The following is an 84,260-nucleotide window of genomic DNA, read 5'->3' as shown; positions in this document are numbered from 1 at the left end:
CGGTCGGCCTGGGTTGCCTCAGTTGGTCAGCAAGGAGACTCCCGCGGCCGACAGGGCCTCGCCCACCGGCTGGAAGTACGTGGTGCCGCCGGACGAGCAGTTGCCCGAACCGCCCGACGTCATCCCCTGGGCCGAGTTGCCCGCCAGCAGGGAGCCGCCCGAGTCACCCGGCTCCGCGCACACGCTGGTCCGGATCAGCCCGTGCACCGAGCCCTGCGCGTAGTTCACCGTGGCGTTCAGCGCCTGGACGGTGCCGCAGTGCCAGCCCGTCGTCGACCCCGACCGGCAGACCGTCGTACCGACCGGAGCCACCGAGTGGCCCGTCACGGCGTACGTGTTGCCGTCGTAGCCGTTGACGCCGGGAACCAGGTTGTTCCCCGACGCCACCGCGACGTACCCGTAGTCGTCGCCCGGGAAGCTCGACGTCCGGAACGTGCCCGACGGCGACGTCGTGCTCGCCCCGACGTTCCCGCAGTGTCCCGCGGTCACGAAGCCACCCGTCGCGGCAAACCCGACCGAGCAGCGCGACGTGCCGTTGATGTAGTACGCGTTGCCGCCGACGACGTCGATGAGCGTGCGCGGCTGCTCGTCGGTGACCCGATAGGTCACGGCGTCGGCCGGGATGCCGGCCTTCCGGATCGCCTTGGCCGCCTTGGCCTTGGCGCCCTCGTGCACGCCGACCACGATCGTGTTGGCCGCCACGTCCACGGAGTACGACGGCACGCCGTCGACACCGGCGAGCACCTCGTCCAGGTCGGCGGTCCACGCGTCCAGGGCGTCGAGCGAGTGGTCGACGACGACGGCCTCGGCGCCGGACCTCTCGACCGCGGCCGCCTCCGCGGCATCGGTCACGGCGACGGTCAGGTTCTCGGAGTTCTCGACCCAGGAGCCGGCGTAGGACTCGCCCAGGGACTCGGTCAGGTTCTCGGTCACCTCGGTGATCCGCGCCTGGGTCTCGAGGAGGTCGACCGCCTCGGCGGTCTCCAGGCCCAGGTCGCGCTCGAGGGCGTCGAGCATGCCGGGCGCGTACGCCGATGCCGCCTCGGACTCGGGCGCGGCCATCGCGGCGCCCGCGGTCCAGGCACCTCCGACGACCGTGAGTGCGGCGGTGGCCGCGACGAGGGCGTGCCCGTGTGTTCGTCTCATCTCAAGCTACTCCTTGGATGGGGGATGGGTTTGATTTTTCACCCGCGCCCCTACGCTATGGCGAGACCTGACGAAGGCACAGATAGCACCCGAGTCATACTCGACCGATATGTCTGCGACCGATTTCACCCGGCGCGGACGGGATTCGCACGGTCCGGGCCTCCTGTACCGCCCGGCGAGCCAGGTATCCTCGCCAATCATGGCGACACGGCGTAAGCGCTCGCGAGGCGGTCGGTCCGGCGCACGCGCCGGCGGCCCGCCCACCAGCAATGCCCTGGAGTGGGCCGAGCGCCTCGCCCGGGGCGAGGAGCCGCCCCAGCCGACCGCCCTGGAGTGGGCCGAGAGCCTCGCGAAGGCGAAGGATCAGCAGGAGCCGGCGGCGTCGTCGAGCCCCTGGACGGCAACTCCGGCGGAACCCGGCGCCGGCGCTGCCTCGCCTTCCCCGTTCGGCCCCGCGGCTGCCGACGCCGGCCCGTCGCACGACCCCGCAACCGCGGCCGCGAGCCCGTCCCCGTTCGCTCCCGCCGCCACCGATACCGGCCCGTCGCACGACGCCGGGGCCGCCGGCCCCGCCTCGCCCTTCGGTACCGCGGCTCACGCGGACCCGAGTACGGCCGCGGAGGACGACACCGCGCCCGGCTGGGGACCGGTGAAGTCCGAGCCTCCGGCCCGCCGCAGCCGCCGGGCACGAGGCGGTCTGGGCGCGGACGCCAAGGATTCCCGGAGGTCGCGGGCCGGCAGGTCCGACAGTGCCGTACGCCGGCGCGGAGCGGAGTCGTCGCTCCGGAGCGGCCGCGACTCGGCGCGCGGTCCCGAACCGGTGGGCCCCGGTGCCGCGACCGGTCCGATGGACTCGCTCCCCGACGCGCCCGGTCCGTTCGGCGGTGGCGATCCGGAGGCCGGGACGCCCATTGGCGCTTCGCCGCCCGGCGTGGCGCAGGATCCCGCTCCCGCGATCGACAAGCCGGCGGCCCCGGTGCGGAGTCGCCGGGCCGCGCGTGCCGGGGCGGATTCTGCCGGGGGCCGCGCCGCGCGCCGGTCGACCTCGGGGACGCCCGGGCGCAGGTCCGCTGCCGCTGCGGCCGGTGAGGCCGGTGCGCCTGGCGGATCCGCCGCGCTCGGTGGGGCCGTCACACCCGGTGAGTCCGTCACGCCCGGTGAGTCCGTCACGCCCGGTGGGTCCGGCGCGCTCGGTGGTCCCGTCACACCCGGCGGGCGGGAGAAGCGCGGCGGCAGGGCCGGGGCTCGCCCCCGGGGCCGCTCGGTCACGGCGGGATCGGCGAAGCCGTCCGGCAGGAGGCTGTCCGGCAAGCGGGTGCGTCGCATCCTGGCCAAGGGGTTGCCGAAAGCCGCCGACAGGCCCACCGTGCTGATCGTGGCCGCGGTGGTGGCCGTCGTTCTGGGGCTCGGCGTCGGCTGGACCACCAACTACTTCGATTCCGGGAAGAACCTCGCGGCGGCGACCCCGCAGCAGTGCGCGGCCGCGCAGACCGCCTGGACGAAGGCGGCCAACGCGCAGACGGGGATCTCCGAGGACGAGCCGGCGTCCGTGCGCGCCGGTTTCATCGAGGCGCGGGACGCGATGGCCTCGGTCGACGTCCCCGAGGGCATCGCCGACGACTGGGCTGCCGCCCACGCGTTCTACGCCACCGTCGCCGACGCCCTCGAGGCGGAGAAGGCCGGTGACGCCGAGGGGATCGCGGAGGCCGCCCAGATCGCCTCCACCAAGGTCGACACCGACGACATGATCGCGACCAGCAAGCGCATCACGCGATATGTGAACGCCAACTGCAACGCCTGACGAAGGGCACCGCCCCGGCCGGGAGCGCCGCCCGACGCGCGCGCCGTCCGGGCGAACTCGCCGCCCTGGGTATGTGTGCCGCCCTGGGCATCGTGCCGCGCCAGGCGGGCGTGCCGCCCCGGGCGGGTCCGTCACCCGATGTTCGGATGGCGCTCCAACCACAGGCCGTACTGCGGGCTCCGCGCCACGGCGTCCCGGTGAGCACGGAACGCGGCGTCCTCGATCAGCTCCGTGTCGAGCAGTCCGCGCACGTCGCGGCGCCACCCGAGGTAGTGGGTGCGGCGCAGCGGCGCCCCGGTGAGCGGCACCGCCCGCACCCCGGGCGGGTCGGGCTGTCCCGGCTCCACGAGTGCGACCGCGCGACCGGTCCGGACCTGGTCGACGGCCGTGGTCCAGTCGGCCTCGCCGACCGCGCTCGGGGCGAAACCCGCGCGCACGCAGGCCGACACGAAGCAGGATTCGAGGCAGCTGTGATCGGGCACGCTGAGCCACTGCTCCTCCGCCAGTTCGGCGAGCGTGACCTCGGGTTTGTCGGCGTACTCGTGCCTCTCGTGCAGCAGGACGAACAGCGGATCGGTGCTCACCCGCGTCCATGTCACCGATTCGGAGGCCGGAGGTGGTGCGTCGGAGCACATCCCCGTGACGGCGAGCTCGATCGTGCCGCACGCGAGGGCGCCGCTGAGATCGCCACCGCCCCGGGGGAGCACGGTGGTGACCTCGGCGCCGGGCAAGGCCGAGTGCAGCCGGTTGACGAAGAGCCCGCCGAGCCCGCTGCCGGCGACACCGACCCGCAGCGCGCCGGGATCATTATCCGAGGAGTTGACCAGTCGTTGAACATCGTCGGTGAGCGTGGCCATGGCGGGCAGCAGGACGCGGGCATGGCGCAGTACCAGGTCGCCGAGCTCGGTCGAGCGCGCGCCGTTGCGGTCACGCACGAAGACGCTCCCGCCCAAAGCACGGTCGATGCGGTTCAGCTGCGCCGTCAGAGCCGGCTGCGCGATGCCAAGGACAGCGGCGGCCTTGGTCACGCTCCCGGACTCGGCGACGGCGACCACCATCCGCAGGTGGCGCAAGTCGAGTTCCACGGGATGGAAAATAATCGTCAATACCAGCCCCTGTCTTGTGACTGGAGTCAATTGGCGGATGCCCGCCACCCGCCGTTACACGCCGGAAACAGACCCCACTCCGGGTGAAACCGAGTGTCGACGATGACGGCCGTTCACCCCGGCTTCACGCGTCGGCGTTCGCCGCCGGGACGAGGAAGCCGTCCAGGACGAGACCGCGCACGGCGGGAAGCAGCTCGGCCCTGAGATCGTCCGCCGGGACCTCGAAGAGCGCCGCCAGCGCGCCGATAATCTGGCCGACGGTCAGCTCTCCGTCACACGCTCCGGCGAGCGCGGCGAGCGGCGACGACGCCTGCACGCCTCGGCCCAGCCCGTCGCCCTGCCGCAGGATCACGATGTTCGGATCGGCCGATCCAGGTGTCAGATACCTTTCCTCCGTGACATCCGCGGCCGAAACGAGGCGGGTTACCGCCACATCGTCGTCACTGCGCGCGGCGAGCCATGCATGCGCGGCGAGCACCGCGCCGAGGTGATCCCCCAGCGGCTGCCGCACCGATCCGCCGTGTTCCTCCAGGCGGCGCAGCCTTTCCCGGCCACCGCGGACGACGTCGTCGGCCTCCGTCGACCCACTGTCCGCGGAGATGCCGGCCTCGCTCGGCCGGTCGGCCGCGACGCCGTCGGCGCCGTCCGGCCCGTCGCCCGCGTCGCGAGCGACGGCGCCGGGACGCCGCAGCGTCACGATCCCGAAACCTACGGCCTCGACCTCGCGGGACGCGAAGTCGTCGAGCCACGCCTCGTACGCGGCCGCCCAGACCTCGGGCTCGCGATCCGGGGTGGTACCGCCGTCCCGGATCCAGGTCTCCGCGTACTCGGCGGGATCGAGGACCTCGCGCTGGATCACCCAGCCGTCCAGCCCGTACCGCCCGTACGCCTCGTCCAGCCACGCGCCGACGCGTTCCTCCCATTCCTGGCCGCGCCGGTGCTCCCAGTTCACGAGCAGTTGCGCGACGCCGCCCGGCGCCAGTACCCGGCCGATGCCCGTGACCAGGTCGCGGACCAGGTCGTCGCCGGCCCGGCCGCCGTCGCGGTACTCGTAGTCCCCGAGCGCCTCCCGCACCGCCGCGCCGGCGGGACCGGTGTGCGGCGTGATGACGAACGGCGGGTTCGACACCACCAGGTCGAACTGCTCGCCCTCGACGGGCTCGAGCATGGAGCCGTGTCGCAGGTCAAGATGCCCGGTGCCACCGGGCATACCACCCGGCACACCCTCGCCGACCGCGGGGCGGCCGTCGACCGCGGGGCCACCGTCAGGCGCACGGCCGGCGTCGGACCCACCACCGGGCGCGCCCCCACCGAGCGCACCGCGGTCGCCGGGCGCACTGTCGTCGTCGAGGTTGAGGGCCGCGTTGAACGCCGTGTACGCGAGGGCGCGGCGCGAGATGTCGGTGGCGACGACCACGCCCGCGTGCCGCGCGGCGTGCAGGGCCTGGATCCCGCAGCCGGTGCCGAGGTCCAGCGCGCGGGCGACGGGCTTGCGCGTGGTGACCTGTGCGAGCGTGAGGGAGGCACCACCGGCACCGAGCACGTGGTCGGCGGAGAGCCGGGAGCCGGTCGCCAGTTCGCCCAGGTCGGAGGCCAGCCACCAGCGCACGTCGCCCGACGCGTCGGTGGCGACGTAGGGGCGCAGATCGACGGCGGCGCGGACGTCGTCGTCGGGCTCCTGGCCGGCGGAACGGACCAGGCCGAGGCGCTCCGCGCCGGAGGTGCCGGTGGCGGGCAGGGCGCGGTCGAGCCCGGCCCGCGGGACCACGCCGCCGAGCAGGAAGAGCGAGACGAGTGTGGCGCGCGGGTCCCTGGTGGCGGCGGGCTGGACGACCCGGCGCGCGGGCAGCACCTGCTCGCGATGCAGCGCCGCCGCGGCCACGGGCCCGAGCAGGTCCTCGACACCGTCGACGTGGTAGTCGGCCGCGTCGAGGTCACCGCGCAGGGCACGGATCAACGAGACATCGAGGTTCGGAGCGGAGGACGGGGTCACCAGGGGCGAGACGGACACACCGCCATCTTCCCGTACGCCGCCCGCACCCCCCACCGGAAACCGAACCACCGCAACCTGCGCCGGCTCTCCCCGCCGTCGCCCGACGGCCGGGCCCGACGGCGCCGCTGCTGGATTCGGTTCAGCAGGGCCGGACAGACCTTTGAGGGCCGAGTAAATGGATTTGATCCCTTACTGCACGAGGCTCAGTACGAGGCCGAGCCCCGAGCCGAAAGCCCGCGGACAGCGATCGGTCCTTCGGTGGGTGATCGGCAGATCGAACTGCTGATCACCCACCGAAGGACCGATCAAGGTTCCGGGCGGTCATCGGATGACCGACCACGGCCGCCGGCCGGCGGTCAGACCACCGCCGGCGCCTTCTCCTCGCTCTCCTCCGACGCGCCGTTCTCGCGGTTCGCGCGGATCTTCGTCCAGGCGACCGCGCCGAGCGCGATGGCCGCCGCGACCAGCGCGATGCCGATGCGCAGGGCGTGGTTCGCGTCGGCCGGGATCGACATCGCCACGACCGCGGGCGCGATCAGCAGCGCCACCAGGTTCATCACCTTGATGAGCGGGTTGATCGCCGGGCCGGCCGTGTCCTTGAACGGGTCGCCCACGGTGTCGCCGATGATGGTCGCCTCGTGCGCCTCGGAGCCCTTCCCGCCGTAGTTGCCGTCCTCCACGATCTTCTTCGCGTTGTCCCAGGCGCCGCCCGAGTTCGCCAGGAAGATCGCCATGAGCACGCCCGCGCCGATGGCACCACCGAGGAAGCCGGCCAGCGGGCCGACGCCGAGGCCGAAGCCCACCGCGATCGGGGCGAAGGCCGCGAGGAGGCCCGGCGTGGCGAGTTCACGCAGCGAGTCCTTGGTGCAGATGTCGACCACGCGACCGTACTCCGGACGCTCGTCGTACGTCATGATGCCCGGGTGCTCGCGGAACTGGCGCCGCACCTCGAACACGATCGCCCCGGCCGCCCGCGTCACCGCGTCGATCGCGAGGCCCGAGAACAGGAAAACGGTCGCACCGCCGAGGATCACGCCCACGAGGGTGACCGGGCTGACGATTTCGTAGCTGAGCATGGCCGCGACCAGGCCCCGGCCCTGCTCCTCCACGTCCCCCAGCGCATGCGTCACCGCGTCCGCGTACGAGCCGAACAGCGCCGTCGCCGCCAGCACGGCCGTCGCGATGGCGATGCCCTTCGTGATGGCCTTGGTGGTGTTCCCGACGGCGTCCAGGTCGGTGAGGATCTGCGCGCCGTTCTCGTCCACGTCGCCGGACATCTCGGCGATGCCCTGCGCGTTGTCACTGACCGGACCGAAGGTGTCCATCGCGACGATGACGCCCACCGTGGTGAGCAGGCCGCAGCCCGCCAGCGCCACGAGGAACAGCGCGAGCCACACCGACCCGCCGGCCAGCAGGAACACGGCGCAGATCGCGGCGGCGATCGTGCCGGCCGTGAAGACGGCCGACTCGAAGCCCACGCCGATGCCCGCGAGCACCACGGTCGCCGCGCCGGTTCGCGAGGTGGCCGCCACATGCGCGGTCGGCTTCTTGTTCGTGTCCGTGAAGTAGCCGGTGAGCCACAGGATCACGCCCGCCAGGACCACGCCGACCAGCACGGCCACGGAGGCGACGACCCGCGGGTCGATCCCGCTGACATCACCGAGGTCGGCGGTGCCGTTCAGCTGCGCGAAGGAGCCCGGCAGGTAGACGAACGCCGCGATGCCCGCCAGCACCGCGCCCACGAGCGCGGAGACATAGAAGCCCCGGTTGATGGCCGTCAGCCCGCTCTCCGAACCGCGCACGCGAGTGATGAACACGCCCAGGAGGGCGACGAACGCGCCGATCGCGGTGACGATCAGCGGGAACACGAGGCCCTGCTCGCCCATCGCGGCCTTGCCCAGGATCAGGGCGGCCACGAGCGTCACGGCGTACGACTCGAAGAGGTCGGCCGCCATCCCGGCGCAGTCGCCGACGTTGTCGCCCACGTTGTCCGCGATCGTGGCCGCGTTGCGCGGATCGTCCTCGGGAATGCCCTGCTCGACCTTTCCGACCAGGTCGGCACCGACGTCCGCCGCCTTGGTGAAGATTCCGCCACCGACCCGCATGAACATCGCGAGGAGCGCCGCGCCGAAGCCGAAGCCCTCGAGGACGCCGGGCGCCTGCTCGCGGTAGACGATGACGACGAGCGCGGCTCCGAGGAGGCCGAGGCCGACCACCGACATGCCGACGACGCCGCCCGTGCGGAACGCGATGCGGGCGCCCTCGGCGCGGCCACCGGGACGGGTCGCGGCGGAGGCGACGCGCACGTTCGCCCGCACCGCCAGCCACATGCCGAGGTAACCGATCGCGGCGGAGAACCCGGCGCCGAAGAGGAACGCGACGGACCTGCCGACGCGCACCCCGCTCTCCCCGGGGAGCAGGAACAGCAGCGCGAACACGACCACCGCGAACAGGGCGAGCGTGCGGAACTGACGATTGAGGTAGGCCGAGGCGCCCTCCTGCACCCCTTGTGCGATGTCCTGCATCTTCGGGGTGCCTTCAGGAGCGGCGAGCACCTGCCGGCGCAGGATGAAGGCGCAGACGAGCGCGCCCAGGGCGATGAGGGCGATCACCGCGACAACGGTGATGCTGGTGGAGCCGAGTGTGAGCATCCGTCCTCCTCGACGGGGGATTCCATGAACGGGTCATGACCCTTGGTGGGTATGGAACGTCCCGCCGGCAACGTTGGCAGCGGGAATGCGCCGAGTGTACCTGCATGTGACACCGGTCACGAGCGGTGCGGGTCTGCGGCGGTCAGGAGCCGCTCGACATCGGTGAGGTCCGGGAGGACGACGTCGGCACCCGCGTCGCGGAGCGCCGCGGCCGACGTCCGCCCGGCGGCCACGCCCACGACGCGCGCCCCGCCCTCGACGCCGGTCCGCACGTCCTCCAGGGAATCGCCCACGATCACGGTGTTCTCCCGTGTGAAACGTTCGCCGTAGCGCTCGCCCGCCCGCTTCTGGGCGATCGCGACGAGGGCGGGCCGGTGCTCGTCGTCCGACGCGTACGCGCCGACATCGGGATCGATGTACCGGTCGAGCTCGAACACCCGCAGCTTGAGGCGGGCGTTCGGCTCGAGGTTCCCCGTGACGACGGCCGGGACGAACCGGCCGTCGGCCGCGACGGCGGTGACGGCCGCCCGCGCGCCGGGCATGAGGACGCCGTCGCGTCGTACGTCGTCCTCATGCGCCGCCAGGCACTCCGGCACCATCGTCAGCATCCGCGGCAGCAGGCGCTCGGCGTCGTCCTCGGACACGCCGTTGTCGAGCAGCAGCCCACGGACGGCGCGCGGCATGGTCATTCCCGTGCCGCGCGCCGGGAAGCGGCTCGCGGGGCGTCCGACGACCTTCTCGAACGCCTCGCGATACGCCGTCCGGTCCACCTCGCCCACGTAGAGGAGGGTCCGGTCGATGTCCCACAGCAGCAGGATGGTGCCGTGTTCCCCGCGTGCGGTGGAGCTCATCTCACCTCACACGAGAGCGGCGATCCGCTCGGTCAGGTGGCGTGCTCCCGCGTGCGACCGCCCGCGGGTGGTGCGCCGCGCGGCGGTACGCACGTCGCCGGCCACGTCGGTGAGGTGCTTGCGCAGCCGCGCCGACTGCACACGCTCGGCCAGCGTCACCACCTCGCCGCCGGTCGCGCAGGCCGCGTCGAGATCCCCCGCACGGGCGTACGCCTGGGCCGACCTGGACAGGAACAGGCCCCGGGTGCGCTGCTCGGCGGGGTTCAGCCCGTCGGCCGCGCGGCCGAACGACTGGACGGCCGCGGCGGTGTCGCCCAGGGCCAGGCTGGCCGACGCCGTCTGGCCGTGGATCTCGCCCTCGTTCATCCAGTAGATCCAGTGCGGGTCGTCCTTGCCCGGACCCTTCATGCAGAGCTCGGCCGCAGTACCGAGCGCCCGCTTCACGGCCTCGCGCTCGCCGAGCAGCGCGTGCCCGCGGGCCTGCCGCGTGAGCAGCACGGCCTCCAGGTGGGGCACGTCGAAGCCGCGGACCTGCTGCCGGCCGGCCTGCGCCGCGACGATCGCGTCCCGCGGACGGTCGTTGGCGTAGGCGTGGATGGCCAGGTAGGACAGGGCCCCGGCACCGAGTCGGGCGTCCTGCGCCGTGTGCGCCGCACGGAGCGAGCCGAGCAGGTAGGCCTGCGCGGCCGCGTGCCGGTCGGCGTCGAACGCGTACCAGCCGGCCTGCGCCGCTGTGTCGGCGGCGACGCCCGCGAGCTTGCGCCCGACCGACTCGTCGAAGTTCCCGTGCTCCAGCGCCCGCAGCACGAGAGCGAGGTGGGCGCGGGCCATGTCCGCGACACTACCGCTGCCGGCGCCGGCGTCCATCATCCGCAGTTGGTCGGTGGTGCCCTGGAGGTGGTCGCACATCTGCTGCGTGACCCGTGCCCCGCCGACGGTCCGCCGCAGCAGCTCCGTCTCCTCCGTACCCCAGTGGTGCACGTAGGCGGCGAGCGTGAGGCCGCTGAGCATCGCCGAGTTCCCGGCGTTCGGCTCGGCGAACTGCGGCGCCGAACCGGAGTCCCCGACCGAGGTGTCGTGCCGGAGCGCGGCGCGCAGCGCGAGCGTCAGGCGGTCGTTGGTCCACGGCTCGACCGGGTCCAGCATCGGGTCGGTCAGGCTCGGCGCGACCTCGTTGTCGGCGTCGAGCCTCGCGGGGCTCTTGCGAACCGGCTCGCTCCGCTTCCTGCTCACGGCCCGCACCGGACCCGTGGCGGGCCTGCCGGCACCGGCGGCCCGGCCGCTCGTGGAGCGCTCGACGTCGGCGCCGTCGCCACGCGAGGCCCCGGGCAGCGGCAGCCGCACCAGGTCCACCGGCGTGCCCAGCCCGGAGAGGAACTGGACGACACGGGCGACATCGGTCAGCTTCCGGTCACCGCACTCGAGCATGGAGAGGTAGGACTGGCTCAGCCCGGTCAGGGCGGCGACGTCCTCCTGGCGCAGCGGGACGAGCTGGCGAACCATGCGGCTCACCTGGCCGAAGTCCCAGTCCTCGAGTGCGGAACGGACCCCGGGGTCGTCCCAGACGTGCGTCGGGACGGTCGGGAGCTCGACCACCGGGACACGCTCGGTGCGCCGGCAGGCAGCGCACTGCTCCTCGGAGTTGTATCGGCTCAACACGCAACCGCATCGAGCACACGTTCGTGACTTTCTGCTACTGGGCATTTCGCCAGCCTCCCCCTGTTGGCAACCCATGACGTTGTCGTTGTATGACCGACTTTCCCAGATGATTCGTCAAGTCGCTCTTCGACTGAGCAGATTACTTCCGTGATATCACCGTGAACGGATGCATGCATGACGAACAGGCCAAGAATTCACCCGCTCCGGGAAGGACATTTCGACCCGTCGTCGCAGGCCAGCGTGCTGGACCGCCGCGCGGCGGGGCATTTGGCGCCAAACCGCGCGGCGGCTGTGGAAATCGCTGGCGTCAGCCCGCCAGGACCGCGGTCATGGCTCGAGACAGGTACCAGGGGTCGACCACCGCGGTCATCTCGCGCGCCGAGTGCATCGACAGGAGGGCGACGCCGACGTCGACCGTCCGGATGCCGAGCCGCGTCGCGCTGATCGGACCGATCGTCGACCCGCACGGAACGTCGTTGTGCGACACGAATTCCTGGCTCGGCACCCCGGCCGCCGCGCACGCCGCGTTCCAGGCGGCCGCGCCGTGCGCGTCGGTCGCGTAGCGCTGGTTGGCGTTGATCTTCAGGATCGGGCCGCCGCCCGCGACCGGGCGGTTCGCCGGATCGTGCCGCTCCGGGTAGTTGGGGTGCACCGCGTGCCCGACGTCGGACGACACGTGGAGCGACGCCGCGAACGACCGCGCGCGGTCCTCCGCCGACGTGCCGAGCGCGGCCTGGATCCGCCCCAGCACGTCCTCCAGGAAGGGCCCGGCCGCACCCGACCGCGACGCCGATCCGATCTCCTCGTGGTCGAACGCCGCGAGCACGGCGATGTGCCCGTTCCCGGCGCGGGCGTTCGCCGCGCCGTTCGCGGCGGCACCCGACGACGGCGCCGCACCGCCCTTGCCCTTCTTCCCGCCGTTCACCCGGGCGAGCAGCGCGGTCAGCGCGGCATGCGTGGACAGCAGGTTGTCCAGGCGGCCCGAGGCGAACATGGACTGCCCCGCGCCGAAGGTGCGTGACGGCTGCGTGTCGGCGACCACGATGTCGTACCCGGCGATGGTGGCCGGATCCACCGCCTGCGGCGCCAGCTCCGCGAGCACGTCCGCGCCCGACAGGTCGCCCAGCCCCCACACCGGCTGGGTGTGGCGCTGCGCCTCGAGCTTGAGGCCGTCGTTCGCCCCGCGGTCCAGGTGGATCGAGAGCTGCGGGATGCGGAGCAGCGGCCCCGTCCGGACGAGGTGCTCGGTGCCTTCCGTCGTCACCACCCGGCCGGCGAGCTCGAGCTCCCGGTCCAGCCAGGAGTTGAGCAGTGGCCCGCCGTAGACCTCGACGCCGGCCTGCCACCAGCCGTGCGCGCCGGTGGTCGGCTTGGGCTTGAGCTTGAAGCCCGGCGAGTCGGTGTGGGCGCCGAGGATCGTGAAGGCGGCGTCGGGTCCGGCGTCGGCCGGGATCGCGAAGGCGATCACGGAACCGTCGCGGACGACGACGTACCGCCCGCCCGGCACCACGTGCCAGGCGTCGGTCTCGTCCAGGACGACGAAGCCCGCGATCCGGGCACGGCGCGTGACCTCCGCCGCCGCGTGGTAGGAGGAGGGCGACGCGGCCACGAAGGCGCCGAGGTCCTCGACGTGCTGCTTGGCGGCCTTCGGTGCGGGCTGACGGGGCGGGATCGACGGGGGCAGCGGCGGGCTCGGCACGGGCGGGTTCGAATTCTGAGGGCTCACCGGCACATTATGCGCATCGGAGGCACCCTCCCCGCCCGGACCCGGCGCCCGTCAGCCCGCCGCCGGGTCCGGTCCCAGGAAGGTGCGCCAGGTGCCGTCCGGCTCGATCGACATGCGCCAGCCGTAGTACGCGCCCCCGGCGGCGCGCCACGCGTCGGCCTGCTCCTGGGTGGCGAAACCCATCTCGACGGCGTAGTCCCAGGCGACCGGATCGTCCTGGTACTCGGGGGAGGCCACGGTCGGCCAGACGTAGTTGCCGGTGTCCGGATGGACGACGGCGGTCCCGCTCAGCAGGGTCGCGAGCTTCGCGTAGACGTCGTCCTCCCCCTCCGGGAGCGCGAACCGCTCTGCCACGGAGACCTCGGCGGCCCGGTGGAGCTGGGTGACACCGGGCTCCTCGACCAGCTCGAGCGCGTCCAGGTCACAGGCGAGGGCGGCGTCGACCAGCGCCCGGGCGGTCCGCGCGACCGGCTCGGGCTCGAACGAGAAGTCACTCGTGTCGTCGAGCCCGGCGGCCGAGCAGTCGCTCGGGCCGTCGCCCGGGTCCGCCTCACCGGATCCGCCCGTGTCACCGGATCCGCCCGTGTCACCGGAGCCCGTCCCGGCACCGGACCCGCTCGCGTCGCCGGACGACCCGGCTCCACCCGACGGCTCCTCGGTCCCGGCCGACGAGGTCCCTCCCGCGTCCCCGAACGGCGCCTCGTCCAGCCCGGCGATCGAGCCCCCGGCCAGCACCTCGACGATCACGGGCTCGCCCGAGACGTAGTCCGCGCCTCCTGCCGTGACGTCGGTCCACAGGATGGGGTACACCGTGTACTCGCCCGCGGGGAGCGGCTGCTCGTACGGCACGGGCTCGGAGGACGGGATGTCCTCGAACCCCTCGGGCGGCAGACACGTGTTGTCGGTGCGCAGGTAGTCCTCGGTCCGTCCCACCCCGGCGTCGTCGAACGCGACCTGAGGCGGTTCCGGATCGAAGTACGCGGAGAGGCTCGCGACCTCGCCGTCCCGGACCCACACGGTCCCGGGCGGGAACTCGAGGTACCCCGGGAAGTCCCGGGACTCGCCCTCGACCGTCAGGTCGAGCCACGGCAGGTCCTCACCCGCGTCGCGATCGACGTACAGCCCCTCGATCTCGATCGCGTAGCCGTCGGCGGACCGGGGGACCACGTCCTCGTCCGCACCGCAGGCGAGCGGGGTCCCCTCGTAGACGTCGGAGGGCAGGTACCCGTCCAGGATCGTGTCCTCCGCGGTCGGGCTCGGTTCCGCCGTGGCGGTGTCCGACGGCGTGGGGTCCGCCGGGAGCAGCGCGTCGCCGTCGAGCGGCACCAGCTGCGCGGCCCCCACGACGAGCCCGCCGACGACTGCGAACGCCGTGGCGCCGATCCCGCCGATCTTCGCGGCGCGGCGCCGGTGGACGCGGTCGCGGACGACGCCGAACTGCAGGTGCATCTCCTCCGCCTCTCCTCCGGGCATCGCGTCCGCCGCGCCGTGCAGCGCGCCGGCGAGGAAGTCCGCCTCGTCGCGTTCGGGCAGGTTGCTGTTCATCGGGCGGCCCTCCCTTCGGCCGGGTGGAAGTCGTCCGGGCGGAGCATGTCCCGGAGATGGTCGGTGGCGTCGGACAGATATCGCTTCACGGTGCCCTGGGCCGTGCCGAGTGCGTCGGCGATCTGCGGCACGGTGAGGTCGTCGAAGTAGCGCAGCACCACGCAGGCCCGCTGACGCGGGCCGAGCCGGGCGAGGGCGGACATGACGTCGACCCGGGCCGTCGCGGCCGCTTCCGCCGGGCGGCCGACGCCGTCGTCGGCCAGCAGGTGCTTGATGTCGTACCAGCGCTGCCGTTTGCGGTAGCCGTCGAGGTAGAGGGTGAGGATCGCGCGCCGTACGTACCCCTCGGTGTTGTCGAGCGGCGAGTCGTCCAGTGTGTGCACGCGCGATCCCTTCGTTCCCCCTGCCTGGCGCCCGCTGCGGCCGGCCGGCCCGCGGAGGCGGGAGAAGACCTTGACGAGCGCGTCCTGCACCAGGTCCTCCGCGAGCGCGCGGTCGCCGGAGAGCATGTAGGCGTAGCGGACCAGCGCGTTACCGCGCGTGGCCATCAGCTCGCCGAGCTCGTCCTCCCACGCCACGATGCGTCACCTCCGTGGATCCCTCCGGCCCGTCCGGCCGGACACACTGACCATGACGCGCGGCGTGCGGGGATCGTTGTATCGCACGTTCGCGGACGCGGGCCACGGGCCCGGATCGCGACGAGAGCGATCGACGCCGCGCCCGCCCTTCACACCCAGACCCGGACCGTCGCGAGGAGCGCTGTGATGATCCCTGGGTACCACTGACCGGGGTACCACTCAACAGGGAGGATGCTCGTGCACGTGCGATTTCTCGGGAAGGATCCCGCCTCGGAGCCCGAAGGCTCCCCGACGCTCTTCGCCACGGACCGTACCGATCGGGCGACGTACATCGTCCAGGGCTGGAAGGTACGGGACGCACAGGTCCGGCAGGAGGTGGGGGAGGTGCCGGAACACGAGGACATCGTGGAGGTGCCCGAGGAGGTGATCCTGATGTGGGCGAGACGGTACCACCAGGCCGTCAGCCATTAGTGTGGTTCATGCCCAGCTTGGGTATCCGATACCTTGTCTTCGGTAATGTCTTCCTCTGCCGGATAGAAGAGAGATGCCCGTGCCCCGCACCACCGCGCTGAGCCCTCGCATCCGCGAGGGGCGCACGGCACTGGGCGCGCGTCTTCGCGACCTCCGGCGAGCTGCTGGGATGACAGGACAGCAGCTCGCCGACTCGCTGTCGTGGGCGCGGTCGAAGGTCTCGAAGATCGAGAACGCGTACCAGCCGCCCACCGACGACGACGTCCGTTCCTGGTGCGACGTCACGAACAGCGCCGACCAGGTCGACTCGATCCTGGCGGAGCTGCACACGCTCCAGACGCGCCACCAGGAGTGGCAGCGCGTCCTGCGCGGTGGCATGGCGTCGAGGCAGAACGCCGTCGCGCGGCGGGAGGAGGAGACCCAGCTCTTCCGTGGGTACGGGGATCGTGCCCGGCCTGCTGCAGACGCCCGGGTACGCCGCCGCGATCATGGAACGGGTGAGCAGGACCTGGGGACGCACGGACATCGCGGAGGCCGTGGCGGCCCGGATGCGCCGCCAGGAGATCCTGCGCGACACGTCGAAGCAGTTCCGGATCGTCATCACCGAGGCGGTCCTGCTCTACAACCTCTGCCCTCCGGACGAGATGGCCGGCCAGATCGAGCGGCTCAGGGAAGCCACGACGCTGCCGAACGTCAGACTCGGCATCATCCCGTTCGACCAGCCGATGATCGTGACGCCGAAGCATCCCTTCGGTATCCACGACGACCGGCTCGTCGTCGTCGAGACCGTATCGGCGCTCCTGCAGCTGACCCAGTCCGACGAGGTCGAGGCGTACGCCACCGCCTTCGACGCGCTGGAGCGCTCCGCCGTGCACGGCGAGCGGGCCCGCGCGGTGCTGCGCGGCGCCGCGGCACGGGTCGCCGCACGCGAGATCGACGAGCGACACATCGACGAGAAACATTGAGAAAATTCCACACGCCGCCTTGCCGGTGTAACTAACATCCAGGAGCATGCGCTCGGTCCATTCCCAGGTCAGGGCTGGTGGGACGCACTCCGCGGTGCGCACCCCGGCCTCCCCCCACTCCTCCCCCCGTCACGACCTCGCGGCCCGCTCGACAGCCGGGAGCACCTCGTGACCCCGCGCGGCGACGACGGCGCGCCGCCCGCCAGGAGAAAGGCGCGCGAGATCCCACCCGGGGAGCGTTCGTTCCGGGGCGAGCACGCCTCCTGCATGATGTGCGGCAAGATGACCGTGCTGACCTGGGTCGAGGAGACCGGCCGCTATCACTGGATCGCGCAGGGCGAACCCGCGGACCGCAAGCCACGCTGCGACGGCGACACGGCGTGGTGGATCGGCGAGCCGAAGCTGACCGCCCACGTGCCGAAGTTCCGGCGGTGGGACTACGCCGAGGAGGATCTGCTCCACGATCCGGCGCCCGGGGGCACGGTGCACGGCGGCGCGTAGCGATCACGCGGGTCGGACCGGGAGGTGCCCGCGGGCCGGACCGTGCCGGTGCGACGTCACTCGGCCGGCAGGAGGACTCCGTCCTTGGTGAGCGTGACCGTGACCGGAGCGCTCCACGAGGCCGGGTCCTCGATCGCGCGCCGCGCCGCGACCCCGCCGTGCTCGGCGCCCGCTCCGTCGCCGGGCTCGGCACGGAAATCACCGCCGGTCGGCACGAGGTACTGGTATGCGCGCACCTGGTACGTGCCGGCCGGGAGCTCGGGCGCCTCCGCCGTGGGCCCGCTCACCTTCCCGTCCGAACCGTCGTGGCCCAGGCAGGCGGACCTGGTCGACGGCGTGTCGTAGTGCGTGAAGTCCTCCACGCCCACGGTCGCGTCCTGCACGGCGTCGACCGGGAGCGACACGACCCGGTCGTCCTGGGTCCACACGTAGGACAGGGGGCCCGCGAGCACGTCGTCCGGCAACGATCTCGGGGCCCTGCTGACCGCCAGCGTGTTCCGTCGCACATCGGTGATCCGCAACCCGTACCCACCGGTGCCCGCGCTGTCAGCCCCGTCCTCGGCGCGAACGGCGTCGCCGGAGGGCACCTCGCCGTCGGCGGCGTCGGCGAGGAGCTCCGGGGGCAGCCGTTCACCGCACGCGATCGCGCCGTTCTCCCAGCCGGGCGGCTGGAACCCGAGTATCAGGTGCGCCTCACCGTGCTCGCCGAGCCCGAGCACGTCGGGTGCGGCCGTGAATCCCACGACCCCCGGCACGTAGCCCATGTCATGGGGCTTGTCGTACAGCGCCCCGGCCGCGACGAGCGTCACCGCGGCCACGGACATCATCCCCGCCCCGGTGGCCTTGGCCGCCCTCCTGCTGCGGACGCGGGCACGCACCGCCGCGTAGGCGTCCTCGTGGGGCGGAGCCATCGCCGCACCCCGCCGGGACATCTCCTCGAGCGCGGCGGCAAGACCGGCTCCCGCCCCCGGATGTTCTCCTTCGGGCGGGTGGTCTGCGGATCTCACAGGCTTCCTCCCGGCTGCACGTCCATGACGTCCTGAAGCGCTGACATCGCGTCCGACAAGTGCCGCTTCACAGTACCTTGCGCGATGCCCAGAGTGGCCGAGATCTGTGGCACCGTCATGTCCTCGAAGTGGCGCAGCACGACGACGGCGCGCTGCCGCGGGGAGAGCTGACCCAGTGCCGCCTCGATGTCCGCCTTGGCGGCCGCGGCGTGCTCCGGGCTGCGCGCGCGGCCGTCGTCGGCCAGGAGGTGCTGGATGCCGAACCACCGGGAGCGGCGGCGGAAGCCGTCGACGTAGATGTTGGTCATCGCGCGCTTCACGTACCGCTCGATGCCCATCGCCGGATCGAGGCCGGTCCCGTGCGCGTCGTCGGCGAACGGCTGACCGTCCGCGTCGGCGACGCGCGCGACCGCCGGGCGACGGAACCGGGAGAAGGTACGCACCAGCGCCTCCTGGACCAGGTCCTCGGCCTGGTGCCGGTCACCGCACAGCAGGTAGGCATAGCCGTTCAGGGCGGCCCCTCGATGCGTCATGAGGTCGGCCAGCTCCTTGTCCCACTGCGGCACAGGGGCCTCCTGAGGGTTCTCATGTCAGGTCGTCACGAACGAGCGCCCCCGATGGTTGGGGGCAACCGAGAGATTCTTCCGCATCACGCACGCCGCCCGCGAAACCAATCTCACCTGACTCAGAGGGACCTCCCAGCGTCCTGATACAGACCAAAAGTGAAGAAGTTGTGAAGACCGTCGAGTTGCCCCAACGGTTCGGCTGGACGGCTTCCCGCGTTCGGGCGGGCGTTTCGGGCCGGCCGTCGAAAGTCAGGCCAGCTCGATGCGGTAGCCGCGCTTCACGACGGTGCGGATCAGGTCCCTGCCCGTCGTCTCGCGCAGGCGGGCGATGGCCACCTCGGCGGCGTGCGGGTCAGTGGACTCCCCCGGCAGCGCGGCCAGGACCTGGTCCCGGGACACGACGTCGCCCCCGGCGGCGGCGAGCAGCCGCAGCACCTCGACGCCGGTCGGCGACAGCGGCAGGACACGTCCGTTCAGCACCGCCACGCGCGCGCGGATCTGCAGCGGCCCCGCGACGGTCACCAGCGCCACGGACTCGATCCGCTCGTAGTGCCCCACCAGGGCCCGGACCAGCGCGCCCAGGCGCCCTCGCTCGGGCTGCAACGTCTTGATGCCGCGGTCCTCGAGCGGCTTCGCGGTGATCGGCCCGACGGCGGCCATGACCAGCAGGTCCGCCTCGACCCGTTCCCGCACGGCGGACAGCACGCCCGCGTCCTCGACGGCCCGCATCCACGCCTCCGAGCCGGGCGCGGACGTGAAGACGACAGCATCGATCTCCCCGACGGCGGCGGCATCCGCCGAGGCGACGACCGCGCCGGGGTCCGGCGCGGGGCCCCACCGGTACACGACGAGGCTCGCGACCTGCGCCCCGGCCTTCTCGAACACGTCGTCCAGCCCGTCGGCGCCGGCGCCGTGGTGCTGGATCGCGATCCGCGACCCGGACACGCCCTCGCTCAGCAGCACCTCCGCCACCTCGGCGGAGGTCTCCGACTCGGCGACCCAGTCCGCCTGCAGCCCGGCGGCCTGGATCGCGCCGCGCGCCTTCGGTCCCCGCGCCACGATCCGTACGCCCCGGAGCATCGCCGTGAGCTGTTCGGCGAGCCCGTGCGCGTCGGCCGCCTCGAACCAGGCGCGGAACCCGATCCCGGTGGTGACCACCACGACGTCGGGCGGATGGGCGAGGATCGCGCGCGTCGCCGCGAGCAACGTCTGGTCGTCGACGTGCGGGATCATGCTCAGCGCGGGCGCGTGGCGGATCTCGGCGCCGCGGCGCTGCAGTGCCGCCGCCAGTTCGGCCGCCCGGCGCTCGGCCGTCACGAGCACCGTGCAGCCGGCCATCACCTGTCCCAGGGCAGGACGGGGCAGGGCCACGCCCTGCGCGGCCTCAGACACCGGCACCTGCCAGTCGCCCGTCACGCGCGCCCCCGAGCAGTCCGTCCGCCGCGACGCCACCGATGACGATGACGGCGGGGGCCGCCACACCCTCCCTCGTGGCGACGTCGCCCGCCTCGTCGAGGCGGGTCCGCGTGACACGCTGGGCGGGTGTGGAGCCGTTCTCCACGATCGCCACGGGAGTGGCCGGGTCGGTCCCGGCACGCAGCGCCTGCTGAACGATGGTGCTCAGCGACGAGACCCCCATGAGTACCACCAGCGTAGTCGTGTTCTCCCGCACCGTGGCGATCGCGGCCGTATCGAGACCACCGTGCCCGGACGTGATGTGCACCCCGCGGGCGGTCCCGCGGTGGGTGACGGGAATGCCCGCGAGCTCGGGAACGCCCACCGCCGAGGTGACCCCGGGCACGACGTCGACCTCGATCCCCGCCTCCCGGCAGGCCAGCACCTCCTCCCCGCCCCGCCCGAACAGGAACGGGTCGCCGCCCTTGAGGCGGACGACGTGCGCCCCCGCCAGGGCGCGCGCGACGATGATGCGGTTGATCTCGTCCTGCGGCACGGGATGGTGCCCGGAGGTCTTGCCCACGTGGACGACGTCCGTCGTGGCCGGCAGGTCGTCGAGCACCCCCACGGCACCGAGTCGGTCGGCCACGACGACGTCGGCGCTCCGCAGGGCGCGCCACGCCCGCAGCGTGAGCAGATCGACGGCACCGGGCCCGCCGCCCACGAGGGTGACCCGCCCGCGCGGTGGGTGGCCGGAGCCGGGCGGGCCTGCCGCACCGCCCGGCTCCGACGTCGTACGGGCCCTCACGCCGGCGTCCCCACCTCGACGACGCCGTCGCGCACCCGGGCCGGAAGGACCGTCAGGTCGGCCGCGAGGCCTGCCTTCGGTTCCTTGTCGGCCTTGACCAGACACTCGCCCGTGACGAGGGAGAACACCTGCTTGTAGATCGGCGACGCCACGGTCGGCACGCCGTCCCTGGTGCCGACGATCCCGCGGGAGAGGACGTACGCCCCGGAGAACGGGTCGAGGTTCTGCACGGCGCGTACCCGCACGCCGTCGTACGGCTCGGCCAGGAGGAAGACGGCGACCTGGACGCCGTCGAGCAGCGCGGCGACCCCGCGTTCCGGCATCAGGTCGTCGACCGGGCACACGGCGTGCCACACGACGTCACCGGACACGGCCTCGCCTCCTCCGGGGAGATCGGCGAGCGCCACGGCTCCACCGGGCGCCGGCGCCGCCGGCGACTCGTCACGTCCCGACACGGTCTCACGTCGCGACACGGTCATGAGCGCACCTCCAGGTTCGGGCCAGAGATCAGCACGGGGGCGTCGGGCGCGCCGGCGACCGCCGCGGCGCGTTCCTCGTCGGTGGCAGGGCGGTGCTGCCCGCGCTGGGAGACGTACGCGAGGTTGGGATCCGCCTCCTCCGGCGCGTTCACGAACGACGTGAAGCGCCGCAGCTTCTCGGGATCGTCCAGCACCGCCTTCCACTCGTCCTCGTAGTTGGCGACGTGGTCGGCCATGGCGGCGTCGAGGTCGGCACAGATGCCGAGGGAGTCCTCCATGATGACCTGGCGCACGCCCTCCAGGCCGCCCTCGACCTCGTCCATCCACGGGGCGGTGCGCTGCAGGCGGTCGCCCGTGCGGATGTAGTACATGAGGAAGCGGTCGATGGTGGTGATCAGCTGCTCCCGGGTGAGGTCCTCCGCCAGGAGCCTGGCGTGCGCGGGGCGCTGCCCGCCGTTGCCGGCCACGTAGAGGTTCCAGCCCTTGTCGGTGGCGATGACGCCCACGTCCTTGCTCTGGGCCTCGGCGCACTCGCGGGCGCAGCCGGACACCCCCATCTTGAGCTTGTGCGGCGCGCGCAGGCCGCGGTAGCGCAGCTCCAGCTCGACCGCCATGCCGACGGAGTCCTGCACGCCGTACCGGCACCAGGTGGAACCCACGCAGGACTTCACGGTGCGCAGCGACTTGCCGTAGGCGTGGCCGGACTCGAAGCCGGCGGCCACGAGGCGGCGCCAGATCTCGGGGAGCTGTTCGACGCGCGCGCCGAACATGTCGACCCGCTGGCCGCCCGTGATCTTGGTGTACAGGCCGAAGTCGCGCGCGACCTCGCCGACGGCGATCAGTCCCTCGGGCGTGACCTCGCCGCCCGGCATGCGCGGGACGACCGAGTAGGTGCCGTCCTTCTGCATGTTGGCCAGCATGTGGTCGTTGGTGTCCTGCAGCGCGGCCTGCTCGCCGGCGAGGATGTGGCCGTTGCCCTGGCTCGCGAGGATCGAGGCGACGACCGGCTTGCAGATGTCGCAGCCGCGGCCGGGGCTCGTGGCGCCCTCGGGGGCGCGCCCGAACCGGCTGATGATCTCGCTGAACGTGTGCAGGTCGGCCACACGGACGGCGTCGAACAGCTGGGCGCGGGTCATCTCGAAGTGCTCGCACAGCGCGTTGCTGACCTCGATGCCGGCCTTCTCGAGCTCGGTGTTGGTGAGCTTCTTGACCACCGGGAGGCAGGCCCCGCAGGTGGTGGCCGCCTTGGTGCAGGACTTGACCCCGGGGACGTCGGTGCAGCCGTGCTCCGTCACGGCGGCGCGGATCTCTCCCGCCGACACGTTGTTGCAGGAGCAGACGGCGGCGTCGTCCGGGAGCTCGAGCCCACCGAGGGCGGCGCCGTTACCGCCCTCGGGGAGAATGAAGCCGCTCGGGTCGCCCTCGGGGAGCTGGGCGCCGAGCAGCGGGCGCAGCATGGCGTAGGGGGCGGCGTCGCCGACGAACACGCCACCCAGGAGGGTGCGGGCGTCGTCGGACAGCACGAGCTTCTTGTAGATGCCGGCCACCTGGTCGGCCCAGACGACCTCGACGCAGCCGTCGGTGCGGCCGTGGGCGTCGCCGAAGGAGGCGACGTCGACGCCGGACAGCTTGAGCTTGGTCGCGGTGTCGGCGCCGGGGAACGTCGCGTCGCCGCCCAGCAGGCGGTCGACGACGATCTCCGCCATCGTGTAGCCGGGCGCGACGAGGCCGATGCAGCGGCCCTCGATGCAGGCCACCTCGCCGATCGCGGACACGTCCGGATCGCTGGTGGTGCAAGCGAGGTCGACGACGGCGCCGCCGCGCTCGCCCAGCTCCAGGCCGGCCTCCCGCGCCAGTTCGTCGCGGGGACGGACGCCCGTGGCGACGACGACGATGTCGGTGTCCAACCGCCCGCCGTCGGCGAACTCCATGCGCCCGACGTGGCCGGTGCGCTTGTGGGGCCTGAGCTCCTTGGTGGCGGTGTCCGTGCGGACGGCGATGCCCTTGTTGTTGATGAGCCGCTTGAGGGCCTCGCCGCCGCCCAGGTCGATCTGCACGCCCATGAGATGCGTGCCGAACTCGATGACGGTCGCGTGCGCGTCGAGCGCCTTGAGCGCGCCGGCTGCCTCGAGGCCGAGGAGGCCGCCGCCGATGACGGCACCACGTAGGGGTTTGTTCGGGCTTGCCTCTCTCTTCTGCTCGACCCAGCCGCGCAGTGCGGCCAGGTCGTCGATGGTGCGGTAGACGAACACGCCCGGGAGGTCGGCGCCCGGGATCGGCGGCACGAACGGGTAGGAGCCCGTGGCCAGGACGAGGTGGTCGTAGGGGTGCACGCGGCCGAGGCGGTCGGTGACGGTCTTCCGCTCACGGTCGATCGCCGTGATCTTGCGGTCGCGGTACAGGGTGACGAGCGGGTCGTCCCACAGCTCCGGCTCGCCGAGCGCGAGGGACTCGGGCCCCTCGGTGAACCAGCGGCTCAGGCCGACGCGGTCGTACGGGGGCCGGGGCTCCTCGGCGAAGAGCTGCACGGAGTAGCGGCCGGCGGTGTCGCGGGAGCGCAGGGCCTCGACGAAACGCTGCGCGACCATGCCACCGCCCACGACGACGACGCGCCGCGTGTCGTCGCTCCGGGCGGCTTCGCGCTGGGTGTCGCCCGTGGGCTCGGGCACGGATGAATTGACCATGTCTTGACCGTAGGCGGGGGTCTTTTCGCCACCGTGCGACAGTGGTTGCACGACGGGAACATCTTCCTCACGCGGCTCGGAGCCGGCGTGTGAGCCGTTCGTCATGCGGGCACCTGCGTTTCGCTCGTCATGTGGTCCGCGGCCTCGCCCCGAGCCGACCTCGCCCAGGCCGCGATCCCGCAGACGGCCTCCTTGCAGGAACCGCAGCCGGTGGTCGCCCGCGTCGCCGCGGCGATCTCCTCCAGCGAGTCCTTCCCGTCGGCGCAGCAGTCGGCGATCTCCCCCTTGGTGACGCCGTTGCACCGGCACACCACGGCGTCGTCCGGCATGTGCTCCGGCGAGTCGACCGGCGCGGCCGTCGCCATGATGGGCGTGAGCAGCAGGAACGCCGGGTCGGTCGGCACGGGGGTGCGGCGCGTGTAGGCGGCGGTGAGGTCGGCCGCCACGCGGGGGTCGCCCACGCACGTGGCCCCCACGAGGACGCCGTCGGCCACGACGGCCTCGACGAACCGGCCGGCGGCGGGGTCGGCGAGCCGCACCGCGCGCTCACCGGGCCGCGGCGCGCGGCCGAGGCCGGCCGCACCCATGCTGACGACGCTCAGGTCGCCCGCCTTGACCTTGACGACGTCGGTGCCGCGCGTCTCGATCCCGGCGTCCGACGGCGTACGCGTCACCGCCTGCGAACCGAGCAGTGTCCCGAGACGCACGGCCATCGACGGACGCTCGCCCTGGTCGGGGAAGCGGAGGTGGGCTCGCGGACCCTCGGCCGCGCCGGGACCGTCGCCTCCGGGGCGGCCGAGTCCCGCGGCCTCCCGCGCGGTCGCCGCCGCGCGCGCGGCGGCCTGGTCGGCGAACCGCTCGGCCAGGCGCCGCGCCTGGTCCCAGCCCTCGGCGACGAGGCCACGGGAGCCCTCGGGCGGCTGGGCGCAGTCCCCGACGGCACAGATCGCGTCGTCGTCCGGGCTGGTCAGGTCGTGTCCGACGACGATGCCGCGGTCCGTCGTCAGTCCGGCGGCCTGCGCGATACCGGACATCGGCACCGTCCCGGTGGACATCACGACGAGGCCGGCGGCGACGACGTCGTCGTTCCCGAGCCGGACGCCGACCACGCGACCGCCGGCGACGAGCACCTCGCTCGGCAGGACGCCGGCGCGGACGGTCACGCCGCGCGCGGCGAGCCCGTCGGCGAGCACCTCGCCCGCGGGCCCGTCGAGCTGGCGGGCCATGAGCGACGGCGCGCCGTCGACGATGGTGACCTCCAGGCCGCGCGCCGCGAGGCCGTACGCCGCCTCGACGCCGAGGACGCCGCCCCCCACAACGACGGCGCGGGGGGTGTTCACGGTGGCGGCGACGATCTCCCGGGCGTCGTCGAGCGTGCGCAGCGCATGCACGCCGGCCGGCAGCCCGGCGGCGCCGCCCGTGCCGAGGCCCGGGACCGGGGGGATGCGGGCCTCGGACCCGGTGGCCAGGACCAGCTGGTCGTACGGGTGCCGAGATCCGTCGTCGGCCACGACCACCCGCGCCTCGCGGTCGATCGAGACCGCGCTGACGCCGCGCCGCAGGTCGACGCGCTCCAGATCCGGCATCGGCATGCTGATGGCCGCCACGTCGGTGCGGCCGGCGACGACGTCGCTCAGGAGCACGCGGTTGTAGGGCTCGTAGGGCTCGGCGCCGAGGACGGTGATGTCGAAGGCGTCGTCGGTGTCGCGGCGCAGCAGTTCGTCGACGAACCTGCCGCCGACCATGCCGAAGCCGATCACGACGATCCGCGTCGGGACTCGCAGACTCATGCGGGGGTCTCCTCGAGTGTGGGGGCGGACTCGGGGCGGATGGGGAACCGGGAGGTGGCGCCGGGCACGGTGCCCGGCTCGCTGCCCGGCGGGACACCGTCGGGCACGGGTGCGATCTCGACCGCGCACACCTTGAACTCCGGCATCCCGGAGATCGGGTCGGTGGCGTCGGTCGTCACGCGGTTCACGGAACCCACGCCGGACCAGTGGAACGGCATGAAGACCGTGTCGGGGCGCACGGCGTCGGTCCAGCGTGCGGTCGCCTCGACGAAGCCGCGGTCGGTGGTGAGCCGGGCGCGGGCACCGTCGGGCACGCCGATGCGGAAGCCGAGCACCGGATGGATCTCGATGTACGGCTCCGGGACGAGGCGCTCCAGCTCGGCGACGCGATGGGTCTGCGCGCCGGACTGGTAGTGCTGCAGGACGCGGCCCGTGACCAGGTAGAGGGGCGCGCCGGGACGCACGTCGTCGGCGGGCCCGTTGTGGTCGACGGCGATCATGCGCGCGCGGCCGTCCGGCGTCGGGAAGCCGTCGAGGAACATCCGGGGCGTGCCGGGATGGATCTGCGCGTCGGCGGGCGCGGGGGCCGCGGCGGGGCCGGTGTCCGGCGTGCCGCGGTCCGCGGGCTCGGCGGATGCCGACGGTCCGGCGGACGTCGGCGTGGCCGGGACCGGCCAGAAGAAGCCCGGTCCGGAGGCGGCCTCGTCGGCGTCGAGGCGGGCGTGCGACAGGCCCGAGTAGTCGGCGACGCCGCCGCGCGAGGCGCGCGCGAGCTCGTCGAACACCTCGGCGGGGTCGGTAGGGAACCGCACCGCGCCCGGCGCGGTCTCGCCGGGCGTGCCGAGGCGGCGCGCCAGTTCGGCGAGGATCCACAGCTCGGATCGGGCCTCGCCCGGCGGGCCCGCGGCGCGGCGGCGGCGGATCACCCTGCCCTCCAGGGAGGTCATGGTGCCCTCCTCCTCGGCCCACTGGGTGACGGGGAGGACGACGTCGGCCAGCAGGGCGGTCTCCGACGGGACGAAGTCGGAGACCACGAGGAGCTCGAGCGACTTCAGGCGCTCCGTGACCGAGTCCGCGTTCGGCGCGCTGACGATCAGGTTCGAGCCGTGCACCAGGAGCGCGCGGGGACGGGTGCGGGCGCCCGCGCCGCCCGGCGGCGCGACGGCCGGCGCCGCGGAGGAAGACACACCTGCAGAGGGCGCAGCCGAAGACGCCGCTGCGGAGGACGGCACATCGGCCGCGGCCGGCGATCCGCCGCGCGCCGGGGCGCCCGGCGCGGCGGCCGGCCGTGCCCCGAGCGACTGGAGCAGTTGCACCGCCGGCTTGCCCGGGCCGGGCAGCGACTCGGGGGTGACGCCCCAGACGTTCGCGACGTACTCACGCGCGACGGGATCGTCGATCTTGCGGTAGCCGGGGAGCTGGTCGGACTTCTGGCCGTGCTCGCGGCCGCCCTGCCCGTTGCCCTGGCCGGTGACGGCACCGTAGCCGGAGCCCTCTCGGCCCACGAGGCCCAGGGTCAGCGCGAGGTTGATCGCCGCGGTCACGGTTGCGGTGCCCTGCGCGGACTGCTCCACGCCCCGGCCCGTCAGCACGTAGGCGCCACGCCCGCCGTGTGCCGGCGCTGCCACGGCGAGCAGCCGCGCCACGCGGCGCAGTTCCTCGGCCGGGACGCCGCACACCGTCTCGGCGCGCTCGGGCCACCAGACGGCGACCGAGCGAGCGACGTCCTCGAACCCGGTCACCCGCTCGGCGAGGTACTCCCGGTCCGCGAGGCCCTCGGCGAGGACCACGTGCAGCAGGCCGAGGAGCACCACCATGTCGGTGCCCGGAACCGGCTGCAGGTGGACGCCGGCGCCGTCGTCGGTCAGCTTGGCCGTCGCGGACACGCGCGGGTCGACGACCACGAGGCCGCCCGTGCCGCGCCGGCCCGCCTCGCGCGCGCCGGCGAGGTGCTGCACGGCGGGCGGCATCGTCTCGGCGAGGTTGGAGCCGAGCAGCAGCACGACGTCGGCCCCGCCGAGGTCCGCGAGCGGGAACGGCAGGCCGCGGTCGGCGCCGAGGGCGCGGTTGGTCGCGGCGGCCGCGGACGACATGCAGAACCGGCCGTTGTAGTCGATGTTCGGGGTCTGCAGGACGGTGCGCGCGAACTTCCCGAGCGCGTACGCCTTCTCGTTGGTCAGCCCGCCGCCGCCGAACACGGCCACCGACTCGGGGCCGTGCTCGGCGCGGAGCGCGGCGAGCTTGCCGGCCACCAGGTCGAGCACGGTGTCCCAGCTCGCGGGGACCAGGGGGTCGTCCCGCAGGTCCGCCGCGCCCGCGTCCTGGCCCGCGGACGTGAGCAGCGAGTGCCGCACGAGCGGTGTCGTGATGCGGTCGGTCGCGGTCAGCACCGACGAGGAGGTCCAGCCCTTCTGGCAGAGGCCGCCCCGGTTGGTGGGGAACTCGCGCGGTGTCACCGTGAGGGGCAGAGCGCGCCGAGGGCCGACGTCGGGCGCCGAACCGGCCGCGCCCCGACCGCCGTCGGGCACCGACGACGGCGTTCCGGACGCGCCCCCGGCGCCGGGCTCGGTGCCCGGCGCCAGGGACATGCCGCACTGCAGCGCGCAGTAGGGGCAGTGGGTGTCGGTCATGGGTCAGACCTTCGCGGCGCGCATCTCACCGCGCCCGTAGACGAGCCAGCAGACGAGGGCCATGACGGCGTAGGCGCCGACGAACACCCAGAACGCGGGGACCAGCGATCCGGTCACGGTGGTGGAGACCGCGAACCCACGGGGGATCAGGAAGCCGCCGAACGCGCCCGCCGCGCCCGCGATGCCGATGCAGCCGGCCGCCATCTTCGGGGTGAGGCCGGCGACCCGGAAGACCGCGGGGATCATCCGGTACACCGAGCCGTTGCCGACGCCGGTGAAGATGAACAGGAACATGAAGGACCCGAAGAACACCGGGAAGTTGTGCGTGCCGAGCGACCAGATCGCGCCCACGGTCCCGGCCGCCATCGCGGCAAAGGAGACAAGGGTGATCGACACGCCGCCGAGCCGGTCGGCGAGGATCCCGCCGAGCGGACGGGCCACGGAGCCGACCAGGGCGCCCATGAACGCCAGCGACAGGGAGACCTCCGGGAACTGGTTGTTCATCAGCGTCGGGAACGCGCCCGCGAACCCGATGAACGACCCGAACGTGCCGATGTAGATGAAGCTGATCAGCCACGTGTGCTTGCTGCGGGTGGCGATGGCGAACTGGCGCGGGTCGGCCTTCGCCGTGCCGAGGTTGTCCATGTACCGCCAGGCCAGGAACACGGCCAGCAAGACGAACGGGATGAACACATAGGCCGCGTTCTGCAGCGCGACGCCGGCGCTCGTCACGATCACCAGCGGCACGACGAACTGCACGGCCGCCGTGCCGATGTTGCCGCCCGCGGCGTTCCAGCCGAGCGCCGCGCCCTTCTCCTTCTCGGGGTAGAAGAACGAGATGTTCGCCATCGACGAGGCGAAGTTGCCGCCGCCGAAGCCCGCGAGCGCCGCGACGGCGAGGAGCACGCCGAAGGAGATGTCGGGGTTCTGCACGACGATGGCGAGCCCCGTGCAGGGGATGAGCAGGAGGGCCGCGGAGACGATCGTCCAGTTGCGCCCGCCGAACACGGGGACCGCGAGCGTGTACGGGATGCGCAGGGTCGCGCCGATCAGGGCGGGGAGGCCGATGAGCCAGAACATCTGGTCGGTGGTCAGGGCGAAGCCCGCCGCGGGGAGCTGCGGCACGACGATGGACCAGACCGCCCAGACGCAGAAGCCGAGGAACTCGGCAAAGATCGAGATGAGGAGGTTGCGGCGGGCGATGCGGCGGCCGCCGTCGTTCCAAAAGGTGGGGTCCTCGGGGTCCCAGTGCTGGATCCAGCGGCCGGTGCGGTGGTGCCGGCGCTCGGCGGCCGCGCTGATGGTCGCGGCCTTGGCTGCTTCCAGGGCGTGCGCGGGGGCCGTCGCCGCGTCGTCGGCCTCGACGGCGGTGGCGGCGTCGAGGGTCGTCGTCACGCCGTCCCGCGCCACATCGGTCGCGGTCGCCGCCTGTGCGACGGCGGTAGTGGGGTTGTCTTCTCGGGCGGTCGGTGCGGACACGTGGTGCCTCCCTGATGGCTGGGTGCCCGACGACGTCGGGCATCCGGAACGATGTCCCGGCACCGGCCCGACGTCGGACCGGATGCGACGACCGTAAGAAGGTGGTGTTTCCATGCCGGTCATGAGGCGGTGAAGCAACCGTAAGAAAGAACGCACAGGCGTCTAGGGGGCGATGTGAGACCACGTGAGCCGGCACCCGCCCGGCTCACAGGTCGCGCCCGCCGGCGGTGAGGCGGGTGCAACCCGTCGCGAACAGCGGACGACTAGCGTGGACGTCGTGGAACCGACGAGCCGTACCGTTGCCGAGCACCTCGAGCGTGTGCTCGCGATGGTCTCGCCGCTGCCCCCGCGCGAGACGACGCCGGCGGAGATCGTCGACGGCGGTGCGGTCGGTCCGTCGTCGAGTGGTCGGCCCGATGTCCGTGTGGTGGGTCCCTCGGGGGACCGACTTCTCGACATCGGGCCGACCGCCCCGCAGGGGACCGACCCGGCAGTGCTGGCCGAGGATGTGAGCGCCGCGCATGCCGTACCGGCCTTCGATCACTCCGCCATGGACGGGTACGCCGTGCGCAGCGGTGATCTGCCCGCCGGCTCCGAACCGGTGGTGCTCCGGGTCGTGGCCGACATCCCGGCCGCGCCGAACGAGCCCCGCGAGCTGGCGCCGGGCACCGCGGCCCGGATCATGACCGGTGCGCCGCTACCGCCCGGCGCGGACGCCGTCGTCCCCGTGGAGCGGACGTCCACAGGCCGATTCGACCCGGCCTCGGAATCCGGCGTCGGGGCGGCCGGCAGCGTGACGCTGGGGCGCCAGCCCCGCGACCACATCCGCCGGCAGGGCACCGACACCGCGGCGGGCGCCGTGCTCGCGCGCGCCGGTCAGGAGTTGACGGCGCCGCTGGTGGCGGCGCTCGCCGCCACCGGCGTCTCGCGGGTTCGTGTCCGACGGCGGCCCCGGGTGGCGATCATCGCGACCGGCTCGGAGCTGGTGCCGTCGGGATCGCCGGTCCGGCCGGGGCAGATCACCGACTCGAACTCGCTCATGCTCGCGGCGGCGGCGCGAGCAGCGGGGGCGGACGTCGTTCGCCTGGGCCCGGTCCCCGACGAACCGGACGCGCTCCGTGCGGCCCTGGACGACGCGACGTTCGGCCCGGGTGAGGCGCACGCGGGAGCGGGTGGGGTGGCCGGGGAACCGGGGGACGTGGCCGGGCGACGGGAGGAGGTGGCCGCGCGACCGGGCGAGGTCGTCGGGGGACCGGGCGGGGCTGTCGCAGGACCGGGACGGCCCGCCGCGGAGGCGGACCCGCGCGTCGACCTGATCGTGACCGCCGGGGGCGTGTCGGCGGGCGCGGCCGACGTCGTGCGCGCCGTCCTCTCGGCCGGGGGTGACCGGATGCCCGGTGGTGGGCCCGGCGCCGTGTCCGGCGTCGACGTCGCCGCCGTGGGGATGAAGCCCGGGCGCCCGCAGGCGCTCGCGCGCTGGCGGGGCGTCCCGTGGATCGCCGTGCCGGGCACGCCGGTGGCCGCCTACGTCTCGTTCGTCATGTTCGTGCGGCCGGCGATCGAGCGGCTGCGCGGCCTCTCGGGCCCCGGCCGCGCGCCGGAGTCCCGGCCGGCCGCCGCCGGGTGGACCAGCCCGCGCGGCCGGGAGCAGGTCGTGCCGGTACGGATACTGGCCGACGGGGTCGAGCCCACCGGCGACGGGCATCACCTGTCGGCGCTGACGGCGGCCGATGCGCTGGCCGTGGTTCCCGCCGACGTCGAGAAGGTCGAACCGGGTGATCTGGTGCCGGTGATCCCGCTGTGAACGACACCAAGGACCCGCGCGACGCCTCGGCTGAGCGGCCCGCCACGAAGGACGGCGCCACCTCAGCGGCTATTGCCGAGTCCGACGCCCTGGCCGACCGTCCCGCCCCGGGGTCGGGCAGCGCCCTCGGCCCGTACGACGCGATCGTCCTCGCCGGCGGCCGCGCGTCCCGCCTGGGCGGTGTCGCCAAGCCGGGATTGCTGTCCGACGACGGCGTGCCGCTCCTCCACCTCGCACTCGACGCGGCCGGGGATGCGCGCCGGATCGCCGTCGTCGGCCCTGACGACCTGGCGGACGCCGTCGCTGCCCATCCCGCCGCGCCCAGGACCATGCTGACCAGGGAAGATCCGCCGTACGGCGGCCCGGTGGCCGGCATTGCCGCAGGCCTGGCAGCCCTGATGCCTCCGGCGGCGGCCGAGGTGCCCCCGACCAGTGCCCCTCGTGTGGTCGGGGGCTTTCCGCGGGGTCGGTCAAGTGATCGCCGGACCACGCGGAAACCCCCCGACCACACGGAGCCGGACCGCCCGCTGCCCCTTCCCGCCGGCGATCGCGCCGCGCCGGGATCGCCGTGGGTGCTGGTGCTCGCCGTCGATGTGCCGCGGGTTGGCGCGGCGGTGCCGAAGCTGCGGCGCGCCGTTCGGAGTGACAGCGGACTGGACGGGGCGCACCTGGTCGCCGGCGGGCGGGCGCAGTGGCTCGTGGGGCTCTATCGCACCGACGCGCTCGCGGAGCGCCTGACCGCCGTCGGACACGACACGCCGTCGGGGCGCGGCGCCTCCGTGCGGCGCCTCCTGAACGGGCTCCGCCTGCTCGAAGTCCCCGACCCTGGCAATCTGTCCGCAGACGTCGACACGTGGGACGATGCCGAGCACCTCGGCGTCCGCCCCGGTCCCCCACCGAAGGAGCGACCTTGACCGACCTGCAGACCTGGATCTCCGCCCTGGAGACCGAGCTCGGGCTCGAGCCCGGCACGATCGACATGAACACGGTCCTCGACCTGGCCCGCGACGCGGCACACGCCGTCGCGCGACCGGCCGCGCCCCTCACCGCCTATGCGGTCGGCTACGCGACGGGCCTGGCCGCGGCCACCGGCGACACGACGGACGCGGCCCGCAAGGCGCTGGCCCTGGCGAACCGCTGGCCTGACGACGGATGAGACGGATGAACCTCGGCACGTGAGCGAGGACGGCGGCGAGATCGACGTCGTCGCACGTTCACATGCGGGCCATCCGGGCGACGACGGCGAGTCGTGCCACGGTCACCGGCCGTCACCAGGCTCGGACGCATGGGAACCATCCGAACCCGCTTCGCACAAGCCCTTGCCGTGACCCTCGCGGGCACGCTGGCCCTGAGCGCCGCCCCGGCATCGGCGCTGTCCGCCCGGAGCACGGCGGGCGCGCAGGACGCCGCCCGTCACCACCGCGCCTTCGATCTCCAGGCGCACCGCGGCGGCGTGGCACTCACGGTCGAGAACACGCTGCCCGCGTTCGACAACGCCCTGGCACTCGGGGTCAGCACTCTCGAGCTCGATGTGCAGATCACCCGTGACGGGTACGCCGTGGTGACCCACGATCGCGACCCCAACCCCGCCAAGTGCGTCGACACCGAACCCGCGTTCCCGGGCGACCCTCAGTTCCCGTACGTTCCCGGCACCACCTACATCAAGGACCTCACCCTCGCACAGGTCCGGACCATCGACTGCGGGTCGCTGCGCCAGCCGCAGTTCCCGGGACAGGAGCTGCACCCCGGCGAGCGGATGCCGCTGCTGTCCGAGGTGCTGAAGCTCGTGAACCGCCACCGCGCGCACCGGGTCACGCTCAACATCGAGACCAAGGTCGAGGCCGGGGCGCCGGAGCAGACGGCACCGCGGGAACAGTTCGTGCGGATCGTCGCCCGCGAGGTCCGCAAGGCCCGCCTGGTCGACCAGGTCACGATCCAGAGCTTCGACTGGGGCGCACTGATGCGGATGAGCGAGGTCGAACCCCGCTTCCCGCTGGTGGCGCTGACGAACGGCCAGCAGTTCCTGCAGGTCGGGGAGCCGGGCAGGTCCCCGTGGCTCGGCGGCCTGGACATCGACGACTTCCCTGGTTCGATCCAGGAGAAGTTCGTCGCTGCTTCCGCCTCGTTCGGGGCCGACGCGGTCTCGCCCGTGCACGGCGACCCGCAGGGCGGCTCGGTGACCGACCCCGGCTACGTCCCCTTCACCACGCCGGAACTCGTCGGCGCCGCGCACGAAGCCGGCCTCCGCGTGATCCCGTGGACGATCAACGACCGCGCCACCATGGAGTACCTGATGGACATCGGCGTGGACGGCATCATCACGGACCGGCCCGATCTGCTGCGCACGATCATGGCCGAGCGACGCCTCAAGCTGCCCAAGCGGTACTGACCCTGACGTCCTGGGCTCCTCGACGAACCCGACCACGCCGGGGAGCGGACGGGCGAGGTCTTGACGCCCTCACACACCCGGCGCCCGGCACCGGGGCCCTGCGAGCGCCCTCGACCCGGACTCCGGTGTGCGCGCTCACCTTCAGCAGCTCGACACGTCGGACTGGTAGGTGAGCAGACTCGTCGTGCCGGTACCCGCCCGGCTCCGGACTGCGAATCGTTTGTCAGACTTGGGCCGTGTCGTCCGCCGAACATCCGTTGCTCGACGTGCTCACCGCGCGCGGGGCGCGGGCCGAGCGCCTTCTGCACGTGCGGACCCTTCCCGGGCGTAGCGGCGAGCAGGCCGACTGGCCGGAGTGGGCCGATCCCCAGGTCGTCGGGGGATACCGGGCGCTGGGCGCCGACCGGCCGTGGGTCCATCAGGTCGAGGCCGCCGACGCCGCGTGGCGCGGCCGGCACGTCGCGCTCGCCACGTCGACGGGTTCGGGGAAGTCGCTGGCCTTCTGGCTGCCGGTGCTGTCGGACGTCCGGTCCGCCGGTGGCGATCGGGGCCCGACGCCGAGTGGCGACCCGCCGTCGTCGACGGCAAGGAACGGTGGCGCCCCGCCGACGTCGTCGGCGAACATCCGACGACCGACCGCGATCTACCTCAGCCCCACCAAGGCCCTTGCCGCCGACCAGCTCCAGGCGCTGCGGCGCGTGCTCGACGCAGCCGGGGTGGGCGACGTGCGCGTCACCACCTGCGACGGCGACACCCCGCGCGAGGAACGGGTGTGGGCCCAGAACCACGCGGACGTCGTGCTGACCAACCCGGACTTCCTGCACTTCGCGCTGCTGCCCGGGCATCGTCGCTGGTCGCGGCTGCTGCGCGGGCTGCGGTACGTGATCGTGGACGAAGGGCACGCCTATCGGGGCGTGTTCGGGGCGCACGTGTCGCACGTACTGCGCCGGTTGACCCGGCTCGCGGAGCACTACGCGGCGGTTCCCTCGTTTCCGTCCTCCCTGACCGGGGACGCGACGCGCCGGGTCACGTTCGTCGTGGCGTCCGCGACCAGCGCCGAGCCCGGCGTCAGCGCGGGGCGACTGATCGGGGTGCCCGCCGAGGCGGTCGCCGTCGTCGACCGGGACGCGTCGCCCGCCGGGCGGCGCACGTTCGCGCTGTGGCAGCCGCCCGAGATCGCGGGGTACGGCTTCACGCGATCCGGCGGTGGTTCCGAGGACGACGCCGCCGCACCCGGCACGACCGGCGGCTCCGACGAGTCGGCCGGAGGAGACGCGCCGGGCCGCGGCGATACGCGCGCCGTCGGCGACGACGACCCCTGGGCGCTCGACGCCGATCCCGATCACGAGTCACCTCCGCCGGCCGAGGAGGCGCGGAAGAATCCTCGGCGTTCCGCCACGGCCGAGGCCGCCGACCTGCTCGCCGACCTCGCCGCCGCAGGCGCCCGCACGCTCGCGTTCACGCGCAGCCGCCGGGGGGCGGAGTCCGTCGCGCAGCGTGCTCGTGACCACCTGAGGCACGCGATCGTGCCCGCCGGCGCAGTCGGCACGTCCGCGGACGCCGATGGCGTCAACGGCTCGCCGGAAGGCCACGGCTCGGACGGCCCGCGCCGCCGCGACGCGGCCGACCGCGGACCGGAAGGCTCCGCCGCGACCGTCGTCGTCCATCCCTCCGAGCGGATCGCCGCGTATCGCGGCGGGTACCTGCCCGAGGAGCGTCGCGAACTGGAGCGCGCCGTACGAACCGGGGAGATCCTGGGGCTCGCCACGACCAACGCGCTCGAGCTGGGGGTGGACATCTCCGGCCTCGACGCGGTGCTCGTCGCGGGCTGGCCCGGTACGCGCACGTCGCTCTGGCAGCAGGCGGGGCGGGCCGGGCGCGCGGGCGCCGACGGGCTCGTCGCCTTCGTGGCCCGCGAGGACCCGCTCGACACCTACCTGGTGCACCACCCCGAGGCGGTCTTCGACGCGCCCCTCGAGGCCACGGTCTTCGACCCCGAGAACCCGCACGTCCTGGCCCCGCACCTGTGTGTCGCCGCGCAGGAGGCGCCGCTGCGGTCCGCCGACCTCGCGCGGTTCGGCGACCCGGCCCACGTGCGCCACGTCCTGGAGGTGCTGGTCGCACGGGGTGCGCTGCGACGCCGGCCGTCGGGCTGGTACTGGACGCATGCACAGTCGGCAGCGGGCCTGACGGACCTGCGAGGGTCGGGCGGCGCGCCGGTGCGGGTCGTCGAGGCGGGGTCGGGGCGGCTGCTCGGCACCGTGGACGCACCGTCGGCGGACGGGCAGGTGCACGACGGCGCCGTCTACGTCCACCAGGGCGTCACCTACGTGGTGGACCGGTTCGACCTCGCGGACCACACCGCCCTCGTCGTGCGGCGCGACGTCGACTACGGGACGTGGTCGCGTGAGGTGATGGAGGTGGCGATCGTCGGGGCCGACGACGGCGGTGTGGGCGCGGGTCCTGGTTCGGGCGGAGCCGCTGCCGGCGTCAGCGGCGGCGAGCAGGCGCGGACCGATCAGGACCCCGGCGCGGACGTGGGCGGCGAGCCCCGTCACAGCGCAGGCGGGGCGGAAGCCGGCGAGGACCGGCCCGTCACGACCCGGGAATGGGGGCCGATCACCTGGAGCCTCGGGCCCGTGGAGGTGACGAGCCAGGTGGTGAGCTTTCAACGACGTCGGCTCCCGGACCTGCAGGCCCTCGGCACGGAGTCCCTCGACCTGCCCGAGCGGACCCTCGGCACGACGGCGGTCTGGTGGTCCGTCCCGGAGTTCGTGCTGCGGGCGGCCGGCGTGACCCCCGAGGAGACTCCCGGCGCCCTGCACGCGGCCGAGCACGCGTCGATCGGAATGCTGCCGCTGCTGGCCACGTGCGACCGCTGGGACCTCGGCGGGGTCTCCACGGAACTGCACGCCGACACCGGCGAGGCCACCGTCTTCGTCTACGACGCGTTCCCCGGCGGGGCCGGCTTCGCCGAGCGCGGCTACGAACTCGGCGTGACGTGGCTGCGCGCCACCCGCGACGCGATCGCCGGTTGCCCCTGCTCGGACGGCTGCCCCGCGTGCGTGCAGTCCCCGAAGTGCGGCTCGTACAACTCTCCGCTGGAGAAGGCGGCGGCCGTACGGCTGCTGGACGCGGTGCTGTCGCACGCGCCGTGACGGTGGCGCCGGCGGGCGTCGCCGGCGGTTCAGTCCGAGGCGGTCGGGGCGGCGGTGCTGCGCGCCGGCTCGAGGGACGGCCGAGAGGGCGCGGCGCTGTGCGCGACGGCCAGCCGCAGCTTGGCCTCGTCCTCGCTCCCCGGCTGGGCCGACATGACGACGAGCTTGCGATCACCGTCGCCGTCGGTGATCACGTCGCAGTCGACGGCGATGGGGCCGGCCGTCCTGTGATGGATGGTCTTGCGATCCGCCCGGTGCACGCCGACGGATCCGGACGCCCAGAGCTCAGCGAACCGCTCATTGGTCTCGGTCAGCTCGCGGATGAGGTCGTGCAGCCGCTCGCTCTCGGGGTAACGGCCCGAGGCGCGCCGTAGGTCGGACACCATCGCGGCCTCGAGCGCATCGCGGTCGGCGGACGTCGCCGTCCAGCGCGGCCCCAGCGGTCCGCCGCCATCGGGAGGGAAGGTGACGCGGGCGAAGTTGCGCAATGCGGCCGGCGCTCCGGCCGGGTCGCCGATGAGGCCGGCCCACGTGTGGTTCCACCAGATCAGTTGCCAGTCGGCGGCGAAGACGGCGGCGGGGGTGAGGTCGCTCAGGCTGTCCAGGACGCGGCGGAGTCCCGGCGGGAGGTCGTCGTCCACCTCGCGATCCGTGGGCGGCAGCAGCGACGCCAGGCGGTACAGGTGGTCGCGCTCGTCGTCCGTGAGCCGCAGGGCCTGCGCCAGGGCCGCGACGACCTGGGCCGACGGTCCCGATCCGCGCGCCTGCTCGATCCGGGTGACATAGTCCGCCGAGACCCCGGCGAGTGCCGCGAGTTCGTCCCGGCGAAGCCCGGGCGTCCGGCGGTCGGCTCCGGCGGGGAGTCCGACGTCGGCCGGGCGCAGGCGTTCGCGGCGACGGCGGACGAAGCTGGCGAGCGCGTTCCGATCGGTCACACGCGAGATCTTTGGCCGGTCAAAGGCTGTTGTCCAGCTACGTCGGCACGGGTGGGCCCGGGCACGGGGCCTGCAGCCCCTTCTTGGAACGGGCCCACGGGCCCAGTACCGCCGGATCAGGCGCCTCCCGGGGTGGTACGGATCGTCCCTGGGACGCGCTCTCCCTGTTTGCACACGATGGCACAGTTCAGCCTTGAGTCCGTGTTCAGCATCAGCCGCGCCGCGCTCCAGTCAGATCCGCATCCCCGCATCCCCGCCGCCTCTCCGACGAGCGCGGCCAGGCTCTGCCGGAATTCATCGGCGTCGTCGGGATCATGCTCCTGATCGTCGCGGACGTGCGGACTCCGACGGCGAAGGTAGCGTGGCATGGTGGCTGACCAGCGGGTTCATGGCCGTGAGCAGATCGACGACGGGTTCCGTGCGGCGCGCCGGGCGGGAATGGGGCTTGCCGCGCCGCGGGCCTGGATCTCGATCGTGCTGCTCGCGGAGGCCGGCATCGCGGTGGCGGTGCCGGCGAGCATGGCGAACGCGAACGCGCAGTGGGACGGTGCCGCGGGTCTCGCCGGGTTGATCGTCGTCTCGGCCCTGTTCGGCCTGGTGGCGGCCCTCCTCCTGCTGCCGGTGGTGGTCGCGTTGTGCGGCCGGCTGATCCTGCGCTGGACGCGCATCGCGCCGACGTGGCGACGGGCGGCCGCCGGGAGGCCGACCCGCGTGCTGCACGGCGAGGTCCTGCCGGGCGCTCGCCAGGAGGGCAAGCACGTCGTGCGTGTCGTGCGCGTGCATGACGCCGACGTCCTGCCGTGGTTGCACCTGGCGTTCGTGCGGGGTGCGGGCGAGGAACTGCGGGGACCGGCGGTCCTGGAGTTGTTCGCGGGCGACGACGTGGGCGGCCCGGTGCGCCTCCGCGCCGGCGAGGGTGCCGCGTGGGCGTTCGACGTGACGACCGGTCCGACGGGCCGGCCACCGGAGGTCGAGGCGGAGGTGGAGCTCGGCGGGCCGCCGTCGGAGCCGTCGGTGACGAGCTGGTCGGTTCGGCTCGGCCGCGACGACGGCGTGCACGGCGTGCCGCTGTCTCCTGTCGGGGACGGGTTCGCCAGCGCCCGCAGGGCGGGCACCCGGGGAACGTCACTGTGGCGGTTGGGGCTGAGCACGATCCTCCCGGTGGTCATGACCGGCACGTTCCTCCTCTTCACCATCGGCGGGGCGCTAGGAGAGCCGTGGGCGGAGTCGGAGGGCGCGCTCGACCCGCGGAACCCGTGGCAGCTCGCGCTGCTGGTCATGATCGCCCTGCTGCCGCTGCTGGTCCTGTGGGGTGTCCGCGGGCGGATCCGCCGTCGTCGGCTGATCGGACCGGCGTGGCGACGGGCCGCCCGAGGACAGCCGACGCTCGAGCTGACCGGCGCCATGGTCGACGGCACCCGGGTCATGGGACGTCACGGGATGCGCACGGTCCGGCTCGACCGGCCGGTCGGCCGGGACGAACCGGGCAACACCGAGCTCCAGCTGCTGTTCGTGACCGCCGAGGGCCGGGGCGAGCGCCTGTCCGGGGAGGTCGGGGTGCAGCTGTTCGCGGAAGGCGCGCTGCGCGGCCCGGCCCGGGTGCAGGACGCCCGCCGCGCCGAGTGGGCGTTCGCGGTGCGCGACGCCGCACCCGGCGACGTTCCCGTCCGCGACGACGGCTGGGACGACGACGGCTGGACCGACCTGAGCGCCGATTCCGGCGACGGCGGAGACGGGGACGGCGGCGAATAAGAGGTCGCGAGAGTGGGTAGCGTCGTGACCGGTGGCCCGAGCGGCCACACGACGACCGCCGAACGCACCGACGCTCGTCGCCACGTCAGCTCGGGGCGCCGACCTGGGGGTCCGGGAGGTAGACGGTGCCGCCCGCCGCCAGGAACTCCTCCGACTTGGCCGCCATGCCCGCACGGGCCTCCTCCACCGTGAGTCCGCCCGGCGCCGATCCGACGATCGCCTGCTGTGCGGCCGCGCCGCCGAACTCGTCGCGGATGTCCTGGGAGATCCTCATCGAGCAGAACTTGGGCCCGCACATCGAGCAGAAGTGCGCGGTCTTGGCGGCCTCGGCCGGAAGGGTCTCGTCGTGGTACTCCTGCGCGAGCTCGGGGTCGAGCGAGAGGGCGAACTGGTCGCGCCAACGGAACTCGAACCGGGCCTTGCTCAGGGCGTCGTCACGGTCCCTGGCGCCCGGGTGTCCCTTGGCGATGTCGGCGGCGTGTGCGGCGATCTTGTAGGTCACGACGCCGGTGCGCACGTCGTCCTTGTTCGGCAGGCCGAGGTGTTCCTTGGGGGTCACGTAGCAGAGCATCGCGGTGCCGTACCGGGCGATCTCGGTGGCGCCGATCGCGGAGGTGATGTGGTCGTAGCCGGGAGCGATGTCGGTGACCAGCGGACCCAGCGTGTAGAACGGCGCGCCGTCGCACAGCTCCTGCTGCCGCTCCACGTTCTCCCGCACGAGGTGCAGCGGCACGTGGCCCGGGCCCTCGACCATGACCTGCACGTCGTGCCGCCAGGCGCGCTTCGTGAGCTCCGCGAGGGTGTCGAGCTCGGCGAACTGGGCGGCGTCGTTCGCGTCCGCGATGGAGCCGGGGCGCAGCCCGTCGCCGAGGGAGAACGCGACGTCGTAGGCGGCGAAGATCTCGCACAGCTCGTCGAAGTGCGTGTAGAGGAAGTTCTCCTGATGGTGCGCGAGGCACCACCCGGCCATGATCGAGCCGCCGCGCGAGACGATGCCCGTGACGCGGTCCGCCGTGAGCGGCACGTACCGCAGCAGGACCCCGGCGTGCACGGTCATGTAGTCCACGCCCTGCTCGCACTGCTCGATCACCGTGTCGCGGTAGATCTCCCAGGTCAGCGCGTTCGCGTCGCCGTTGACCTTCTCCAGCGCCTGGTAGATCGGGACGGTGCCGATCGGCACGGGCGAGTTGCGCAGGATCCACTCGCGGGTCGTGTGGATGGCGTCGCCGGTGGACAGATCCATCACGGTGTCGGCGCCCCAGCGGGTCGCCCACTGGAGCTTCTCGACCTCCTCCGCGACCGAGCTGTGCACGGCGGAGTTCCCGATGTTGGCGTTCACCTTCACGGTGAAGGCCCGGCCGATGATCATCGGCTCGGACTCAGGGTGGTTGACGTTGTTGGGGATGATGGCGCGCCCGGCGGCGACCTCGGAACGGACCAGTTCGACGTCACAGCCCTCACGCAGGGCCACGAACCGCATCTCCGGGGTGATCTCTCCCCGGCGCGCGTAGTGCATCTGGGTGACGGTGCGCCCGGGGAGGGCGCGGCGCGGCGCCCGCGCGGCGCCCTTCCACTCGTCGGCGGACGCCCGACGGCGGTCGTGGTCCACCGCGTCCCCGGCGGCCGAGGAGCGCGCGGCGCGGCGAGCCGCGGCCCGGCCGTCGTCGGCCGGCTGCACCGCGCGGCCCTCGTACTCCTCCGTGTCGCCGCGGCCCGCGATCCAGTCGGCCCGGGCGGCCGGGAGTCCGTGGCTGGGGTCGCACGCGGGACCGTCGGTCCGGTAGACGCGCACGGGGGCGTTCTCGGTGCCGTCGGGCGACGGCGCGAGCGTGATCTCGGTGACGGGAATCTGCAGGCCGCTCTCGTGGTCGACGTCGTACGTGAGCGTGCGCGAGGGGATGGTGTTCATCACTCTCCAACTTCCTACGCCGGAATTACCCGGTCAGGTTCGACGGTCCGGGCCGCACCAGCCCGATCTCAGCCCTTGCGAGGGCACCCGTGGGATCGAGGGTCACGTTACAACACGTCGACGGCTGCGCGTCAACAGCGTTGTCGGATACCACCAGAGAACGGCACCTGGTTCGCAAAATAGCCTCTGACCTGGGATGATGTGACGCCGTGGACGACATGACAGTGCAACGCGTACCCCCAGGACCGGTTCTCGACGCCTTGCGCATCTACCACTGGCTGCCGGCCGGGTGGGACTCCGTCCACCCCGTTCTCCTCGAAGCCGCGCTCGATCTGGCCGACGGCGACCCCCGTCGTCTCCGGGTCGACGACGACGGCACCGTCGCCGTCCTGAACCGTCCTGCGGAGCCGGAGGAGGGCTGACACGTTCCGCCCTGCGGCTCCAACCGGGTTCAGCGGCTTCCATGTCGGCGGCCGGGCAGATCGAGTTGAACGCGGGGAACCTCGGGCTGCATTGGCCGCGGTCGATCGGACGGGCGATGTCGTGCACGTGGCGTTGCCGGGCCGCCCGCGGATCAGAAAAGTGCATCCTGGTGGCTCTCCGGTGGCGGTGCTCCGAGGCGTTCCAGGTCGGCGGTGGTGGCGGAGGGTTCGGGGGCGCGGGTGAAGGTCCAGCCCTGCAGCAGGCCGGTGTCGACGAGGATCAGCCGGTCGCCGTCGGTCAGGTACAGGTCGCGGCCGATCCGGCATCGCACCGTGCCGGCGACCATCGTCCCCGGTGACACGCGGGTGAGGGCGTGGCTCGGCCGGACGCCGTCGTCGGGCAGGCCGTAGCAGGGCGTGAGGTCGGCCGGGTCCTCGTCGGTGAAGTGTTGTCCGGGAGGCCAGTCGAGTGCGCGGACCCGAGAGGCGAGTTCGCGAAGTTCCTCGGATCGGGCCGCGGGCGTGTCCGGCAAGTGGCGGGCCTGGCGCTTACGGCTGGTGGTGACTCGTTGGGGCAGTCCGAGGGCGGTGGTCAGGAGTGCTTCGCAGCGGCGGGCGGGCAGCAGTGTCCCGGTGGACAGGGTGAGCATGCTCAGGGCGCCTTGTTCGAGCAGGCGTGCCCGGCCGCGTTCGGCGGCGGTGATGCCAACCTTGATCGTGGCGCCGTGGTGGGCCAGGTAGACGGTGAAGTCGCGGGGGTCGTCCAGCGCGGTGTCGGTCGCAATCGAGCGGGAGCGGGCCATGGCCGCGCAGTCACGGCACTGTCCGGACGTGGCGGCCGGGTCGATGGACGTCGAGGCCGGGCAGGCGATGCGGCGGCCCGCCCGCCACACGCCCACGCAGGATCGTTCGGGGCCCGCACCGAGCGCGAGGGCGGCGCCGACGGTGACGCTGCCGGCACGCCGTCGTCCGTCGATGCCGTTCCACTCCAGGGCGGCGTCGGCGCCGGTGGCGAGGTCATCGGTCCAGACGAGCCCGGTCAGGCGCCAGGTTGCGTTCGAGAAGTTCGTGAGTACCTCCCACCAGGGATGGAACCGACGGGGCGGCCCGTCCGCGGGCCGACGCCAGGTCATAGACAGTAGCCGTGTCACCACCCATGCGTGCAGCGCGTGCCGGACCCGCATGACGAACTGCCCCCGCGTGCGCGGGGGCAGTTCGTGCGAGGTCACCGCCGGCCGTTCAACCTGACCCTCGCGTCACGACGCGCCGTCGTTCACTCGCCGAGTCGCTTGAACGGGCGTGTCGAGAACACGACCTCGACCGCCACGCCGAAGTACTCGGCGATCCGGAGCGCGAGGTACAGCGACGGGCTGTACTCCCCTCGCTCCAGGTAGCCGACCGTCTGGTAGTGCACCCCGAGCGCCTCCGCGAGCTCGCGCCGCGAGATCCCCCGCTCGGCGCGGAGCATCGCGATGCGGTTGTGGACGACGTCGGTGGTGGTCTCGCCCACTGCTCACCATCCCTGCGCCATGACGCGATCACGCGCCTCGGCGACGGCGGCACCGGACGCCCGGCGAGTCATCCGCCGCAGCACGATCGGCGCGACGACGAAGCCCACCACGATCCAGGCGCCGAGCACGCCGAACATCTCGAGGGTCCGCCACGACTCACCGATCTCCGTCGTCACCATCTCCGGCGGCAGCATCGCGGACCGGGCGCCCAGGCCGAGCCAGTAGTACGGGAACGCCTGACCGACCCACTGCAGCCACGTGGGCAGGGCACTGAGCGGGTAGAAGATGCCCGACACGACCAGGAGGGCCATCGAACCCAGCATGAGGAGTCCGGTCTGCGACGCGGTCTTGAACAGGGACCCGAGCGCCACGCCGATCGGCACGGTCGCGGCCATACCCAGGACGAAGATCATCAGGAGGAGCATCCACGTCCGGGCGTCGAACCGCAGTTCGCCGGCGACCGTGAGGCCGGGGATGATCAGCAGCGCCAGGCTGATCAGCGTCGTCGAGCCGAACATGACGACCTTGCCGAACAGGTAGCCGATCATGCCGTTCGGCGTCGCCTTGGCCCGCAACAGGGTGCCGTCCTCCCGATCCGTGGCGATGGTTCCCGCGGGGCCGGTCAAGCCGCCGAACCCGATCGACATCCCCACGATGCTCGGCAACACCATGGCGCCGAGCTCGTACTCCGTGCCGGGCAGCGAGCTGCCGCGCATGAAGAGCAGCACCACCGCGAAGATCACGGGCATCAGGAAGTACCAGAGGACGTCCCCGGGTTCCCGGAGCGACTGCTTGGTCTCCAGCCAGCCACGGACCAGGCCGGCGCGGGCCGCCGCCCACCGGGCGTCGTTCGTTGTCGCGGTCATGAGCGCACCTCCTGGGCCTCGTCGTCCTTGCTCGTCACGCCGTTGCCGGTCCCGCCGGCATCCGGCTCGTCCTGGCCCGAGCCGTCCGGTGCAGACCCGTCCGCACCGTTCCCGGTGGCGCCCTGGCCCGTCTCCGCGCGCTGCACGAGCGCCATGTAGGTGTCCTCCAGGCTGGCGCGCCGCACCTCGAGCTCGGTGATCCCGGCATCCGTCGCCAGCAGGTCGCGGACGAACGGGGTGGGATCGTTCTGCTCGGCGGCGTGCACGTGCCGCCGCCCGTCCGCGGTCCAGCGGACCTCCGCACCCGTCGCCATCTGGCGTGCGAGCTCGTCGGCCGACCCGTTCGCGACGATCGTGCCCTGGTCGAGGATCAGGATCCGGTCGGCGAGCTTCTCCGCCTCGTCGAGATCGTGAGTGGTGAGCAGGATCGTCGTGTTCTCGAAGTCCGACAGCCGGTGCACGAGGTCGTGGAACTCACGCCGGGCGTGCGGGTCGAAGCCCGCCGTCGGCTCGTCGAGGAAGACCAGCTCGGGCCGGCCGACGATCCCGATCGCCACGTCCAGGCGGCGGCGCTGGCCGCCCGAGAGGGCCTTGACCTTCTGGTTCGCGTGCTCCGTGAGGCCGACAGCATTCAGCAGTTCGTCCACCTTCCACGGCCGCTCGACCTCGGGCGTCGAGAACGGCACGTAGAACCGGGCGAGGTAGTCCAGGAGCTCGCGCACCTTCCACCGGCCGTGGTCCCGCCAGGACTGCAGCACGACTCCGAGCCTTGCCCGCCACGCCTCGTCACCATGTGCCGGATCCTGCCCCAGCACCGCGACCTGGCCGGCGGAACGGGTGCGAAACCCCTCGAGGATCTCGATGGTGGTGCTCTTGCCGGCCCCGTTGGGACCGAGCAGTGCCAGCACCTCTCCGCGCCTCGCCGTGAACGAGACGCCGGTGAGCACATCCTTCGTTCCGTAGCGCATCCGCAGGTCGCGCACGTCGATCGCGACGTCCGCCGGTTCCTGCGACGGCTGACTATCAGTCATCACACCCTCCATACTCTTCGTAGTAGGGATACTACGTTTCGTAGCGATGTCATGTCACTCGGTTTTTTCCGCTCGGGTCACCCCGCGGTGCCGTACTCCCAGTGCCAGGCCTCCGGCTTGGACCCGCCGGGTCCCGCCCACTCCGGGTGGTTCCAGCCGTGCACGCCGGCGTTCGCGACCATCCACCGGTGCTCGGCGGTGCCGAAGTACTGGATGCCGCCACTCAGGTCGACCGCCCGGCCCCAGCCGTGATTCGACGTCCCCGGCGGGGCGGCCAGGGCGCCCTTGCTCGCCGCCACCGCCACCTGCGCCTCGTAGGACCGGTACGAATCGCGGACCGCCAGATCCCGTCCGAACGCCGCACGGAACGCCACGTTCAGCCGCTCGATCGCCACGGCGGCGTCGCAGCGTAGCCTCTGCCCCGCCGCGAACGAGACGTCGCACAGGAGGTGCGACGGGATCCGGCCGTTCCGGTAGTTCCCGGCTTCGGCCGCACGTCCGGCGACGTGCCGCGGCATCGCCGTCCCCGGGACCGGGAGCCCTTCGCCTGCCTCCGGAGGCCGAGGACCCGCCCGGGCATCCGCGCGCGCGGCGCCGAGGAAGGACCACCTGCCGGGCAGCGCCACCGGGCGACGCACCTCGACGCGCACCACACCCGCTGCCGCCACCTCGCACGTCGTCGCCTCCGCGCCGTTGCGCGCGACCGCGGCGGCCACCGTCGAGCACGCGTCGAGACCGCCCCCGAGCGCAGTCGCCCCTGCCAGCGCACCGAGATCAGCTGCCGACTGCGCCGCGCCGCGGCCGTTCTGCGCGGCTCCGAGTATGGCGACCCCGGCGGCGAGCGCCAGCACCACGCCGATGATCCCGAGCACCAGGACGGTTCCCGCGCCGCGCTCCGCCGCCCGCCGATTCCTGGTGTCGGCCGAGGCCCGCCGATTCCTGGCCCCGGCCGAGGCCCACCGGTTCCTGGTCCCGGCCGAAGTCCGCTGGTTCTTGGCCCCGGCCGAGGCCCGTCGATTCATGGCTCCACCCAGGCCGTCGCGGTTCCGCGGGCCCGTAGCGGGCCGGCGGCGGTCCATCCGTTCACGACGGGTTTCGTGACGGTCACGCGTACCCAGTCGCCGTCGTGGTCGATCAACAGTTCCGCATCGTCACCGCCCACCCGTCCGACCACCCGAGCGACCACCGCCTCCTCCTCGCCGATCGCGACCGCCCTGGCCCCCGCCCGGGCCGCGTCCACGGCGCGCATCTGCGCCACGGACGCGGCCACGAGCGTGAGCACCGCGACCAGGACCAGCACGACGGCGGGAAGCGCGACGGCGAGCTCGGCCGTCACCGCCCCTCGCTCCGCATCCCGGTGCGCGGCCATCCTCAGCCCGCCGAGAGCGCCGTCGTGATCAGCGACGTGAGCAACGACTGCACGTCACCGCCCTGGAGCACGGCCATGAGCAGGCCGGCGAACGTCGCCGCGCCGAGCGTCGCGATCGCGTACTCCGCCGTGGCCATCCCGGCCTCGGGGTCGCGCCCCGGGGCACGCCGCCCGCCACGCGCGCCGGGCGGAACCGGTCGCGCAGCGCCCGCGCCGGGCGGGAACCCTCGCGCACCGTGCGCCCCGGCCGGGACCTGTCGTGCACCGACCGCGTCGGCACCACCTGCGTCGGCACCACCCGCGCCGTGCTCGTCCGGAGCGGTGATCCTGGTGTCCGTCATCGTGTTCTCCTCCTTCGTTCACCCGCCGCCCCGTGCGGCGGGAGGTCTCTCTGCGCGCTCGGCGCTCGCGCGATCAGGCGGCGAACAGGTCGGTCCCGAGCGCGAGCAGTACCGGGACGATCCCGACCAGGACGAACGCCGGCAGGTAGCAGCACCCGAGGGGAAGCACCAGCCGCACACCGAGCCGTGCGGCGGCGGTCCGCGCTGCGGCGCTCCGGTCCCGCCGGAGCTCCTCGCCCGCCGCACGCAGCGCCGCTCCGGGCGCCGCGCCGTCGATCCAGGCGCTGCGGAGCGCGCGCCTCACCGGTGCGAGCACCTCCGAGGTGCCCGCCCATGCCTGTTCCCAGCCGGCGCCGAGCACGAGCGCGTCGGCTGCCGCCCGGAGCGCGGTCCCGTGGTTCCCGCCCGCCGCGTGCCCGACCGCACCGAGCGCCCGTGGCACGCCGGCGCCCGCACCGAGGGCCGCGGCCAGCAGGTCGAGCACCACGCGCACGTCGATCTCACGGTCGCGCGGCCGGTCGCGCGCCTGTGCCACGAGTCGCGCCGACCACGTCCGTCCCGCGAACAGGAACGCCGTGCCCAGCACCGTCGCGACGGTGCCGAGGCCCCCGTCGGTCGCGACGCCGACCATGTCGGCGCCGAGCAGCCACCCGAGTCCGGCACCGGCCGCGGGCAGCCAGAGAATGACGCGTGCGGTCGTCCGCGGCCCGGCGATCGCGGCATCGCGTTCGGCACGCGCCTCGGCCTCCCGCACGAGGGAGTCCGCCACGGATTCCAGGACCCGGCCCAGCGGGGCACCGACGTCGAGCGCGAGCCGGTTCGCGGCCACGACCGCCCGCGCGTTCCCCGGTCCGAGCAGTGGTCCCAGCGCCTCGCCGTCGGGTGCTCCGGTCGGGTCCACCGGGATCCCGGCCGCTCGCGCCCACGCCGTCGCGGGTGCGACTCCCGCCCGCAGCAGAGCGACCACCTGCAGCACGACCACGCGCACAGAGGCGCCTGGTGCGGGACGCCCGGTGCGCGAGGCGCGCGCCGCACGGGTCCTTCCTCCGTCCCGCCTGGCTCCGTCCCGCCTGACTCCGTCCCGCCCTGCATTCCGAGCGCCGAGCCGGGGTGCTCCGTTCCGTGCGCCCTGCCGGGAGACTCCCGGCGCCGCAGCGCCACGCGGCCGGATCCCGAGCTCACGCACCCGTCGCCCGACCGGCGCGAACCCGAGGTACACGGCCACCGCCAGCAGAATTCCGGCCAGGACGGCCGACGACCCCTGGTCCCCGCCCGTCACGACGCGCACCACGGGCCGAACCGTCCGGCCAGTTCGCGCCACACCGGCGGATCCAGCTCGACGGCTCCGCGGCCGTCCCACCACGCCGCCGGCCGCACCACGAGCTCACCGCGCTCGTCCCGGCCCACCACACCGATCTCCGCCAGGAACCGCACGCCCCGCTCGCGCCGTAGGTGCAGCACCACGTCGAGCGCCCCGGCGGCCTGTGCCGCCACCGCCTCCCGCGGCATCCCGGCAAGCGCCGCGAGCGCCTCCAGCCGCGCCGGAACCACCGCGACGGCGTTGGCGTGCAGGGTCGCGAGGCCGCCGTCGTGTCCGGTGTTCATGGCCAGGAGCACCTCGCGGACCTCGGCCCCGCGGCATTCGCCGAGCACGATCCGGTCGGGTCGCATCCGCAGGGCGTCCCGCACGAGGCCGGCGAGGTCGATGCCACCGGCGCCCTCGATGTTGGCGCGTCGCGTGGCCAGGGACACCACGTGGGGGTGGTCGGGCACGAGCTCACGGGCCTCCTCCACCGTCACGATCCGCTCGTCCTCCCCGGCCAGGGACAGCAGAGCCGCGAGGAGCGTCGTCTTCCCGCTTCCCGTGCCTCCGCTGACGACGATGTTCGCCCGCCGCTCCACGAGCGCCCGCAGCAGTCCGGCCCAGTCGTCCGGCAGGGCGCCGCTCGCCACGAGTTCGTCGAGCGAGAACGCGCGCGCCCGCAGCACCCGGAGCGAGATCGCCGCCCCTGCCGGTGCGAGGGGCGCGAGAACCGCGTGCAGTCGCGTTCCGTCGGGCAGGCGCGCATCGACGCTGGGCTGGGCGTCGTCGAGGCGCTGCCCACCGATCGCCGCGAGCCGTACGGCGAGCGCCCGCACGTCCGCCGTCGTCCCCAGGGACATACCGATCCGTTCGAGGCCGCGGCCCCGATCCAGCCAGACGCCGTCGGGCCCGTTGACCAGCACGTCGGTGACCTCGGGCTCCTCGAGCAGGTGCTGCAGCGGACCGGCGCCCAGCAGCTCGGCCCGAGTCGTCCGGGCCAGCGCATCGAGTGCGGCGGAGCCCAGCACGAGCCCGCTGTCCCGCACCGCGTCGCGGACGGCGTCGGACGGTTCCGCGCCGCCGCTCGCGATCCGAGCGCGTACGTCGTCCAGCAGCGCCGGGTCGAGTGCCCCCGCCGTCACAGCGCAGCTCCGAGGTTCGCCGCCAGCCGGGCCACGGCACCCCGGCCGGCGGGCAGCCCGTCGCCCCGCTCGATCGCCGCCGGCACCGACCGGTCACGCTCCAGCATGCCGTCCACCGGCAGCCCGAGCGCCGCGCCGAGCGCGTCCGGGTCGACCTGCCCCGGCGCGGGTCCGCGCGCCACGACGCGCACGTCGCGCACGCCGGCCGCGACGAGCTGATCGCGCACCAGTTCGGCACCCGCGGCGCCGGGAAACGTCAGCGGCGTCACCAGCACCGCCGTGTCGCATCCGCCCAGCAGCGCGCGAGCCGCGCCCGTCCAGGAGCTCGGTCGCGGCAGATCCAGCACCAGGGCCCGGCCCGATCGCACGATCCCGGCGCACACGTCGAGCACGACGTCGTCCGACGGCGGCCCGGCACGCCGCCTCCCGCTGACCACCGGCACGTCGCGCCAGGACGGGAGGGCGGCCACCAGGGTCTCGCCGTCGACGTCTCCCCGGGCGGCGGACAGCTCCGGCCACCGCGCACCCCGGACGTCCTCGATGCCCAGCAGCAACTCGATGCCGGGCGCATCGGCGTCGAGATCGACGAGCGCCGCCGGCTCCCCGCGCCCGATCAGCCCGAGTGCCGCCGCGGCGGCGGCCACGGTGGTCCCCACCCCGCCGATCGCACCGGTCACGGCGATCACACGCCCGTACCGCCCCATGTCGATCCCCCTTGTCCGCCGGGCGCCCCCGGGCCGTGGCCTGTCGCCGTGATCCGGCGCGTGGCAACCAGCTTTCATCGCCGCGCGCCAGGCCGACCCGCCCGCCGTCGCGACCTGTCGACGAGGCGTCCGTCCACAGGCCCGCTGTCCCTGTCGTCCGCCCGCGACGCCGGAACCACGGTCATTCCGCACGTCGCCGCACCGCACACGAACCCCGGTGGGCGGGTGAAATTCGCACGCCACCCCGTCCCCGGACATCGGTCAGATCGGACACGCCCGCTAGGCTCGAACAGTGACCGACGAGGCACCCCTGCCCGCGCGGCCGGGCCGCGCCCCCGCGACAGGCCGTATCGCGGCCTTCTTCGACCTGGACAAGACGATCATCGCCACGAGCTCGTCCCAGGCGTTCTCGAAGCCGTTCATCGCCGGCGGGCTGATCAGCCGTGCCGACGTGCTCCGCAGTGCGTACGCACACTTCCTGTTCCTCGTGGGGAACGCCGACGAGGACCAGACCGAACGGATGCGCGCCCACCTCAGCTCACTGGCGAAGGGCTGGGACGTGCGCAAGGTCCGGGAGATCGTCGCGGAGACCGTCCACGAGCACATCGACCCGTACGTCTACGCGGAGGCGGTCGAACTCATCGAGGACCATCACGCCCTCGGACAGGACGTCGTCATCGTGTCCGCCTCGGGCGCCGAGCTCGTCGAGCCGATCGCGGCCGCCCTCGGCGCGGACCACGTGCTCGCCACCCGCATGGAGGTGGTCGACGACCACTACACCGGCGAGATCGACTTCTACAACTACGGCGAGAACAAGGCCGCCGGCATCCGCGACCTCGCCGCCCGTGAGGGCTACGACCTGGCCGGAAGCTTCGCCTACTCCGACTCGATCACGGACGCCCCGATGCTCGGCGCGGTGGGGCACGCCTTCGTCGTGAACCCGGACCGCAACCTGCGCCGTCTCGCCGCCGAGTCCGGCTGGGGGGAGCTGCGCTTCACCAGGCCGGTCGCGCTCCGGCCACGCGTCGAGCCGATCCCGGTCGCCGCCGTCGTCGGAGGAATCGCCGTCGCCGTGGCGGCATACTTCGTCATCCGCCATCTCCGCCGCCGACGCGCCCGCCGACAGGGCTGACCGTGCCCGCCGGCAGGGCTGACGTCGTCGGCAACACGTCGGGTGATCGGCGGCTCGAGCGGCCGATCATCGGACTTCCGGCCGACCACCCGGCAAGCGGCCGACCCGGGCGGACGCCGCTCTACGCCCCGCGGAACTCCGGCTTCCGCTTCTCCCGGAACGCCGCGAACCCCTCGGCGTAGTCGGCGGTGTCGCGGAGGGCCGCCTGCCCCTGGTTCTCCCGGTCCATCGCCGCCCACAGCCCGAGTCGCGCGTCCCGGATCTCCGCGACGATCTCCTTGCTCGCCACGAAGGCCCTCGTCGGGCCCGACGCCGCGAGCCTGGCCGCCGCACGCGTCGCGCCCAGCACGTCGTCGGCCGGGTAGTTCCGCGAGAACAACCCCGCCCGCACGGCCTCCGCACCGCTCAGCAGATCGCCCGTGTAGATCAGATCCAGGGCGCGATGCGCCCCCAGCCGCTCCACGAACAAGGCGTGGCCGCCCGAGTCGAGCACCGCGCCGAGCCGGCCGAACGGGGAACCCACCTTCGCGTCGTCGGCGAGGTAGACGACGTCGGCCGCGATGAGCAGCCCGAGCCCCACACCCAGGCAGGCCCCGTGTCCGACGGCGAACGTCGGCGCGGGAAAGTGCGCGAGCCGGCGCAGGACGGGCTCCACCCGGCCCGCGAGGAAGCCGAGCACGTCGTCGGTCGCCGGATCCACGTCGGCGATGTCCCGGCCCGCGCAGAACGCCTTGCCCTCGCCGCGCAGCAGCAGCGCCCGCGCACCGTCGGCCTCGGCACGGGCGAGCACGTCGGCGAGCTCGTCGAGCCCGGCCTCGTCCAGCGCGTTGAGCCGTCCGGGAGCGTCGAGCACCACCTCGGCGACGCCGTCGTCCAGGGACATGCGGATCATCATCGACCTCCTCGCCGGGGCGGACCTGCGTCGGCAACATTACCAACCGATCGTTCGGTCAATATAGTGACTCGCATGACCCACCAGACCGCCCCGGCCGCACCACCCCGCCGGGGCCGTCCTGGCTACGACCGCCGCGGACTGCTCGACGTCGCCGTCCAGACCTTCATCGAGCGCGGCTACGACGCCACCTCGATCGCGACGCTCGCCGAACGACTGGGCCTGTCCAAGTCGGCGATCTACCACCATTTCTCCTCCAAGGAGCAGATCCTCGCGGCCGCCCTCGACGAGGCCCTCGACGCGCTCGAGGCGGCGCTCCCGCCCCCCGCCCCCCGTGCCGAGGACGCCCCCCTGGCCGACGACGCCGCGGAGACCGACATGCAGTCCGGAGCCCGTGTCACCCCCGGAGCCGGGAGCGCCGCGGGGCACGGAGCGCAAGCGACCGACGGCGAGGGCGTCCACGTGCTCGAACACGTCCTCCGCGAGGCCGTCCACGTCCTCGTGGACCGCCTCCCCTACGTCACCCTCCTGCTCCGCGTGCGCGGCAACACCGCCACCGAGCGCGCCGCCCTGGCCCGCCGCCGCGCCTTCGACAAGCGGGTCACCGCCGTGATCGAGGCCGCACAGCGATCGGGCGAGCTCCGCGCCGACCTGGACCCCCGGGTCGCCGAACGCCTGATCTTCGGCATGATCAACTCGATCGTCGAGTGGTACCGCCCGGCCGGGCGTGAGTCCGCGGACAGCCTGGCCGACGACGTCGTCACCCTGGCGCTGTCCGGACTCCGGGCGCCCTGACCCGCCGGGCCCACGCCAGGCCCCGGTCTCCGGCGCGGCAAGAGCGTCGTCCGACCGCCGGCGGCGAACCACCGGCACGGCGACACCGGTCACTCCGGCGGCGGCCACTCCTTCGCCACGAGCGTCAGCACGTCGTAGGTGGCCACGACCTCGTAGTCCTGGTTGCGCAGCACCGCGTCCCAGCGGACCTCGCCGTGGTCGTCCGTCTCGCGCGGGATGATCTGCTTGGCCGTCAGGGTCACCGTGATCGCTTCGCCCGGCGACACCGGTGTGCGGAACCGCAGGTTCTCCAGTCCGTAGTTCGCCAGCACAGGCCCGGGGTCCGGGTCCACGAACAGTCCCGCGGCGAACGACACCAGCAGGTACCCGTGCGCCACCCGCCCCGGGAAGAACGGATTGGCCGCGGCGGCGGTCTCGTCCATGTGCGCGTAGAACGTGTCGCCGGTGAACTCCGCGAAGTGCTCGATGTCCTCGAGCGTCACCTCGCGCGGCCCTGCCACCACCTGGTCGCCGACCCGCAGCTCCGCGAGGGACTTCCGGAACGGGTGCACGGCGCCCGCGCCGCCCGCCGGCGCCCCCGTGTGCCACACCCCGGTGAGCTCGGTGAGCATCCGTGGCGAGCCCTGGATCGCGGTGCGCTGCATGTAATGGTGCACCGCGCGCACGCCACCGAGTTCCTCGCCCCCGCCCGCGCGCCCCGGCCCGCCGTGCACGAGGTGCGGCACGGGCGAGCCGTGTCCGGTCGAGGTCCGCGCGTCGTCCCGGTCGAGGAACAGCACCCGGCCGTTGGCCGCGCAGAGCCGGCCGAACAGCGCGGCGGCCGCAGCAGGGTCGCTCGTCGCCACCGACGTCACCAGCGACCCGCCACCGCGCACGACGAGGTCCGCCGCGTGGCCGACGTCGCGGTAGCCCACCACGCTCGCGACCGGGCCGAACGCCTCGACGTCGTGCAGCGCCGCGGCGTCGGCGTCGTCGAACCGGAGCAGGAGCGGAGCGGCGAACGCGCCGCCGGGCGCCGCTCCGACGGTCCCGTCGGCACGCACCACCTCCGGCGGGGCGGCGAAGTCCGCGGGCCCGACGGCGACCCGGCCACCTGCCCCGATCAGCTTCTCCACCTGCCGGTGCAGTTCCTCCCGCTGCTCCAGGGACGCGAGCGGTCCCATGGTGACTCCCTCGGCACGCGGGTCGCCGACGGTCACCTTCTGCGCGAGGCGCGTGCCCACCGCGGCGACGACGTCGTCCACGAGAGCCTCCGGCACGATCGCGCGCCGGATCGCCGTGCACTTCTGCCCGGCCTTCACCGTCATCTCGGTCACGAGCTGCCGGACGTACGCGTCGAACTCGGCGGACCCGGGAACGCCGTCGGGACCGAGCACGCTCGCGTTGATCGAGTCGGCCTCCGCCGTGAACCGGACCCCCTCGGCGACCGAGCCGCGCAGCCGGCGCGCGGTGTCGGCGCTGCCGGTGAAGGCGACGGAGTCGCCGAGCCGCAGGTGTCCCAGCAGGTCCCGCGCAGGGCCCGAGACGAGCTGCAGCGAGCCGTCGGGCACCAGGCCCGCCTCGACGAGGACGCGCACCCAGGCCTCGGTGAGGTAGGCGGTGGGTGTCGCGGGCTTGATCACCGTCGGCACCCCGGCCAGGAACGCGGGGGCGAACTTCTCCAGCGGCCCCCACACGGGGAAGTTGAACGCGTTGATCTGCACCGCCACGCCCGACAGCCGCGTGTACACGTGCCGCCCGAGGAACGAGCCGTCCTTCGACAGCTGCTCGGGCGGCCCGTCCAGGATGAGGTTCGCGTTCGGCAGCTCGCGCCGCCCCTTGGACGAGTAGGTGAAGAGCACGCCGATGCCGCCGTCGACGTCGAACGCCGAGTCGCGCGCGGTGGCGCCCGTCCGCGCGGAGACCTCGTACAGCTCGTCCTTGTGCGCGGTGAGCTCGAGCGCCATGCGCTTGAGCAGCACGGCCCGCTCATGGATCGTGAGGTCGCCGAGGGACTTCTGCCCGACGTCGCGCGCGTGGTCCAGCACGGCGGCCATGTCGAGGCCGTCCGTCGAGAGACGGGCGACCGGCTCACCGGTCGAGGCGTCGTGGACGACGACGGCCCGGGCGGCCTCGGGCGCGTCCGTGGCGGTACCGCCTGGTGTGCTCGCGTCGGCGGGTGTCCACCAGCCGTCCCGGACGTACGACGGCAGCACGGGCACGGTGTTCGTCATCACTTCTCCTTCGTCACTGCGGGCAGGGGTGTCGCCGCTTGCTCGGGCCCGGATGCGGAGCCCGCGGAACGCGCCGGGTCGCGGCGCTTCCGGTCCAGGAAGGCCGACATGCGCCGGCGCTTCTCGTCGCTCTCGAACAGCTCTGCCTGAAGCTCCAGCTCGACCCGGGGGTGCTGGTCGGGCCGGGCCCGCAGAGCGGTCTTGGTGTGCCGGACGGCCTCGGGTGCCAGCCGGGCGATCCGGTCGGCGAGGTAGTGCGCCGCCGGGAGCAGGTCCTCGGGATCGTGCAGCGCGGTGACGACTCCCCAGGCCAGCGCCTCGTCGCCGGTCAGGACGCGTGCGGTGAGCAGCATCTCGGACGCGCGGGTGGCACCGATCATCGCGGGCAGCCGCCAGGTCGCGCCCGCGGCGGGCATGATGCCGAGGGTCGGTTCGAGGCTGCCGATCCGCAGACGCGGGGTGCCGATGCGGAGGTCGGCGGCGTAGGCGAGCTCGGCGCCGCCGCCGAGGGCGTAGCCGTCGATCGCGGCGATCACCGGCATGGGGAGCGCCGCGATCCGGTCGAAGGCGTGGGTGTTGATCCCCGCGAGGGCGTCTCCGGCGTCGCGGTCGATGAGCTCGGCGATGTCGGCCCCGGCCGCGAGGTCGCCGTTCGCGCCGGTGAGGATCAGTGTGCGCGGCTCGGCCTCGAGCTCGGCGCACAGCACGTGCAGCGCGTCGACGGTCGCGCGGTCGACGGCGTTCCGGGCGCCGGGCCGGTCCAGCGTCGCGACGACGCGATCGGCCGCACGCTCCACACGGAGCGGGCCGGTCCCCTCGCGCTGACCCATGTGCACTCCCCGACGACGCCGTCCAGGTCCTCCGACCGGAATTAGTGACCGATCGTTCAGGAACTCATCCTGCCACACGAGACGACGAGGAGAACAGGTAGCCGTGGAACTTCGGCCGCTCGCTCCGGAGAGCCAGGCCGGCGGCGCGTCGGTCTCGCCGCGCCCACGAGGTACTACGATCCGGCGGCATGTGGGATGTCCGGGAGAATCAGGGCCGCGTCGTCCGGCGTGTGGCCGACGGCCTGCACCGGTTCAACGCCCGGCATCCGTGGAGCCACAACGACCACTTCCACGGCTGGATCCTGCGGCGCCTGCCGCGTCGAGGCGGCACGGGGCCGCTGCGCGTGCTCGATGTCGGGTGCGGCCGCGGTGCGCTCATCGGCCGGCTGCGGGAGCGCGGCGCCGTCGTCGTCGGGATCGACGCGGATGCGGGAATGGCCCGGACGGCCGCCACCCGCTTCGCGGGCGACACCGGGGTCCGCATCGAGCACACCGGTTTCGAGGAGATCTCCGGCACGTACGACGCCGTCACCATGGTGGCCTCGCTGCACCACATGCCGCTCGACGCCGCGCTCACCCACGCCTCGGACCTGCTGGCGCCCGGCGGCCGGCTGCTCGTCGTGGGCCTCGCCCGGGTCGGCAGCCCTCGCGAGGCGGCCGTCGACCTCGTCTCGGCCGTCGTCAACCCCGTCGTGGGCCTGGTCAAGCACCCACGGCCCGCACCACGGCGCGACAAGCCCTCCAGGGCGGCCCTCGCCACGACCGCCGTCGTCCACGACGATGCCGGACCGGAGATACCGATGCGCGATCCTGGCGAGACCCACGCCGAGATCGCGGCCACGGCCGCGCGGGTGCTTCCGGGCGCGAGGTTCCGGCAGCGGCTCTTCTTCCGGTACACGCTCGAATGGGCGAAGCCCGCGCGGTGAACTCACGCGCGACGATCCCGTGCCCCCACCGCCAAGGCCGCTCGGCGCGGCCCGCATTCCACCGGTAAGGCGCCGCTCGGCGCACGGCCCGCAGGCCGCGGGCACGGCCCCACGGCACCGCACGCCGGGTGTCAGACACCGGCCGTAGTCTCGCACCATGCCCCGCAAGCACAGGCTCACCGTCACCCAGGCTCGCCGCATCGCGCTCCGCGCCCAGCTGCTGGACGCCCGGCGGCCGGTCGATCTCGTGCACACGGTGGAGGACCTGACGTACCTGGCGGTCGACCCGACCTCGGCCATCGCCCCCGCGACCGACCTGATCGCGTGGTCGCGGCTCGGCGGCAGCTACTGGCCGGGAGCCGTCGACGACGCCATCGCGGACGGCATGCTCTTCCAGCTGCGCGGCACCGTGCGCTCGATGGGCGATCTACCGCTCTACCTGGAGCAGATGAAGCGCTGGCCGCAGCACGAGGGCCTGCGGGGCTGGCTGAAGGAGAACGCGAGCTTCGAGCGGGACATCCTGCGCCTGCTCGAGGCGGAGGGCCCGATGCTCGCCAAGGACATCCCGGACACCGCGGCGACGCCGTACCGCTGGGGTGCCGAGGGCTGGAGCAGCCGCCGCAGCGTGGCCGAGATGCTGGAGGCGCTGAACATGCAGGGCAAGGTGGCCATGGTCGGCCGCAAGGGCCGGCAACGACTGTGGGATCTCACCGAACGCGCCTATCCGCGGGTCGATCCCGTGCCGCTGGAGGACGCACGGCGGGAACGGGTCGGCCGGCGGCTGGCCGCCGAGGGCATCGCGCGGCCGCGCGTGCAGAGCAGGTCCGGCGACGGCGACGGCTGGTGGACCGACCTGCCGGGCGAGCCCGTCGAGGTCGAGGGCGTCGACGGCGAGTGGCGGGTGGACCCCGAGCTCCTGGCGCGCGCCGACGACGACTTCGAGCCGCGCACCGCCCTGCTCTCCCCGTTCGACGCCCTCATCGCCGACCGCAGGCGCCTGCTCGACCTCTTCGACTACGAGTACGTCCTGGAGATGTACAAGCCGAAGGCACAGCGACGCTGGGGCTACTTCGCCCTGCCGATCCTGCACGAGGACCGTTTCGTCGGGAAGCTCGACGCCAAGGCGGACCGCAAGGCCGGCGTCCTGAACGTCTTCGAGGTGCACGAGGACCTGCCGTTCGACGGCCACCTCATGGACGCGGTGCACGCCGAGGTGGAGCGCCTCGCCTCGTGGCTGCGGCTCGGCGAGGTGCGGTACGCCCGCGGCGAGGAATAGCGACGGGGACGCCGCCGGGTGCGAACCGCCGCCTCGGCGGCGGCTCGCACCCGCAAGCGCGGCGGCCCGCACCGGTCGTGACTCCGCCCGGTCGCGCCTCAGCGCCTTGCCTGCGCCACCATCTCCTGCATGTACGGGGCCACCACCTCCGGCGACACCTTGGCGTCGACCACGAGCGTCCCGCGGGCGCCGTGCCGCACCCACTGCACCACCCAGTCCAGGTCGCTCGGCCGCGTCAGCGTCACGGCCTGTGCACCGAACCCGCGGGCGATCGCGGCGAAGTCCATCTCGCTCACGCGCATCACGTCCTGGTCCAGCCCCTGCGATCCGTACTGGTGCACCTCCGCACCGTAGACGGCGTCGTTCACCACGACCACGAGGGTCGACCTACGCAGCCGCACGACGGTCTCCAGGTCGGCGATCCCCATGACACCACCGCCGTCACCGGTGACGACGACGGTCAGCACGTCGGGCCGCGCCACCAGCGCACCCGGCGCGGACGGGAAGCCGAGCCCGATCGACTGGTAAGCCGTGCCGACCAGCACCGTGGCATCCGCCCGGGGGACCGAGAGGTAGCTGGGTGCCCAGCCGATGAAGTGGCCTCCGTCGGACACGACCTGCCGGTTCTTCGGCAGCATCCGATCCAGGTAGGTGAACAGGGAGCGCGGGTCCATGCGGCCGTCCCGGGCGACGCCCTCCCCGGTGTCGCGCAGGTGGTGCAGGTCGCGCTCGCCGGCCTCGTGCGCCACGCCGCACCACGGCTCGGTCGGCGTCTCGCCGGCCTCGAGCACGCCGAGCAGCGCGACGACGGCACGGCCGACGTCGGCCCGCAGATGCAGGGCGACGCTCGCGTGCGTCGGCCGGGCGGCGACATCGACCTGCACCAGCTTCGCTCCGGGCGCGAAGGCCGTCCCGAACGCCGTCTGGAAGTCGTTGAGCCCGGCGCCGAGCACCAGCACGACGTCGGCCTGCCGGATCAGCTCGGACGCCGACGGGGAGGCGAACCCGCCGCACACTCCCACGTCGTACCGGCGGCCGGCGAACATTCCGCGGGCGGGAGCGGACGTCGTGGTCAGCGCGCCGATCCGGTCGGCGAGCAGGCGGACCTCGGCCGCCGCGGCGACCGCTCCGCGGCCGGCCAGCAGGAGCGGCCGCTTGGCGTCCGCGACCAGCGCGGCGACCGCCTCGATCTGCTCCTCACGCGGCTCGGGGAGCTCGGGCCGCGACTCCAGGACGGGGACGGTGTCGTCCCGCGCCTCGGCCGTGGCCTGGTCGTACGGGATGCCCAGCACGACGGGCCGACGCCGGACCAGGGCCTCCTGCACGGCCGCGACCGTCTGTCTCCCGGGCGCGGCGGGGTTCACGTGCCGCACCAGCGCGCCGGTCGCTCGCGCGATCGCCGCCTGGTCGACGTCGATGTCCCGTTGACCGGCGGCGGGCGCGTCGCCCGTCACCAGGAGCATCGGGGTCCGGGCGAGCGAGGCCTCGGCCAGCGGGGTCACGGCGTTGGTGAAGCCGGGTCCGTAAGTGGTGGTGGCGACCGCGAGGCGGCCGGTGATGCGGTGATAGGCGTCCGCCGACGCGACGGTGGCGGCCTCGTGCCGCACGGCGGTGACGCGTGCATCCGTGCGGCTGAGGGCGTCCAGGAGATGAGCGTTCCCGTTGCCCATCAGGGCGAAGACGTCGTCGGCGCAGGCCGCGACGGCGTGGGCGACAGCTTCGGAGACTGTGGTCATGAACGTCGTCGTTCCTCTCGCTCCGCGGGCCGGACGGGATCGCCGCCGGCACCGAGACATTGCGGTACGGCTCACGCCCGGGGGGTTCGCCCCCGGGCGGCGAGGTATTCCTGCATCGTGCGCAGCTTGTGGTCCCGGACCGCCCGTTCGACGTCCGCCGGCGGGGCGTCCGAGCTCACGAGCGCGAGGATCCTGTCGTGCTCCTGGACGGAGACGGCGGGCCGGCCGGGCATCGCGGCGAAGCTGGAGCGCCGCACCAGCGACATGTGCAGCCACTCGCGCCGCAGCAGCCCCAGCAGGTGCTCGTTCGGGCAGGCCCCGCAGAGCACCCGGTGGAACTGTTCGTTCAGCGCGGTGAACCGCACGGGGTCGAAGCCGTCGCCCAGCAGGTTGCGCATGTCCTCGTTGAGCGACCGGGCACGCTCCAACCGTTCGCCGTCCAGGTGGGGTGCGGCCAGCCCGGTGGCGGCCCCCTCGAGCCACGCCAGGGTCTGCATGGCGTCCGCGTACTGCCCGACGTCGACCCCGCGGACCTCGGCCCCCACGTTGCGGGTGAACGTGACCAGGCCCTCGGCCTCCAGGCGGCGCACCGCCTCGCGCACCGGCACCGGGCTGACGTCGAGCTCACGCGCGATCTGGTCGAGCACCAGCCGGTAGCCGCTCGTGTACTGACCCTCCAGGATGCGCCCGCGCAGCGTGCGGTAGACGCGCTCGGACTTGGAGACGCTCGCGGGAGCCTCCGTCACGATCGGTTCCTCCTTCGCAACCATCGTGTTCGATCTCATATATGATCGCGCACCGAGCATCTCGGCGCCAGTGCCAGCTGTCAAGAACAAGGACGGCAAAGCATTTTCACCTGTTGCTGCCGATTGGCGAGAAAATTCACTGATGGAGATCACGAGTCCCGCTTGCACTTACTCCCCTAACGGTGTGTCATAGACCACACAGCACCACCCACAGGGGCGGCGGGAACCCACGCGTCGGAAGTCCGCATCCAGGACACGTCGGCCGTGCCAACGGTTCGGCGGAGCACCAAGCGCCTGATCACCCCCGCCCCGTGGCGAGAGCGACATCCGGCTTGAGGAATCTCCCAGGTGTCGTACTCGTGGGGGACGAGAACTCGCCACCGTGCTGGTCGGGCCCGTCGCAGGGCCGGGATCGCGAACCACCTCGCGACGCGCCCGACCATCCGGCCGAATCGATACGGCCGCTGCCGTTCACCGGCCGATTCCGACCGCTCGCGGCCTTCCCGCTCCCGAATGCGAAGCACGCCTCACACCGCGCGCCCGGTACGTGATACCTATCACCTTGTGGGACTAGACTCCTGTCAGGAGTCCGAACAAATTGGAGGTCGCGCGACCTCCGAGCCCCTCACGACTGAGTACGCCCGCAACGACGCGCACCGGAGGTCCCGACCGTGACAGACACTCAGCCCGCAAGCCCGGCGCCCCAGTCGGGAGGTGGCTCCAGCCCGAGCCTCGAGAACCTGCTGCACGAGACCCGCACCTTCCCGCCGAGCGAGGAGTTCGCGGCGCAGGCCAACGCGACGGCCGAGCTCTACGAGGCGGCGAGGGCCGACCGCCTGGCCTTCTGGGCCGAGCAGGCGAACACCCTGCTCACGTGGAGGACCCCGTTCACCGAGACACTGGACTGGTCCGATGCTCCCGTCGCCCGCTGGTTCGCCGACGGCAGCCTGAACGCCGCCTACAACGCCGTCGACCGGCACGTCGAGGCCGGCCACGGGGACCGCGTGGCCTTCCACTTCGAGGGCGAGCCCGGGGACACGCGCACCATCACCTACGCCGACCTGCAGCGCGAGGTCAGCAAGGCCGCCAACGCCCTGACGGAACTGGGCGTGCGGACCGGCGATCGGGTCGTCGTCTACATGCCGATGCTCATCGAGTCGGTCGTCGCGATGCTGGCGTGCGCACGCATCGGCGCGCCGCACTCCGTCGTCTTCGGTGGCTTCTCCGCCGACGCGCTGCGCAGCCGCATCGCCGACGCCGAGGCCAAGCTGGTCATCACCGCCGACGGCGGCTACCGCAAGGGCGCCCCGTCCGCCCTCAAGCCGGCGGTCGACGAGGCCCTCGCGGGCGAGGGCGCCGAGTCGGTCGAGAAGGTGCTCGTCGTCCGGCGCACCGAGCAGGAGGTCGCCTGGACCGAGGGGCGCGACGTGTGGTGGCACGACGTCGTCGACGGCGCCTCGGACCAGCACGAACCCGTGTGGGTCGAGGCGGAGCACCCGCTGTTCATCCTGTACACCTCGGGCACCACGGGGAAGCCGAAGGGCATCCTGCACACCACCGGCGGCTACCTCACGCAGGCCGCGTACACGCACAGGAACGTGTTCGACCTCAAGCCCGAGTCGGACGTGTACTGGTGCTCCGCCGACATCGGCTGGGTCACCGGGCACTCGTACATCGTCTACGGTCCGCTCACCAACGGCGCCACGCAGGTGCTGTACGAGGGCACGCCGGACACCCCGCACAAGGGCCGCTGGTGGGAGCTCGTCGAGAAGTACAAGGTGTCGATCTTCTACACGGCGCCGACGGCGATCCGCGCCTGCATGAAGTGGGGCGACGACATCCCCGCCGGGTTCGACCTGTCGTCGTTGCGCCTGCTCGGCTCAGTGGGTGAGCCCATCAACCCCGAGGCGTGGATGTGGTACCGCGAGCACATCGGCGGCGGGACAGCACCGATCGTCGACACCTGGTGGCAGACCGAGACCGGCGCCATCATGATCAGCCCGCTGCCGGGCGTCACCGCCACCAAGCCCGGCTCGGCGCAGGTGCCGCTGCCGGGTATCTCGGCCGACGTCGTCGACGACGAGGCCAACGCCGTGCCGAACGGCTCCGGCGGCTACCTCGTGCTGTCCGAGCCGTGGCCGTCGATGCTCCGCGGGATCTGGGGGGACCTGGAGCGCTACAAGGAGACGTACTGGTCGCGCTACGAGGGCCTGTACTTCGCCGGCGACGGCGCCAAGAAGGACGACGACGGCGACATCTGGCTGCTCGGCCGAGTGGACGACGTCATGAACGTGTCCGGCCACCGCCTGTCCACCACGGAGATCGAGTCGGCCCTGGTGTCGAACGACATCGTGGCCGAGGCCGCCGTCGTCGGCGCGGCCGACGAGACCACCGGTCAGGCCGTCGTCGCGTTCGTCATCCTGCGAGGCGAGCACGCCGACCGCGCGGCGACGGACGACGGCGCCGCCGAGGTGCAGACCGAGCTGCGCAACCACGTGGCGAAGGAGATCGGCCCCATCGCCAAGCCGAAGCGCATCCTCGTGGTCCCGGAGCTGCCGAAGACCCGCTCCGGCAAGATCATGCGCCGCCTGCTGCGCGACATCGCGGAGGACCGCCAGGTCGGCGACGCCACGACCCTGGCCGACTCCTCGGTCATGGACAAGATCGCGGCAGGACTCAAGGCGCCGTCCGCCCAGGAGGACTGAGGTGTAGGGGTCGTTCGGCAAGGGGCGGGACAACCGGCAGGCGCCGGTTGTCCCGCCCTTTGCCGTCCGAACGCCGGCCTGCCCGGAGCACCCGGAGGTTAATCGTTAAACTTTCAGTCGGACCGTTGCCCCCAGGGAAAGCGCCTGCCAGCATCGAGATCGATGTTAGCGCTCACACGGCTCTCCCGGATCGGACCTGACGCGGCCTCGCGCCCGGCACCGACTCCCCGAGTCCTGTGTCCGGCGCCCTGCACAAGCGTCTGTCCATCGATGAGAGGGAGCCAACGATGCCTTCCCGAAGTGCAGTCCGGCTCGGCCGTCGCCCCGTCGCACTCGTCGCGGCCGCTGCCACAGCGCTCGTCGGCGTGATCCTGCCGCTGACGACCGGCCCCGCGCCTGCCGCCTCGGCCGCGGAGTCGGCCGCCACCGTGGCTCCCACGGCGTGGTACGTGCTGGTCAACCGCAACAGCGGCAAGGCGCTGGACGTGTACGACCTCGCCACCCACGACGGCGCGCGCATCACCCAGTGGTCCCGCCACGACGGCGACAACCAGCAGTGGCAGTTCGTCGACTCCGGCGACGGCTGGTACCGGCTCAAGTCACGCCTGTCCGGCAAGGTCCTGGACGTCTCCGAGCGATCCACGGCCAACGGCGCCCCGATCATCCAGTGGACCGACAACAACTCCACCAACCAGCAGTTCCGGCTGGAGGATGTGGACGGCCACGTCCAGCTGATCGCCCGCCACAGCGGCAAGGCCGTCGAGGTCCAGGACGCCTCGACCGCCGACGGCGGCAACATCGTCCAGTACACCGACTGGAACGGCGCCAACCAGCAGTGGGAGCTGGTCGAGGTCGGCAGCAGCGGCCCCGGCACCGGGACCTACAACAACCCCGTGATCTGGCAGGACTTCGCCGACGGCGACATCATCCGGGTCGACGACGCCTACTACTACTCCGCCTCCACGATGCACTACTCTCCCGGCGCGCCGATCCTGCGCTCGTACGACCTCGTCAACTGGGAGTACGCGGGCCACTCTGTGCCACGGCTCGACTTCGACTCGAGCGCCTACGACCTCAACGACGGCCGCAGGTACGTCAGGGGGATCTGGGCCTCCACGCTCAACTACCGGCCCAGCAACCAGACCTACTACTGGCTGGGCTGCGTCGAGTTCAACCGCACGTACGTCTACACGGCGTCGTCGGTGGACGGCGACTGGACCAAGCGCGCCCGCATCGACGACTGCTATTACGACGCCGGCCTGCTCGTGGACGACGACGACACCATGTACGTCGCCTACGGCAACGGTGACATCCGGGTCGCAGAGTTGTCCGACGACGGGTTCAGCGAGGTCCGCAACCAGCACGTGTTCAGCACGCCGTCGGGCATCAACACCCTCGAAGGTGCACGCTTCTACAAGCGCAACGGCTACTACTACATCTGGCTGACCAAGCCGGCCAACGGGCAGTACGTGCTGCGGTCCACCTCGCCGTTCGGACCGTACGAGATGCGCGAGGTACTCCTTGATCTCCCCGGCCCGATCCAGGGCGGCGGCGTGCCGCACCAGGGCGGCCTGGTGGAGACCCAGAACGGCGACTGGTACTACATGGCGTTCGTCGACGCCTATCCGGGCGGCCGGATGCCGGCCCTCGCCCCCATCACCTGGCGCGACAACTGGCCGGTGCTGCAGACAGTCAACGGCAGGTGGGGCAGCAGCTACCCGAAGCCGAGCATCGAGACGTCACGCTCCGTGGACCCGATGATCGGCCAGGACGCGTTCGCCGGCCCCGAACTCGGTCCGCGCTGGGAGTGGAATCACAACCCGGACACGAACCGATTCACGGTGAACGACGGGCTCCGGCTGCAGACCGCCACCGTCACGAACGACCTCTACAACGCCCGCAACACGCTCACCCACCGCATCCAGGGACCGTCGTCCACCGCGACGATCGAGCTCGACTACAGCACGATGCGCGACGGCGACCGGGCCGGGCTCGCGATGCTGCGGGACTCCTCGGCGTGGATCGGAGTCAGGCGTGACAACGGCGCCACCCGGGTCTCGATGACCAACGGCCTGTCGATGGACGGCAACTGGAACACGACCGGGATCGGCACCGAGGCCGCGAGCGCGGCCGTCAGCGGCGGCCGGATCTGGCTGCGGGCCACCGCCGACATCCGGCCCGGCACCGGCCGGCAGGCCACCTTCTCCTACAGCACCGACGGCGTGACCTTCACCCGGCTCGGCCCTGGCTTCACGCTCGGCAACTCGTGGCAGTTCTTCATGGGCTACCGCTTCGGGATCTTCAACTACGCCACCAGCTCTCTCGGCGGCGAGGTCACGGTGCGGCGGTTCGACCTGACGACCCCGTAGAACACTCCCCATCGCGTCGCGGGCCCGCCCGCGATGCCCATCGAAGTCGTCCCAGCAGGCGTCGTGNGTGCGCGGATGCCCGCGCACACGACACGAAGCCTGCTGGGACACCTGGGAAACCCACCGAACGAGGCGACTGCATCGTGGCAGATCGCCCGGGCCGGAACCACGGCCGCCCCTCACCCCGGAAGGAAAGACATGAGTACGAGACTTGCCGGCCGAAGCCGGCTGGGACTGCTGGCCACCCTGGTGGCCGCACTGGTCGCCACCGTGGGCGTCGTGGCGACGTCGCCCACGGCCTCGGCCGCGACCATCGATACGACGGCGTGGTACGTGCTGGTCAACCGCAACAGCGGCAAGGCACTGGACGTGTACAACCTCGACACCAGCAACGGCGCAAGCATCAAGCAGTGGTCGCGCAACGACGGCGACCAGCAGCAGTGGCAGTTCATCAGCTCCGGCGACGGCAACTACCGCCTCAAGTCCCGCCTGTCGGGCAAGGTCCTGGACATCTCGGGCCGCTCCACCGCCGACGGCGCCGACGTCATCCAGTGGACCGACAACAACTCCGCCAACCAGCAGTTCAGCATCCAGGACGTCGACGGCTACATCCAGCTCATCGCCCGCCACAGCGGAAAGGCCGTCGAGGTCCAGGGCGCCTCCACCGCCGACGGCGCCAACGTCGTCCAGTACTCCGACTGGAACGGCTCCAACCAGCAATGGCAACTCGTCAAGGTCGGCGGCGGGTCGACGACGCCTCCGCCGAACGGCACGTGTGACCTGCCGTCGTCGTACCGGTGGAGCTCCTCGGGAGTCCTGGCACAGCCGCAGCACGGCTGGGCCTCCCTCAAGGACTTCACGATCGCGCCGTACAACGGGCAGCACCTCGTGTACGCGACGTACTTCGGCAACTCCTACGGCTCGATGAACTTCGGCCTGTTCTCCGACTTCTCGCAGATGGGCTCCGTCTCGCAGAACGCGATGTCGAACGCGGCAGTGGCGCCCACGCTGTTCTACTTCGCACCCAGGAACATCTGGGTGCTCGCCTACCAGTGGGGGCAGTGGCCGTTCATCTACCGCACGTCGACCGACCCGACGAACCCCAACGGGTGGTCCTCGCCGCAGCCCTTGTTCACCGGTTCGATCTCCGATTCCGGGACCGGCCCGATCGACCAGACCCTCATCGCCGACGACCAGAACATGTACCTGTTCTTCGCGGGCGACAACGGGCGGATCTACCGCGCGAGCATGCCGCTCGGGAACTTCCCCGGAAACTTCGGCTCGTCCTACCAGACGATCATGACGGACTCCACGAACAACCTGTTCGAGGCGGTCCAGGTGTACAAGCTCCAGGGGCAGCAGAAGTACCTGATGATCGTCGAGGCGATCGGCTCGCAGGGCCGGTACTTCCGCTCGTTCACCGCGACCAGCCTCGGTGGCTCGTGGACGCCGCAGGCCGCCACGGAGTCGAACCCGTTCGCGGGCAAGGCGAACAGCGGGGCGTGGTGGACCAACGACATCAGCCACGGTGAGCTGATCCGCACCACCGCCGACCAGACCATGACGGTCGACCCGTGCAACCTGCAGCTGCTGTACCAGGGCCGCGACCCGAACTCCGGGGGTGACTACAACCGGCTCCCCTACCGCCCGGGGCTCCTCACGCTTCAGCGCTGACGCACGGCGGGCCGCGCACGGGGGTTCGGCACGACCGAGCCCGCCGTGCGCGGTCCGCACCCGGCCGCTCCGCCGAGACGGCGACCCGGCCGATCATCACCGCCCATCGCACCGCCGCCCGAAGGAGTACTCGTGAAAGACCTGCCTCGTCGCCGCCTGCTGTCGTTGCTCGCCGCGACCGCACTGACCACGTCCATGCTCGCCGTCGGACCGGCGGCCGGCGCCGCTGCCCCGGCCGAGGCCGCGGCCGGAACGACCGCCGTTGCGGCCGATACGACCGCCGCGGCCGCCGCGCCCGACCCGACCGTCGAGGAGCCGGCGCCGCTGCCTCCCCTGGGTTGGAACAGCTGGAACACCTTCTACTGCAACATCAACGAGCAGATGGTGCGGGAGACCGCAGACGCCATGGTGAGCTCGGGCATGGCCGCCGCCGGTTACCAGTACGTCGTCGTCGACGACTGCTGGATGCAGGACTACCGCGACAGCAACGGCAACCTGCAGGCCCGGACGGACCGGTTCCCGTCGGGGATGAAGGCACTGGGCGACTACATCCACTCCCGCGGCCTGAAGTTCGGGATCTACCACGCGCCGCGGGAGAAGACCTGCAACCAGTACTTCGAGAACCGCCCGGGGACGTCGTCGTACGGGTACGAGACCCAGGACGCGAACCTGTTCGCCTCCTGGGGCGTCGACTACGTCAAGCACGACTGGTGCGACCCGCGCGGCACCGCGGAGGAGCAGGCCGCGCTGTTCAAGAAGTTCGGTGACGCGCTCAAGGCCACCGGCCGACCCATCGTCTACTCGATCAACCCGAACAGCGCCCACTGGAACAGCGCCCCGACCTACCCCGGCTGGGGCGAGTTCGCGGACATGTGGCGCACCTCCGAGGACCTGGACGACGCCTGGTCGACGGGCTGCTCGCCGTCGGCCGACTGCTTCGTCGGGATCACCGAGGCCCTCGACATCGTCGAGCCGATGCGCGAGTGGACCCAGCCGGGGCGGTACAACGACCCCGACATGCTGATGGTCGGCGTGCGCAACTCCCTGACGCCCACGGAGAACCGCGCGCACATGAGCATGTGGGCGATGCTCAGCGCTCCGCTCATCGCCGGCAACGACCTGCGGAACATGAGCGCCGACGTCCGTGCCATCCTCACCAACCGCGACGTCCTCGCGATCGACCAGGACCCGCTGGTGCGACAGGCGGACCGGGTGCGTGACGACGGCGACGCCGAGATCTGGGCCAAGCCGCTGGCCGACGGCTCCGTGGCGGTCGCCCTGCTCAACCGCGGCTCCGGCAGCCGGCAGATCTCGACCACGCTCGGCCAGGTCGGGCTCGGCTCCGGCACGCACACGTACCGCGAGCTGTGGACGGGCGCCACGGGCACGACCACCGGGCAGCTCACCGCACAGGTCGCCGGGCACGGCATCGCGCTGTACAAGGTGAGCCCCGGCGACACGTCCGAGCCGCCGACCGACTCGACGCTCGTCAGTTCGTCGTCGGGCCGCTGCCTCGACGTGCCCGAGAGCGCCACGGCGAACGGAACCCTCCTGGTGATCTGGGACTGCCACTCGGCGCCGAACCAGGTGTGGACCGCCGCGACGGACGGCACGCTGCGGTCGCTGGGCAAGTGCCTCGACGCGCCGCCGAACGCCACCGCGGGCACCCGGGTACAGCTCTGGGACTGCCACGGCGGCGACAACCAGCAGTGGACGTTCCAGGCAGACGGCACCATCCGCGGCGTGCGGTCCGGCCTGTGCCTGGACGTCGACAACAACGGGACCGCCAACAACACCGCGGTGCTGCTCTGGACGTGCACGGGCGCGGCGAACCAGCTCTGGACGCGCCGGTAGGAGCGCAGAACCTTCGAGGAGGCACCATGAGACAGTCCTTCGCACACCGGGCCCGCACGAGGCTCCGGGCCGCCTGCGCCGCGATCGCCGCGGCTGTCTGCGCCGTCGCGCTCCTGCCCGCCCCGGCGCAGGCGGACAACCCGATCGTTCAGCACCTCTACACCGCCGATCCCGCGCCCTTGGTGCACGACGGCCGCGTCTACCTCTACACCGGGCACGACGAGGACGGGTCCACGTGGTTCACGATGCGCGACTGGCGCGTGTTCTCGTCGACCGACATGGTCAACTGGACCGACCACGGGTCGCCGATGTCCCTGGAGACCTTCGCCTGGGCGGACGCGGACGCGTGGGCCGGCGAGGTCGTCGCACGCAACGGCAAGTTCTACTGGTACGTGCCGGTGCGCCAGCGCTCCACGGGACAGAAGGTCATCGGGGTCGGCGTAGCGGACAACCCGACCGGACCGTTCCGCGACGCCCTGGGCCACCCCCTGGTGGGCAACGGGGAGATCGACCCCACTGTCTTCATCGACGACGACGGTCAGGCGTACCTCTACTGGGGAAACCCGAACCTCTGGTACGTCCGCCTGAACGCCGACATGATCTCGTACTCCGGCAGCCCGACCCGGATCCCGCTGACCACCGCCGGGTTCGGCACCCGGACCGGGGACCCGGACCGGCCGACGCTCTACGAGGAAGGGCCGTGGGTCTACAAGCGCAACGGCACCTACTACAACGTGTTCTCGGCTCGCTGCTGCTCCGAGTTCATCGCCTACTCGACGGCCCCCGGCCCGACCGGGCCGTGGACCTATCGGGGCACGATCATGCCGACGCAGGGCAGCAGCTTCACGAACCACGCCGGCATCATCGACTACGCGGGGAACTCGTACTTCTTCTACCACAACGGCGCGCTGCCGGGAGGCGGCGGCTTCACCCGTTCGGTGGCGGTCGAGCAGTTCAGGTACAACGCGGACGGCAGCATCCCGACCATCACGATGACGAGCACGGGTGCGCCGCAGGTCGGCACGCTCGACCCGTACGTGCGACAGGAGGCCGAGACCATCGCGTGGGGCTCCGGGATCGAGACCGAGCCGTCCTCCGCGGGCGGCATGAACGTCGGCTGGATCGAGACCGGCGACTACATCAAGGTCAAGGGCGTCGCGTTCGGTGCGGGCGCCACGTCGTTCTCCGCGCGGGTCGCCTCGGCGACCGGCGGCGGCCGGATCGAGGTACGGCTCGACGGCGCCGGCGGCTCGGTGGTCGGGACGTGCACGGTCGGCGGCACCGGCGGATGGCAGAACTGGACCACGACCACCTGCCCCGTGACCGGAGCGACCGGCACGCACGATCTGTACCTGCGTTTCGCCGGTGGGAGCGGCTACCTGTTCAACGTCGACTGGTGGCGCTTCTCGTGACCGGCCGTCCGCCGAGGTAGTCGCTGCACATCAGGGATGATGGGGACGTGTCTCTTCATATCGAGATCGGGCCGCTCAGTTCCGAGACGCGGCACGAGGTGCGGAACATCGCGGCGGCGGCAGCCGGAGCGGACGGCGTCGTGCCTCTCTCCGAGCAGCCGTTGCTGAACCTCTCGCGGGACGAGCCGTGGCTCACCCATGTGGTCGCCCGCGACGCCGGGGACGAGGGCGGCGTCCCCGGCGCGGGCAGGGTCGTGGGCTACCTGCAGATCGACCGCTCCGGCCCCGTCGCGTCGGCCGAGGTCGTCGTCCATCCGCACCACCGCCGCCGGGGCATCGCGCGACGACTGCTGCACGCGGCGGAACTGGACGTCACCTTCCCCATGCGCTCCGGGGAGCCCGGCGGCCAGCAACTGCGGGTCTGGGCGCACGGGGACCTGCCGCCGGCTCGGGGGCTCGCGGCCGCCCTCGGCTACGGCCCCGTCCGCGAGCTGCGTTTCCTGGCCCGGCCCATCGACGAGGGCCCCCCCGTACCCGCTCCGGAGGACGTCGTCGTGCCCGAGGGCTACGTGCTCCGCACCTTCCGTCCCGGAGACGACGACGCCTGGCTCGACCTCAACGCCCGTGCCTTCGCGTCACACCCCGAGCAGGGTCGTCTCACGTCCGAGGACCTCCGCGCACGCCAGGAGGAGCCCTGGTTCGACCCGGAGGGATTCTTCCTCCTGTTTCCCGCGGCGGCTGACGGTACGGAGTCGCCGCGCGACTCCTCGTCCGGACCTGCGCCCGCCGCGGCGCCCGTCGCGTTCATCTGGACCAAGGTCGAGACCGGCCAGGCCGCGGGGTCACGGGACGGCGAGATCTACGTCGTCGGCGTGGCACCCGAGGCGCAGGGCCGAGGCCTCGGCAGGCTGATGACCGACGTCGGCCTGGCGCACCTGGCCCGCGTCGGCGTCAACCGGGCGGTGCTGTACGTCGAGGGCGACAACGCACCGGCACTTGCCACCTACAAACACGCAGGGTTCCGGCAAGATGCGCGTCATGTTCAGTACTTCCGGGCGTGACACCATGGCCTCATGAGTTCCACGCGTTCACGCGATGAGCGGGGCAGGTTCATCAAACAGCCCGAGAAGTCCACAGCTCCGGCCACGACGGCGACGCCCGCGGTGACGGCGCGGGCCGCCCGTCCGAACGACGTCGTCCCGCACGACCCGGCGCCCACGGCCGAGGTACCGACCGAGGCCACGCCTGCCTCCACCTCCTCCCGCCCGCTCACGCCGGAACTCGCCGCGCACATCGCCGAGCACATCGCGGAGGACCCCGAGGACGACGCGGCCGTCGCCCTGGCCGCGGCCGCGAACGATGTCGCCGCGCTTCCCGACGACCGGTTCCTGGAACGCGAGACGTCGTGGCTGGCCTTCAACGAACGTGTGCTGGAACTCGCCGAGGACACCCGCCTCCCCCTGCTGGAACGTGTCCGCTTCCTGGCGATCTTCGCGTCCAACCTGGACGAGTTCTTCATGGTCCGGGTGGCCGGCCTGAAGCGCCGCATCGCCGCCGGCCTCGCCGTGACCAGCGCGTCCGGGCTCAGCCCGCGCGAGGTCCTGACGGCCATCTCGGAGCGCGCGCACGAGCTGACCATCCGGCACGCGCGCGTGTTCTCGGAGAAGGTCCAGCCGGCTCTCGCGACCGAGGGCATCACGTTGTCGCACTGGGAGGAGCTGGACGAGAAGGAGCAGGAGCGCCTGCACAAGTTCTTCCGCAAGCAGATCTTCCCCGTCCTCACACCGCTCGCCGTCGACCCGGCGCACCCCTTCCCGTACATCAGCGGCCTCTCGCTGAACCTGGCCGTCGTGGTCGCCAACCCGGCCACCGGCAAGGAGCACTTCGCCCGGGTCAAGGTGCCGCCGCTGCTGCCGCGGTTCATCACCGTCGACAAGCAGGGCAAGCCGCGACGCCCCGGCACGAAGAAGGCCGACCCGCAGCGCGGCCCGATCTCCTTCGTGCCGCTCGAGGAGATCATCGCCCAGCACCTGGACCAGCTCTTCCCGGGCATGGAGGTCCGCGAGAGCCACACGTTCCGCGTCACCCGCAACGAGGACGTCGACGTCGAGGAGGACGACGCCGAGAACCTCCTGCAGGCGATGGAGAAGGAACTGCTGCGCCGGCGGTTCGGCCCGCCGGTGCGCCTCGAGATCGCCGAGGGCATCAGTCCGCGCATCCGCGACCTCATCGTGCGCGAGCTGGGCGTGCGGGAGTCCGAGGTCTACGAGCTTCCCGCGCCGCTCGACCTGACCGGCCTCAACCTGCTCGCGGACCTCGACCTGCCGGCGCTGCACTATCCGCCGTTCGTGGGCGGCACCCACCGCCACCTGGCCGAGGTGGAGAGCGCCAAGCCCACCGACGTCTTCGCGGCGATCCGGCGACGCGACATCCTGCTGCACCACCCGTACGACTCCTTCTCCACGTCGGTCCAGACGTTCCTGGCGCAGGCCGCGGCCGATCCCAACGTGCTCGCGATCAAGCAGACGCTGTACCGCACGTCGGGCGACTCACCGATCGTCGACGCCCTGATCGACGCCGCCGAGGCGGGCAAGCAGGTGCTCGCCCTCGTGGAGATCAAGGCGCGGTTCGACGAGGAGGCCAACATCTCCTGGGCGCGCAAGCTCGAGGAGTCGGGCGTGCACGTGGTGTACGGGATCGTGGGCCTCAAGACGCACTGCAAGCTGTCCCTCGTGGTGCGCCAGGAGCCGGACGGCTCACTGCTGCGCTACTGCCACGTCGGCACGGGGAACTATCACCCGAAGACGGCCCGGCTCTACACGGACCACGGGCTGCTCACCTGCGCGCAGGACGTCGCCCAGGATCTGTCGCGCCTGTTCAACCAGCTCTCGGGCTACGCACCGCTGTCGAAGTTCCACCGGCTGCTGGTCGCCCCGCGGGCGGTACGCGCCGGCCTCGTGGAGCGCATCGAGCGGGAGACCGCCGCCGCCCGCGCCGGCCACGAGGCGTGGGTGAAGATCAAGGTCAACTCGTGCGTGGACGAGACCGTCATCGACGCCCTCTACCGCGCCTCGCAGGCCGGGGTGAAGGTGGACCTGCTGGTGCGCGGCATCTGCGCGCTGCGGCCCGGCGTCCCCGGGCTGAGCGAGAACATCCGGGTGCGGTCGATTCTGGGCCGGTTCCTGGAGCACTCGCGCATCTTCGCGTTCGCGAACTCCGCCGGGCCCGCCATCGGGGAAGGGCCCGACGTCGGCGCGGAGGTGTTCATCGGATCGGCGGATCTCATGCACCGCAACCTGGACCGGCGCGTGGAGACCATGATCCGGGTCACGGACCCGCTGCACGTCATCGAGCTCACCGAGCTCCTGGACACGTCGATGTCGGATGCGACGTCGTCCTGGCACCTGCGACCGGACGGCACGTGGGAGCGGCACTCCACCGGCCCGGACGGCCAGCCGTTGCGCGACATGCAGACGGTGCTGATCCAGCGTCAGCGACGCCGCCTCGAGCCCGTCCGGTGACGGGTGCGCTCCGGCCGGGCGAGACGCACGCTCCCGTGATCGACTCCGCGGGCGGACTGGTGTGGCGCCGACGTGGCGGCGCTCTCCAGGTGCAGCTCGTGCACCGGCCCAAGTACGACGACTGGTCCTGGCCCAAGGGCCGGCTGGACGGCGGCGAGACGTCCCAGGCGGCGGCGATCCGCGAGGTGGCCGAGGAGACGGGCAAGCCGATCGTGCTCGGCCGCCCCCTGCCCGGAATGCAGTACCTCACCCCCGAGGGCCGGGTGAAACGGGTGCGCTACTGGGCGGCGCGCCGGGCTCGCAAAGGGCGCGACTCGTACGCCCTGACCGCTCGGGCGCCGGTGGCACCGGTGAACCGCCGCGAGATCGACCGGACCGAGTGGCTCACGGCAGACGCCGCCGCGGACCGGCTCACCCGGAGCACCGACCGCCGGCCGCTGGAGGCCTTGGTCGCGGCGCACGAGAAGGGACTGCTCGACACCCGCACGATCGTCATCGCCCGGCACGGGCTCGCCTACGCGCGCTCGGCGTGGCACGGGTCCGAGCGCGACCGGCCGCTCACACCCGTCGGGCACGCGCACGCCGCGGCGCTCGTGCCCGTGCTCGCCGCCTACGGCGTCGAGCAGGCGATCAGTTCCCGCTGGGAACGGTGCGCGACGACGATCGACCCGTACGTGCGGGCGGCCGGCCTGCGCCCGTCCTTCAGCGAGTACCTCACCGAGGCGCAGCACGAGCGGTCGCCGTCCCGGGTCGCCGCCACGATGCGCGACCTGCTGTCGGAGACCGCGGAGTCCGCGGTGCTGTGCACGCACCGTCCGGTCATGCCGACCGTCATGGACGCGCTGGCCCAGCACGCCCCGCGCGAGGTCGCCGACGTGCTGCCCACCCGCGACCCGTTCCTCGATCCGGGCCAGATCCTGGTCGCGCACGTCGCCCCGCCCGGCGCCGACGGCGAGCCCCGGGTGGTCGCGGTCGAGCACGTCGCGCCGCCGTTGCACTGAGCCGCCGTCGCGGCCGCCGTCGCGCCGAGAGGTCGCGTGGGCGGGCCGGCGCGTCAGCCGGTGACCGGGCGCAGCAGCCAGGTGATGAGCGCCGCGATCAGCGCCGCGGCCGGGATCGTCAGCACCCACGCGGTGGCGATGTTGCCCGCCACGCCCCAGCGCACCGCGGACAGCCGATGCGTCGCGCCGACGCCCATGATCGCGCTCGTGATGGTGTGCGTCGTGGAGACGGGCGCGTGCAGCACGAACGCGTTCGCGTACAGGACCAGTGCGGAGACCGACTCGGCGACGAAGCCCCGGGCGGGGTCGAGCTCGATGATCTTGCGACCGAGCGTGCGCATGATGCGCCAGCCGCCCGCGTACGTCCCGGCGGAGATGGCCGCCGCGGCCGACAGCTTGACCCAGAGGGGAATCCCCGCCTCCGGGTCGGCCCAGCCCGCCGTGAGCAGGGCCAGGAAGATCACGCCCATGGTCTTCTGCGCGTCCTGCAAGCCGTGGCCCAGCGCCATCGCCGCGGCCGACGTCGTCTGCGCCAGCCGGAACCGGCGCGCGGTCCGAGCGGGCGAGGCCTTCCGGAAGATCCACAGCACGCCGATCATCACCGCGAACGCGGCGCCGAAGCCCACGAGCGGCGACAGGATCATGGGCAGCACCACCTTGTCCACGATCGCGGACCAGTGCACCGCCATCCCGCCGGCGAGTCCGGCCCCGACGAGCCCGCCGATGAGCGCATGCGTGGACGACGACGGCAGCCCGAACCACCAGGTGATCAGGTTCCACGCGATGGCACCCACGAGGGCGGCCAGCACCACCGTCAGCTCGGCGCGCGGCGCGACGCCTTCCAGATTCACGATCGACGTCGCGATGGTCTCGGCGACCTCGGTCCCGAGCAGCGCCCCCGCGAAGTTCATGCCGGCCGCGAGGACGAGCGCGACGCCGGGGGTCAGGGCGCGGGTCGAGACCGACGTCGCGATCGCGTTGGCGGCGTCGTGGAAGCCGTTGGTGTAGTCGAACGCGAGGGCGAGCGCCACGACCACGACGACGAGGGCGGCCTCCACTCAGGACTCCTTGAGCGCGATCGTCTCGACCATGTTCGCGACCTTCTCGAAGTGGTCGGCGGCGTCCTCGAGGACGTCCACGATCTCCTTGAGCTTGATGAGCAGGATCGGGTCGGCGATGTCGTCGAACAGGTGCGCGATGAGCTTGCGATGCAGCTTGTCCGCCTCGTTCTCGAGCCGGTTCACCTCGACCCAGTAGTCGACCAGCTTGCCCATGGTGCGCAGCCGCGGCATCGCGTCCGCCGTCAGCTCGGCGCACCGGTGCAGCACCTGGACCTGATCGGAGACCCGGCGCGGCAGCTCCTCCACCTTGTACAGCACGATGAGGTCGGCGGCCTCCTCCATCGAGTCCATGCAGTCGTCGAGGGCCGAGGTGAGGGCGTAGATGTCGTCCCGGTCGAAGGGCGTGACGAACGTCTGGTTGAGACGGCGCATGATCTCGTGCGCGATCTCGTCGGCGAGGTGCTCCTCGTCGCGCAGGCGCCCGGCCAGTTTCTCCCGCCCCTCCGCGTCCGCCCCCAGCAACTCCGCCAGCAGCGACGCTCCCGTCACGAGATGCCGTGCCAACGAACCCAGCAGATCGAAGAACGTGGTGTCCCGCGGAGTGAGGCGCAGACGCACAGGTGGCTCCCGAACAAGAGGCGAGTGGAACTGGATCAGCGTAGAGCGGCTTGGACGACGATCGCCAACCAGATAGCGCTTCTTGACGCCTTCGTGACACATGGCACGTGGACGGCGGACAGGGCGTGGAACAGGAGGAATGTCCGGAGCAAGGGATCGGCGACACCGGACCGGGAGCGCCTCTCGGCGCGTGGCCGCTCGTAGCGGCTGAAGATGGAGCCCGGGGCTACCGCAGCCCGGCGTCGCCGCAGACCATCCTAACGGCCTGCTGCCGAATTCCAAGGGCCTCGAACGTGACGTATCTCGCCGCATCGGCGCCCACCGGCCCGAATCGCGCGCGGACCTGGCATGGGATCGCCGAGGTGACATCGGACTGCGGTGTCACGCGCGTCCGGGAGACGAAAGGCGGGGAACTCGAGGACCTGTGCGAGAAGGTGGGGCGTGGAGCCCTGCTGACGAGCAGGCCCTACTCCAGCAGACCCTGGCGCCAGAGGTCGGCCGCGTGCTCGAGCTCCTCGGCGGTGCGCAGCAGGGAGCCGGCGCCGCGCGTCATGTGGGAGGCGGCCCGGGGGTCGGCGTGCTCGCGGGCGTCGGCGTCGAACGCCGCGCCGGTGGACAGGATGCGGCAGAAGGCTCCGGCCCGTTCCAGGGCGACAGCGAGATCGCCGGTGAAGACCCCGGAGAGCACGGCGTCGGCCAGCTGCCGCAGGTCGCGCGGTTCCGGCGGGCTCGGGACCCCGGCCACGGCCTCGCTCACGGGGGCGGCGTCCACGCCGAGCCGATAGCGCAGCATGATCGTCTGCAGGTCGCGGCGCACCCACTCGCGCAGCACGTAGATCCGCCAGAGCGCCCCCGGGAGGGACGACGCCGCGGCGTCCGCCCAGAGTTCCGCGACCGTGTCGAGCCCCTCGTGCTCCACCAGGCGCACGAGGCGATCCACCACCGCCGGGTCCTCGGTGGTGCGCGCGCGATCGACGAGGATGCGGGCGGTGACATGGGCGACCTCGTCGCGCATCGCGGGGTCCAGCTCGCCGGTGAGCGCCTCGGCGTCGCGAGGATCGAGCATGGCGGGGCGGCGCGGAACGCGATGGTCGTCCATGCCCTCAAGTGTCTCTTTTGACCGGGCCGACGGCGAGAGCCCCGGTGTTCGCGTGGAGCGCAACCGGAGGTCGTCACACGATTCTCGGATCCTCGTCCGCAGGCCCCGGCACCAGGGATTCGGACCGTCGCGCCTGGTACGACCCGGTGCCGCCCCTCGTGTTCCGCACCCACCCGATTCAATTGCCTCATACAATCGACTCGAGTATTGTTGCTTGCGGCAACCAAGGAGTCAGGATGTCCCACCTCCAGCGGCCGGCCGAGAGCCCCGTGACCGTCGTCGGCACCGACGGCCTGATCGACGCCCTCACCCAGCTCGGCCGCAAACAGCGCATCGCGGCTGAGCGTGTGGCGCGCGATCTGGGCTGGCCCCGCGCGGGGCTGAGCGTCCTGCGGGTACTCGGCTGCTCGGGCCCGGCGTCGCTGTCCGACGTCGCCGCCGCGCCGGAGGTGGACGCCTCCGTCGCGAGCCGCCAGGTGGGCGCGCTCGCCGACGCCGGACACGTCGACCCGGACGACCGCCGCACTCGCGAGGAACTGAGCCCATGAGCAGCAGCACCGACATGCGGACGGCGGGAGCACCGCCGTCCGCCACCATGACCGGCCGCCCGTCGATGTCCCAGCGGCGGGTCCTGGAAGCCCTCTCCGGGATCCTGCTCGGCATGTTCGTCTCGGTTCTCGCCATGTCGGTGGTGTCGAGCTCGCTGCCCAGGATCGTGACGGACCTCTCGGGGTCGCAGTCGTCGTACACCTGGGTGGTGGTCTCGACACTGCTGACCTCGACGATCACGGTTCCGATCTGGGGCAAGCTCGCCGACCTGTACAACCGCAAGACGCTGACCCAGGTCGCGCTGGTGATCTCGGTGATCTCGGCGGCGTCTGCCGGGTTCTCGCAGGACGTCGGACAGCTCATCACGGCTCGCGCGTTCCAGGGCATCGGCGCCGGTGGCCTGCAAGCGCTGTCCGTCGTGCTGATCGCGGACATCGTCAGCCCGCGTGAGCGTGGCAGGTACATGGGCCTGGTGGGAGCGTTCATGGGCGTCGGCATGGTGGGTGGGCCGATCCTCGGCGGCTGGCTCACCGACACGTTCAGCTGGCACTGGAACTTTTTCGTCGGCCTACCGTTCGCGATCGCGTCCATCATCACGTTGCAGGCCACCCTCAAGCTGCCGAGGCGGCCGCGCCGACGGGCCAGGATCGACGTCGTCGGGGCCACGCTGATCTCCGCCGGGATCGCGTCGCTGCTGCTGTGGGTGACCTTCGCGGGCGCCAGGTTCGACTGGGCGTCCTGGCAGACGGCCGCGATGGTCGGCGGAGCACTCGTGGCCCTCGCAGCCGCCGTCGTCGTCGAACTACGGGTGGACGAGCCGCTGATCCCGATGCACCTGTTCCGCAACCGCACCCTCGTCCTGGCCGTGATCGGATCCGTGGCGGTGGGCGTCGCGATGTTCGGCACGTCGGTGTTCCTCAGCCAGTACATGCAGCTGGCGCGCGGCAAGACGCCGACCGAGTCGGGCCTGCTGACCATCCCCATGGTGGCGGGGATGTTCCTGACGTCGACCGTCGTCGGGCAGATCATCACGCGGACCGGGCGGTACAAGCCGTTCATGGTGGCCGGCGGCGTGCTGCTCACGGGAGGGCTGGCGCTGCTGTCCACCATCGACTACCGGACCGGTCTCGTGCTGGTGAGCGTCTACCTGTTCCTGCTCGGGGCGGGGGTCGGCATGCTGATGCAGAACATGGTGCTGGCCACGCAGAACACCCTGCACATCAAGGACTCGGGCTCCGGGACGTCCACGGTGGCGTTCTTCCGCTCGCTCGGTGGCGCGATGGGCGTCTCGGCGCTCGGCGCCGCGTTCGCAGCGCAGGTCTCGGACGGGATCGCCGACGGGTTGCGGGGAATCGCGGGCGAGCTCGCCGCCTCCGGTGTCGACGTCTCCCAGCTCTCCGGTGGGTCCGGCGACAGCCTGCCCGATCTCGCGACCATGCCGGCCGCCGTCCGCGAGGTGATCGAGCGCGCATACGGCGACGGCATCGCGGAGATCTTCCTGTTCGCCACACCGCTGGCAGCGATCGCGCTGGTCTGCGTGCTCCTCATGAAGGAGATCCCGCTCGGGCACAAGTCCGGCCAGGAGCAGTTCGAGGAGTTCGACACGGTTGGATAACGTCTTTCGCGCCGATATCCGGTCGTGACTGTGCCCCACGTACACGAGACGGAATGATGAGCGCATGTCCGACACATCAACGACCTCCGGCGACGACGCCGCACCGGACGACCTCGCGCCGTTCACCGCGTTGGAGCACGAGCTCCGGCTGATCATCCGCCGCGCCCAGTCTGCCGGCGCGAGGATCGCCCGGCGCGTCCATCCCGAGCTGGAGGCCAGTGCCTACCCCCTGCTAGCGCACATCGCCCAGAACCCGGGGACTCGCGGTTCGGACCTGGCCGCGCACTTCGGTGTGGGGCGGGCGACGGTGTCGCGCCAGCTGAGCCGCCTCGTCGACCTCGGCCTCGTGGAGCGCGACACCGACCCGGAGGACAGTCGCGGGCAGCGGATCACCCTCACGTCGAACGGCGCGGCGCGCTTCGAGGAGGCACGCGCGAACCGGATCGAGATGTTCGCGGGCGCGCTCGCGCACTGGAACCGCAAGGACGTCCAGCTCCTGGCGGACCTCCTGCACCGCTACTCGGAGGACCTGGTCGCCTGGCAGGCGCTGCACCGCTGAGCCGGATCACGCCTCTCCGGGCGATCGATCCGGTGGCCTCGGCGCCCACGATCGGGTTCTCGCGCTGATGGACGCGGTCGTGTTCGAAGGAGAGATGAACGCCTCGGTCCGAGGCGGCATGATCCGGGAGCGACGTCGCACCTTTCGTCGCACACTCCGGCTCGTCGTGCTGGTGTTCTGGCAGATCGTGCCTGGTCAGTGGTGGGCCGCCTGGGACTCGAACCCAGAACCTGCGGATTAAAAGTCCGTAGCTCTGCCAATTGAGCTAGCGGCCCGTGTGCCGGCAAGGCCGTCACACCGCGCGCCGATGGGCACGCGACGACCCAGCCTACCTACGTCGGCGAAATCGGTCGCACAATTCACCCTACGTGGCGCGGCGGGGCCGATGCGGAGGCTGCAGACAGCAGGTGGGCGGTGCATGTGGCCGGCGGCTCGGGAAGATGTCCCCTGTGGGCGTTTCGCGCTTGCGGTCTCGGGCAGACCTTGATTCGGTGGAACGCGTCACGAGAACCGACGAGAGGAGCTCTCCGTGCTCACCGTGACCGACAACGCCCGCACTGCGGTCGAGGGCCTGGCTCAGGAGAATCAGGTACCGGCCGAGGGCGGCCTCCGCATCGCGGAGGCGGCGGGCCAGCCGGGCAACTTCGAGCTCGCGCTCGTCCAGGCTCCTGAGGCCGAGGATCAGGTGGTTGCCCAGTCCGACACCACGCATGTCTTCGTCGATCAGGCGGCCTCGGCCGCCCTCGACGAACTCACGCTGGACATACAGCCCGACGCCGAAGGCCCGGGCTTCGTGCTCGTCCAGGCGCAGTGATCCGGAGGCCGGGCGGGCCGGTGTCGTCACCGGCTCGCGCGGCCTCCTACGACCGATGTTCCGGCCCGGGGCCTCACGTGGTGAGGCGCCGGGCCGGCGTCCGCGACCGTCAGGCCGCCGCCGCGAGGATCCAGCCTCCGCCCAGCACCACGGAACCGCCAGTGACCAGGAGGAACACTCCCACCCACAGCAGGCCCGGCACACCCGTGAGCCCGGCGAGCTGGTCGGCGTCCGACGACGGCGCCCGCCCGCGGGCGCGCTGCACCTGCAGCTCCAGGACCGGCCGCACCGCGCCGAACAGCAGGAACCAGGTCACCGCGTAGGCGGTGCCCATCTGCGCCTCCGGGGACAGCCACCACGAGACGAAGACGAGCACGGCCCCGCTGACCAGGACCGACCACAGCCCGAACAGGTTCCTGATCTGCACCAGGAGCAGCGCCAGCAGCAGGACGATGAGCCACAGCAGCCCGACGGCGTAGCCCTCCCGCAGCAGCCAGGCCGCGCCGAGCCCGATCACGCCCGGTCCCACGTAGCCGGCGAACGCGGTGACGACCATCCCGAACCCGCGCGCACGGCCGCGCGACACCGTCACGCCGGACGTGTCCGAGTGCAGCCGGATGCCCTCCAGCTTCCGGCCGGTCAGGAGTGCGGCGAACCCGTGCGCCGCCTCGTGCGCGATCGTGATGACATGCCGGGTCAGGCGCCAGGTCGGCCGGAACAGCACGATCGCCAGGGCAAGGCCGCACATGGCCAGGACCAGGACGGACGACGGTGCGTCCACGGGCGTGATCGCGGCCGTCCAGATGGTGCCGAGCACATCGCCCGCCTGGGCGAAAAAGTCCGTCATGCGGGCCATGGAACCACAAGAACGTGAGACACTTTCCCATCGAGGGCGGCGCGAACCCGCGAGCCCGGCGTCGTGACCTTCCCTCCGGGTTGCTCGCGGCGGAAGCCCAGCAACGAGCCCTGAGAGGCCACGCCCCCTGTGACTACCTTTGCCGAACTCGGCCTGCCCGATCCCGTAGTACGTTCGCTCGCGGAGCGTGGCATCACCGAACCGTTCCCCATCCAGGCCGCCTCGGTGCCCGATTCCCTCGCCGGCCGCGATGTTCTCGGCCGCGGTCGCACCGGCTCGGGCAAGACTCTCGCGTTCGCACTGCCGCTCGTGGCACGGCTGGCCGCCCGGCGCGACGACAGCGCTGGCGCGGGAGGCCGCGCGCGACCGTCGTCGAACACCGGGAACCGGCGGCCGCGCGGGCTGATCCTGTGCCCGACGCGCGAGCTCGCGAACCAGATCGACGCGACCCTCGCGCCCGTGGCGCGCTCGATGGGGCTGCGGACGACGACGATCTTCGGCGGCGTCTCGCAGAACAAGCAGGTGCAAGCGCTGGCCGCCGGCGTCGACATCGTCGTCGCGTGCCCGGGCAGGCTCGAGGACCTGCTGGGGCAGGGCGTGCTGACGCTCGACCAGGTCGAGGTCACGGTGCTGGACGAGGCCGACCACATGGCTGACCTCGGGTTCCTGCCCGGCGTGAAGCGCATCCTCGACAGGACGCCGCGCGGCGGACAGCGGCTCCTGTTCTCGGCGACGCTGGACAACGGCGTCGACGTACTCGTCGAGCGCTACCTGAAGCGGCCGGTGACGCATTCGGTGGACGAGGCGGCCGCCCCGCCGCCGGAGATGACGCACCACATCCTCGCCGTCGCCGACCGCGACGCGAAGAAGGAGGTGGTGCACCAGCTCGCGCGCGGCAGGGGCCGCCGGGTCCTGTTCACCCGGACCAAGCACCAGGCGAAGAAGCTCGCACGGCAGCTCACCACGGCGGGCGTCCCGGCCGTGGACCTGCACGGAAACCTTGGGCAGGGAGCGCGGGAACGGAATCTGGCGGCGTTCACGTCGGGTGACGTGAAGGTGCTGGTCGCCACCGACATCGCGGCCCGGGGTATCCACGTGGACGACGTCGAGCTCGTGGTCCACGTCGACCCGCCCGCCGAGCACAAGGCCTACCTGCACCGGTCGGGGCGGACGGCACGCGCGGGCTCCGGCGGCGACGTCGTCACGGTGATGCTGCCCGAGCAGCGCAGCGACATGCGGGTGCTCACGCGCAAGGCAAAGATCACGGCACAGCCGCGCGACGTCGCGCCCGGCGACGCGACGGTGACGGCGCTGGTCGGCGAGATGGCGCCGCTCGTCGAGCGGACGCAGTCCGCCGGCCAGGGCTCGGGGACGACGACGGCACCGCGGTCCGGTGGCGACGCCGGTGGCCGGTCCGGCGGTCACGGCGGAGGGCGGTCCGGAGGGCGGCGCCGTGGACGCGGCGGCGGCCGGACCGCGAACGGGGGCGCCGGCCGCGGCGACTCCGTGAACGCGGGTGCGGCGAGCCGGGGAACGGGCC

General features: G+C 72.5%; 67 protein-coding genes, 1 tRNA gene, 1 pseudogene and 1 riboswitch. Of the genes and pseudogenes, 29 read left to right on the top strand and 40 right to left on the bottom strand.

Going from position 1 to position 84,260, the window contains the following annotated elements:
• Positions 1-18: 18 nt before the first annotated feature.
• Entirely contained in the window at positions 19-1,146 is a 1,128-nt protein-coding gene (locus IIE03_RS14900; protein WP_192863529.1) for a S1 family peptidase, read from the bottom strand.
• Between the two features lie 199 nt (positions 1,147-1,345).
• On the opposite strand from IIE03_RS14900, the gene IIE03_RS14895 reads away from it, so the two are divergent.
• Complete coding sequence (locus IIE03_RS14895) at positions 1,346-2,947, top strand: hypothetical protein (protein ID WP_192863528.1); 1,602 nt, start codon at positions 1,346-1,348, stop codon at positions 2,945-2,947.
• A 131-nt stretch (positions 2,948-3,078) separates the two neighbouring features.
• Here IIE03_RS14895 and IIE03_RS14890 read toward each other — a convergent pair whose 3' ends face one another.
• The 8 genes from IIE03_RS14890 to IIE03_RS14855 form a co-directional block, all read right to left on the bottom strand.
• Positions 3,079-4,032 carry a LysR family transcriptional regulator gene (locus tag IIE03_RS14890; protein WP_318843001.1) on the bottom strand — a complete coding sequence of 318 codons (954 nt, stop codon included), beginning with the start codon at positions 4,030-4,032 and terminating at the stop codon, positions 3,079-3,081.
• 145 nt (positions 4,033-4,177) lie between these two features.
• The gene (locus IIE03_RS14885; RefSeq protein WP_318843000.1) at positions 4,178-6,064 is read right to left on the bottom strand and encodes a DUF7059 domain-containing protein; all 1,887 of its coding nucleotides are present in this window, start codon (positions 6,062-6,064) and stop codon (positions 4,178-4,180) included.
• Between the two features lie 338 nt (positions 6,065-6,402).
• The gene (locus IIE03_RS14880; RefSeq protein WP_192863527.1) at positions 6,403-8,697 is read right to left on the bottom strand and encodes a sodium-translocating pyrophosphatase; all 2,295 of its coding nucleotides are present in this window, start codon (positions 8,695-8,697) and stop codon (positions 6,403-6,405) included.
• Positions 8,698-8,813: 116 nt separating this feature from the next.
• Complete coding sequence (locus IIE03_RS14875; protein ID WP_192863526.1) at positions 8,814-9,548, bottom strand: HAD family hydrolase; 735 nt, start codon at positions 9,546-9,548, stop codon at positions 8,814-8,816.
• 6 nt (positions 9,549-9,554) lie between these two features.
• Positions 9,555-11,204 (bottom strand): helix-turn-helix domain-containing protein, encoded by a 1,650-nt coding sequence (locus IIE03_RS14870; RefSeq protein WP_225997792.1) that lies wholly within the window; start codon positions 11,202-11,204, stop codon positions 9,555-9,557.
• Positions 11,205-11,514: 310 nt separating this feature from the next.
• A complete protein-coding gene (locus tag IIE03_RS14865) occupies positions 11,515-12,891 on the bottom strand; it encodes a M18 family aminopeptidase (protein ID WP_192863545.1) in 1,377 nt (458 codons plus the stop codon).
• A gap of 93 nt (positions 12,892-12,984) precedes the next feature.
• Positions 12,985-14,478: a hypothetical protein gene (locus tag IIE03_RS14860; protein ID WP_192863525.1), complete on the bottom strand. Its 1,494-nt coding sequence runs from the start codon at positions 14,476-14,478 to the stop codon at positions 12,985-12,987.
• Positions 14,475-15,056: a sigma-70 family RNA polymerase sigma factor gene (locus tag IIE03_RS14855; RefSeq protein WP_318842999.1), complete on the bottom strand. Its 582-nt coding sequence runs from the start codon at positions 15,054-15,056 to the stop codon at positions 14,475-14,477. The genes IIE03_RS14860 and IIE03_RS14855 overlap by 4 nt, the downstream gene beginning before the upstream one ends.
• A gap of 237 nt (positions 15,057-15,293) precedes the next feature.
• Between IIE03_RS14855 and IIE03_RS14850 the strand changes: the two genes are divergently transcribed.
• From IIE03_RS14850 to IIE03_RS14840, 4 genes and pseudogenes are all read left to right on the top strand, one after another.
• Positions 15,294-15,527, top strand: coding sequence for a hypothetical protein (locus IIE03_RS14850; protein ID WP_192863524.1), 234 nt, complete (start codon positions 15,294-15,296; stop codon positions 15,525-15,527).
• A 73-nt stretch (positions 15,528-15,600) separates the two neighbouring features.
• A pseudogene (locus IIE03_RS27050) lies at positions 15,601-15,756 on the top strand (helix-turn-helix domain-containing protein); the annotation flags it as partial.
• Positions 15,757-15,958: 202 nt separating this feature from the next.
• The gene (locus tag IIE03_RS25925) at positions 15,959-16,492 is read left to right on the top strand and encodes a DUF5753 domain-containing protein (protein WP_318842998.1); all 534 of its coding nucleotides are present in this window, start codon (positions 15,959-15,961) and stop codon (positions 16,490-16,492) included.
• Positions 16,493-16,660: 168 nt separating this feature from the next.
• Positions 16,661-16,993, top strand: a complete 333-nt coding sequence (locus IIE03_RS14840) for a hypothetical protein (RefSeq protein WP_192863523.1) — start codon at positions 16,661-16,663, stop codon at positions 16,991-16,993.
• 56 nt (positions 16,994-17,049) lie between these two features.
• Here IIE03_RS14840 and IIE03_RS14835 read toward each other — a convergent pair whose 3' ends face one another.
• The 9 genes from IIE03_RS14835 to IIE03_RS14795 all read right to left on the bottom strand — a co-directional run bounded on the left by IIE03_RS14835 (position 17,050) and on the right by IIE03_RS14795 (position 29,747).
• Entirely contained in the window at positions 17,050-18,000 is a 951-nt protein-coding gene (locus tag IIE03_RS14835) for a hypothetical protein (protein ID WP_192863522.1), read from the bottom strand.
• Positions 17,997-18,566 carry a sigma-70 family RNA polymerase sigma factor gene (locus IIE03_RS14830; RefSeq protein WP_192863521.1) on the bottom strand — a complete coding sequence of 190 codons (570 nt, stop codon included), beginning with the start codon at positions 18,564-18,566 and terminating at the stop codon, positions 17,997-17,999. Before IIE03_RS14830 ends, IIE03_RS14835 begins: the two co-directional genes overlap by 4 nt.
• 249 nt (positions 18,567-18,815) lie before the next feature.
• Positions 18,816-19,904 carry a uroporphyrinogen-III synthase gene (locus tag IIE03_RS14825; RefSeq protein ID WP_192863542.1) on the bottom strand — a complete coding sequence of 363 codons (1,089 nt, stop codon included), beginning with the start codon at positions 19,902-19,904 and terminating at the stop codon, positions 18,816-18,818.
• Positions 19,905-19,950: 46 nt separating this feature from the next.
• On the bottom strand, positions 19,951-20,769 hold the full coding sequence (cobA, locus tag IIE03_RS14820) for a uroporphyrinogen-III C-methyltransferase (RefSeq protein ID WP_318842997.1): 819 nt from the start codon (positions 20,767-20,769) through the stop codon (positions 19,951-19,953).
• Positions 20,766-21,248: a nitrite reductase small subunit NirD gene (nirD, locus tag IIE03_RS14815; RefSeq protein ID WP_192863519.1), complete on the bottom strand. Its 483-nt coding sequence runs from the start codon at positions 21,246-21,248 to the stop codon at positions 20,766-20,768. Before nirD ends, cobA begins: the two co-directional genes overlap by 4 nt.
• Positions 21,245-23,932 (bottom strand): nitrite reductase large subunit NirB, encoded by a 2,688-nt coding sequence (gene nirB / locus IIE03_RS14810; protein ID WP_192863518.1) that lies wholly within the window; start codon positions 23,930-23,932, stop codon positions 21,245-21,247. Before nirB ends, nirD begins: the two co-directional genes overlap by 4 nt.
• Before the next feature lie 101 nt (positions 23,933-24,033).
• Positions 24,034-25,722, bottom strand: a complete 1,689-nt coding sequence (locus tag IIE03_RS14805) for an FAD-dependent oxidoreductase (protein ID WP_192863517.1) — start codon at positions 25,720-25,722, stop codon at positions 24,034-24,036.
• Complete coding sequence (locus IIE03_RS14800; protein WP_192863516.1) at positions 25,719-28,352, bottom strand: molybdopterin oxidoreductase family protein; 2,634 nt, start codon at positions 28,350-28,352, stop codon at positions 25,719-25,721. Before IIE03_RS14800 ends, IIE03_RS14805 begins: the two co-directional genes overlap by 4 nt.
• A 3-nt stretch (positions 28,353-28,355) precedes the next feature.
• Positions 28,356-29,747: an MFS transporter gene (locus IIE03_RS14795; protein WP_408632849.1), complete on the bottom strand. Its 1,392-nt coding sequence runs from the start codon at positions 29,745-29,747 to the stop codon at positions 28,356-28,358.
• Positions 29,748-30,108: 361 nt separating this feature from the next.
• Between IIE03_RS14795 and IIE03_RS14790 the strand changes: the two genes are divergently transcribed.
• The 5 genes from IIE03_RS14790 to IIE03_RS14770 all read left to right on the top strand — a co-directional run bounded on the left by IIE03_RS14790 (position 30,109) and on the right by IIE03_RS14770 (position 37,182).
• Complete coding sequence (locus tag IIE03_RS14790) at positions 30,109-31,635, top strand: molybdopterin molybdotransferase MoeA (RefSeq protein ID WP_192863515.1); 1,527 nt, start codon at positions 30,109-30,111, stop codon at positions 31,633-31,635.
• Positions 31,632-32,549, top strand: a complete 918-nt coding sequence (mobA, locus tag IIE03_RS14785; protein WP_192863514.1) for a molybdenum cofactor guanylyltransferase — start codon at positions 31,632-31,634, stop codon at positions 32,547-32,549. Before IIE03_RS14790 ends, mobA begins: the two co-directional genes overlap by 4 nt.
• Positions 32,546-32,791 (top strand): DUF6457 domain-containing protein, encoded by a 246-nt coding sequence (locus tag IIE03_RS14780; RefSeq protein ID WP_192863513.1) that lies wholly within the window; start codon positions 32,546-32,548, stop codon positions 32,789-32,791. The genes mobA and IIE03_RS14780 overlap by 4 nt, the downstream gene beginning before the upstream one ends.
• A 129-nt stretch (positions 32,792-32,920) precedes the next feature.
• Complete coding sequence (locus IIE03_RS14775; protein ID WP_192863512.1) at positions 32,921-34,024, top strand: glycerophosphodiester phosphodiesterase family protein; 1,104 nt, start codon at positions 32,921-32,923, stop codon at positions 34,022-34,024.
• 236 nt (positions 34,025-34,260) lie between these two features.
• Positions 34,261-37,182 (top strand): DEAD/DEAH box helicase, encoded by a 2,922-nt coding sequence (locus IIE03_RS14770; protein WP_318842996.1) that lies wholly within the window; start codon positions 34,261-34,263, stop codon positions 37,180-37,182.
• 29 nt (positions 37,183-37,211) lie between these two features.
• On the opposite strand, the gene IIE03_RS14765 is transcribed toward IIE03_RS14770, so the two are convergent.
• Positions 37,212-38,117, bottom strand: a complete 906-nt coding sequence (locus tag IIE03_RS14765) for a helix-turn-helix transcriptional regulator (protein ID WP_192863511.1) — start codon at positions 38,115-38,117, stop codon at positions 37,212-37,214.
• Between the two features lie 369 nt (positions 38,118-38,486).
• On the opposite strand from IIE03_RS14765, the gene IIE03_RS14760 reads away from it, so the two are divergent.
• Positions 38,487-39,869, top strand: a complete 1,383-nt coding sequence (locus tag IIE03_RS14760) for a hypothetical protein (protein ID WP_192863510.1) — start codon at positions 38,487-38,489, stop codon at positions 39,867-39,869.
• A gap of 85 nt (positions 39,870-39,954) precedes the next feature.
• On the opposite strand, the gene thiC is transcribed toward IIE03_RS14760, so the two are convergent.
• On the bottom strand, positions 39,955-41,778 hold the full coding sequence (gene thiC, locus IIE03_RS14755) for a phosphomethylpyrimidine synthase ThiC (RefSeq protein ID WP_192863509.1): 1,824 nt from the start codon (positions 41,776-41,778) through the stop codon (positions 39,955-39,957).
• Positions 41,773-41,877: riboswitch (TPP riboswitch) on the bottom strand. (Overlaps the previous gene by 6 nt.)
• Positions 41,878-41,987: 110 nt before the next feature.
• On the opposite strand from thiC, the gene IIE03_RS14750 reads away from it, so the two are divergent.
• Entirely contained in the window at positions 41,988-42,200 is a 213-nt protein-coding gene (locus IIE03_RS14750; protein WP_192863508.1) for a hypothetical protein, read from the top strand.
• A gap of 152 nt (positions 42,201-42,352) precedes the next feature.
• Here IIE03_RS14750 and IIE03_RS14745 read toward each other — a convergent pair whose 3' ends face one another.
• The 10 genes from IIE03_RS14745 to IIE03_RS14695 form a co-directional block, all read right to left on the bottom strand.
• Positions 42,353-43,333, bottom strand: coding sequence for a DUF2797 domain-containing protein (locus IIE03_RS14745; RefSeq protein ID WP_192863507.1), 981 nt, complete (start codon positions 43,331-43,333; stop codon positions 42,353-42,355).
• A 140-nt stretch (positions 43,334-43,473) separates the two neighbouring features.
• Positions 43,474-43,710 carry a helix-turn-helix transcriptional regulator gene (locus tag IIE03_RS14740; protein WP_408632848.1) on the bottom strand — a complete coding sequence of 79 codons (237 nt, stop codon included), beginning with the start codon at positions 43,708-43,710 and terminating at the stop codon, positions 43,474-43,476.
• A 3-nt stretch (positions 43,711-43,713) separates the two neighbouring features.
• Positions 43,714-44,577, bottom strand: coding sequence for an ABC transporter permease (locus IIE03_RS14735; protein ID WP_192863506.1), 864 nt, complete (start codon positions 44,575-44,577; stop codon positions 43,714-43,716).
• Positions 44,574-45,608, bottom strand: coding sequence for an ABC transporter ATP-binding protein (locus tag IIE03_RS14730; protein WP_192863505.1), 1,035 nt, complete (start codon positions 45,606-45,608; stop codon positions 44,574-44,576). The genes IIE03_RS14735 and IIE03_RS14730 overlap by 4 nt, the downstream gene beginning before the upstream one ends.
• Positions 45,609-45,685: 77 nt before the next feature.
• Positions 45,686-46,630, bottom strand: a complete 945-nt coding sequence (locus IIE03_RS25920; RefSeq protein ID WP_225997791.1) for an Rv3654c family TadE-like protein — start codon at positions 46,628-46,630, stop codon at positions 45,686-45,688.
• Positions 46,627-46,944 carry a TadE family type IV pilus minor pilin gene (locus IIE03_RS14715; RefSeq protein WP_318842995.1) on the bottom strand — a complete coding sequence of 106 codons (318 nt, stop codon included), beginning with the start codon at positions 46,942-46,944 and terminating at the stop codon, positions 46,627-46,629. The genes IIE03_RS25920 and IIE03_RS14715 overlap by 4 nt, the downstream gene beginning before the upstream one ends.
• Positions 46,945-46,979: 35 nt before the next feature.
• Positions 46,980-47,318 (bottom strand): DUF4244 domain-containing protein, encoded by a 339-nt coding sequence (locus IIE03_RS25915; protein ID WP_225997790.1) that lies wholly within the window; start codon positions 47,316-47,318, stop codon positions 46,980-46,982.
• A gap of 73 nt (positions 47,319-47,391) precedes the next feature.
• Positions 47,392-48,306: a type II secretion system F family protein gene (locus tag IIE03_RS26765; RefSeq protein ID WP_318842994.1), complete on the bottom strand. Its 915-nt coding sequence runs from the start codon at positions 48,304-48,306 to the stop codon at positions 47,392-47,394.
• A 287-nt stretch (positions 48,307-48,593) separates the two neighbouring features.
• Positions 48,594-49,763, bottom strand: coding sequence for a TadA family conjugal transfer-associated ATPase (locus IIE03_RS14700; RefSeq protein ID WP_192863503.1), 1,170 nt, complete (start codon positions 49,761-49,763; stop codon positions 48,594-48,596).
• The gene (locus IIE03_RS14695; protein WP_192863502.1) at positions 49,760-50,467 is read right to left on the bottom strand and encodes a CpaE-like family protein; all 708 of its coding nucleotides are present in this window, start codon (positions 50,465-50,467) and stop codon (positions 49,760-49,762) included. The genes IIE03_RS14700 and IIE03_RS14695 overlap by 4 nt, the downstream gene beginning before the upstream one ends.
• A gap of 292 nt (positions 50,468-50,759) precedes the next feature.
• Here IIE03_RS14695 and IIE03_RS14690 point away from each other — a divergent pair, with 292 nt between their 5' ends.
• The gene (locus IIE03_RS14690) at positions 50,760-51,599 is read left to right on the top strand and encodes an HAD family hydrolase (protein WP_192863501.1); all 840 of its coding nucleotides are present in this window, start codon (positions 50,760-50,762) and stop codon (positions 51,597-51,599) included.
• Positions 51,600-51,720: 121 nt separating this feature from the next.
• Here the strand turns inward: IIE03_RS14690 and IIE03_RS14685 are convergent, their stop codons facing one another.
• On the bottom strand, positions 51,721-52,491 hold the full coding sequence (locus tag IIE03_RS14685) for an enoyl-CoA hydratase/isomerase family protein (protein WP_192863500.1): 771 nt from the start codon (positions 52,489-52,491) through the stop codon (positions 51,721-51,723).
• 75 nt (positions 52,492-52,566) lie between these two features.
• Between IIE03_RS14685 and IIE03_RS14680 the strand changes: the two genes are divergently transcribed.
• Positions 52,567-53,286 carry a TetR/AcrR family transcriptional regulator gene (locus IIE03_RS14680; RefSeq protein WP_192863499.1) on the top strand — a complete coding sequence of 240 codons (720 nt, stop codon included), beginning with the start codon at positions 52,567-52,569 and terminating at the stop codon, positions 53,284-53,286.
• A gap of 89 nt (positions 53,287-53,375) precedes the next feature.
• On the opposite strand, the gene paaZ is transcribed toward IIE03_RS14680, so the two are convergent.
• Positions 53,376-55,499 carry a phenylacetic acid degradation bifunctional protein PaaZ gene (gene paaZ / locus IIE03_RS14675; RefSeq protein WP_192863498.1) on the bottom strand — a complete coding sequence of 708 codons (2,124 nt, stop codon included), beginning with the start codon at positions 55,497-55,499 and terminating at the stop codon, positions 53,376-53,378.
• On the bottom strand, positions 55,499-56,329 hold the full coding sequence (locus tag IIE03_RS14670) for an enoyl-CoA hydratase/isomerase family protein (protein WP_192863497.1): 831 nt from the start codon (positions 56,327-56,329) through the stop codon (positions 55,499-55,501). The genes paaZ and IIE03_RS14670 overlap by 1 nt, the downstream gene beginning before the upstream one ends.
• Positions 56,330-56,517: 188 nt before the next feature.
• On the opposite strand from IIE03_RS14670, the gene IIE03_RS14665 reads away from it, so the two are divergent.
• Positions 56,518-57,255 carry a class I SAM-dependent methyltransferase gene (locus IIE03_RS14665; RefSeq protein ID WP_192863496.1) on the top strand — a complete coding sequence of 246 codons (738 nt, stop codon included), beginning with the start codon at positions 56,518-56,520 and terminating at the stop codon, positions 57,253-57,255.
• Between the two features lie 157 nt (positions 57,256-57,412).
• Positions 57,413-58,531 carry a DNA glycosylase AlkZ-like family protein gene (locus tag IIE03_RS14660; protein WP_192863495.1) on the top strand — a complete coding sequence of 373 codons (1,119 nt, stop codon included), beginning with the start codon at positions 57,413-57,415 and terminating at the stop codon, positions 58,529-58,531.
• A gap of 98 nt (positions 58,532-58,629) precedes the next feature.
• Here IIE03_RS14660 and IIE03_RS14655 read toward each other — a convergent pair whose 3' ends face one another.
• The gene (locus tag IIE03_RS14655) at positions 58,630-60,267 is read right to left on the bottom strand and encodes a thiamine pyrophosphate-binding protein (RefSeq protein ID WP_192863494.1); all 1,638 of its coding nucleotides are present in this window, start codon (positions 60,265-60,267) and stop codon (positions 58,630-58,632) included.
• 71 nt (positions 60,268-60,338) lie between these two features.
• Positions 60,339-61,013 (bottom strand): GntR family transcriptional regulator, encoded by a 675-nt coding sequence (locus IIE03_RS14650; protein WP_318842993.1) that lies wholly within the window; start codon positions 61,011-61,013, stop codon positions 60,339-60,341.
• Positions 61,014-61,684: 671 nt separating this feature from the next.
• On the opposite strand from IIE03_RS14650, the gene acs reads away from it, so the two are divergent.
• The 8 genes from acs (at position 61,685) to IIE03_RS14610 (ending at position 75,549) form a co-directional block, all read left to right on the top strand.
• Positions 61,685-63,718: an acetate--CoA ligase gene (acs, locus tag IIE03_RS14645; RefSeq protein WP_192863493.1), complete on the top strand. Its 2,034-nt coding sequence runs from the start codon at positions 61,685-61,687 to the stop codon at positions 63,716-63,718.
• Between the two features lie 287 nt (positions 63,719-64,005).
• Positions 64,006-66,087: a family 43 glycosylhydrolase gene (locus IIE03_RS14640; protein ID WP_192863492.1), complete on the top strand. Its 2,082-nt coding sequence runs from the start codon at positions 64,006-64,008 to the stop codon at positions 66,085-66,087.
• Positions 66,088-66,285: 198 nt separating this feature from the next.
• Positions 66,286-67,761 carry a non-reducing end alpha-L-arabinofuranosidase family hydrolase gene (locus tag IIE03_RS14635; protein WP_192863491.1) on the top strand — a complete coding sequence of 492 codons (1,476 nt, stop codon included), beginning with the start codon at positions 66,286-66,288 and terminating at the stop codon, positions 67,759-67,761.
• A gap of 132 nt (positions 67,762-67,893) precedes the next feature.
• Positions 67,894-69,615 carry a glycoside hydrolase family 27 protein gene (locus IIE03_RS14630; RefSeq protein WP_318842992.1) on the top strand — a complete coding sequence of 574 codons (1,722 nt, stop codon included), beginning with the start codon at positions 67,894-67,896 and terminating at the stop codon, positions 69,613-69,615.
• Positions 69,616-69,641: 26 nt separating this feature from the next.
• A complete protein-coding gene (locus IIE03_RS14625) occupies positions 69,642-71,027 on the top strand; it encodes a glycoside hydrolase family 43 protein (RefSeq protein WP_192863490.1) in 1,386 nt (461 codons plus the stop codon).
• A gap of 47 nt (positions 71,028-71,074) precedes the next feature.
• Positions 71,075-72,088 (top strand): mycothiol synthase, encoded by a 1,014-nt coding sequence (gene mshD / locus IIE03_RS14620; RefSeq protein ID WP_318842991.1) that lies wholly within the window; start codon positions 71,075-71,077, stop codon positions 72,086-72,088.
• Between the two features lie 12 nt (positions 72,089-72,100).
• On the top strand, positions 72,101-74,548 hold the full coding sequence (locus IIE03_RS14615; RefSeq protein WP_225997789.1) for an RNA degradosome polyphosphate kinase: 2,448 nt from the start codon (positions 72,101-72,103) through the stop codon (positions 74,546-74,548).
• Between the two features lie 35 nt (positions 74,549-74,583).
• On the top strand, positions 74,584-75,549 hold the full coding sequence (locus IIE03_RS14610) for an NUDIX hydrolase (protein WP_318842990.1): 966 nt from the start codon (positions 74,584-74,586) through the stop codon (positions 75,547-75,549).
• 53 nt (positions 75,550-75,602) lie between these two features.
• Here the strand turns inward: IIE03_RS14610 and IIE03_RS14605 are convergent, their stop codons facing one another.
• From IIE03_RS14605 to IIE03_RS14595, 3 genes are all read right to left on the bottom strand, one after another.
• On the bottom strand, positions 75,603-76,607 hold the full coding sequence (locus IIE03_RS14605; RefSeq protein WP_192863488.1) for an inorganic phosphate transporter: 1,005 nt from the start codon (positions 76,605-76,607) through the stop codon (positions 75,603-75,605).
• A complete protein-coding gene (locus IIE03_RS14600) occupies positions 76,608-77,228 on the bottom strand; it encodes a DUF47 domain-containing protein (protein WP_192863487.1) in 621 nt (206 codons plus the stop codon).
• 466 nt (positions 77,229-77,694) lie between these two features.
• Positions 77,695-78,327: a hypothetical protein gene (locus IIE03_RS14595; protein WP_225997788.1), complete on the bottom strand. Its 633-nt coding sequence runs from the start codon at positions 78,325-78,327 to the stop codon at positions 77,695-77,697.
• A gap of 236 nt (positions 78,328-78,563) precedes the next feature.
• Between IIE03_RS14595 and IIE03_RS14590 the strand changes: the two genes are divergently transcribed.
• From IIE03_RS14590 to IIE03_RS14580, 3 genes are all read left to right on the top strand, one after another.
• Positions 78,564-78,875, top strand: coding sequence for a helix-turn-helix domain-containing protein (locus tag IIE03_RS14590; protein ID WP_192863486.1), 312 nt, complete (start codon positions 78,564-78,566; stop codon positions 78,873-78,875).
• Positions 78,872-80,491 (top strand): MDR family MFS transporter, encoded by a 1,620-nt coding sequence (locus IIE03_RS14585; protein WP_318842989.1) that lies wholly within the window; start codon positions 78,872-78,874, stop codon positions 80,489-80,491. Before IIE03_RS14590 ends, IIE03_RS14585 begins: the two co-directional genes overlap by 4 nt.
• Positions 80,492-80,555: 64 nt before the next feature.
• Positions 80,556-81,050, top strand: a complete 495-nt coding sequence (locus IIE03_RS14580) for a MarR family winged helix-turn-helix transcriptional regulator (protein WP_192863485.1) — start codon at positions 80,556-80,558, stop codon at positions 81,048-81,050.
• A gap of 199 nt (positions 81,051-81,249) precedes the next feature.
• Here IIE03_RS14580 and IIE03_RS14575 read toward each other — a convergent pair.
• Positions 81,250-81,325 (bottom strand) — tRNA-Lys (locus IIE03_RS14575).
• A 254-nt stretch (positions 81,326-81,579) separates the two neighbouring features.
• Here IIE03_RS14575 and IIE03_RS14570 point away from each other — a divergent pair.
• Positions 81,580-81,864, top strand: a complete 285-nt coding sequence (locus IIE03_RS14570; protein ID WP_192863484.1) for an iron-sulfur cluster biosynthesis family protein — start codon at positions 81,580-81,582, stop codon at positions 81,862-81,864.
• Between the two features lie 109 nt (positions 81,865-81,973).
• Here the strand turns inward: IIE03_RS14570 and IIE03_RS14565 are convergent, their stop codons facing one another.
• A complete protein-coding gene (locus tag IIE03_RS14565; RefSeq protein WP_192863483.1) occupies positions 81,974-82,720 on the bottom strand; it encodes a M50 family metallopeptidase in 747 nt (248 codons plus the stop codon).
• A gap of 129 nt (positions 82,721-82,849) precedes the next feature.
• On the opposite strand from IIE03_RS14565, the gene IIE03_RS14560 reads away from it, so the two are divergent.
• Positions 82,850-84,260, top strand: a 1,411-nt coding sequence (locus IIE03_RS14560; protein WP_192863482.1) for a DEAD/DEAH box helicase, incomplete at its 3' end; no start/stop codon positions are given.

Source organism: Myceligenerans pegani, assembly GCF_014892515.1.
Taxonomy (GTDB): Bacteria; Actinomycetota; Actinomycetes; order Actinomycetales; family Cellulomonadaceae; genus Myceligenerans; species Myceligenerans pegani.
Note: the sequence above shows the minus strand (reverse complement) of the source record. Positions and strands in the feature narration are given on the sequence as shown.

Bases quoted from the DNA above. Each gene is read 5' to 3' on its own strand.
- IIE03_RS14900 (WP_192863529.1), bottom strand. From the start codon at position 1,146: ATGAGACGAACACACGGGCACGCCCTCGTCGCGGCCACCGCCGCACTC.
- IIE03_RS14895 (WP_192863528.1), top strand. From the start codon at position 1,346: ATGGCGACACGGCGTAAGCGCTCGCGAGGCGGTCGGTCCGGCGCACGC.
- IIE03_RS14880 (WP_192863527.1), bottom strand. From the start codon at position 8,697: ATGCTCACACTCGGCTCCACCAGCATCACCGTTGTCGCGGTGATCGCC.
- IIE03_RS14875 (WP_192863526.1), bottom strand. From the start codon at position 9,548: ATGAGCTCCACCGCACGCGGGGAACACGGCACCATCCTGCTGCTGTGG.
- IIE03_RS14860 (WP_192863525.1), bottom strand. From the start codon at position 14,478: ATGAACAGCAACCTGCCCGAACGCGACGAGGCGGACTTCCTCGCCGGC.
- IIE03_RS14825 (WP_192863542.1), bottom strand. From the start codon at position 19,904: ATGGCCGGCTGCACGGTGCTCGTGACGGCCGAGCGCCGGGCGGCCGAA.
- nirD (WP_192863519.1), bottom strand. From the start codon at position 21,248: ATGACCGTGTCGCGACGTGAGACCGTGTCGGGACGTGACGAGTCGCCG.
- nirB (WP_192863518.1), bottom strand. From the start codon at position 23,932: ATGGTCAATTCATCCGTGCCCGAGCCCACGGGCGACACCCAGCGCGAA.
- IIE03_RS14805 (WP_192863517.1), bottom strand. From the start codon at position 25,722: ATGAGTCTGCGAGTCCCGACGCGGATCGTCGTGATCGGCTTCGGCATG.
- IIE03_RS14800 (WP_192863516.1), bottom strand. From the start codon at position 28,352: ATGACCGACACCCACTGCCCCTACTGCGCGCTGCAGTGCGGCATGTCC.
- IIE03_RS14775 (WP_192863512.1), top strand. From the start codon at position 32,921: ATGGGAACCATCCGAACCCGCTTCGCACAAGCCCTTGCCGTGACCCTC.
- thiC (WP_192863509.1), bottom strand. From the start codon at position 41,778: ATGAACACCATCCCCTCGCGCACGCTCACGTACGACGTCGACCACGAG.
- IIE03_RS14745 (WP_192863507.1), bottom strand. From the start codon at position 43,333: ATGACCTGGCGTCGGCCCGCGGACGGGCCGCCCCGTCGGTTCCATCCC.
- IIE03_RS14735 (WP_192863506.1), bottom strand. From the start codon at position 44,577: ATGACCGCGACAACGAACGACGCCCGGTGGGCGGCGGCCCGCGCCGGC.
- IIE03_RS14730 (WP_192863505.1), bottom strand. From the start codon at position 45,608: ATGACTGATAGTCAGCCGTCGCAGGAACCGGCGGACGTCGCGATCGAC.
- IIE03_RS25920 (WP_225997791.1), bottom strand. From the start codon at position 46,630: ATGAATCGACGGGCCTCGGCCGGGGCCAAGAACCAGCGGACTTCGGCC.
- IIE03_RS25915 (WP_225997790.1), bottom strand. From the start codon at position 47,318: ATGACGGACACCAGGATCACCGCTCCGGACGAGCACGGCGCGGGTGGT.
- IIE03_RS14695 (WP_192863502.1), bottom strand. From the start codon at position 50,467: ATGGGGCGGTACGGGCGTGTGATCGCCGTGACCGGTGCGATCGGCGGG.
- IIE03_RS14685 (WP_192863500.1), bottom strand. From the start codon at position 52,491: ATGATCCGCATGTCCCTGGACGACGGCGTCGCCGAGGTGGTGCTCGAC.
- IIE03_RS14680 (WP_192863499.1), top strand. From the start codon at position 52,567: ATGACCCACCAGACCGCCCCGGCCGCACCACCCCGCCGGGGCCGTCCT.
- paaZ (WP_192863498.1), bottom strand. From the start codon at position 55,499: ATGACGAACACCGTGCCCGTGCTGCCGTCGTACGTCCGGGACGGCTGG.
- IIE03_RS14670 (WP_192863497.1), bottom strand. From the start codon at position 56,329: ATGGGTCAGCGCGAGGGGACCGGCCCGCTCCGTGTGGAGCGTGCGGCC.
- IIE03_RS14665 (WP_192863496.1), top strand. From the start codon at position 56,518: ATGTGGGATGTCCGGGAGAATCAGGGCCGCGTCGTCCGGCGTGTGGCC.
- IIE03_RS14660 (WP_192863495.1), top strand. From the start codon at position 57,413: ATGCCCCGCAAGCACAGGCTCACCGTCACCCAGGCTCGCCGCATCGCG.
- IIE03_RS14655 (WP_192863494.1), bottom strand. From the start codon at position 60,267: ATGACCACAGTCTCCGAAGCTGTCGCCCACGCCGTCGCGGCCTGCGCC.
- IIE03_RS14640 (WP_192863492.1), top strand. From the start codon at position 64,006: ATGCCTTCCCGAAGTGCAGTCCGGCTCGGCCGTCGCCCCGTCGCACTC.
- IIE03_RS14635 (WP_192863491.1), top strand. From the start codon at position 66,286: ATGAGTACGAGACTTGCCGGCCGAAGCCGGCTGGGACTGCTGGCCACC.
- IIE03_RS14625 (WP_192863490.1), top strand. From the start codon at position 69,642: ATGAGACAGTCCTTCGCACACCGGGCCCGCACGAGGCTCCGGGCCGCC.
- IIE03_RS14615 (WP_225997789.1), top strand. From the start codon at position 72,101: ATGAGTTCCACGCGTTCACGCGATGAGCGGGGCAGGTTCATCAAACAG.
- IIE03_RS14595 (WP_225997788.1), bottom strand. From the start codon at position 78,327: ATGGACGACCATCGCGTTCCGCGCCGCCCCGCCATGCTCGATCCTCGC.
- IIE03_RS14590 (WP_192863486.1), top strand. From the start codon at position 78,564: ATGTCCCACCTCCAGCGGCCGGCCGAGAGCCCCGTGACCGTCGTCGGC.
- IIE03_RS14585 (WP_318842989.1), top strand. From the start codon at position 78,872: ATGAGCAGCAGCACCGACATGCGGACGGCGGGAGCACCGCCGTCCGCC.
- IIE03_RS14580 (WP_192863485.1), top strand. From the start codon at position 80,556: ATGTCCGACACATCAACGACCTCCGGCGACGACGCCGCACCGGACGAC.
- IIE03_RS14565 (WP_192863483.1), bottom strand. From the start codon at position 82,720: ATGGCCCGCATGACGGACTTTTTCGCCCAGGCGGGCGATGTGCTCGGC.